The 115343-nt window shown below is 46.3% G+C and carries 100 protein-coding genes and 3 tRNA genes (2 of these 103 running past the window's edge); 46 read left to right on the plus strand and 57 right to left on the minus strand.

Annotated features, from left to right (window positions below):
* The 3 genes from H027_RS0100775 to H027_RS0100785 all read right to left on the minus strand — a co-directional run.
* On the minus strand, window positions 1–767 hold the beginning of the coding sequence (locus tag H027_RS0100775) for a methyl-accepting chemotaxis protein (RefSeq protein ID WP_024870635.1). It extends 865 nt beyond the left edge of the window; only the first 767 of its 1632 coding nucleotides appear in the window; its start codon is at window positions 765–767; its stop codon lies off the left edge, out of view.
* Between the two features lie 213 nt (window positions 768–980).
* A tRNA-Met gene (locus tag H027_RS0100780) sits at window positions 981–1057 on the minus strand.
* A 193-nt stretch (window positions 1058–1250) separates the two neighbouring features.
* Window positions 1251–1327 (minus strand) — tRNA-Met (locus H027_RS0100785).
* Window positions 1328–1536: 209 nt separating this feature from the next.
* Here H027_RS0100785 and H027_RS0100795 point away from each other — a divergent pair.
* Entirely contained in the window at window positions 1537–1938 is a 402-nt protein-coding gene (locus H027_RS0100795; RefSeq protein ID WP_024870636.1) for a DUF2750 domain-containing protein, read from the plus strand.
* Window positions 1939–1994: 56 nt separating this feature from the next.
* Window positions 1995–2495 carry a heme-degrading domain-containing protein gene (locus H027_RS0100800; RefSeq protein WP_024870637.1) on the plus strand — a complete coding sequence of 167 codons (501 nt, stop codon included), beginning with the start codon at window positions 1995–1997 and terminating at the stop codon, window positions 2493–2495.
* 71 nt (window positions 2496–2566) lie between these two features.
* Here H027_RS0100800 and H027_RS0100805 read toward each other — a convergent pair whose 3' ends face one another.
* From H027_RS0100805 to H027_RS0100825, 5 genes are all read right to left on the minus strand, one after another.
* On the minus strand, window positions 2567–4498 hold the full coding sequence (locus H027_RS0100805) for an amylosucrase (RefSeq protein ID WP_024870638.1): 1932 nt from the start codon (window positions 4496–4498) through the stop codon (window positions 2567–2569).
* A gap of 17 nt (window positions 4499–4515) precedes the next feature.
* Window positions 4516–5643, minus strand: coding sequence for an ABC transporter ATP-binding protein (locus tag H027_RS0100810; RefSeq protein ID WP_024870639.1), 1128 nt, complete (start codon window positions 5641–5643; stop codon window positions 4516–4518).
* 46 nt (window positions 5644–5689) lie between these two features.
* Window positions 5690–6589 carry a carbohydrate ABC transporter permease gene (locus tag H027_RS0100815; protein ID WP_024870640.1) on the minus strand — a complete coding sequence of 300 codons (900 nt, stop codon included), beginning with the start codon at window positions 6587–6589 and terminating at the stop codon, window positions 5690–5692.
* Window positions 6590–6591: 2 nt separating this feature from the next.
* A complete protein-coding gene (locus H027_RS0100820) occupies window positions 6592–7710 on the minus strand; it encodes a carbohydrate ABC transporter permease (protein WP_024870641.1) in 1119 nt (372 codons plus the stop codon).
* Window positions 7711–7776: 66 nt separating this feature from the next.
* Window positions 7777–9042 (minus strand): ABC transporter substrate-binding protein, encoded by a 1266-nt coding sequence (locus H027_RS0100825; protein WP_024870642.1) that lies wholly within the window; start codon window positions 9040–9042, stop codon window positions 7777–7779.
* A 477-nt stretch (window positions 9043–9519) separates the two neighbouring features.
* On the opposite strand from H027_RS0100825, the gene H027_RS0100830 reads away from it, so the two are divergent.
* Complete coding sequence (locus H027_RS0100830) at window positions 9520–11148, plus strand: methyl-accepting chemotaxis protein (protein ID WP_024870643.1); 1629 nt, start codon at window positions 9520–9522, stop codon at window positions 11146–11148.
* 84 nt (window positions 11149–11232) lie between these two features.
* On the opposite strand, the gene H027_RS0100835 is transcribed toward H027_RS0100830, so the two are convergent.
* The 3 genes from H027_RS0100835 to H027_RS0100845 are packed head-to-tail and all read right to left on the minus strand — an operon-like array spanning window position 11233 to window position 14051.
* Complete coding sequence (locus H027_RS0100835) at window positions 11233–12009, minus strand: transporter substrate-binding domain-containing protein (protein ID WP_024870644.1); 777 nt, start codon at window positions 12007–12009, stop codon at window positions 11233–11235.
* Window positions 12010–12051: 42 nt separating this feature from the next.
* Complete coding sequence (locus tag H027_RS0100840; RefSeq protein WP_038149119.1) at window positions 12052–12867, minus strand: carbon-nitrogen hydrolase family protein; 816 nt, start codon at window positions 12865–12867, stop codon at window positions 12052–12054.
* 14 nt (window positions 12868–12881) lie between these two features.
* Window positions 12882–14051: a methionine aminotransferase gene (locus H027_RS0100845; RefSeq protein ID WP_024870646.1), complete on the minus strand. Its 1170-nt coding sequence runs from the start codon at window positions 14049–14051 to the stop codon at window positions 12882–12884.
* A 125-nt stretch (window positions 14052–14176) separates the two neighbouring features.
* Here H027_RS0100845 and H027_RS0100850 point away from each other — a divergent pair, with 125 nt between their 5' ends.
* Together H027_RS0100850 and H027_RS0100855 are read left to right on the plus strand one after the other, a co-directional pair.
* Complete coding sequence (locus H027_RS0100850) at window positions 14177–15064, plus strand: LysR substrate-binding domain-containing protein (RefSeq protein ID WP_024870647.1); 888 nt, start codon at window positions 14177–14179, stop codon at window positions 15062–15064.
* Window positions 15065–15462: 398 nt separating this feature from the next.
* Window positions 15463–15768 (plus strand): hypothetical protein, encoded by a 306-nt coding sequence (locus tag H027_RS0100855; RefSeq protein ID WP_024870648.1) that lies wholly within the window; start codon window positions 15463–15465, stop codon window positions 15766–15768.
* 46 nt (window positions 15769–15814) lie between these two features.
* On the opposite strand, the gene H027_RS18205 is transcribed toward H027_RS0100855, so the two are convergent.
* The 15 genes from H027_RS18205 to ctlX all read right to left on the minus strand — a co-directional run bounded on the left by H027_RS18205 (window position 15815) and on the right by ctlX (window position 33944).
* Window positions 15815–18898 (minus strand): PAS domain S-box protein, encoded by a 3084-nt coding sequence (locus H027_RS18205; RefSeq protein ID WP_024870649.1) that lies wholly within the window; start codon window positions 18896–18898, stop codon window positions 15815–15817.
* 185 nt (window positions 18899–19083) lie between these two features.
* Window positions 19084–19959 carry a succinate--CoA ligase subunit alpha gene (gene sucD / locus H027_RS0100865; protein ID WP_024870650.1) on the minus strand — a complete coding sequence of 292 codons (876 nt, stop codon included), beginning with the start codon at window positions 19957–19959 and terminating at the stop codon, window positions 19084–19086.
* The gene (gene sucC / locus H027_RS0100870) at window positions 19956–21125 is read right to left on the minus strand and encodes an ADP-forming succinate--CoA ligase subunit beta (RefSeq protein WP_024870651.1); all 1170 of its coding nucleotides are present in this window, start codon (window positions 21123–21125) and stop codon (window positions 19956–19958) included. Before sucC ends, sucD begins: the two co-directional genes overlap by 4 nt.
* A 5-nt stretch (window positions 21126–21130) precedes the next feature.
* Window positions 21131–22123, minus strand: a complete 993-nt coding sequence (gene astE / locus H027_RS0100875) for a succinylglutamate desuccinylase (RefSeq protein ID WP_024870652.1) — start codon at window positions 22121–22123, stop codon at window positions 21131–21133.
* A 9-nt stretch (window positions 22124–22132) separates the two neighbouring features.
* Window positions 22133–23473, minus strand: coding sequence for an N-succinylarginine dihydrolase (gene astB / locus H027_RS0100880; RefSeq protein ID WP_024870653.1), 1341 nt, complete (start codon window positions 23471–23473; stop codon window positions 22133–22135).
* Window positions 23474–23491: 18 nt separating this feature from the next.
* Window positions 23492–24982 carry a succinylglutamate-semialdehyde dehydrogenase gene (astD, locus tag H027_RS0100885; RefSeq protein WP_024870654.1) on the minus strand — a complete coding sequence of 497 codons (1491 nt, stop codon included), beginning with the start codon at window positions 24980–24982 and terminating at the stop codon, window positions 23492–23494.
* Window positions 24982–26016, minus strand: a complete 1035-nt coding sequence (gene astA / locus H027_RS0100890; RefSeq protein WP_024870655.1) for an arginine N-succinyltransferase — start codon at window positions 26014–26016, stop codon at window positions 24982–24984. The genes astD and astA overlap by 1 nt, the downstream gene beginning before the upstream one ends.
* Window positions 26017–26077: 61 nt before the next feature.
* Window positions 26078–27103 carry an arginine N-succinyltransferase gene (locus H027_RS0100895; protein ID WP_024870656.1) on the minus strand — a complete coding sequence of 342 codons (1026 nt, stop codon included), beginning with the start codon at window positions 27101–27103 and terminating at the stop codon, window positions 26078–26080.
* A gap of 6 nt (window positions 27104–27109) precedes the next feature.
* Window positions 27110–28318 (minus strand): aspartate aminotransferase family protein, encoded by a 1209-nt coding sequence (locus H027_RS0100900; RefSeq protein WP_152536681.1) that lies wholly within the window; start codon window positions 28316–28318, stop codon window positions 27110–27112.
* 110 nt (window positions 28319–28428) lie between these two features.
* Complete coding sequence (locus H027_RS0100905; protein WP_024870658.1) at window positions 28429–29412, minus strand: GlxA family transcriptional regulator; 984 nt, start codon at window positions 29410–29412, stop codon at window positions 28429–28431.
* A 37-nt stretch (window positions 29413–29449) separates the two neighbouring features.
* Entirely contained in the window at window positions 29450–30223 is a 774-nt protein-coding gene (hisP, locus tag H027_RS0100910) for a histidine ABC transporter ATP-binding protein HisP (protein WP_024870659.1), read from the minus strand.
* 17 nt (window positions 30224–30240) lie between these two features.
* On the minus strand, window positions 30241–30957 hold the full coding sequence (locus H027_RS0100915; protein WP_024870660.1) for an ABC transporter permease: 717 nt from the start codon (window positions 30955–30957) through the stop codon (window positions 30241–30243).
* A complete protein-coding gene (locus H027_RS0100920; RefSeq protein ID WP_024870661.1) occupies window positions 30954–31640 on the minus strand; it encodes an ABC transporter permease in 687 nt (228 codons plus the stop codon). Before H027_RS0100920 ends, H027_RS0100915 begins: the two co-directional genes overlap by 4 nt.
* 52 nt (window positions 31641–31692) lie before the next feature.
* Complete coding sequence (locus tag H027_RS0100925; protein WP_024870662.1) at window positions 31693–32472, minus strand: ABC transporter substrate-binding protein; 780 nt, start codon at window positions 32470–32472, stop codon at window positions 31693–31695.
* Between the two features lie 548 nt (window positions 32473–33020).
* Entirely contained in the window at window positions 33021–33944 is a 924-nt protein-coding gene (ctlX, locus tag H027_RS0100930) for a citrulline utilization hydrolase CtlX (RefSeq protein WP_024870663.1), read from the minus strand.
* Window positions 33945–34136: 192 nt separating this feature from the next.
* Between ctlX and H027_RS17335 the strand changes: the two genes are divergently transcribed.
* Both H027_RS17335 and H027_RS0100940 read left to right on the plus strand, forming a co-directional pair.
* Window positions 34137–34601 carry an Lrp/AsnC family transcriptional regulator gene (locus H027_RS17335; RefSeq protein WP_038149122.1) on the plus strand — a complete coding sequence of 155 codons (465 nt, stop codon included), beginning with the start codon at window positions 34137–34139 and terminating at the stop codon, window positions 34599–34601.
* A 99-nt stretch (window positions 34602–34700) separates the two neighbouring features.
* A complete protein-coding gene (locus H027_RS0100940; RefSeq protein ID WP_024870664.1) occupies window positions 34701–37397 on the plus strand; it encodes a putative bifunctional diguanylate cyclase/phosphodiesterase in 2697 nt (898 codons plus the stop codon).
* 295 nt (window positions 37398–37692) lie between these two features.
* On the opposite strand, the gene H027_RS0100950 is transcribed toward H027_RS0100940, so the two are convergent.
* Together H027_RS0100950 and helD are read right to left on the minus strand one after the other, a co-directional pair.
* A complete protein-coding gene (locus tag H027_RS0100950) occupies window positions 37693–38889 on the minus strand; it encodes an MFS transporter (RefSeq protein WP_024870665.1) in 1197 nt (398 codons plus the stop codon).
* A 106-nt stretch (window positions 38890–38995) separates the two neighbouring features.
* Window positions 38996–41056: a DNA helicase IV gene (gene helD, locus H027_RS17340; protein ID WP_024870666.1), complete on the minus strand. Its 2061-nt coding sequence runs from the start codon at window positions 41054–41056 to the stop codon at window positions 38996–38998.
* A 373-nt stretch (window positions 41057–41429) separates the two neighbouring features.
* On the opposite strand from helD, the gene H027_RS0100970 reads away from it, so the two are divergent.
* From H027_RS0100970 to H027_RS0100985, 4 genes are all read left to right on the plus strand, one after another.
* Window positions 41430–42950, plus strand: a complete 1521-nt coding sequence (locus H027_RS0100970; RefSeq protein WP_024870667.1) for an ABC transporter ATP-binding protein — start codon at window positions 41430–41432, stop codon at window positions 42948–42950.
* Window positions 42951–42956: 6 nt separating this feature from the next.
* Entirely contained in the window at window positions 42957–44027 is a 1071-nt protein-coding gene (locus H027_RS0100975; RefSeq protein ID WP_024870668.1) for an ABC transporter permease, read from the plus strand.
* The gene (locus tag H027_RS0100980; RefSeq protein ID WP_024870669.1) at window positions 44020–44946 is read left to right on the plus strand and encodes an ABC transporter permease; all 927 of its coding nucleotides are present in this window, start codon (window positions 44020–44022) and stop codon (window positions 44944–44946) included. The genes H027_RS0100975 and H027_RS0100980 overlap by 8 nt, the downstream gene beginning before the upstream one ends.
* Window positions 44947–45028: 82 nt before the next feature.
* Window positions 45029–46105 carry a BMP family ABC transporter substrate-binding protein gene (locus H027_RS0100985; protein ID WP_024870670.1) on the plus strand — a complete coding sequence of 359 codons (1077 nt, stop codon included), beginning with the start codon at window positions 45029–45031 and terminating at the stop codon, window positions 46103–46105.
* 118 nt (window positions 46106–46223) lie between these two features.
* Here H027_RS0100985 and H027_RS0100990 read toward each other — a convergent pair whose 3' ends face one another.
* From H027_RS0100990 to H027_RS0101015, 6 genes are all read right to left on the minus strand, one after another.
* Window positions 46224–47414, minus strand: a complete 1191-nt coding sequence (locus H027_RS0100990; protein ID WP_024870671.1) for an amino acid aminotransferase — start codon at window positions 47412–47414, stop codon at window positions 46224–46226.
* Between the two features lie 106 nt (window positions 47415–47520).
* Window positions 47521–48435, minus strand: a complete 915-nt coding sequence (locus H027_RS18210; RefSeq protein ID WP_024870672.1) for a hypothetical protein — start codon at window positions 48433–48435, stop codon at window positions 47521–47523.
* 54 nt (window positions 48436–48489) lie between these two features.
* Entirely contained in the window at window positions 48490–52932 is a 4443-nt protein-coding gene (gene mukB, locus H027_RS0101000) for a chromosome partition protein MukB (protein WP_038149125.1), read from the minus strand.
* Entirely contained in the window at window positions 52929–53651 is a 723-nt protein-coding gene (gene mukE, locus H027_RS0101005) for a chromosome partition protein MukE (RefSeq protein WP_024870674.1), read from the minus strand. The genes mukB and mukE overlap by 4 nt, the downstream gene beginning before the upstream one ends.
* A complete protein-coding gene (mukF, locus tag H027_RS0101010) occupies window positions 53632–54969 on the minus strand; it encodes a chromosome partition protein MukF (protein ID WP_024870675.1) in 1338 nt (445 codons plus the stop codon). Before mukF ends, mukE begins: the two co-directional genes overlap by 20 nt.
* Window positions 54970–54984: 15 nt before the next feature.
* Window positions 54985–55752, minus strand: coding sequence for a methyltransferase domain-containing protein (locus tag H027_RS0101015; RefSeq protein WP_024870676.1), 768 nt, complete (start codon window positions 55750–55752; stop codon window positions 54985–54987).
* A 94-nt stretch (window positions 55753–55846) separates the two neighbouring features.
* On the opposite strand from H027_RS0101015, the gene elyC reads away from it, so the two are divergent.
* From elyC to pfkA, 3 genes are all read left to right on the plus strand, one after another.
* A complete protein-coding gene (gene elyC / locus H027_RS17350; RefSeq protein WP_051448940.1) occupies window positions 55847–56602 on the plus strand; it encodes an envelope biogenesis factor ElyC in 756 nt (251 codons plus the stop codon).
* A 188-nt stretch (window positions 56603–56790) separates the two neighbouring features.
* The gene (gene tpiA, locus H027_RS0101025; protein WP_024870677.1) at window positions 56791–57546 is read left to right on the plus strand and encodes a triose-phosphate isomerase; all 756 of its coding nucleotides are present in this window, start codon (window positions 56791–56793) and stop codon (window positions 57544–57546) included.
* 166 nt (window positions 57547–57712) lie between these two features.
* Window positions 57713–58675, plus strand: coding sequence for a 6-phosphofructokinase (pfkA, locus tag H027_RS0101030; RefSeq protein ID WP_024870678.1), 963 nt, complete (start codon window positions 57713–57715; stop codon window positions 58673–58675).
* A 43-nt stretch (window positions 58676–58718) separates the two neighbouring features.
* Here the strand turns inward: pfkA and H027_RS0101035 are convergent, their stop codons facing one another.
* Together H027_RS0101035 and H027_RS0101045 are read right to left on the minus strand one after the other, a co-directional pair.
* Complete coding sequence (locus H027_RS0101035) at window positions 58719–60341, minus strand: DUF2813 domain-containing protein (RefSeq protein ID WP_024870679.1); 1623 nt, start codon at window positions 60339–60341, stop codon at window positions 58719–58721.
* 256 nt (window positions 60342–60597) lie between these two features.
* A complete protein-coding gene (locus H027_RS0101045) occupies window positions 60598–61359 on the minus strand; it encodes a TSUP family transporter (protein WP_024870680.1) in 762 nt (253 codons plus the stop codon).
* Between the two features lie 130 nt (window positions 61360–61489).
* Between H027_RS0101045 and H027_RS18605 the strand changes: the two genes are divergently transcribed.
* From H027_RS18605 to H027_RS0101055, 3 genes are read left to right on the plus strand one after another with little or no spacing between them, the layout of a single operon-like run.
* Complete coding sequence (locus H027_RS18605) at window positions 61490–61741, plus strand: VF530 family protein (protein WP_081741331.1); 252 nt, start codon at window positions 61490–61492, stop codon at window positions 61739–61741.
* 5 nt (window positions 61742–61746) lie between these two features.
* Window positions 61747–62262 carry a YgjP-like metallopeptidase domain-containing protein gene (locus tag H027_RS0101050; protein WP_024870681.1) on the plus strand — a complete coding sequence of 172 codons (516 nt, stop codon included), beginning with the start codon at window positions 61747–61749 and terminating at the stop codon, window positions 62260–62262.
* 53 nt (window positions 62263–62315) lie between these two features.
* Entirely contained in the window at window positions 62316–62669 is a 354-nt protein-coding gene (locus H027_RS0101055; RefSeq protein ID WP_024870682.1) for a DUF2750 domain-containing protein, read from the plus strand.
* Between the two features lie 35 nt (window positions 62670–62704).
* On the opposite strand, the gene H027_RS0101060 is transcribed toward H027_RS0101055, so the two are convergent.
* Complete coding sequence (locus H027_RS0101060; protein WP_038149127.1) at window positions 62705–63601, minus strand: EamA family transporter; 897 nt, start codon at window positions 63599–63601, stop codon at window positions 62705–62707.
* A gap of 147 nt (window positions 63602–63748) precedes the next feature.
* Between H027_RS0101060 and rsxA the strand changes: the two genes are divergently transcribed.
* From rsxA to gloA, 8 genes are read left to right on the plus strand one after another with little or no spacing between them, the layout of a single operon-like run.
* Entirely contained in the window at window positions 63749–64330 is a 582-nt protein-coding gene (gene rsxA, locus H027_RS0101065; RefSeq protein WP_024870684.1) for an electron transport complex subunit RsxA, read from the plus strand.
* A 4-nt stretch (window positions 64331–64334) separates the two neighbouring features.
* A complete protein-coding gene (gene rsxB / locus H027_RS0101070) occupies window positions 64335–64892 on the plus strand; it encodes an electron transport complex subunit RsxB (RefSeq protein ID WP_024870685.1) in 558 nt (185 codons plus the stop codon).
* Window positions 64889–67054, plus strand: a complete 2166-nt coding sequence (gene rsxC / locus H027_RS0101075; RefSeq protein ID WP_024870686.1) for an electron transport complex subunit RsxC — start codon at window positions 64889–64891, stop codon at window positions 67052–67054. Before rsxB ends, rsxC begins: the two co-directional genes overlap by 4 nt.
* 4 nt (window positions 67055–67058) lie before the next feature.
* Window positions 67059–68105: an electron transport complex subunit RsxD gene (gene rsxD / locus H027_RS0101080; protein WP_024870687.1), complete on the plus strand. Its 1047-nt coding sequence runs from the start codon at window positions 67059–67061 to the stop codon at window positions 68103–68105.
* 2 nt (window positions 68106–68107) lie between these two features.
* Window positions 68108–68734 carry an electron transport complex subunit RsxG gene (gene rsxG / locus H027_RS0101085; protein WP_024870688.1) on the plus strand — a complete coding sequence of 209 codons (627 nt, stop codon included), beginning with the start codon at window positions 68108–68110 and terminating at the stop codon, window positions 68732–68734.
* Complete coding sequence (locus H027_RS0101090) at window positions 68734–69477, plus strand: electron transport complex subunit E (RefSeq protein ID WP_024870689.1); 744 nt, start codon at window positions 68734–68736, stop codon at window positions 69475–69477. Before rsxG ends, H027_RS0101090 begins: the two co-directional genes overlap by 1 nt.
* A 7-nt stretch (window positions 69478–69484) precedes the next feature.
* On the plus strand, window positions 69485–70126 hold the full coding sequence (gene nth / locus H027_RS0101095) for an endonuclease III (protein ID WP_024870690.1): 642 nt from the start codon (window positions 69485–69487) through the stop codon (window positions 70124–70126).
* Between the two features lie 2 nt (window positions 70127–70128).
* Entirely contained in the window at window positions 70129–70536 is a 408-nt protein-coding gene (gloA, locus tag H027_RS0101100; protein WP_024870691.1) for a lactoylglutathione lyase, read from the plus strand.
* 34 nt (window positions 70537–70570) lie between these two features.
* Here the strand turns inward: gloA and H027_RS0101105 are convergent, their stop codons facing one another.
* Window positions 70571–71476, minus strand: coding sequence for a flagellar protein MotY (locus tag H027_RS0101105; RefSeq protein WP_024870692.1), 906 nt, complete (start codon window positions 71474–71476; stop codon window positions 70571–70573).
* A 172-nt stretch (window positions 71477–71648) separates the two neighbouring features.
* On the opposite strand from H027_RS0101105, the gene uraA reads away from it, so the two are divergent.
* On the plus strand, window positions 71649–72914 hold the full coding sequence (uraA, locus tag H027_RS0101110; protein WP_024870693.1) for a uracil permease: 1266 nt from the start codon (window positions 71649–71651) through the stop codon (window positions 72912–72914).
* Between the two features lie 34 nt (window positions 72915–72948).
* On the plus strand, window positions 72949–73569 hold the full coding sequence (rnt, locus tag H027_RS0101115; RefSeq protein ID WP_024870694.1) for a ribonuclease T: 621 nt from the start codon (window positions 72949–72951) through the stop codon (window positions 73567–73569).
* A 19-nt stretch (window positions 73570–73588) separates the two neighbouring features.
* Here the strand turns inward: rnt and dusC are convergent, their stop codons facing one another.
* From dusC to gyrA, 4 genes are all read right to left on the minus strand, one after another.
* Window positions 73589–74569, minus strand: coding sequence for a tRNA dihydrouridine(16) synthase DusC (dusC, locus tag H027_RS0101120; protein WP_024870695.1), 981 nt, complete (start codon window positions 74567–74569; stop codon window positions 73589–73591).
* Between the two features lie 57 nt (window positions 74570–74626).
* On the minus strand, window positions 74627–76720 hold the full coding sequence (gene glgX, locus H027_RS0101125; RefSeq protein ID WP_024870696.1) for a glycogen debranching protein GlgX: 2094 nt from the start codon (window positions 76718–76720) through the stop codon (window positions 74627–74629).
* A 108-nt stretch (window positions 76721–76828) separates the two neighbouring features.
* Window positions 76829–77497, minus strand: coding sequence for a lysozyme inhibitor LprI family protein (locus tag H027_RS0101130; protein WP_024870697.1), 669 nt, complete (start codon window positions 77495–77497; stop codon window positions 76829–76831).
* A gap of 22 nt (window positions 77498–77519) precedes the next feature.
* Entirely contained in the window at window positions 77520–80102 is a 2583-nt protein-coding gene (gyrA, locus tag H027_RS0101135; RefSeq protein WP_024870698.1) for a DNA topoisomerase (ATP-hydrolyzing) subunit A, read from the minus strand.
* A gap of 162 nt (window positions 80103–80264) precedes the next feature.
* Here gyrA and ubiG point away from each other — a divergent pair, with 162 nt between their 5' ends.
* From ubiG to secF, 9 genes are all read left to right on the plus strand, one after another.
* Complete coding sequence (gene ubiG, locus H027_RS0101140; RefSeq protein WP_024870699.1) at window positions 80265–80963, plus strand: bifunctional 2-polyprenyl-6-hydroxyphenol methylase/3-demethylubiquinol 3-O-methyltransferase UbiG; 699 nt, start codon at window positions 80265–80267, stop codon at window positions 80961–80963.
* Window positions 80960–81628, plus strand: coding sequence for an HAD-IA family hydrolase (locus tag H027_RS0101145; protein ID WP_024870700.1), 669 nt, complete (start codon window positions 80960–80962; stop codon window positions 81626–81628). Before ubiG ends, H027_RS0101145 begins: the two co-directional genes overlap by 4 nt.
* Before the next feature lie 187 nt (window positions 81629–81815).
* Window positions 81816–84092 carry a class 1a ribonucleoside-diphosphate reductase subunit alpha gene (gene nrdA, locus H027_RS0101150; protein ID WP_024870701.1) on the plus strand — a complete coding sequence of 759 codons (2277 nt, stop codon included), beginning with the start codon at window positions 81816–81818 and terminating at the stop codon, window positions 84090–84092.
* 54 nt (window positions 84093–84146) lie between these two features.
* Window positions 84147–85280: a class Ia ribonucleoside-diphosphate reductase subunit beta gene (nrdB, locus tag H027_RS0101155; protein ID WP_024870702.1), complete on the plus strand. Its 1134-nt coding sequence runs from the start codon at window positions 84147–84149 to the stop codon at window positions 85278–85280.
* 40 nt (window positions 85281–85320) lie between these two features.
* The gene (gene yfaE / locus H027_RS17355; RefSeq protein WP_081741333.1) at window positions 85321–85662 is read left to right on the plus strand and encodes a class I ribonucleotide reductase maintenance protein YfaE; all 342 of its coding nucleotides are present in this window, start codon (window positions 85321–85323) and stop codon (window positions 85660–85662) included.
* Window positions 85663–85700: 38 nt separating this feature from the next.
* Window positions 85701–86351 carry a LysE family translocator gene (locus tag H027_RS0101165; protein WP_024870704.1) on the plus strand — a complete coding sequence of 217 codons (651 nt, stop codon included), beginning with the start codon at window positions 85701–85703 and terminating at the stop codon, window positions 86349–86351.
* A gap of 80 nt (window positions 86352–86431) precedes the next feature.
* On the plus strand, window positions 86432–86833 hold the full coding sequence (locus H027_RS0101170; RefSeq protein ID WP_024870705.1) for a hypothetical protein: 402 nt from the start codon (window positions 86432–86434) through the stop codon (window positions 86831–86833).
* 88 nt (window positions 86834–86921) lie between these two features.
* Window positions 86922–88721, plus strand: coding sequence for a protein translocase subunit SecD (gene secD, locus H027_RS0101175; protein WP_024870706.1), 1800 nt, complete (start codon window positions 86922–86924; stop codon window positions 88719–88721).
* Between the two features lies 1 nt (window position 88722).
* Complete coding sequence (secF, locus tag H027_RS0101180) at window positions 88723–89649, plus strand: protein translocase subunit SecF (protein ID WP_024870707.1); 927 nt, start codon at window positions 88723–88725, stop codon at window positions 89647–89649.
* Window positions 89650–89943: 294 nt separating this feature from the next.
* Here the strand turns inward: secF and H027_RS0101185 are convergent, their stop codons facing one another.
* Entirely contained in the window at window positions 89944–90420 is a 477-nt protein-coding gene (locus H027_RS0101185; protein ID WP_024870708.1) for a hypothetical protein, read from the minus strand.
* Between the two features lie 126 nt (window positions 90421–90546).
* Between H027_RS0101185 and H027_RS0101190 the strand changes: the two genes are divergently transcribed.
* Window positions 90547–90909: a SpoIIAA family protein gene (locus tag H027_RS0101190; protein ID WP_024870709.1), complete on the plus strand. Its 363-nt coding sequence runs from the start codon at window positions 90547–90549 to the stop codon at window positions 90907–90909.
* Between the two features lie 39 nt (window positions 90910–90948).
* On the opposite strand, the gene H027_RS0101195 is transcribed toward H027_RS0101190, so the two are convergent.
* Window positions 90949–91626: a tRNA-uridine aminocarboxypropyltransferase gene (locus H027_RS0101195; RefSeq protein WP_024870710.1), complete on the minus strand. Its 678-nt coding sequence runs from the start codon at window positions 91624–91626 to the stop codon at window positions 90949–90951.
* Between the two features lie 451 nt (window positions 91627–92077).
* On the opposite strand from H027_RS0101195, the gene H027_RS0101200 reads away from it, so the two are divergent.
* Together H027_RS0101200 and fabA are read left to right on the plus strand one after the other, a co-directional pair.
* Window positions 92078–94069 (plus strand): Lon protease family protein, encoded by a 1992-nt coding sequence (locus H027_RS0101200; protein WP_024870711.1) that lies wholly within the window; start codon window positions 92078–92080, stop codon window positions 94067–94069.
* A gap of 57 nt (window positions 94070–94126) precedes the next feature.
* A complete protein-coding gene (fabA, locus tag H027_RS0101205) occupies window positions 94127–94684 on the plus strand; it encodes a 3-hydroxyacyl-[acyl-carrier-protein] dehydratase FabA (protein WP_024870712.1) in 558 nt (185 codons plus the stop codon).
* A gap of 96 nt (window positions 94685–94780) precedes the next feature.
* Here the strand turns inward: fabA and rmf are convergent, their stop codons facing one another.
* The 4 genes from rmf to rlmKL form a co-directional block, all read right to left on the minus strand.
* Entirely contained in the window at window positions 94781–94957 is a 177-nt protein-coding gene (gene rmf / locus H027_RS0101210; RefSeq protein ID WP_024870713.1) for a ribosome modulation factor, read from the minus strand.
* 152 nt (window positions 94958–95109) lie between these two features.
* Window positions 95110–96804, minus strand: a complete 1695-nt coding sequence (locus H027_RS0101215; protein ID WP_024870714.1) for a DUF3466 family protein — start codon at window positions 96802–96804, stop codon at window positions 95110–95112.
* Between the two features lie 6 nt (window positions 96805–96810).
* The gene (gene uup / locus H027_RS0101220; protein ID WP_024870715.1) at window positions 96811–98727 is read right to left on the minus strand and encodes an ATP-binding cassette ATPase Uup; all 1917 of its coding nucleotides are present in this window, start codon (window positions 98725–98727) and stop codon (window positions 96811–96813) included.
* A gap of 3 nt (window positions 98728–98730) precedes the next feature.
* Window positions 98731–100860 carry a bifunctional 23S rRNA (guanine(2069)-N(7))-methyltransferase RlmK/23S rRNA (guanine(2445)-N(2))-methyltransferase RlmL gene (rlmKL, locus tag H027_RS0101225; protein ID WP_024870716.1) on the minus strand — a complete coding sequence of 710 codons (2130 nt, stop codon included), beginning with the start codon at window positions 100858–100860 and terminating at the stop codon, window positions 98731–98733.
* A 189-nt stretch (window positions 100861–101049) separates the two neighbouring features.
* Between rlmKL and H027_RS0101230 the strand changes: the two genes are divergently transcribed.
* Window positions 101050–101126: transfer RNA gene (locus tag H027_RS0101230), tRNA-Met, on the plus strand.
* 393 nt (window positions 101127–101519) lie between these two features.
* Here the strand turns inward: H027_RS0101230 and H027_RS0101240 are convergent.
* A complete protein-coding gene (locus H027_RS0101240; protein WP_024870718.1) occupies window positions 101520–102416 on the minus strand; it encodes a LysR substrate-binding domain-containing protein in 897 nt (298 codons plus the stop codon).
* A 112-nt stretch (window positions 102417–102528) separates the two neighbouring features.
* Between H027_RS0101240 and H027_RS0101245 the strand changes: the two genes are divergently transcribed.
* Complete coding sequence (locus tag H027_RS0101245) at window positions 102529–103710, plus strand: MFS transporter (RefSeq protein ID WP_024870719.1); 1182 nt, start codon at window positions 102529–102531, stop codon at window positions 103708–103710.
* Between the two features lie 117 nt (window positions 103711–103827).
* On the opposite strand, the gene H027_RS0101250 is transcribed toward H027_RS0101245, so the two are convergent.
* Entirely contained in the window at window positions 103828–104289 is a 462-nt protein-coding gene (locus H027_RS0101250; RefSeq protein WP_024870720.1) for a YccF domain-containing protein, read from the minus strand.
* A gap of 123 nt (window positions 104290–104412) precedes the next feature.
* On the opposite strand from H027_RS0101250, the gene H027_RS0101255 reads away from it, so the two are divergent.
* Window positions 104413–105042, plus strand: a complete 630-nt coding sequence (locus H027_RS0101255; protein ID WP_024870721.1) for a YigZ family protein — start codon at window positions 104413–104415, stop codon at window positions 105040–105042.
* Here the strand turns inward: H027_RS0101255 and H027_RS0101260 are convergent.
* Entirely contained in the window at window positions 105039–106244 is a 1206-nt protein-coding gene (locus H027_RS0101260) for a cyclic di-GMP phosphodiesterase (protein WP_081741532.1), read from the minus strand. The genes H027_RS0101255 and H027_RS0101260 overlap by 4 nt on opposite strands.
* 113 nt (window positions 106245–106357) lie before the next feature.
* On the opposite strand from H027_RS0101260, the gene rsuA reads away from it, so the two are divergent.
* A complete protein-coding gene (gene rsuA / locus H027_RS0101265; RefSeq protein ID WP_024870723.1) occupies window positions 106358–107053 on the plus strand; it encodes a 16S rRNA pseudouridine(516) synthase RsuA in 696 nt (231 codons plus the stop codon).
* Between the two features lies 1 nt (window position 107054).
* On the opposite strand, the gene H027_RS0101270 is transcribed toward rsuA, so the two are convergent.
* Both H027_RS0101270 and H027_RS0101275 read right to left on the minus strand, forming a co-directional pair.
* The gene (locus H027_RS0101270) at window positions 107055–107939 is read right to left on the minus strand and encodes a DMT family transporter (protein ID WP_024870724.1); all 885 of its coding nucleotides are present in this window, start codon (window positions 107937–107939) and stop codon (window positions 107055–107057) included.
* Window positions 107940–108005: 66 nt separating this feature from the next.
* Window positions 108006–109145, minus strand: a complete 1140-nt coding sequence (locus tag H027_RS0101275; RefSeq protein ID WP_024870725.1) for a PilT/PilU family type 4a pilus ATPase — start codon at window positions 109143–109145, stop codon at window positions 108006–108008.
* A gap of 196 nt (window positions 109146–109341) precedes the next feature.
* On the opposite strand from H027_RS0101275, the gene H027_RS0101280 reads away from it, so the two are divergent.
* The 3 genes from H027_RS0101280 (at window position 109342) to H027_RS0101290 (ending at window position 111909) form a co-directional block, all read left to right on the plus strand.
* Window positions 109342–110208: a fructosamine kinase family protein gene (locus tag H027_RS0101280; protein ID WP_024870726.1), complete on the plus strand. Its 867-nt coding sequence runs from the start codon at window positions 109342–109344 to the stop codon at window positions 110206–110208.
* A 70-nt stretch (window positions 110209–110278) separates the two neighbouring features.
* A complete protein-coding gene (locus H027_RS0101285) occupies window positions 110279–110488 on the plus strand; it encodes a YaeP family protein (RefSeq protein WP_024870727.1) in 210 nt (69 codons plus the stop codon).
* A gap of 56 nt (window positions 110489–110544) precedes the next feature.
* The gene (locus tag H027_RS0101290; RefSeq protein WP_024870728.1) at window positions 110545–111909 is read left to right on the plus strand and encodes an MATE family efflux transporter; all 1365 of its coding nucleotides are present in this window, start codon (window positions 110545–110547) and stop codon (window positions 111907–111909) included.
* 74 nt (window positions 111910–111983) lie between these two features.
* Here H027_RS0101290 and H027_RS0101295 read toward each other — a convergent pair whose 3' ends face one another.
* The 4 genes from H027_RS0101295 to pepN all read right to left on the minus strand — a co-directional run.
* Window positions 111984–112523: a cell division protein ZapC gene (locus H027_RS0101295; protein WP_024870729.1), complete on the minus strand. Its 540-nt coding sequence runs from the start codon at window positions 112521–112523 to the stop codon at window positions 111984–111986.
* Window positions 112524–112606: 83 nt separating this feature from the next.
* Window positions 112607–113620 carry a quinone-dependent dihydroorotate dehydrogenase gene (gene pyrD / locus H027_RS0101300; RefSeq protein WP_024870730.1) on the minus strand — a complete coding sequence of 338 codons (1014 nt, stop codon included), beginning with the start codon at window positions 113618–113620 and terminating at the stop codon, window positions 112607–112609.
* 126 nt (window positions 113621–113746) lie between these two features.
* Entirely contained in the window at window positions 113747–113977 is a 231-nt protein-coding gene (locus tag H027_RS19340; protein ID WP_024870731.1) for a DUF2835 family protein, read from the minus strand.
* A 33-nt stretch (window positions 113978–114010) separates the two neighbouring features.
* A protein-coding gene (gene pepN, locus H027_RS0101310; RefSeq protein ID WP_420804651.1) for an aminopeptidase N crosses the window boundary here: on the minus strand, window positions 114011–115343 show its 3' portion. The gene runs 1286 nt beyond the window's last position; 1333 of the gene's 2619 nt are visible here — the last part of the coding sequence; its start codon lies beyond the right edge, outside the window; the stop codon is at window positions 114011–114013.

Below are 115343 nucleotides of genomic sequence, written 5' to 3' on the forward strand. Positions count from 1 at the left end.
ATGCTGGCTGATTTGGCTAATGCACCCAGTTCATCTTCTCGATGGTTTACAAAACGCAGCTCAAAACGACCTTGACTTAATTGTGAAATATACGCAATCACTTCACGAATAGGATTTAGAATCCGGCGGTTAATTAACCAGATACTGGCTAATATGACAAATAGGCTGGAAGTAATAATAATCACGACCCCGATGATGATTGCCTTATTTGAATGCTGAAGAATCAATGCTGATTCATTGTCACTTTGCTCATGCAGTTGCTTAGCCAATACAGACATTTTTTCACTGGTAACACGATCAATTCCCTTTACGGCCTTATCACCCATATAAGGATCTGCATTAGCAGCCAGAAATGCATCTCTTCCTTTCCGATAAGAAATGCCTAATCGGGTATGTTCTTCGATCAATTCTTTTATCTGTAGTACCAACACCGTGTTTTGCTGCCGGGTAGCCAGTGACTGTAAATCGGTCAGTATTGTCCTAACTTTCTTTTCTTGTGTCTCAAATTGCTGCCAATATTTATTCAAATTCTCCGGGTTTTTCCCGCGTAACAATACATCCTTCCATTCCTGTACCTGGATTTTGAATTCCAGATTTGCATTATCTACCAATTGAGATTCTTTCAGCGGGCCCGCAAGAAGATCACCATATGACGTTACCGCCTGTGACAAATAGCGAAAACAAAACAAGGCAATAATAATAAGCAGAATCACCGTGCATCCCTGCAGAATCAATAATTGCGCCCGTAACGATTTATTGATCGACATCTTGTAGCTTCCTGTTGTCTTCATTCTTCTGAGTTAATACTAGACCATAATTTTCCTTCTCTTTTTGACTTTTATCTCAATGAAGGTCAGAAAAATTTTGGTTCAAAAGATCAGATGCTCTAAACAAATAATAGAAATAAATGAGAGCAAACGAGAGAAATGAGAATGGATTAAGAAACGAAAAAGGCCACTTCTGAAAGTGGCCTTTAAATTTGGTTGCGGGAGCAGGATTTGAACCTACGACCTTCGGGTTATGAGCCCGACGAGCTACCAAGCTGCTCCATCCCGCGTCAATGAGAATGATAATAGTTGGAAACAAAACAAATTACAAGCTTTTAATTCCGAAAAATGATTAGATGAAAAACAAATCATCTTTAAACGATTAAAATAATAGCGCAATTATCGAACAATATAGCCAGACGCAATACGCGTATGCTGCAAACCGAAAACAAAAAAGCCGCTTTAAAAGCGGCTTTTAAAATTTGGTTGCGGGGGCAGGATTTGAACCTACGACCTTCGGGTTATGAGCCCGACGAGCTACCAAGCTGCTCCACCCCGCGTCAGAGGCCAGAATAGTAATCAGATAGTTATAAACAAGCAAGCCTTATTTATTATTGCCAATCCTGACTGTTTATTTAATAAACACATCTAACCAGGCAAACAGAATGATTCGGTTCTATGCTCTGAATAACGCATTAATTCTGTTTACACAACCGGCAGACCGATGGGATCATCATGCTTTATCTTCATTATTGGATCATGACACGCTATGAGTTACGAACTGACAGACCTGGAACGCAATGCAGCCCTAAAATTGAATGCTGATTATCGTTATGAATACTTCCTCAGCAAAGTCGCACGTAGCGGTGAATTATGGGCCTTGAAGGATGAAAACGGGTTGCTGTTTCTTAACTCAGATAATGATGAAACATGCCTGCCGGTATGGCCTCATCCTGATTATGCAAAACTATGGGCTGTCGATGACCTGAAAAACTATCAACCGCAATCCATCACCCTGAAAATCTGGTTGGAACGCTGGATTGATGGTCTGACACAGGATGGTATTTCCGTCACGGTATTCCCTCTTCAAGGTGAAGAGAATCTGGTGGAAGAACCCGCAGAACTGGCCGAAGCCTTAAATAAAAAACTGGCGCAATACGCACAGGAATAGTTCAAAAAGGAAGCGCATTCTCAGGCTATATATCCATATTATCCGGAGATAATAAAATGAATTTGCTTGAATTAAATGATTCACTGATGGAAATACGTCAGCAGGAAGAATCGCTGCAATGGCCTGTATTTAATGAAGCATTAGCCTGGGAATTGGGTTGTACACTTCAATTGGCCGCCTCACTCAATCAAGCAGCCGTACACATCGAAATTGAAGCTTTTGGTCGGATGTTGTTTGTCTGTGCCATGCCCGGCAGTGCGCCCAGCAATGCTGATTGGGCTCGCCGGAAACGGAATGTCGTTCAATTACTGCAACGCAGTTCATTGGCGATCGGGCTTGGATTGAAACGCGATGACACGGATCTGCAGCGCAAAATGGGGTTGCCTGATCGCGACTATGCTCCTCACGGTGGCAGCTTCCCGTTACGAATTTTAGGTTCGGGTTGTATTGGTACAATCACCGTGTCGGGGATGCCGGAATTTGATGACCACGAACTGATCGTCACTGTGTTACAAGCCTGGCAGGAAAATGGCTGGCAAAAACCCTCTCTTTTATAGCTCCTGACGGGTTAACGCATCAGATAAAAAAAGGCCGCCCGAAGGCGGCCAATGCATTACACAGGGGTAAATTATTTCTGTTTCAGCCAGAGGAACTGGAAAGGTTCCAAGGCGATCACACCGTTTTCTAGCGAAATATCCTGCTGCTGATATTGGTCATAAACATAATGACCAAAACCAGTTTGCTCCAGAATGGCTTGTGATAACGTTTGCTGTTGGGCAGACATATTCATCAGTACCAGCGTCTTATGCCAGTCACGTTCACGCATAAATGAAAAGACATGTGTATTTTCGTTGTGCACCATCTGATAGTTATTTTCGTTGTAAAACTCAGGGATCGTTTTACGCAAAGCGATCATCCGCTGTAATGCACTGAATACCCGATGTTCAATCGTGCCGACTTCGTTACGTTTCGCCGCTTTCTTCCAGTCGATGATCGGACGGTTCAACCAACGGTTATCATCTTGTTTAGTCGGATCTTCCAGGAAGGAATAGTCGTTCGTACAAGCCAGTTCATCACCGTAATACACCAGTGGTATGCCGCCAAAGGACATAATGCCGCTGTGCATCAGCAACGTTTTCCGGATGGCTTGTTCAATCAGTTCCGCATTCCCCTCTTCCAACCCTTTCTCTAACCCCAGTAACGTGGCGGTTGCCCCGGTGATCCGCGCATCCTGTGTTTTCGGGTTATACATGAAGCGTTGGCCTTTGGCGGGGCTGCCCGCAAACTCCCCGACATAATAGGAAATCATGAACTGCTTGTGATCGAACGGGTTATAACCAGCAGCCAGAATGTCCTGATCGGCATAACCTAAGCCAATATCATCGTGGCAACGGATGTAATTGATCCACGTGGTCCCTTTCGGTAAACGCGGGATGTTCTGCAGACCATGCTCCAGAATACGCTTGTTCTGCGTTGCCATCGCATCCCACAAATACACCATGTAGGAGGCGTTATAAGCAATTTCACATTCGTCAACCGTGCCACCCCCGAGGTATTTCACAATCTCAACGGGCTGCACAATCGCTTCTGCTTTGAAGATCGCGCCGGGCGCGGCAATCTTGGTACACGCCTTAAACAGCTGCAACAGGATATGGGCTTCGTCTAAGTTCTGGCTCTGCGTACCCAGCTTTTTCCACATAAATGCCACAGCATCAAGTCGCAGAACGTCCACTCCCTGATTCGCCAGATTGAGCAGGATCTTGATCATCTCAATAAAGACTTTCGGGTTGGTATAGTTCAGATCCCATTGGTAGGTGTTAAAAACCGTAAACACCCATTTGTTGATGGCTGGCAGATAGGTGAAATTCCCCGGTGCATTTTCCGGGAAAATTTCCGGCAGAGTTTGTTCAAACGCATCAGGCATCGTACGGTCATCATACATGTAATACATGTCCTGATATTCTTTCTCACCCTGCAGCGCTTTTTTCGCCCACTCATGCTCATTAGAGGTATGGTTTAAGACCAGATCCAATTCCAGCAGCATATTCTTGGTGCGGAACGTTTGGGCTATCTTGCGGATATCCGCCATCGAACCAAAACGCTTTTCAACCGTACGATAATCACTGACAGCATAACCGCCGTCATTGGCCTCTTGTGGCATCTTCAGCAATGGCATCAGATGCACATAGTTCACGCCTAACTCTTCCAGATAGTCGATCTTCTGCATAAATCCTTTCAGATTTTTGCTGAACCGATCGACATACAACATAGTCGCGACCCAGTTCGGACTCATGATCCAATCTTTGTTTTCTTCACGCTGCCGATCGAGTTCGCGCAATTCAGGATCTCGCGCCAGATACATATCGGCCAGCGCTAACACCAGTTCAGAAAATCGGTTGGAAAAATCAGCCCGCTCGCCATAGAGACGAGCGAACTTGGCATACACTTCATTGAATTGAGCACCGAGACGAACTAAAAATTCGGATAAATTTTTATCACCGTGTTTTTTGCTCAGCAGGCTGACTACGTCGTGCAGTAGCTTGTCTTTATTCACTGACATTAATGACCTCTCTCAAATCAGGCAGCAGATAAAATCTTGGCAACGATCGGTGCTTTCTGTTGCTGTAACAAACTGCTTGCCGTATCCGTATCAAACAGGTGCACATGTTCAAGCTTGAAGCTTGCCTTAATCGTTTTTCCACGTGGAATGAGATGGCTACCATCAGTGACAACTACGACTTGATCTTCGTCCGCATATTGGGTGTATGCGAATGTCGTCCCGCCCAGTGCTTCAACAACATCGACTTTCAATGCAATATTGACATCACCTTCAACATCAATTTCCAGATGTTCAGGACGAATCCCCATCAACAAGACATCACCGACTGTTACGGCGCGATCTAATGTCATGCTGAATTGTTCCCCACCAGCAAGCTCCAGCGTGGCTTTGTTGTTGTCCACCTGCAGCACTTTGGCGTTCAGGAAATTCATGCGCGGAGAGCCGATAAACCCAGCTACAAATTGATTTACAGGGTTATGATAAAGTTCCAACGGAGCGCCGACCTGCTCAACACGACCATCACGTAATACGACGATCTTGTCAGCCATGGTCATGGCTTCTACCTGATCATGTGTCACATAGACCATGGTGTTGCCCAATTGCTCGTGCAGTTTGGAAATCTCCACGCGCATTTGCACACGCAATTCCGCATCCAGATTCGAGAGTGGTTCGTCAAATAAAAACACCTTCGGATTCCGTACTATGGTACGACCAATCGCGACACGCTGACGCTGACCCCCAGACAGTTGTTTTGGCAAGCGATCCAATAAATGTTCTAGCTTCAGAATGCGCGCGGCTTCGCCTACCCGTTGTTCAATTTCGTCTTTAGGACGCTTCGCCAGACGCAATCCGAAACTCATGTTTTCTTTCACTGTCATATGCGGATAAAGCGCATATGACTGAAACACCATGGCAATTCCGCGATCAGACGGAGACACGTCATTCACTGTCAAACCGTCGATAATCACTTCGCCATCAGAGATGGTTTCCAAACCGGCGATCATGCGCAGTAATGTGGATTTACCACATCCAGACGGGCCAACAAAGACCACAAACTCGCCATGTTTTATATCCAGATCCACCCCATGAATGGTTTGAACTGCACCGAAACGCTTAATGACTTTATTCAGTTTTAAATCAGCCATTCTGGTTATCCTTCTTTCAAATCTTCATATCAATGCGAAATGCCAATCAGCCTTTCACGCCGGCACTCGCCATACTTCTGACAAACTTTTTCTGGAACAACAGGAACACGATCAATACAGGGATCGTCACCATGCTGGCGTAAGCCATGATCTCGCCCCATTCGGTCGTAGTACCAAAGAATTGCTGGATACCAGGTTGCAATGGCCGGGCTGATTCGCCTTGAACCACCATGATTGGCCACAGGTATTGGTTCCACATGTTCAGGAATTGCAGGATAGCTACCGTTGCAAACACAGGGCCTGACATCGGCACGATAACCTTCCAATAGATCTGCCAAGGTGTGGCACCATCAATCGCAGCAGCTTCATCGAAGTCTTTCGGAATATCACGAAAGAACTGATAAAACAGGAAGATAGAAAAGGCATTCGCAACCATGGGTAATATTTGAACATGCAAGGTGTTCAGCCATGAACTTTCCAGAATGAGCTGACCATTTTCCCAGCCGATCCAGGGCAGATGCGCCACCAGCATCAGCAAAGGAACGGAGATCGCTTCAAAAGGAATGATCAAGAGCGCAATGATCGCCGCCAGAACGAAATTCTGACCGGTCCAGCGCAAGCGTGACAAAGAAAACGCGGCAAGACTGTTGACCAATAACCCAAGCAATACGGTGGAACCCGTAATGAACATAGAGTTCACGAACATGGTCTTGATCGCGCTTTTTTCAAAGACAGCAATATAGTTATTCAATGAAATATCACCCACCGGCAATAACGCCCGGATTGAGAACAAATCAGTGAATATTTGCTGCTGTGGTTTAAATGACGACATGATCATGAAAACCAGAGGAAACAAGAAAATATAAGCCAGCAATAACAACGCCGCATAAGTCAGCAAACGTTTGTAGATAAAGCGTGGATCAACCATTTGAGATGAGGAAACCATGATTATTTCTCCCGCTTGTCGAAGTAGTATTTCTGACCCAGTGCAATCGCCAGAATGACAAGGAAATACACCACACTGATCGTGGCACCATAGCCAATATCCTGTTCACGGAAGCCTTTGCGAACAGCGTGATACATGACTGTGGAGGTCGAATCAGACGGCCCGCCACCGGTCATGACATCAACTTGGGTAAACAAGCCAAATGCCGCGATGGTAGTAGAGATAATGACGAAGATGGTGGTGTTGCGCAGACCCGGCAGCGTGACATTACGGAATTTCTGCCAGCTATTGGCGCCATCTAATGATGCAGCTTCATATAAATCTTCCGGGATGTTCTGCAAACCAGCCAGAAAAATTAACATCTGATAACCCGCACCCTGCCAAGCAGACATGATCACGATGGCAGGCATCGACCATTTAGGATCACCCAGCCAATTGATCTTACCGATCATGCCAAATGAGATTTTGTTCAGGAATTCATTCACCAGCCCAATGTCTTTGTGGTAAAGAAATGTCCATACGATCGACACCACCACCATCGAGGTGACGACGGGAGCAAAATAGGCGGTTCGGAAAAAGTTCGTTCCTTTCAACCCCATATTGACCAGCAATGCCAGTAACAAAGCCGCACCACATTGCAGTGGAATGACCATGAAGGCGAATTTGATCGTATTGATAAACGACTTAATAAACAGTGGATCTTTTGCCAATATCACGACGCGCGAATCACTAAAAGTAAACGTCGAGAGTTCGTCATATCCTTTATAAGATTCATTCTGACGCAGGACTTTACGCAAGCGTTCGAATTGCGGTTCCCCTTTTGCGTCGAGCAGCACATGATTCTGCTCATCATGTTGTGCATCCTGCTTTAACCAAGTCACGGCAAGCAGACGATCATAATTACGAAATCCAACCCCTTCGGTAGGATTCGGTGATAACAATCGTTGATTGGTGAAAGACAAAATAATTGCCATCACAAATGGAACAAAGATGAAAAGGATCAATCCCAGAAATGCCGGACTGCCCATGAGCCAGCCGTAAAACCGCTGACGCCGCATCAGGCTGTCATTCTTTTTTGTCCGCGCCATTGGCGGTGGTTGAATAAATGCTGAATCGGTCATCATTTACGCCCTATCTGAACATCAGGAAAGGCCCGCGTTGCACGGGCCCGACTACAGACCTATGGATTATTTTTTAAACCCATATCCATTGTTGTCTTGAATGTTGCGGTCGATGGTTTGTACAGCTTTGTCTAAAGAATCCTGTACATCGTTGCCATCAAGAATGTCATTAACAGCTTTAGCAAAACTGCTGGTGATCACAGGATATGCTGGGGTTTCTGGACGCATTTTGGCGAATTTCTTAGAGAAATCGTAGAATATGCGCCATTTTCCGCCAGCCTTATAATTCTCTGTCATGGCAGCCGCCGCGGCAGTATTCGGAATCAGGCTGGTTGCGTTTGACATCGCTGCAATCTCTTCCGGTGTGATCAGGAATGTCAGCCATTTAGCCGCACCTTCCTTGTTAGGACAGGCTTTGCTAATGCCCCAATGCCATGAACCACCACCAATGACTGGGCCATTACCAAAATCAGGCACCGGTAAAATAGCTAAATCATCACCGTAAGCTTTGGTCATATCACCCACCGCCCACGAGCCGTTATAGTGAATAGCAACCTTGCCTTGCAGGAAGCCTTTATCATCCGTCGGTTTACGATCGATATATTTGTTTTTAACCAATGACTGCAGCCAGTTACCAAATGCAACGGCTTTATCGCCATTCAAGACACCTTCTGATTCCAGATAGGTAGAACGGTTGATTTCATCCCCACCAAAGCTTTGCAGGAAAGGACCAAACCCGTAGGAATACCATTCACCACTCCAGCTGGTGTTGATGTCGAATGGATAACGGAATTCACCAGATTTTTTCAGCTTCGCCAGAATTTCGTTGAATTCGTCTTTGGTCCATGGCTTATCGATAGTTGCTTTGCGAATACCATATTTATTGAGGATGCTCTGACGTGTGAACAATGCCAGTGATACGTCAAATTGACCAACAGAGTAAACTTTGCCTTTGTAAGTACCTTTACCTACGCTGTTTAACTGTTCCAGCAATGGCGCAGGGATCAGACCATTTAATTCCACCAGATTTCCAGCCCAGGCAAAATTAGGAACAACTGGTTGGTCCATATCCAGAGCACAAGGCAATTTCCCCGCTAACGCAGCGGCATTGATAGTTTGTGTATAGGCGCCTTCAGGAATCATCTCCATTACGACTTTGTATTCGTTCTGGCTTTTGTTGAAGCGTTCTACTGCAGCTTTAGAAGCGGCGATCTCTTTTTCATTGGTATCATGACGCCAAACTTTGATTTCGGTTGGCGCTGCCATTGCTTGTGCAGAAGCTGCCGCAACCAATGTAGCAAGAACAGCAAAGCTCACAGTTTTCATGTTCATTTGATCATCCTTTGTTAATTTCCGCTTACTAAGCAGTAAAACACTGCGTTTTACAGCTCCAAAAGCCCTCTTTCTTTGTAACAATGTAACAAGGTTTGCTTTCAGAGGCTTGGTATGGCGCTAAATATGGCGCTAAAACGGTTCAGCCGGTGTGATCGATGTTGTAATTTTGTAAAAGCCGCTGCGATGTAACTGTTACATTTTCATTGTGTGATCATCGTCATACATATATTAGACCTAGCTAACTTTTAGTTTTCCCCTTTGCTGATTCGATACAGCATTGAATTTTGCAATTGCAAAATGCACGGACAGAATTGCGTTTTGCAAGATCACGCCTTTCGCCCCCTCTAATAAGAGATATTGGTAACGATTTTTATTTGGCGCAAAAAATGCTGTATGAAAATTGATCTAGATCATTTCCTTGCGGTCGATCTATCTCGTATCTGTCAATTCCTGATATTTACTCTGGAGAACCAAGTGAAAAATAATCAGCCCGTCACCCAAAAAGAAAGAATGTATTCACCCGAGTTGAATCTCATTTCCACTACGGATTTACAAAGCCATATCACCGATGCCAATGCTCATTTTTGTGACATTGCAGGGTTCACACTTGATGAACTGCGTAATAAGCCTCATCACATTGTGCGTCATCCTGATATGCCCCCTCAGGCATTTGCAGATATGTGGCAACATATTAAACAGGGTCGCAGTTGGATGGGTTTGGTTAAGAATCGTTGCAAGAATGGAGATCATTATTGGGTCAATGCATTTGTAACCCCGATACGAAATGCTCAGGGTAAAATCATGGAATATCAATCCGTACGCGTCGCGCCGGGCGATGAAGAAAAGAAACGTGCAGAAAAAATTTATGCTCAGTTAAGAAACAACCAGACCCCGCTCGCATTACGCCTGCCCAAAATTGCCTCGGCAACTTGGCTGCAAGGTATTCTTATTCTGAATACACTGATTTTAAGCTGGACATTGATGTTTGGTTTTAATACCCCTCTTCTGTCACTCGCTGTTTTTATGATTGTCGTCGCGTTATTGATGAACCATAAACAAGCAAAACGATTACAGAAATTAAGTCAAAAAGCACGTCAACGTTTTGATAACCCGTTAATGCAATTAATTTATACCGGAAAAGTCGATGACTTAGCCGCCATTGAGCTGTCGGCATTAATGAGTGAGGCTGAACTGCGAGCTGTTGTAGCCAGAACCGGGGAAACCAGTCATGGCATTCTCAATGCCGTTGGCAATGACGTGAACAATGTCATGTCAATTACTCGTAATCTGGAACAACAACGTGCCGAAACAGACATGGTGGCCACTGCCGTATCAGAAATGAGCAACTCCATCCGCGAAGTCTCTCAAAGTGCGGCAGATACTTCACTCTCGATTGACCAAGCGACACATCTATCCAGCGAAGGAAGAGAAAGCGTCGAAGGCACAATTGGCGCAGTGGTCGGGATGCACAATGAAATTACCCGCTCCCAGGCGGTAATCAAAGCATTGGCAGGCGATTGCCGGGCTATTGAGCATGTTCTGGATGTTATCAATAACATTGCTAATCAAACGAATCTGTTGGCACTGAATGCCGCTATTGAAGCAGCCAGAGCTGGAGAACATGGTCGAGGCTTTGCGGTGGTTGCAGATGAAATTCGTGCATTAGCCATTAAAACGCAGTCATCGACCAGTGAAATTCAAAACATGATCAGTGAATTACAAAGTAGCGCCAGCAAAGCAGAACAGGCCATGGAATCAGGACAAAAACTGTCGGCCACCTGTCAGGATAAAGCACAAAACACAGGGCTGATCCTTGAAAAAATTGATGCCATGTTGCAACAAATAGCCGCTGCAGGCACCCAAATTGCGCAGGCGGTCGGCCAGCAAGCAAACGTGACAGAAGAACTCAGTCATAATGTATTCAACATCAAAACACTGGCTGAAGAATCGACAACCCGCAGCGATAAAACAACGGCTGGTATCAATGCGCTTGCGGAACGATTGCTGACCTTAGATCGGCTAATCACTCAATTTCAACGGAAAGGAACGCAGGATGCGTTTCAAAGCAATGTACTACTTGAACCCGTTATTGAATCTTTGTAAATACAGCGGAGACCCGCTCTCCGTTGGTATGGAAATGATAAGGCGAATCAGATCATGCACCGACCCGATATCGCCTGTTGTTCCTTATTTCACAGAGACATCAAAGCCAGTGAAGTATTTTTTCGCGAGTTTAGTGACAGTACCGTCATCCTGCACTTTCTTAATCGCTTTGTTCAGATCGTTTGTCAGTTTGCTATCGCCTTTCCGTAAACCGAAACCAATACCACTACCTAAGATTTTGCTGTCTTCTACCGGTTTTCCGATGAAGGCAAAACCCTTTCCTTCCGGCTTATCTAAAAAACCTGCCTGACCCGCTGCGGCCATCACCAAAGTGGCATCTAGGCGCCCTGCAGCCAGATCGTTATACACCAGATTCTGATCTTTATATGACGTCACGGTAACGCCTTTAGGCTCCCAATGGGCTTTAGCAAATACCTCCTGAATTGAGCCTTGCAGCACGCCGATATTTTTCCCTTTTAATGATTCGACGGTTGGTTCAAGCCCTTGACCCGGTTTACCCACCAGTTGCGAAGGAATACGGTAAATGGGATTGGTAAAATCAATCGCCTGTTTCCGTTGCTCGGTGATATTCATGGCTGAATTGATCACATCAAACTTCTTGGCCTGTAAACCAGGGATCAGCGTATCGAAAGAACTTTCCACCCACGAACATTTAAAATGACCTACCTTGCAAATCGCCTTTCCTAATTCAATATCGAAACCTTCCAGTTCACCCGATGCATTCTTACTTTCAAATGGCGGATATTCCGCTTCAAGGCCAAAGCGCAGTTCGGTTTGGGCCAGAGCCGCTGCAGATGATAATAAGCCCAGTGACAATACCAGCTTGTTTAACTTTTTCATTTCAAGATCCTTCTCAGGTGATAAACACGAATGTTAACAAGGTTATAAAACACGGTTTTGTAACGACGGTAAATTCTGACGGATGGTATTCATGCGCTGTAGATCCAGATCCGCAATGACAAAACCATTCCCATCGGCCTTTTCAGCCATAACATTGCCCCATGGGTCAATGATCATGCTGTGCCCGAATGTTCGTTTCCCACTGGGATGCATTCCGGTTTGGGCGGCAGCGATGACATAACACTGATTTTCTATTGCCCGGCAACGTAACAATATTTCCCAGTGCGCAGCGCCGGTGGTGTAGGTAAACGCCGCCGGGGCCGTGATCAGATCGCAGTTCGGCGCCAGACGATATAGTTCTGGAAAACGCAGGTCATAACACACAGAAGCCCGGATCTGACCAATGGGTGTCGTAAACGTGGTCACCGTATTGCCCGGCTTTAATGTGTCTGATTCAGCGTAGCTTTCGGTGCTGTCTTTAAACCCAAAAAGGTGGATTTTGTCATAGCGGCCAACGCAGTGGCCTTCATCGTCAAATAACAGATTACTGTTATAAAGATGCAACGGATCTTCACTCTGAATCGGCACAGTACCGCCAGAAATCCAGATCTGATGATGTCTGGCTAGATTCGACAAAAAGCGCTGAATTGGGCCATTTCCTATATCTTCACTAAATGCCAGGCGATCCTGATCTTCTTTGCCCATGAAGTAGAAATATTCGGGCAACAAAACAAACTGTGCCCCTTCTTCTGCTGCAGCGGCAACCAGTTCGGCGGCCAGATCAAGATTATTCTGTACTTGGTCAAGACTGTTCATCTGAATAGCCGCGACTCGAGATGGAGAGAAACTCACAGACATTTCACTCTCCCTTCTCAGCGTGGTTTGACCTGGCACAGTGCTTTTGCACCGGCACAGATAGTGGCGTCATCTTTTGCAAACGACAATCGAATCAGTTTGTTATCTGTGCCATCGGTATAGAAGGCAGAAAGCGGTATCGTTGCCACCCCATAATCGGTGATCAGTCGTTTCACCATGTCACTGTCATTTTCATCGCTAAAATGAGCATAACTGGCCAGCATGAAAAAAGACCCGGCTGACGGCAGTAATCGGAACGGTGCATCTTTTAGATGCTCGATCATCAAATCTCGTTTTTGCTGATAAAACGAAGACAAATGCAGATAAGTTTGTGGGTCTTGCATGTATTCGGCAAAGGCATACTGCATCGGGGTATCTGCCGAAAACATCATAAATTGATGCACTTTTAAAATTTCACGCATCAGCTCTGTCGGTGCTAAACAGTACCCTACTCGCCAGCCGGTCACATGAAACGTTTTTCCGAAGGAAGAGACGATGACACTGCGCGCCGCTAATTCAGTATGGGTTGCCATCCCGTGATGTTTTTGGCCGTCAAAGACAATATGTTCATACACCTCATCAGACAAAATCACGATGTTGGTATTTCTGGTGATTTTTGCCAGTTGCGCCAAATCAGCTGGGTTCAACACCTGCGCACTGGGATTATGTGGGGTATTGATAATGATCATGCGGGTGCGTGAATTCACCGCCGCCAGCACTTCATCCCAGTCAATTGAAAACTCCGGCACCGATAATTTCAACGCAACAGGGATGCCGCCTTGCAGACGAACGATCGGCGCGTAACTGTCAAAAGAAGGTTCAAAATAAATGACTTCATCACCGGGATGAACCAGTGCAGAAATCGCAGAATACAACCCCTCACTGGCACTTGCGGTAATGGCAATTTCACTGTTGATATCATATTTCTGGCCATAAAGTGTGTGTACTTTAGCCGCCAACATCTCTTTGAGCGAGACCAGCCCCGACATTGGTGCATATTGGTTATCTCCCTGCTGCATAGCCTGCGTGACGTGCTGTATCAATTTAGGATCACAGGGAAAATTGGGGGCTCCCTGAGAAAGATTAATAGCCTGATATTGGCTGGATAACTGACCGATAACAGTGAAGATGGTCGTGCCTACATCCGGTAGTTTTGACTGTAGTTGCACTGGGGTTTCGATCGTCATGGTATCTCCGTTTTTTCCCGTATCGACAGAACTCATTGATACTCATTAAACGTTTCTCACCTTGTTGTCACAATCGAATTGTTGTCATAATAGCCATGAGAAAAATGCATGACTCGAAGGTAGCAATGAATAAACGAATTCCCCCCCTGAATGCCCTGCATGCTTTTGTGGTGACCGCCAGACACCTCAATTTAACGCGGGCGGCAGAAGAGTTATTTGTGACGCAAGGTGCGGTCAGTCGCCAGATTGCTACGCTGGAAGATTACTTTGGATTTGCCTTATTTCATCGTCATGCGCGAGGGCTACGGTTAACCCAACAGGGTTTGAACTTATTGCCGGAACTCAAAGGTGCATTTGAGCAGTTATTTAAAGCGACCGATAAGGCCTGTCGTGAAAATAGCGTGATCCGCCTGAAGGCTCCGACGTGTGCACTGCGATGGTTGCTCCCCTGTTTGGTAAAACTGGAACAGGAAAATCCGGAAATGCATGTTTCCCTGACCACCACGACCGATCATGGCATTGATTTCAAAACGGAAAACTACGATGTAGCCATTATCTTTTCAGAAGACACGACTCCATTTCGGCATGCTTATAAGTTGTTTGATGAGGTCATTTCTCCGGTGATGGCACCGCATTTATGCGACAACGTGGCAAATAATTTCAGTATTGAAAATCTGGCCCGGATGACTTTTCTGCACCCGACACATGATCAGCGGGACTGGAAGTTATGGCTCCAAAGTCAATCGATGGATGAACAAATTATGCGACGCAATCAACAGTTCGACACGATGGATTTAGCGATCAGTGCGGCCATTCAGGGGTTTGGGATCGCCATGGCTGATATCAGCCTGGTGGCAGAAGACATAAAAATGCACCGGCTCGTAATGCCATTTCCAGACACAGTGAAAACCGGTGCCGCCTATTATCTGGTACACCGGCCCAAAGCAGATACGGCGTTATTGTCTGAGTTTACCGACTGGTTTAAACCTAAACCTGAGATGCCAATAGATTAACGCGTGATATTGCGTTTCTTAACGCAGCCAATGTCACTTCAAACGGCATATTTTTCATATCAGCGGTATTGATCGCCGCACTTAATATCAGTTCTAACTCAGACTGACTCAGCTCGGCAATTTCCGTTAAAGAAACGGGCAACAGATGACAATCGAATTATCGTCATAAGAGGCATGAGGAAAAATCATTCCTTCACATATTAAGAAGCATTTAATTTGCCACTTTCTGCTATATTTATATAAGGCTATTCAGGCTGTGCCTCTTTTATCACCTCGAAGCAAAAATGAATTCGTCATAGCTCCTGCAGTCTTCTCATCGAATGACATATTTCACTATCTGACTGTGTCAGGCGTAGGCGGCAACGCTGTCAAATGCCGCAATTAGAAGGAGACATTCCATGAAAATGCTACTTACTGTCGAATTCCCTCTTGAACCGTTCAACTCCCTTGTCATCAATGGCAAGATTGGGGCTGTTATAGGCAGTATTCTCGAAACGATTAAACCAGAAATGACATACTTTACGGAGCAAGACGGAAAACGCGGCGCACTCCTCGTGGTCAATGTAAATCAGCCATCCGATGTGCCATTCTATGCAGAGCCCTTCTTTTTGAAGCTCAATGGGGCATGTAAGTTCCGCATCTTGATGAGCCCTGAAGATTTACAAAATGCGGGGCTGGATGCTATCGATAAACAGTGGTCATAAAGGACATTCTATGTTGTGCAACTAAAAAGCCACCTATACGGTGGCTTTAAACAACCTCGGTATAGTAGGTTTTGAACAGACAATACCGATTTTTCCCTGACTGTTTTGCCAGATACATTGCGTGATCAGCCTGACGTAACAGCTGATCAGCATCTATGGCCACCTCTTGTGGATAGAAGGTAATACCTAGACTGGCTGATACTTGTAGTTGTAACTCACCCACCATCACCGGGTGAGCCGCCGCCTGAACCAGGCGTTCTGCACTCGCTAGAGATGACTCTCTATCAACCAAACCATCCAAGACCACCACAAATTCATCGCCACCAATTCTTGCTAGCGTATCTGATTTACGCAGTGTTTGTTGCATCTGTGCGGCTAACGCAATTAATAACTGATCACCGACCTCATGACCATAAGTGTCATTAACCTGCTTGAAACCATCCAGATCGAGATAACACACCGCAATGGATTTTTTGTAACGCGAGGATTGGGCCATTGCCTGCTGCAGACGATCAGACAAAAGCGAACGATTAGGTAACCCTGTCAGTGGGTCGTAATGTGCCATCGTTTCCAACCGATGTTCATGCGCTTTGGCCTCAGAGATATCAGAAAAAAGTACAACATATTGTTGTGTATTACCCTGTTGATCACGAACGGCACTGATGGTTACCATTTCAGGGAAGAGTGCCCCACTTTTCCGGCAGTTCCACATTTCACCTGCCCAGTAACCATTGCGTTTCAACGCCCGCCACATATGAGCGTAAGAGGTTTTAGCATGTTTGGCCGGATTGAACATTTGAGCACTTTTCCCGATCACATCGTCACGGCTATAGCCCGTGATCTCGCTAAACATGCCATTGACATCCAGAATGGTTCCATCCGCCCCAGTTATAAGAATGCCCTCACGTGCATGAGAAAATACGGTTGCAGCCAAACGCTGCGATGCTTCTGCCTTTTTGATACTGGTAATATCGAAAAATGAGACAACATGCAGTTCATGAAACGAACCATTAAGGGGTTCTGCTGCAACTAATACAGTACGTGTTTCACCATCTTTGCATCGAATATTTGCTTCTATCGGTTCAAATGTCTGTTTTTCGCGTTCAGCCTTCGCCATATGAGCCATCCAGTCAGTCATGATCTGCTGCTGATAGGCTGGGTCAGGATAAGCTTTTGGCCACCAGTCAGCTATCGTAGGAATGTCTTGCAACGTATAGCCAAAAGTCCTGACAAAGGCGGGGTTGAGATAAGTAATATTAAAATGTTCATCGTTTAAGGCATAAGGAATCGGTGATGCCTCGATGATTGCCCGGAAACGCGCTTCACTCTCGCGTAATGCGAGCTCTGATTGTTTTCTATCAGTAATATCATGGTGCAAACAGAATAAATAATATTGATCCGCCCATTCAACGCCGCTGATATTGACTTCAACGTCGTAATAGCGGCCATCTTTTCGCCGATGTTGTGTTTCAATCGAGAGATGACCCAACCCAAGGGTATGGGTGATGTCATCAATCTCCTCATGCTTTAACTTGCTATCCCAATCTTTGACATTAAGATGACCCATCTCCTGCTCGGAATATCCTAACATTTGAGCGAAAGCAGGATTCCACTCAGCCAGACTGCCATCCTGACGGAGCACCGCTACCCCTTCCTGAGATTGCTCCAGAAAAATACGCCGCCGTAGCTCTTCCTGTTCTAATGTTCTTTGAATGTTTAATCGTTCAGTCACATCTTGAACAACACCGAAAATGATTTGTTTTTCTTTGTCAAAGTAAGCAATCGAGTGAATATCTCTCAGCTCTCCCGTATCTAACGTCCGTATTCTGAACTCGACGTTATATGGTATATCATCCTCAATCAGTGCTTTCATCGCAGCATCCAGCATAGTGCGATATTCTGACAATGCTGCTTTTTTGATTTCCGTGAATTCGTACTCTTCTTTATGCAAACCATAAATGCTTTTTGCACCGATGGAAGCAATAACCTTTTGTTCTCTCAGGTGAAATTCCCAGTTCCCTGATTTCGACGCCAATTCAGCGCGTGCAAGCCGGGCCTCACTTTGACGTAGTGCCGCCTCTGACCGAAGACGTTGTTTCACTAACAAATTAAAATTATCAGTCAGTTCCCTAATTTCGTTGTCACCCTTTCGCGGCAGAGCATGCATATTTCCTGCAGCATCCTCCGCCATTAGGCGTATGGTATGCGTCACTTTATCCAGCGGGCGCAGTGCATGTTTTACGAGAAACCATACTCCTCCCGATGATAACAAAGTCAGGAACAACGCGATTTCATAGATAACGGTTTCCATATGGCGGATCGGCATAAAGGCTTCTTCTGCCGGCATAACAATCTGCACAACCCAACCTGTCGTTGGAATTGTTTTGCCTTCACTCAAAACCTTAGTGTCATTGGCATTGTTTCCTACCGAAGCATCGTGATTGATAAGCGGACGGAGAATATCTGCAGTTTTACTTGAGAATACAATCAACTGATGGAGTGGATCACTAATGATAATCGTTGCAGCTTTTTCCACGCCACTTCGATCAACTTGACCAAACAGACTTGTCTCCGAAAGAGATGTAAACCCGGCAAGAACACCGACTTGCTGACCAGATGCATTTAATATCGGGGCCGCAATAGCAACAACGGGGTGGTTCGTAAAACTACTCTTCCGGGGTTTGCCAATTACCGTCTTACCGGTCGTCATTGCCTCCTGAAAATATTCGCGCGTATTAAAGTGAGCGCCTTCCCGCCCGATGCCAGAAGGAAATTCGGCAATACCTAAGCCTTCCTTATCAATGGCAACGATCCCATCCTGAAAAAGCGCCTGTAGACCAATTCGCCCTTTAAGAAATTCACGCGTCTGACCAAGGGAACCAACATACTGAGAAACAAGTTTGGCATTTTGATTGAGCAGAGTGATGCGCTGCGCTACTTCGGAGTCAATATCCGCAGCGATATAAGATGCTGCTGAATTTTGCTGTTCAATCAGCAACTCTTTTATGTCTTGTTTAAGCGATTGGGTAATAGCAAATGTCAACGCCCACAGGCTAAATACAAAAATCAGAATGACTATGCTGATGAGACGAACTTTCAAACTTAGAGGGGAACAATTTATTGTTTTCATTATTTCTCAGTGATGCTCATGTCATACATTTCAATATTTACTGAAATGTATTTTTTTAAATTCTATCAATACTATTGACCACCTCGAAGAAAAAAGGAAAATTTCAATGCCATTAATAACTTCATCTGTGATTTCAACTGAAAATTAAGGCCTATTCCTTTTGAAGGTCATGAGGCCTTATTCCATTATTCCCAGCCAGTCACTTCACGTAAACCCGCTGCAATATCAGCCAGTGAACGCACGGTTTTCACACCGGCTTCTTCCAGTGCCGCAAACTTCTCGGCCGCGGTACCTTTACCACCGGCAATGATCGCCCCGGCATGGCCCATGCGTTTTCCCGCTGGCGCAGTCACACCCGCAATATAGGAAACTACCGGTTTGGTGACATTGGCTTTGATAAAGGCCGCCGCCTCTTCTTCCGCCGTGCCGCCAATCTCACCGATCATCACGATCGCTTCGGTCTGCGGGTCATTCTGGAACAGGGTCAGAATGTCGATGAAGTTAGAGCCTGGGATCGGGTCGCCACCAATACCGACACAGGTCGACTGACCAAACCCGGCATCCGTCGTCTGTTTCACCGCTTCATACGTCAGCGTACCGGAACGGGAAACAATGCCCACTTTGCCCGGCAGATGAATGTGCCCCGGCATGATGCCGATCTTGCATTCACCCGGTGTGATGACACCCGGACAGTTTGGGCCGATCATGCGTACACCGGTTTCTTCCAGACGGCATTTCACCTGCAACATATCCAGGGTCGGAATGCCTTCGGTAATGCAGACAATCAGCTGAATGCCCGCATCAATCGCTTCCAGAATGGCATCTTTGCAAAATGGTGCCGGAACGTAGATGACTGACGCGGTAGCACCGGTTGTTTCAACGGCATCACGCACGGTGTTAAATACCGGCAAGCCTAAATGGGTCGAACCGCCTTTACCCGGTGAGACACCACCGACCATCTGGGTACCGTAGGCAATGGCCTGTTCAGAATGGAAGGTACCTTGTGAACCAGTGAAACCCTGGCAAATGACTTTGGTCTCTTTGTTGATCAAAACGCTCATGCCATGGCCTCCGCTGCTTTAACCACCTGCACTGCCGCATCGGTCAGACTGGTGGCGGCAATAATATTCAATCCGCTGTCGGCCAGACGCTGTGAACCCAGCTCGGCATTGTTCCCTTCCAGACGCACCACCACTGGCACTTTCACACCGACTTCTTCAACAGCACCGATGATGCCGTCAGCGATCAGGTCGCAACGCACGATACCACCGAAGATATTGACCAGCACCGCTTTTACTTTGCTGTCAGAGAGGATCAGTTTAAACGCTTCGGTCACGCGCTCTTTGGTCGCACCACCACCGACATCGAGGAAGTTAGCCGGGAAGCCGCCGTGGTGTTTGATGATGTCCATCGTGCCCATCGCAAGCCCAGCACCATTGACCATACAACCGATGCTGCCATCCAGAGCGACGTAGTTCAGATCCCAGTGGGCCGCTTCCACTTCGCGAGGATCGTCCTGGGTTTCGTCGTTCCAGGCTTTCAGTTTCGGCTGACGATACAAGGCATTGCTGTCGATATTGATTTTACCATCAAGGCACAGCAGGTTGCCCTCACCGGTGATCACCAGCGGATTGATTTCCAGCAGCGACAAATCACACTCGGTGAACATCTTGCCTAAGCCTAAGAAGATATTGGTGAACTGTTTCAGTTGGTCGGCATTCAAACCCAGCTTGAAGCCCAGTTCACGCGCCTGATAGGCTTGCGGGCCAGTCAGCGGATCTAACGTCGCTTTGTGGATCAGTTCCGGCGTGTTGTGGGCCACGGTTTCGATGTCCATGCCACCTTCGGTGGAGGCCATGAACACCACGCGGCGGGTACTGCGATCGACCACGGCACCGAGATAAAGTTCTTTGGCGATGTTACCGCAGGCTTCAACCAGAATGGTGTTGACCGGTTGACCATTGGCATCGGTTTGATAAGTGACCAGACGTTTGCCTAACCAGTGTTCGGCAAACGCACGGACGTCCTGCTCAGAGGAAACGACTTTGACCCCACCGGCCTTACCCCGTCCACCGGCATGAACCTGACATTTGGCAACCCATTTTTCACCGCCTAATGTCTTCGTCGCCGCAACGGCTTCATTCGCTGAGGAACAAGGAACACCGGGAGGCACAGGCAGACCGTAGTCAGCAAATAATTGCTTGGCCTGATATTCATGTAAATTCATTATCTTTATCCATAAAGAGAAGCAGTAGGCACTTGAACCAGCATCAGCCCGGCCCGAAGCCCTGGACGCACACTGGCGTTGGGAAATAAAATCCATTCATCTGGCTGTTGTACCTGATAAGAAATCTCACCATCGCGGGCTAGGATATCGCCGGCTGAGAAACGGGTGAAATTTTTAATAGACTCAGGAAAGTTCAAACAAAATTGATCACTGATCTTTTTCAACTCCTGCGTCACGCGGTAGACCTTCATCGGTTCTGCTGCATCAGGCAATAGATTAATCCCCGAGATCAGCGAAAGCAGCCCCTGACTGATCAACGCAAACTGATTCAGATCATTCTGGCCAAATGGTCGCGCCTTACCCAACTCCAGCGTACAACTGTCAGCCTGGCAGTACTGACTGGTAAAATAGGTAAATGTGCCACTCGGCGCCTGATTAATTACCAACGCTTCAATGCCGGCATGATGCAACCAATCCAGCATAGTTCGGCTATAAATTCCCTTGTCTTTATGCGGCAGCAGTCCAAACCGTTGATGATGCGATTCCCGAATGGCGGTATGCAGATCAAAATGCAGACGGTGATCGGTTTTGCTTTGATTAAAAAATTCCGTTACCAACGCTTCAAGTTGTGCGGCTCGTTCCGTTTCCGGACATTTAGGGAAGTGCTCATAATGGCGGCAGAACAACCGGTTCAGGTCAATCTGGTTGTAGCGTTCGCCATTTATCATCGCAGATGGATTACCGAAAATAACCAGCAGGCGCACTTTTAACCGCCGTTTACCATGCAGTAAATCGCTGACCAGTGCCGCCAGCAATTCAATCGGTGCGGTTTCATTACCATGAATACCCGCCGATAGCACGACGCTCTTCCGGTAACCATGCAATGGCTCTAACTGTAAAACACCTTGCGCCAGCCATCGCCAGCGCAGGTTGAAGTTACTTCCGCTATGCTCCTGCGGCACCCGCCCTGAAAGCGTCATTTGCAGAAAATCAAACATGCTGACCTCTTATTGCTGGAACGGATAAATGCTGCCTAAGCCCATGATCCGCGTCAATTCATCTAACGCCTGACGGTTCTCAATCAAGAGTTGCGGGTCAGCGAGATCCGCTTCAGTTAAGCGATCACGGTAATAACGATCCACCCAGTTGTTAAGGGTGACAAATAAGGCATCGTTCATCAGTACTCCCGGTGCAACCGCCTGTAATTCAGCCTCGGTCAACACCACTCGCAAACGCAGGCAGGCAGGACCACCGCCATTGCGCATACTTTCGCGTAAATCGAAAACTTTCACTTCGTTGATCGGGCCACTGTGGCTGACAAGGCCACTCAAATAATCCCAAACCCGTTGACTCTGGCGCGACTCTTCCGGCACCACGATCATCATTTTGCCATCAGGTTTGCTGAGTAACTGGCTGTTAAACAGATATGTGCTTACCGCATCCGCCACAGAAATCTGCGCTGCTGGCACTTCCACTGAAATGAACTCTGCCCCTAACCCTGACATTTTCTGAGCAATTTCATCCAATGCCTGCGCCTGATTCAAAAACGCCTGCTGGTGGTGGAACAGCACATTCCGGTTACTGACTGCAATAACGTCATTATGGAACACACCTTGGTCGATCACGTCCGGATCTTGCTGCACAAAGACCGTTTTGCCCGCATCCAGCCCGTGCAGACGCATTACGGCTTCACTGGCTTCACGAGTCTGTCGTGCCGGAAAGCGTTGTGGTTCAACTTGTCCGCCAAAGGCTTGCTTGCCATACACAAAGACTTCAACGCCAGCGTCCCCATACTCGCCGCATAACCGGTTATGGTTTGCCGCACCTTCGTCGCCCATCAGTGCCTGCTGCGGCAAAGCCGCATGGTGCGCAAAATGGGTACCGTTTCTGAAAATAGAACGTAATGTCGTGCTGGTGGTATCGGCTTCAATAGCGCGATGGAACTTGTTATTCAAGTTGGCGACCGTGAAATGAACCCGTCCATCGGCTGTATCAGCAGAGGGTGATACGGTTGCGGCATTAGCCGTCCACATTGAGGAAGCAGAACTCACCGCAGACAATAACTGAGGGGACCGTTTGGCCACGGCTGCCAGCACTTGTGCATCAGTCCCCGAGAATCCTAATTGTCGTAACACGGGAATATGTGGCCGTTCCTGCGGCGGTAATACCCCTTGTTTAAACCCCATGTCGCTCAGCGTTTTCATTTTCTGCAAACCTTGCTTGGCCGCCAGTTTCGGGTTTGCAGGTGTATTCTTATTACTGGTCGAGGCAACATTACCGAACGATAAACCGGCATAATGATGTGTCAGGCCAACCAGACCATCAAAATTGACTTCATAGGCACTCATATTCAGACTCCGGTTTTATCAGGCAGATTGATTCATATCGGGAAATGACAAACCCGGTGACAGACTGGCTGGTAACGCAATCTGTTCACTTTCCAGCGATGCCATCGGCCACGCGCAGTAATCGGCGGCGTAATAGGCACTTGGGCGATGATTGCCAGAAGCCCCGATCCCACCAAACGGCGCAGCACTAGAGGCGCCGGTTAACTGTTTGTTCCAGTTCACAATGCCAGCCCGAGCTTCAGTCAAGAGACGATCATACTGCTCACGATGCGGTGAAATCAGACCCAGCGCTAAACCAAAACGGGTGTCATTAGCAATCGAAATGGCTTCATCAAAATCACGGTAACGAATCACCGTCAGCAGTGGGCCAAAATATTCCTCATCCGGACGTTGCAACACATTGGTGACATCAATAATGCCCGGCGACAGTAGCGCGCTCTCTTCCACCAGTTGTGTCATTGGCAGCAATACTTCGCCACCTCGATCCTGCAGCATTTGCTGGGCAGTCAATAATTGGTTGGCTGCGGATACAGAAATCACAGAACCCATAAACGGTGCTGGTTCGGCATTCCATAAACCAACACGGATGGCTTTGGTCACGGCCACCAGACGTTGCAGGAAGCGATCCCCTTCCTCACCGGCTTTAACCAGCAGGCGCCGGGCACACGTACAACGTTGTCCAGCCGAAATAAAGGCTGACTGGATGGTGAGATGCACGGCAGCATCTAAATCAGCGATATCATCGACAATCAGGGCATTGTTACCACCCATTTCCAATGCGAGAATTTTCTCCGGCTGACCGGCCAGCAAGCGATGCAAGTGATAACCGGTGTTCGCACTACCGGTGAATAACAAACCATCAATACCGGAGTGGGATGCCAATGCAACGCCGGTTTCCCGTCCACCCTGTATCAGATTGATCACGCCATAAGGCAAGCCTGCCTGCAGCCAGATCTTCATGGTTTCTTCTGCCGTCCACGGTGTTAATTCACTGGGCTTAAACACCACCGTGTTTCCTGCCAATAACGCCGGAACAATATGCCCGTTTGGCAGATGGCCGGGGAAATTATAGGGCCCGAATACCGCCAGCACACCATGCGGGCGATGACGTAACACCGCCTGACCATCGGCCATTGCGGTTGTTTTTTCACCTGTTCGCTCGTGGAATGACTGCACCGAGATCGCCACTTTATTCACCATGGTTTGCACTTCAGTCAGTGCTTCCCAGCGTGGTTTCCCCGTCTCTTTGGCAATCACGGCGGCGAGTTCTGGTTTTTGTGCTTCCAGCAACTGAGCGAAACGCTGTAATAGCGCGATACGGGTATCAAGTGGTGTTCTCGCCCAGGCCGGAAAGGCGTCTCGGGCTGCGGCCACTGCACGATCCACATCGCTGGAATGTGCTTCGTTAGATTCCCATAGCAACTCATTGGTAGCCGGATTGGTTTTGCTGAAACGGGGGCCAATACCGTAATACCATTTACCATTAATTAATAACGCACGGTGTAACATTAGTGCTTCTCCTCAGCAAACAAGGTAACGGCCCAAATGGTGTCGCCTTCGGTAATGCCTAATGCAGCCGCAACGGAGCCCGGCAGACAGATAGCGGTTTCCGTAAAGGCGACTTGCGCCAGTAATGCGCGGTAATCACGGAATTTATCGTTCGCCAATAAATAGGTGGTGTTATTGGTAGGTTTGGCCTGATCGTCAATCATGACCGGCCAGACTCGACTTTGTTTGACGGCTCTCAGATCGGAAACATAGGCTTCCAGTGTGGGGCCCGCATCAAAAATATCGACGTATCCTTCATACTTCATGCCTTCACTTTCCAGAATGGCACGTGCAGGGGCCGTATGCGGATGAACCTGTCCAATGGCAGCCCGGGCCTCCGGTGAGAGAAAATCTACATACAGAGGGTGTTTCGGCATCAGTTCAGCAATAAATGATTTCTGGCCAATACCGGTTAGATAATCGGCCTCTGAAAAATCAATCGAGAAGAAGTGACGACCCAGACTTTCCCAGAATGGCGAACGCCCGGCCTCATCAGAAAAGCCGCGCATTTCGGCGATGATCTTATCGGCAAAACGCTCCTGAAACGCCGCCATAAACAGAAAACGGGCCTTGGACAATAACTGTCCATTTTTGCTATGACGATAATCGGGATCGAGGAATAAGGTACACAATTCACTGTAACCGGTGTGATCATTACTGAGAAACAAGGTTGGCATCTGGGTATAAACATTTAACTCTTTTGAAGCATGCACCAATGTCCCCACCCGGTAGTTGTACCAAGGCTCCGTACGCCCCACCGCGACTTCAATCGCACTGATACCTACCACTTTTTTCTGTTCTGTATCTTCCAGTATAAACAGATAACCTTGCTCAGCCTGGGTCACTTCGTCGCGCCAGGTCTTTAATACACGTTCGATACGCGCAGCTAATCGCTCGTCATTCGATGGTAACGAGGTGACTCCTACCCCAGTTTTAGCTGCTAATGCTGAGATCGCCGCCAGATCTTCCTGTTGAACCGGACGAATGATCATCATAGTGTTAATCCTTTTGCTGTTTGAAATGATAAGAATGAAATAACGGGCATGAGAAGAGCGGCTAATGTTCAGGTAACGGCAACCAGCGAATACGACTGCCCGCGTCCACCTTTAATGCTTCGGCGTGTTCCGGCTTCAGGCAGAAGGATGACGAGTTCATTGCTGGAATGTGGGTTACGATGGCACGAAAACCGATCAACTGATCATTGATAACCAGCCCTAGCTGATCAGTCATTTCCGGCATACCAATCTCCACAGTGGCAACCTTGCTCTGTTGCCAGCTATACAGCGTATTGCGACGCGCCGTGACAATCGGGCCCGCATCAAAAATTTCGACGAAATTGTCGGCCTCGAATCCGTCGCCAGAGAGTATCTCGAACTGCAATTCCGCATCAGGATGAACCAGCCCCATCACGGCTTGTGCTTCTTCATTCAGCAGCGATACATACAGCGGATGATGTGGCATGAGTTCCGCAATAAACGTTTTATTGCGTGTGCCGTTGTAATACTCAACCTGGTTGTAGTCGATCCCGAAAAATTTACGGCCCACATGCTCCCAAAACGGGCTATGCCCCGCTTTATCAGCAATGCCCGGTAATACCGCGAGCAGTGCCTGAGAAAAACGTTCTGGATGTTGTGCGATAAAAAGTAGCCGCCCCAATGACAGTAGTTGTGGCAAATGGGTATTACGCAGTGCCGGTGTGATAAAGAAAGAACAAAGTTGGGAATGATCACTTAATGCATGCGTCAACGTCAGCGCATGCACTCTGTTATGCACTTTTAAGGCACGGGATGAATGTACAATCACGTCATTGCGATAGGCGTAAAAAGGATCAAGATAACCCGCTTGAGCCACGATAGCTGACGTACCCAAGAGTTGCCCGGTAGCCGTCTCTTCCAGCACAAAAAAATAGCTCTCTTCAGCAGGCATCATGACATCCGACTGCAAAGCCGACAGCGATTGTTCTACTTTATCCAGCAGATTTCTCCGGTGTGCTGGCAGGGTGCACACCATCGGGCCACTGGCTTCGGCTAAACGTTCTATCTGAGCTAAATCGGCCATTGCCGCCGGACGCATGATGATCATAACTATCTACCGCTTGATCACACGGACCAGCGCACGGGCAAAACGGGTTAATCCTTCCTGCACATCCGCTTCTGAGATGATGAGCGAAGGTGCAAACCGAATCACATCCGGCCCGGCAATTAGTGCCAGTACGCCTTCTTCCGCCGCTGCATTGGTGATTGCTTTCGCTTGACCGGCATAGGCTGCAGTTAACTGACACCCCAGTAACAAGCCTGCCCCCCGAATATCACTGAATACGTCATATTGCTGATTGATCGCTGTCAGGCCATCAACAAACCATTGGTGACGTTCTTGTACACCGCTTAAAACTTCCGGGGTATTGATGATGGAAAGCACCTTATCGGCAACCGCGGACGCAAGCGGATTGCCACCATACGTTGTGCCGTGGCTACCGACAGATAATGCTTTAGCAAATTTATCGGTTGTCAGAATCGCTCCTATCGGGAAGCCACCACCTAATGCTTTTGCTGTGGATAACACATCCGGCACCACACCATATTGCATGTAGGAATAGAGCGAACCAGTGCGGCCAACGCCGGTTTGCACCTCATCAAAAATCAGCACCGCATTAAATTGGTCACATAAATCGCGCAAACCTTGCAGGAGCTGCGGATCGGCGGGGATCACCCCCCCTTCACCTTGAATCGGTTCAACAATGACGGCGCAGGTTTTGTCGGAAATGATGGCTTTGGCGGCGGCCAGATCGTTATACGCTACGTGATGAATGCCACCCGGTAACGGAGCAAAATCTTTGGAGTATTTAGGTTGCCCACCGGCTGAAACGGTGAACAGCGTACGACCGTGGAACGCATTCTGGAAAGCAACAATTTCATTTTTATCGGCACCAAACGCATCGTGTGCATATTTGCGAGCTAATTTCAGCGCAGCCTCGTTGGCTTCGGCACCGGAATTACAAAAAAAGACTTTATCGGCAAAAGTGGCATCAACCAGTTTTTTTGCTAACGCCAACACGGGTTCGTTGGTGTAACCGTTGCCAATATGCCAAAGTTTATCCGCTTGCTCGATAAGTGCTGCTTTTACGGCAGGATGAGCATGCCCCAATGCATTGACGGCAATACCGCCTGCAAAATCAATGTAGGATTTTCCTGTTTGATCCCACACCATGGAACCTTCACCTTTTACCGGAATAAACGGTGCCGGAGAGAACATAGGAATAATATATTCATCAAAATCGTGACGCGTTATCTGACCCATAGCCATATCTGCCTCGATATTATTTATTTTTGAACTGAAAGAGATATTAAAGTGTTCACGTTGATTATAGTTATAAAAAAACGACGCTCATTTATATTTAAACCACCGACTCAACTCGCCTTTAATTTATTATTACGTTCATCTCTCGGTGTTAGATTAAAAAAAGATTTATAAGCACTCGAAAAATGAGGGCCACTTGAAAAACCACAACTCAACCCTATTTGAATGATCGACTGACTGCTGGTTAATAAAAGTTGTCTGGCTCTTTTTAGCCTCAACTCTAGATAGTATTTAGCCGGCATATTGCCAACATAGCGCTTAAACAAGCGTTCGAGCTGTCTGCGGGATAAATTCACTAATTCTGCGATTTCTTCTGTCGCCAATGGTTCTTCCATATTTTGTTCCATCAGCTCCATGGCCAGCGTCAGCTTCGGCTGTGTTTCCCCACCCAGATTATGCAGGGGAATACGCTGCCGCTCGTCGGGCAAGCGCATACGGTCAATGCATAAATATTCAGCCACCAGAGCGGACACTTCATTATCTTCATATTTTTCAATTAGATAGAGCATAAAGTCCAGATTAATTGCCTTTCCGGCACAGCTCATTCGTTGTTGTGACGTTTCAAAAAGATGAGGTGTTACGTGAAGATCATGGTAAATGTCACTCAACTGGTCCAACGCCTGCCAATGCACTGTCACTGGCTGATCGCGAATTAAACCTGATTCCGCCAGCCAGAATGCCCCCATATCAACACCGATCAACATTAATTCTGGTTGGCACCCTGCGCGCTGCAGAAATCGTTTTATCCGAATATCTATTTTTTTTGTTGGCTGAATTTCACTGATCACCATTAATATATCTAATGATATTGAATCCTCTATTGAATATTCAGCATTAATATTCACTCCATTTTTCAATTCAATTTGTTTGTCATCTCTGTCTGCAACAAAGACGAACTGATATTTATTTTCTCCAATAACTTTATTAGCCTGAATAAATGGCTCCTGAATGGAGCCCAGCGTAAAAAAAGAACATGGAGAAACAATGAACAGTCCAATTTTAACTATTGGCTGCGTTGTTGAATTATTTGACATGGCAATTTAACCGGCAGGTTAATTATGCATATTGATTTTATTTTAATGCACCAGACAAAAATTGTTTAAGCCGTTCGCTTTTAGGATTGCCAAACAATTCATTCGGATGTCCTTCTTCTTCGATCTTTCCCTGATGCAGAAAAATAACATGATTTGACACATTTCTGGCAAACCCCATCTCATGGGTTACCACAATCATCGTTTTCCCTTCTTCTGCCAACTTCTGCATAATTTTTAAAACTTCACCGACTAGTTCCGGATCAAGTGCCGATGTCGGTTCGTCAAAGAGCAATACTTCCGGCTCCATCGCTAATGCACGGGCAATCGACACGCGCTGCTGTTGCCCACCAGACAGATGGGATGGATATTTCTTTCGTGCCAGCTCATCAATACCTACTTTTTCCAGATATTTAATGGCCCGGTCTTGCGCTTCATCCTTGCTAATGCCTAACACCTGAATGGGTGCCGCCATGACGTTTTCCAAAACAGTCATGTGATTCCACAGGTTGAAGTGCTGAAACACCATCGTGAGTTTGGTACGTAGCAGTTGCAATTGTTTGCTATCCACCACCTTTAACTGGCTATCTAAATCACGCACCATGCGGATCTCTTTACCATTAATGTAAATCGAACCCTCACTGGGTTTTTCCAGAAAGTTCATGCAACGCAAAAAGGTACTTTTGCCTGAGCCAGAGGAGCCAATAATACTGATCACATCTCCCGCTTTAGCCTGTAAGGAAACCCCTTTGATAACCAGATGATCGCCATATTGTTTGTGCAGCTCTTTCACCGCCAGTTTACAGTCCTGCATATAAATTCCTTTTCCTGTCAGTGAGATGAAACAGGTTTAAGATGACGTAGCCAGTGTTTTTCAGCACGTTTAAACAGTGCCACCAGCAAAAATGAAATCATGAGATAAATGACCGCCGCGATACCAAACGCATGGAATGATTTATAGGTGGCAGCATTAACGTCCCGAGCGATCTTCAAGACATCAGGCACCGTCGCCGTAAAGGCCAGTGAAGTTGCATGCAGCATCAGGATCACTTCATTGCTGTATGTTGGTAAGGCTCTGCGTAATGCGGAAGGTATAATGATGGAGGTATAAAGTTTCCAGCCGGAAAAACCATACGCTCTGGCAGCTTCCACTTCACCGTAATTCATTGCCCGAATTGCCCCGGCAAAAATCTCTGTGGTATATGCGCAAGTGTTCAGAATTAGCGCCAGAATGGTACAGTTGTAGCCGCTGCGAAAGAACCAGTTCAAAAACTCGGTATTCCTTACGCCTTCCAGCGTGTACACGCCTGAATAAAACACCAATAACTGCACATAAAGCGGTGTGCCACGGAAGATGTATGAATAAACCCAGACCGGCATCCAGAGCCATTTCTTACTGGAAACACGCGCGACCGCCATCGGGATGGAAAGAAAAAAACCAATTGTTACGGAAATAACCAACAACCACAGGGTTACTGCAATACCTGTAAAATGATAGCCATCCGACCAGAGGAAGGCTTTGCCATAACTGTTTAAAATATCAATCATAGTGCCGCCTTTCGATGTCCCACTTCGTAACGACGCTCTAACCATAAGAGCATCAGATTTGAAAGCGTGGTGAAGAACAAATAAACAACCGCAGCCACAATCGTGAATAAAAAGAAGTGATACGTCCCCTTCCCGGCATTTTGAGTGGCCTTCACCACGTCGGCTAACCCAATGATCGAGACCAGGGCCGTTGCTTTCAACGTCACTTGCCAGTTATTAGCTATTCCTGGTAATGCAAAACGCATCATTTGTGGAAATAAAATAATCCGGAATATTTGCCACGGAGAAAAACCATATGCCACGCCAGCTTCTATCTGTCCTTTGGGAACAACCAGAAATGCACCTCTGAATGTTTCGGTGAAATAAGCACCATAGATAAAGCCGATCGTTAAAACCCCTGCAATAAATGGGTCTATATTAATTTGCGACATACCCACATATTCAGTTAGTGAATTTAAAGTAATTTGCAATCCATAGAAAATTAATAACATCAGCACTAAATCAGGGATACCACGAATTAAAGTGGTATATATATCCGTGATAATAGCAATCCATCTGTTACCAAATAATTTTGCACTGGCGCCGATTAAGCCAAGAAGAATGGAAACTATCACTGATAGAAATGCCAACTCAATGGTAATCAGTGCACCTTGTAATATTATGGGGCCATATCCGTACAGCATAATTACTTTCCTGATATGGGCAGGTGACAAAATCACCTACCCTTTTTCATGCTTATTTACCGTAGATATCAAAATCAAAATATTTTTTCGCGATGGTTGCATAAGTACCATCTTTAATCATGGCGGCCAGGGCTTTATTCAATTTCGCTTTTAATGCGCCATCTTCCTTGCGAAGACCAATACCAGCACCCACACCAAAATATTTCACTTCATTAACTTCAGGACCAGCAAACGCAAAACCTTTACCCTGAGGTTGCTTCAGGAAGCCTTCATTGGCAGCCACCGCATCCTGAAATGCAGCATCCAGACGACCATTCACCAAGTCTGCATAAACCAAATCCTGCGTTTGATACGCAACAACATCGACTCCTTTCTGAGCCCATTGCTCTTTTGCGTAAGTTTCGGCGGTGGTTCCCTGGAATACCCCTACACGTTTACCTTTTAATGATGTCAAAGTAGGTTGCAGTGTTGAACCTGAAGCAGCCACTAAACGAGCCGGTGTTCCATACATTTTATCTGTAAAATCAATCTCTTTCTGGCGTTGTTCGGTAATAGACATAGAAGAAAGAATGGCATCAATTTTTTTAGCTTTTAATGAAGGAATTAAGCCATCAAAATCCCCTTCTACCCAGGTACATTTTACCGCGATGCGCTTGCAAAGCTCATTACCCAAATCAATATCGAAGCCCGCCAATTTGCCGTCCGGTGTTTTTACTTCAAATGGCGCATAACCAGGTTCCACACCCAAACGGATATTTTTAAGATCAGTGGCATAAGCAGAAAACGCAGCGGATGCAGCCAAGACACAAGCAAGTTTAAGCACTTTATTCATAATGGTTCGTCTCTATTAGTTGGTGAGATGTTAATACAATTACCGGTCTCATAACTGCACGATGTATGCCAGTTAATTTGTTATAACTTGATATATTTATATTCTGGATATTTACATCAATAATATGCATGACTAATCAAATTGAAGCATTTTATGTAAACATCTATTCAATAAATACCCGCTCTGATTTTTGCTCCCATCCAAACAGAAAAACGCATATCGATTTATTTTGGTGCAAAAACTAACCCTAATAGGGCAAAAACACAAAATGAAGCAATAAAAAGGAAGATTGTGATTCATATACGAACCGAAAATGAATCATTTTGAAACAAATTCGCACCAATTCCACACTCAAAACACATGAGTGATAACAATAAGATTTGCGACATATATTTACAGATATGCCTCAATTTTTTAAAAAACAGCCCTAGAGAATGATTATTTAAAAACAAAATAATATTAATATGAATAATTATTGACTCAATTGATTTATACAATACTGAGCCAATAATATAATTTCATCTGCTATAAGTTAGACATGTTCATATTTATTGGAAATTACGCAGCGGTAGGTGTATTTCGGCGATCATGCAACGTGCACCACCGCCACCCAATATCTCAATAGTATCCAGTTTGGCAATCACCGGCTTTACATGGGTAGTAAGCAGTGTTTGCTGAGATAGACTTAATGCATCCCAGGCTCTTTGTGACATGGCCATTATTGGTTCGCCCGCCTTATTGTGTAACTCAAGCACATTTCCGGCGAAATGAAGGGTTTGATGTAGCGAGATATCTAAAACACTTTTTCCTGTCTGTTTCAGTAATTTCACCAATGCATTCCGTTCATCTTCATCACGAATCGCTTCCAGACACACCACAGCCAGAGTTCGCCCGATACTCATCATCACATTGGTATGATAAATATCCCGTCCTGCCGCATCCTGAGCCGTAAACCAGAATGCCTGATAGTCGAGCAGCCGGGAGAATTCAGCCATGACGGATGTATGACTCCGGGACGAACGACAGACATATGCAATGCGATGTTCGCGATCCAGCACCAGAGACCCGGTTCCCTCTAAAAACTGATTGTTTGATTCAAATGACGAGAGATCAGTGATCTGCTGAATTTCAAATCTCTCTTTCAGTTTCTGCAAAAGAGAGAGATTGCGTTCTAAACGACGATTAACTGCCTCCATAGGATAAAGTACGACGGCACCATCATCATGAAAGCTCACCCAATTATTCGGAAAGATCGAATCAGGGGTATGATATTCAACAGAATCTTGCTCAACGGTTACATCAATACCCGCATCACGAAGTTGTCTGACATAAGCATCGAATTCTTTCACTGCTGCATCGTGTGATGATGCAGAATGTTCTCCCGGTTGTTGAAACGCATTACTTCCTGTCGTTTCCCGATTACATTCAAACCGGCTAGGACGAACTATCAATATATGTTGGGTTGTTTGCATGACTTATGCTCAAATTAACGAAGTGATGCAGACTATTTTGCAGATTTGCCCTTCGTCATTTCGGTTGTATTCAGCAATATGGACATGCAATTTCAGGCAAAACAGCGGCCCCGACAGCCGATTCCGCTGTTTAGAGCAAATAATCTGAACACCGATTACATATCGGCTTGAGCAAGATACAGGTGAACAAACGTGACAACATCTAACTACAAGTTGGATCGCATTGATCAAAAGATCATTGAAATACTAAAACTTGATGGAAGAATCAGTTATCAACGGCTGGCTGAATTGGTTCATCTCACACCCCGGCCATGTCAGGAACGGGTACGCAAACTGGAACGTGTCGGCGTGATCCGAGGTTATACTGCGTTGATCGACGAACCTGCGCCGCCTCAAAATGGCGTAATTCTGCAATTGCAGATCGCTCTGGCCAGTCAAAGTGGCAGAGCAGCGCAAGCAGCATTCGAGGCTGAAGTCAATCAGCGCGCTGACGTCTTGGCCTGTTGGTTAGTGAGTGGCCCGTTTGACTATATGCTGCGGCTGCGTTGCACCGACATGGACGCCTACCGAACCATCAGTAATACATGGTTGAGTAACACCTCTTTCAAGATCGAAAAAATCATTAGCAGCCCGGAAATGCAAACCGTAAAAGAGTAACCAGCCACATTATTAACACGCAAATAACATGTATTGTTAATAATATCCGACCGGGTCTGCCATACTTGCCAGAACACTTACTATAAGGTATCGAGCTGTATGCTAAAGAATCCTCGTAGTCGTTTTATCGTATTGGCTATATTAGGTTATGTGATCCTCTCGCTAGCTTGGATTTTTCTGTCAGACCGCCTGTTATCTCTCTTTGCCAGTAAAGATGCCTTGTTGTGGTTTTCGACATTAAAGGGTGTCTTTTTTGTCATAACATCAGCCACCGTATTTTTCTTTGTCTTACGTGCTGTTCCCCCGGAAGCACCACCGACCCAACAATCGCGTTTTTTCCTGAGTACACTTTTTGACGGTGTAGCTCATGGCAAACAATCGCAACTCCTCATTTATGGATTCACCCTGCTGATTTCATTTCTCATGCTTGGGCTGCGAGCCGATCTGCCAGTGATGGTCGCGGAGCGTCCGATGATGATCTTTTTTATGTTTCCCATCATTCTGAGCGCATTAATAGGCGGTTTGCTACCCGGGCTACTGGCCACCATTCTGCTCGTGGCTGGTGTCGATATGGCGTCTATTCCTCACCTGCATGAGCTGAGTCATGTACCCTATGTCCAACTGCAATGGGCCTTTTTGGCCATCAACGGCATTGCTGTCAGCGTATTGAGTTATTTGCTGCACAGTGCCATCGCCAAACAAATCTCTGATCGTCATTTACTCTCGGCAGTCGTTTCTGGTACTTCCGACGCCATTTTTGTCAAAGATCTCAATAGCCGTTACATTCTGGCCAACACGGCAGCGGCTGAATTTGTAGGCAGAGCACATGATCAGTTAATCGGATTTGACGATTACGCATTATTTTCTGAAGCAACCGCCCAAGAACTCATCGCCAAAGATCAGGCCGTCATTGCCGCCAAGCAAGTGCAGACAAAAATTGAAAATTTGACAACGCAAAATGGTCAAGCATTCACCTTTCTGATTACGAAAGGGCCGGTGTTTGATACAAACGGAAATATCGCTGGGCTGTTTGGTATTGCACGCAACATCACCGAGCAGAAACAGTTAATTCAGCAAATTAAAATCAGCGAAGAACGTTTCCAACTGGTGGTCGAGGCGATTAGCGATGGCTTCTGGGATTGGGACATCTGCGCTGGTACCGTCTATCGTTCCCCACGCTATCTTGAAATGATCGGCTATTCTCCGGATGAAGATACCCATGATTTTGCTTTCTTTGAAAAATTAATCCATCCGGAAGATCGGGCTTATGTTCTGCAAAATATTGAAGACCATAAGCAAGGTAAAATATTGTCGCTAGAATTCAGTTTTCGACTTATTACGCATTCTGGAATGCTGAAATGGGCCCGCATCAGTGGACGAGCTCTTTTACGCGATCCTCAGGGCAATGCATTGCGAATAATAGGCTCGATTGCCGATATCACCGAACATCAAGAACATGAGGCAGAACTGGATCGTGTCGCACATTATGATCCACTCACTGGGTTACCAAACCGTCGACTCCTTTCTGATCGACTCAACCAGGCCATCATCCGCTCCGCAAGGAAAAACTCCTCCTGTGCTGTCTGCTTATTTGATCTGGATGGTTTCAAAAATATTAATGATCGGTTCGGTCATCTGGTGGGCGATCAATTGCTGATTGCTATCACGCAGAATCTGAAAGGTGTCTTGCGTGCTGATGACACACTGGCTCGATTAGGCGGCGATGAGTTTGTCGTCCTGCTCTCCGAAATCACATCAGCAGAAGATTGCACCCTGATCTTGGACCGGATACTAAAGGTTATCAATCAAGAGAGTCAATGTGGTGATTACATGCTGCAGATTTCCGCCAGTATCGGTGTCAGCCTGTATCCAGAAGATAATGTAGATCCCGATACCCTACTTCGTCATGCCGATCAGGCCATGTATCTCGCCAAGGAATCTGGAAAAAACTGCTATCAACTGTTTGATCCGGTAAGGGATCAAAAGGCACAACAGCATCGGAACCTGATGGAGCAATTGCATCATGGTTTACTGCATGGGGAATTTACTCTTTTTTATCAACCCAAGGTTGACCTGACAGATGGCAGAATTATCGGTGCCGAAGCCCTTATCCGCTGGAATCATCCGGAACGCGGGTTGATGTCTCCCGCTGAATTTCTTCCGTTCATCCATGGCAGCGAATTAGAGATTACCTTTGGCGAATGGGTCATTGATCGGGCCCTTGCGCAAACCGCTATGTGGTCAACGCAAGGAATAACCACTCGGGTCAGTGTCAACGTCAGCGCAAATCACTTACTTAAACCCGGTTTTAGTCAGTATCTTCAAACCGCACTCCATAAATACCCCAGCGTATTGCCGGTGAATTTTGAATTGGAAATTCTCGAAAGTGCGGCGATCGCAGATATGGAGCAAGCCATCGCTATTTTGCATGATTGTCGGAAATTAGGTGTGCATTTCTCACTCGACGATTTCGGTACGGGTTATTCCTCTCTGACTTATTTGCGTCGCTTGCCTGTTGATACGTTGAAAATAGATCAAAGTTTTGTGCGCGACATGCTGGAAGATAACGATGACTTAGGCATCGTCGAAGGTGTGATTCAGCTTGCCTCTGTTTTCAACCGACACGTCATAGCAGAAGGAGTGGAAACACTTGAACAGGGTAAAAAACTGGGACAACTGGGCTGTAACCATGTGCAAGGATATGGCATTGCCAAACCCATGCCAGCAGATCTTTTTCCGCAGTGGTGTGCAGAATGGAAAGACAGCAAGCTTTGGCTCGCAACCCAGCCAGATTAAGAGTAGCTGGCAGCAAAAATAAACCCAGCAACATGGCTGGGTTACGGGTGGCAACGAATCAGAAACTGGATACGACTATTGAGGATGTTTTTTCTCTCGTTTAATGGCCTTTTTTTCCTTGTGCGTCATCATCGGTTTTTTCTTCTGTTCTTTATTGCTTTGCCATATTTTCCCCATGATCTTGCTCCTTATGTGTACTGTTCGATCGCAAGTACACTTTCAGTATAGATCGGGTTTTTCACCTTGAAATGAACTCGGCAAGAAAGCGCAACACATCATCCATTTACCCCCAAAATTATTTTTTCATTGAAGGTAATAACGCCGTGATCACCCCCATCAACGGTAACCACCCACAGAGCTGATAAACATATTCAATGCCATACTGATCGGCTAATTTCCCAATTAGGGCAGCCCCAATACCTGCAACTCCAAATGCAAAGCCAAAAAACAGCCCGGATATTGTGCCTACCCGACCTGGAACCAATTCCTGCGCATAGACAAGAATGGCGGAAAATGCGGATGCCAGAATAAAACCGATGATAAACGACAGAACAGATGTCCAAAACAAATCAACATGCGGTAACGTCAATGTAAACGGCGCAACGCCCAAAATAGAGAACCAAATGACACGTTTACGCCCTACTCTGTCACCAATCGGGCCGCCCAATACGGTGCCTGCTGCCACCGCAAATAGAAAAATAAACAAATGATACTGCGCCGTTTGTGCATTCAGCCCAAAGTGATGCATCAAATAAAACGTATAATAGTTCGTCAAACTCGCCAGATATAAATATTTGGACGTAATCAGTAACAATAATATGCCAATCACAACCGCGATCCGGTTACGAGACAGCGTCATGGGTCGTGTCGTCACTGACTGTTTCTGACGACGATGTTGTACGCGATACCAATTTCCCACCCGCCAGAGAACAAACATCGCAAGCAACGCGGCTAATGAAAACCACGCTAAACTGCCTTGCCCGAAAGGGAAAATGATCAGTGCAGCCAGCAATGGCCCTGTCGCGGTGCCGGCATTTCCTCCTACCTGGAAGATTGATTGCGCCAGACCATGCTGCCCCCCCGAAGCCATTCGTGCAACACGCGATGACTCAGGGTGAAAGATAGAAGAACCAAGCCCCACCATCGCCGCCGCGATCAGCAATAACGGATATGTATTCGCGTGGCTCAATAACAGCAAGCCCGTACAGGTTGACCCCATTCCCAGCACCAGTGAATATGGCTTGGGGTGTTTGTCCGTATAAAAACCCACCATTGGCTGCAAAATGGAAGCTGTCAACTGATAGGTCAGTGTTAAAAATCCAATCTGCGTAAAACTCAGCGCATAGTTACCTTTCAGCAGTGGGTAAATGGCAAATATCAGCGATTGGAGCATGTCATTAAGAAAATGCGAAAAACTGATTGCGCCCAGCACCTGAAAGCGCGTGCTATTCGTCTTGATGTCAGAATGCGTAAGGGATTGAGTCTCGTCCATACCATTATCGATACATATGAATAATCGGAGATCCAGTCTAGCGCTAAATAACAACTAAAGCGCATCTTTGTTTGATTGGATCACGATTAGCTTTCATATCAATGTCTTATGAAAGTGGATAATGCTGGCTGATCAATTCATGAATAAAAGGAGAGGCATCATGAGAGTTATATACCAGATAAACCCGATTTTTTGCCCGGGTTAATGCCACATAGAATAACCGTCGTTCTTCCGCATAAGGGTACTTTTCTTGCTCCGGCAGCAAAAGAGCCAAAACCGGATCTGTCTCCTTCTGACTCGGAAATCCATATTTCCCGTTATTCAAACCTAAAACTATGACGTGATCTGCTTCTTTTCCTTTCGAAGCATGTACTGACATAAACTGAATATCCAACTGCGGATATTGCTTTCCGAGCTGAGCAAACGGGATGTTGTCTAACATAAAATTAAACCGGGCGAGCACGGCTACCGTGATCTTTTTATCTGACGGCGCAAGTTCTTGTTGCACAATAGAAGTTAATGCACGTTCGAGACCCTGTTCCGGCTTTGATGAATCAATTAATGAAATAGTCGGAGAGTTAACTGTTGTCACGGAACGAATCTCTTTCGGAATTTGTTCCGGGTTTTGCCGTATAAATGTAGAAGCAACATCACCAATCTGGTTATTAAAACGAAATGTCAGATCCAGCGTTGTCACTGCGGTGGCACCAAATAAAGCACTGAATCGACGGGTAATATTAATATCACTCCCCGTAAATCGATAAATCGACTGCCAGTCATCACCAACCGCGAACAATACCGCATCTTCCTTCTGCGCCAGCAACGCCTTCAACAAACGAGCCCGATCCTGACTGATATCCTGAAACTCATCCACGAGGATATGCCGATAGGGTGACACGAATCGACCAGACTCCACGTACTTGATCGCCTTCCCGATCATATCGGCAAAATCAATTTCATTGCGTGCGCTTAAATATTGCTCATACCGCATCAGAACCGGTGAAAACAGTGATAAGAACACAGAGGAACGGGCAGCCTCTTTCTGTTTTTTCACTCTCGCGGTCAGTTCACTCAATGTTTGCTGCGACTGCTTGAATAACACCAGAAACTCAAGCATCAACGAGGAAAACTCGCTGGTTTGTTTTAATGCACCCTGGCTATCACAAAATCGATAAACCTGTTGTTGATATGATGGTTCGGCCATCAACTGATCAATGGTCTGATTGATAAATTGTGAAAACGCCGCTCTATTTTCGGCAAAGAGCGTGATCTGTGGCCATGCCCCCTCCACGGTACCGATAATTTCCAGTCCAAGAGCATGAAAGGTTTTAATAACCGGCGTATTTTTTAGTTTTAACGGCTGTAAGCATTGATCCTGACGTAGCTGCATTTCCTCAGCCGCTTTTCTCGCAAACGCCAGCATCAGAATGTGCTCGGGTGCGGCCTGTTCAGATGCAATCAGATATCCTGTCCGTCCAATCAGGGTGCTTGTTTTGCCTGTCCCTGCCCCCGCTAAAACCAGATTATGATCTTCCCCGGTAATACACGCCTGACGTTGCGCCAACGTGAGCGGATTCTTTTCAATGCCGTCAAAGAATGACTGATAGCGCAGTAATTCTTGTTTCATAAATTTTGCATTACATCGTGCGACTTTACCTTCGGCTGCAGAAATAAAGTCCGCGAGATATTTCAGCGTTGGCGCATGCGCAGCAGAGGCAAATTGCTCACGTAAATGTTCTGAAGTTCGAGCAAGTAAATCACGGGCTTGCTTTATTATGTTCTGACTCTGGGAATGACGCCTGAACGTTGAGGCATCCAGAAAATGCCGGATCTCCGCTTTGAGCTGCTTCGCTTCCCGATACTCCAATTTTAATTGCTCTTGAATGTAGGTCGTGAATTGCTCAGAGAACGCTGCAAGAAAGCGTCGCAACTGCGATGAACTGAATCCTTTATACAGATATGTTTTCTTGGCTGTCGAAACGAACAAATGCGACCAAAACACGCGATATCTGATCTGTGGAATGGCATGCAGACGACTGAATGGCAGAATAATTTTCTTTTCACCATCAAAAATCTGTAGCCCTTTACGATGCAGACTCAATATCGCGGGCGGATGTCGTAAAAAGAAATTGGTGAACCCGTTGTTTTTGATTTCGTAACTATTCATTTCATTATTCTGTCATTTCATCATTCTTGTGCTGAAGCTGCGTCCAAGATACCACGACAAAACAGCAACAATTTATCGAGTTGGCCTGTAATCTGCTGTCTATTCCGCAGCAAGCGAAAAAATGCCATATTAGGCGTACATAATTTGTACACAGATAGCTGCTTATTCAATTAAAATACCGAAGCGTTGAAATCATGATATGGATCAACGCCAGTGCCAATCTTTGGCACAATATTCCGAGATTCATACCTCTGCATGGTGATTTTTTCGCTGATCAGTGAATTTACATGCAGAAAAAATGGCAAATTGGACAATTTTTTGCTTAACTCGCACATCAAATTTTTACACCCGCAAATGGAGTGTCGTAAAGAGGATGACAACGCATCATTACCAGCTTGAATTGTGGGATATCACGAAGCAATATCCCGGCTGTCTTGCGAATGACAAGATCAATTTGAAGCTCGAACGTGGTGAAATCCATGCACTATTGGGCGAAAATGGTGCAGGAAAGTCAACCTTGGTCAAAATCATTTATGGTTTGGTGACCCCGGACAGTGGCTCTGTCGTTTGGGATGGTTTGGAGTTACAAATTCGTTCTCCTTCTCATGCCCGCGAATTAGGCATCGGTATGGTGTTTCAACATTTTTCATTGTTTGAAACGCTGACCGTCACGGAAAACATTGATTTGTGTCTAACCCCGTCAATGCGGGAACAAATCGGTGATCTAGCAGGACGCATCCGTGAGCTGTCAGGAAATTACGGACTGAATATAGATCCAGATCGATATGTGTTTAGCTTGTCCATGGGCGAACGCCAACGTGTCGAAATTCTTCGGTGTCTGATACAACAAGTAAAACTACTTATTCTGGATGAACCCACTTCTGTGCTTACCCCGCAGGAAGTGGACAGCCTGTTTACGGTTTTACGTCAATTAGCCGCTGATGGCTGTACGATCCTGTTTATCAGTCATAAGTTGAAAGAAGTTACCGCACTTTGCCACAACGCGACCATCCTGCGTGGTGGGCGTGTGACGGGCACCTGTATTCCATCGAACGAAACGCCGGAAAGTATCGCCCGGATGATGGTAGGCGACAGTGCCATTGCTGAAACGTATGAACGCCGTTCCAGCAAAAAAATTAGTCTGGCCGTTAAAGACCTCTCCTATCCGGCACCGAACCCATTTGCCTGTGCTTTAAAGCAGCTCAATTTCTCATTGCGTGGTGGAGAAATCCTGGGCATTGCCGGTGTTGCCGGTAATGGACAAGAAGAGCTGTTAAGCGTGTTAAGTGGTGAATGGTTAAGCCCGCACAGTGATCAGATCATCATGAATGGCAAACCGGTCGGACGCTTAAAAGTTGGTAATCGCCGTCAACTGGGTATGGCTTATGTTCCCGCCGAACGACTGGGACATGGTGCTGCACCCAAGATGAGTTTACGAGAAAACCTGCTGCTGACAAACGCAACTCTAGGGTTAAAACGTTGGGGTTGGGTGAAATGGAATAAGGTATCTGAGCGCACTCGTGATGTGATTGAACAGCATCAAGTGAAATGTCATAACGAACATGCTCCTGCGCAATCGCTTTCTGGTGGTAACTTGCAAAAATTCATTATTGGTCGCGAGTTAGCACTCGAACCGAATGTATTTGTTTGCGCCCATCCGACTTGGGGTGTGGATATTGGTGCAGCCAATGCCATTTACCGTGAACTGATGGAACTTCGTGATCGAGGTGCGGCTATCGTTGTTATCTCTGAAGATCTTGATGAACTGTTTTTAATCAGTGATCGCATTGCAGCCTTATTCGATGGTTATTTGTCTCCTGTTGTACAAACGCAGGAAACAAGCACGAATCAGATCGGTCAGTGGATGGCCGGACAATTTCTGGAGCAGGAATAAACCACTATGTGGCAATTTCAACCTCGTACCTTTATCCCATGGTATCTGCAACTCATTTCACCGCTCATCGCGGTGTTTTTGACCATCTTGCTGGGCATGGGATTATTCAGTTTCCTGGGTAAAGATCCTTTTCATGCTATGCATGTCTTTTTCCTGAGCCCGCTTTCTGATGGCTATAATATGGGCGAACTGCTGGTTAAAACGGCCCCCATGTTGCTTTGTGCTATCGGGCTAGCTTTATGTTATCAAGCGAACCTGTGGAACATCGGAGCAGAAGGACAACTGCTGATTGGTGCTGTCGTTGGCAGTGCTGTCAGCCTGCAATTTAGCGATAGCGCAATCAGTGTCTGGCTGGCTTTGATCTCAGGGATTCTGGCTGGCATGTGCTGGTCTGGTATCGCCATTGCGTTACGCCAATGGTTCAACAGCAACATCATTCTGTCTACGATCATGTTGAACTATATCGCCCTCTACACACTGCAATGGGCCGTTCACGGACCGTTAAAAGATCCTGCCGGAATGGGTTTCCCTGAATCAGCCATGTTCTCCGACAATCAGCTCTTGCCGATCTTGATTGAGAATACGCGAGTACACTTAGGAGTGCTATTTGCGCTGCTGGCCGCAATTTTATGCTGGGTGTTATTACGTTTTACCTGGTTGGGTTTTCAGATCCGGGTCTTGGGTCATGATGAATCCTCTGCGCACTATGCCGGGTTCTCAATCCGCCGCTTGCGTTGGGGCATTATGTTGTTATCGGGTGCCTTGGCTGGATTAGCGGGTGCCTGCGAAGTCTCTGGCCCTATTGGGCAATTAGTCCCATCGGTTTCTCCTGGCTATGGATATGCGGCTATTATTGTTGCGTGGTTAGGTCGTTTACACCCTATCGGGATGTGCATTTCAGGCTTGTTCCTGGGTCTCATCTATATGGGTGGCGACATGGCACAGATAGACCTCGGTGTTCCAACAGCCATTACAGGCTTATTCCAAGGCTCACTGCTATTCCTGTTATTAGCAAGCGATTTCCTGTTGCGATATCGTCTGGTTAAAGTTAAATCAAAGGAAACTCAGCATGGATAATGAATTGCTTCTGCAAATTCTGACCGCAGCAATTAAGACAGGGACACCATTATTGCTGGTCGCATTAGGTGAAATGGTTTGTGAAAAATCAGGTGTTTTAAACCTCGGACAGGAAGGCATGATGCTGATGGGTGCGGTGTGTGGGTTTATCGCTGCCGCAACCTCTGGTTCTCTTATTTTCGGCGTGCTCATGGCCATGCTTGCTGGCATGCTGATGTCTCTCCTCTTTGGCGTGATCAGTATGCACCTGAAAGCGAATCAGGTAGCCACAGGGTTGGCTTTAACGATTTTTGGTACAGGGCTGAGTGCTTTTATTGGTTCAACCTATGTCGGTCAAACCGTGAAAGGTTTTCACGCTATTGTCGTGCCTGTTTTATCCAATATTCCTTTTTTGGGAAGTATACTCTTTAAACACGATCCGCTTATTTACTTGAGTTGGTTGATCACGATTGCCGTGGGCCTGTTTTGCACCAAAACACGCGGTGGATTGATTCTGCGTGCTGTTGGCGAGAACCCATATAATGCCAACGCCATTGGCCTGCCTGTTATGAAGGTGCGCTACATGGCTATCTTATTTGGCGGTGCCATGGCTGGTTTGGCTGGTTCATATATGTCGCTGGCTTACACACCGATGTGGATGGAAAATATGACTGGTGGTCGTGGCTGGATCGCATTGGCGCTGGTGGTTTTTTCTTCATGGAAAACCAAAAACTTAGTGTTGGGTGCTTATCTGTTTGGTATTGCCAGTATCATGCACTTGGTTTTACAAGGTTTAGGGATGAAGATATCCCCTAACCTGCTGGCGATGCTGCCGTATCTGGCTACACTGATTGTCATGATTTTTATTGGCTCGAATCGAATGAAGGAAAAACTTTCGGCACCCATGTCATTGGGTCAGACATTCGATTCCAGAGTTTAATTTTTCATTGATTACTTTTGCTGTGTGATTGATGAGCCGCAAGCTTTGCTTGTGTATCTTAAAAATAATCGGAGAAATACGAATGAAGACAAGGATATTTCGTTTACTTGCTGTTGCAGCGTTAACTGCGGGCTGTTCTCTGGCCGCTGTTGCTGATGAACCAATGAAAGTAGGTTTTGTTTATGTTGGTCCGGTTGGCGATCATGGCTGGAGCTATGAACACGATCGCGCCCGTAAAGAACTGGAAAAAGCATTGCCTGGTCAAGTTAAAACCACTTTCGTAGAGAATGTGTCAGAAGGTGCTGACGCTGAACGCGTGATCACGCAACTGGCAAAAAGTGGTAATAAAATTATTTTCACTACCTCTTTTGGCTTCATGAATCCAACGCTGAAAGTAGCGAAAAAATTCCCTAATGTCGTATTTGAACATGCTACCGGTTACAAACGTACGGCAAACGTAGGCACTTATATTCAACGTGCTTACGAAGGTCGTTATGTTGCTGGTGTTGCTGCTGGTCTGCTGACCAAATCCAATACGATTGGTTACATCGCCTCTTTCCCAATTCCTGAAGTGTACCGTGATATTGATGCTACTTTCTTAGGTGCCAAATCAGTTAATCCAAATGTAAAAATCAAGATTGTTTGGGTGAACTCTTGGTATGACCCAGGTAAAGAAACCGATGCTGCCAACGCCTTAATCGACCAGGGTGTTGATGTTCTGATGCAGCATACTGACAGCCCTGCACCAATGATGGTGGCTGAAAAACGGGGTATCCGTGCTGTAGGTCAGGCTTCTGATGTAGCAAGCTATGGTCCTAAAGCGCATATTTTCTCTATCCAAGACAATTGGGAACCACATTACCTGAAAACTGTGGAAGCAGTTAAAAACGGTACCTGGAAACCTCAGGATTACTGGGGTGGTTTTGCTGATGACGTAGTACGTCTGGCTTCTATTAACGACAACTTGCCAAAAAATGTTAAAGATGCCATTAACACTACTTATACCAAAATCAAAACTGGTGAGTTCAAACCGTTCACTGGTCCAATCAAAGACAATACAGGCAAAGAAGTGGTACCAGCAGGTCACTCTCTGACTGACGCAGAATTAGCCCAAATCAACTGGTTTGTTGAAGGCATTGATTCGAATATCGCTAAATAATTAGCGTGTAATTATCTATTACACCAAGGGAGCTTCGGCTCCCTTTTTTATTTCCGATCGGGCGTAAAAAAGGCCTCTGTTCAGAGGCCTTATTTTTACCTAATTCGCATTAGATAATTTAAATAACAGCAGCAATACCATCGATCAAGGCATCAATGTTGTTTTTAGTCATACCCGCAACACTGATACGACCAGAACCCACGATATAAATCGCAAATTCATTTTTCAGACGGGCAACCTGCTCTTTATTCAGCCCGGAGAACGAAAACATGCCGTTTTGCTGAGTGATAAAACTGAAGTCTTGTTGGATCCCTTTTGCCTTCAATTTTTGCACGAACAATTCCCGCATCTCCCAGATACGGTCGCGCATCATCTTCACTTCCTCAATCCATTCGGCACGCAAGGTTGTATCTTTCAGAACAGTGGCAACAACGGCGGCACCGTGTGATGGAGGATTGGAATAATTCGCCCGAATCGTTGTTTTTACTTGGCTGAATGAACGCAGGGCAACTTCACTGTCAGTAGTCACCACAGTGATAGCACCTACACGCTCATTATATAAACCAAAGTTTTTAGAGAACGAGCTGGCAACCAAAAGTTCTTTATTATATTTAGCGAACGTACGCAGCCCTGCCGCGTCCTCTTCGACGCCACGGCCAAATCCTTGATAAGCAAAATCAAAGAAAGGAAGCAACTGACGGTCGGCACAGAATTTTGCTAATACTTCCCATTGCTCTAATGACGGATCAACGCCGGTCGGGTTATGGCAGCAACCGTGCAACAGCACCACGTCACCAGCCACTGCCGCAGACAGCGATTCCAACATGCCGTTGAAATCCAGAGCTTTACTTTCTGGAGAATAATAACGGTATTCGGCAGTTTCCATACCAGCAACACCGAATACCTGGAAGTGGTTTACCCAGGTTGGATTAGAGATCCAAACCTTTTTAGAAACGCCCTGACGGAAAAGGAATTCAGCGCCAATACGCAATGCACCAGTCCCGCCCGGTGCTTGTGCCGTTTTCGCTCGTTTACTGGTGACGATTTCGTGATCAGCACCGAACAGCAGCGCCTGTACTAACTGACCATATTCCGCATTACCTTCAATGCTCAGATAGTTTTTGGTGGTCTCTGTTTCCAGCAGAATTTTTTCTGCCTTTTTTACACAATTGAGGATGGGTGTGGCGCCAGCTTCATCTTTATAAATGCCGACACCCAGATTGATTTTGTTACTGCGCGGGTCATTACGGAATTCTTCGGTTAAGCCCAGAATAGGGTCTGCCGGAGCCTGAGTCACCTTCTCAAACATGTTTCGTCCTGTTTTGTTTGGCTAGTTGGGGGATAGGCAATCATTCGCCTAGATTTGGGTATGTTATACCACCCGAAAAAGAGAGCGACCACCGCTTATTATCAATCTATGCTACATGAAGCCAGTTTTTTGCATATACCATCACTTGCTGGGGGAGCTTTTGCTGATTTTCAATTAGAAACTGCAAACTGATTTGTTGTTTACGCGACAACACAGCCAGTGGCCATTTCTCTTCTGTCATCAAAGGGTGCCCTAGCAACCGCAAATAATCTGGCCAATTTGCTGGTAAATACAATGACAATGGACGTTGTAACCGCGCTGCAAATTCTGCCGCCTGCAAAATACCATCGGGTGACAAATCACCTAAATGGCTCCATGGCATATCATGCATCAGAGCAAGCATAAATTGTTCTGCCAGATAAGTCGCTTTTATTGGCGCATGAATAAGTAACGAGTTTGGTGGCAAAGAGAGACTGACAAAAGTGTCTCGATTATCAACGGTAATAATGTGGTGCGGTTGACCATCTTTCCACAATATTTTTTTGATATCAGGAATCACACGCTCTGGAATGGCCACCTCTCCCCAGGCTCGTAATAACGCACTGATATCCAGAAGCTCGCCTGAGCGCATAAAGATACTGCACGGTAAATCACTGCGTAGCAGCAGGTAGCTGTCACGCTGCAATTTGATGTCGTGTTCGTGAATTTGTTCTTCCGAAATCACCCGTTCCTGATTTAACAAGCATGACATGATCCGGCTGTTACAATGTTCTGGTAACTGAATATCCAGTTGCTGAAGTATCAATTCAAGTGACGGAAGAGAATGAGCCATAAGTTGCTGACGGAATGTTTGCTCTCCTGTCTTAGTCAGTTGATATACACCCTCTCCCTGAGCCGTCACCCAGCCGTGTTGCAGCCAGATATTTAACTGAATAATAGCCCAACGTCTGCGTACTCTGACTTGCCGCTTAGTCAGCAAACGCTCAACCAGCGCAGCAGATGCAGTGTTGAGATCCGTCATATCTCTTCGCTTCCTGTATCCAAAAGAAAGGCAGCTTATGCTGCCTTTTTTAGATTATGCCGCTTCAGTATTACCACCAAAGCCACGCAGACCGACCACATGAACATGTTCCTGCTTGCCATGCACCTTGCGGATGAGTTTGTAGGTCGTCCCTTTTTCCGGGCTGATGTTTTCCGGTGCAGCGATCAGTAACTGCATATCCTGTCGCTCACACAATTCAAACAGGGTCGCAATTGACTTGGCATCCAAACGGGCTGCTTCATCAAGGAACAGCAAACGACACGGTTCCAGATCACTGCTGCGCAGACGACGGTTTTCATCTTCCCAGCTTTGCAGCACCATCAGCAGAATAGCTTGACCCGTACCGATCGCTTCACCAGTCGATAAAGCACCGCTTTCTGCCCGCAACCAACCATCCACACCACGCAACACCTCAATTTCCAGCTCAAGGTAATTACGATAATCCAGCAAGGCTTCACCTAATACCTGGAAGCTGCGATCACCCTGATCGATGTGAGGATTCAAGCGTTGGAATAGTTTGGCCATGGCCTCAGAGAATGTCAGTTCATTGCTGGCAAACAGATCTTGGTGTTGCTGAGCATGTTCACCCAATGTTTGCAGCAAACGGGCATATGCCTCCCGCACATTAACATTCAGACGCACACCGCGGACCTGACCAAAAGTAATATTCTGCAGGCCCTGATTCATGACGCGAATACGATTCTGTTCACGACGGATGATATTCGTAATTTTTGCCGCCACCTCATGTGATGACAGAGACAGATGCGTTTCACGTTGCTTCAGTTCATCTGCCAGACGAGCCAGTTCAATTTCCATCTCTTCAATCGCATCAATCGGATCATCAGAACGAATGATGTCGTGTCGGATACGATCTTTAAGGTAACGATAAACCTGAATATAGAACTGAACTTTTTGTTCTGTCTGACGATTTCCTTCGGACAAGCGTAAACTGTCGCGTAATGCCTCATCACCCGCTACCGCGAGTCGTAAAGCCCCCAGCGACTTGTCTGACATGGAGCGCAATTCATCCGCATCCAGATATGCCAATTCACGGCGATTCAACTGCTTCTCAACACTGTTCGTCCGAGCCAGGGTTAACACGCGACTCCAACTCTTTTTATGCTCCAGCAACAAATGTCGAGCGGCGCGATATTCTTTATTTTCAGCATTAAAGCGTTGATTTAAGCTATCTATATCACGACGGCAAATCTGGTATTGCGTTTCAGCTTGAGTCCGACGGCTACGGGTTCGCACCAACTGATCTTCCAGATCACGCTTTTTACCTCTCGCCTGATCTTCCATATCTGCGGCAACTTGTAGCCCCATCTGCTGTAATTCTCGCTCAAACTCCTGCAGAGTCTGAGTCTTGGCTTGCAGGCTGGAATGTAATGCCGTTTGTACCTGTATGGCATCCTGATACCGTTGTACGATTTGTTTCAGCTGTTCCGTCAGTTGGCGACGAAGCTGCTCGGCATCCGCCAGTTTTTGCTTTAGTCGTTCACTAATTTCTGATGTCTGATCTAACAAACTTTCTGCATCGTGATAGGCAAAATATGCCCGACGGGCAAACAGTTCATCCAGTGCAAACGCTTGGCGGCGAACATCAGTAAGCTGTTGTTCCGCAACAAAACCTGCTTGCTGTAATTCATCGTATGCCGCCGGATCTTCCCGTAAGGCATCTAACATTGATTCCAGTTGGCGACATGCTTTTTCGTGTTTATCAAGAAATAACTGAGCTTCATGACAGGCTGCAAACTCCGCTTCTGCTTGTGACAAGCGTTCGTTTAATGTCATATCAAACAGCAGGTTGAACTGCGATTGCAGACGCACAACCAGCTGTTGCTGTTGTTGCAATGCCGTCATCCGTTGACGATATTGATGTTCATTTTGCTGCTGTTGTTGCAGATTATTTTCAGCCTGACGGATTTCAGATTGCAGAGCTGTCAGAGCCGCTTCGGGATCATCTTCAAACGCCACATGCAGATGCTCTGTCATGAACTGACTCAAGTGATGATACAACCGGTTCTGCTTCTGCTGTTCAAACGCAGTTTTGGCATATGTCTCAACAATTTCATCACGTTGGGCGGATAACAGTTCGATACGTTGCTCGCGTGCCGCCCGACCAAAAACCGGAATTTCCGGATAACGTGAATAACGCACTTCACGCTGACTAGCACGAACTAAGACTGCCTTATCGAATTCTGTGGCTTCATGCAGATTTTCGTCGAAGGAGTCCGGATTCCCTTGAATCAGATAAATATCATCAGGTAAATCACTCAACGTATTAAGATGCTTGATGGCACCGTCCAGATCCATCACGACAATCGCACTGCGTGCCGGCCCGAACAACGCAGAATAATAAGGGGCATCATCAAGAGAGATATCGTCATAGACATCTGTCAGTAATACGCCGCCTAATTGCTCGCTGATACGAACTAATTGAGGATCTTCATTACCTGCAAACTGCTGCAGATTACGCAGCTGTTTTTCCAGAGCGTCTTTCTGTTGTTGCAGCTGCTGTTTTTCCTGCTCAAGACGTCGCTCTTCCGTCAGTGTTTTTTGCAGCAACTGACTGATAGCCACTGGAGACTCCAATGTCTCGCCTGTCATTTCCTGCAATTTATCGAGTTTTTCGTGTGCAACTAACCATGCAGGCGCTTTCTTACGCAAGGCTTCAATTTGCTGTCGGGTTGCATCCACCTGATGCAACACCCGAATGCGATCTTGCTGATCACGCTCAAGCCGTTGCTGCAGATCATCCTGTTGAACCACCAGCTCTTCCGCTAGCAGATTTAACTGTTCATTATCTGTTAAATCGTACTTATTGCCCTGCTGTTCAAGTTGCCGCAACAGTTGTTCCTGAATGCCAACTAACGCATTTTGTTGCTCTAAATCACGGCGAATATCTTGTAAGGCGCGTTCAACCTGAGCCCGTCGAGCAAGTGCGGCCCGATAATTTCTGGCCTGTTCAATAATCTCTTGAGCCTTTTCCCAGGCTTGTTCCCGAGCAATCGGGCCGGCAATTTGTTGTAAAGCCGCATAGGCTTTTTCATACTGATCGGCAGCCGCTTTAGCCAAACGAAGACGTTGCTGTAACGACAAAACCTGATCTGTCGCTTGTTGTTCCTGCTCACGCAGTGTTTGCTGGAAATTGACGACGTTATCCGGTGTTAAGTCAGGTAACTCGCACAGCTTTTGGGCCTGCTCCAAGGCATTGACCGCTTGTCGGAACTGAATGGCTCGTGTTTGTTGCACATCCAGTGCCTGCTGATAGTCTGCCAACTGGCTTTTCAGGCTGTCAGCCTCTTCTTCACTTTGCGTTTTTCGCAATTCCAGTTCTGACTTTTCTTCTGCCAATTCGGTGGTAATTGCTGATTGCTCTTCCGCTTTTAACGTCAGTTCTTCAACATCTTCACGATACTGGATGATCTTGTTGGTTAAGCCGGTGGCAGCCATCACTTTGGCCAAGTGTTCAGATGCCAGTTCCAGATCTTCGGTAAGATGCTTTTCTCGCGCGGTCATCTGTTCGGCTTCTTCCGCCAGATAAATCGCGCGCTGTTTTTCCTCTTTGATCAGACGTTGCTTATCCTGCAACTGCTTACGACCATGTAAAGCCAGCTCTGACAGACGATTTTTTTCACTCTGATTGCGCACAAAATCAGCGGCAACATAATTTGTAGTTTCGGTGATCAGATGACGAAATAAATCACGCTGTGATTGGGTTTCTTTAATGGCATCTAGCGTCCGGCGATTTTCATGAATAGCCGCTTCCATATCCTGGAAGGCTTTGCGCACCCCGGAGTTCTCAGGCAGTAAATATTCACGTAATGAACGGCTAATCGAAGATGAGATACCGCCATACAATGATGCTTCGATCAGGCGATAGAATCTGGAGCGATCACGTTGATCACGGAGCTTTTTGGCTGTCACTCCGTATTCAAACATGATGTTATGATAATCGGTCACCGAATTGAACTTAACAAATCGAATCGCCCCTAATTCAGCGGCCTGCTTCCGCAATTCATTGAAGGGCCGGACTTTGGCTTTATCATCATCCAGTTTTTCTAGCAGAAACTCCGTTGGCAGCAGATTTTCCGGAACATCCAGCATACAGAAAGGCGTAATATTGACCTTGTTATCACGATTCGCCACCTGCTCAAGATGCACCCCAAACCATAACCGTTGCCCTTTGGAATTGCGGACATCAATCATGGAATAGCAGTGACCACGCTGTAATTTGCCATACAGACCGCGATCACGACTGGCAGATGAACTTCCGGCTTCGGTGGTATTACGGAAATGCAATAATGTCTGATCAGGGATCAGTGCCGTAATCAACGCAGCCATACTGGTTGACTTACCTGCGCCATTACCACCCGATAGTGTCGTCACCATCTGATCCAACTCGAAGGTACGGGCAAAAAAACCGTTCCAGTTAATCATGGTGAAAGAGAGAAATTTACCACGCGTGATCATATATCCAGCCCCAGTTGCTCTTCGTCTTCTTCTGCTTCATCCAGTGAATCCCATACGGTTTCACGGGTTGGTAATTCATCGTCATGCAAAATTGCTTCGCCTTCACGGATCATGCGTAGCTGTACAGCACGAGGATCTTCATCGGTACGCACATCAGCAGCAAAACGAAACACAGCTTCATTGACCCGAAATTTGTCGCCAACGCCCAATGCCGTCACCATGCCCAAACGACGTAAACGACGCATGGATGTGCGAATGCGTTCCTGCAGTTTCTTCTTATCTAAATCCGTACCACCACTACGTTGATTCACCATCCGCAATAACTGACGTTCATCCGATAAAGAAACGATTTCCTCCTGCAGATCCTGCAGGGAAAAAACACCTTCATTTGCCAACCGTTCAGGGCTCAAATAGAGATAACACAAGACTTTACCGACCAGCATATCCAATTCAGACAGAACAGAAGTGCCAATCTCTGAAGTTGACCGTGGGCGCAGATAGAAAAAACCTTCCGGCGCTTTAATGAGTTCAACCTGGTAACGACTATAAAAACTTTCCAGTTCATCATGGTAATCAAGCAGATAGGAGTGACTATCCAGATCATCTGCACTAATGTGTTTACCACTGCGTAATGCTGTATCCAATTTTGGAAACAAAGGGTTAGCAATCGCCTGCGCCAAACGCAAAGCAATAGGAAGTTCAGTATTGATCAATGACATGTGCCTGCACCTTGGCGCCTGAATTGTTAATAGGTTTCCACTTAGGATGACGAACACCACCTAATTCGGCGGCGGAATAACCAAGCCGGATCGCTTGGTCAACCAGCATTCGGGCTACATCGAAATGCTGATATTCAGGATATTGTTGTAAGTAGTCTTTCAATATATCGGCCATATCAAGCGGTTTACCCTGCATATGGAAATCAGATAAATACACACCGATATGCTCAGATAGTTTTTCATCTAGGGCCTGAATCTCCTGGAATTCAAGAACGGTAGGCAATTCACCGGTAATTTCATCATTATGAAGCACCAGTGTTTCATCCCTTAATTCCAGCAAACGACTTTCCTGCGCAACTAGCATCAACCAGTTGTGTTTATCAAAATCACGAATGGATTCTCGCAGACGCTGACTGAAGACGCGGTTTTTATCCATATCAATCGCATTACGGATAAATTTATGTACGTGACGGTCATAGCGGGCCCACAGTTCAATGCATTGCTGCCCCCAACTCAGGATTGCATCAATTCGCGACTGCAAATCAAATGTTAACTGTTCGACCTGCACCGACATGATGGCTTGTGCTCTGGCTGTTTCCTGAATATTCAACAAACCAGACTGCAGTTTATGCCCGGCAGCATCCAACGTATCCTGTAATTCGCGTAACGTTTGCCCGGTTTCCCGCAACAATTTTTCGCAGTTATGAATAGCCTGAGTCCAGTTCTGATTCAAAAGATCAGCAATATCCGCTTTTACCTGATTTTGTTGATCATCCATCGCCCTTTGAGTCAGATCGATGCGACTTAAAATCTCTTCCACAGAATACTTAAGACGAGGATAGACTTCAGTATCCCAGGCTGATTCATCACTGGCCTGTACTGCCGATGCATAGGCCTTTTCCAGTTCCCCAGCGACTTGTTCCAGCAACAGCGAGAGCTTAACGCTGTTCACCTGCTGCTGATCGAGGTAAAACTCAATGATGCCAACTGCCAGTCGGGTAAGACGATAGACACTCTCACCCGCAACCGGATCGGTGTTAAACCGCGACAGCAACCGCTGCCGGACCAATTCATTCACTGCATTATTAGCTCGCACGGTTAATGTTTCGTCCATCAGACCGTACAACTGACTGACATAACCAAATGCATCATGTAACGCCGCTTCACTTAATTCCTGAGTATGTTCATCGCGTGCCATTGAAGATATCGCGATCAAAAACGCCAAGCGTTCATTACCCAGATGAAGTTCTAGCTGTTCCTGTCTTACCCAGCCAACCAATTCAGGCAGGCTGCGCTCAGGCCTAAGTTGTTCGTTCATATCGTCTCTTATTGATCACGGTTTACTGGCCAACAGGTGCATATAACGTCCAAGGTGAACGAAAGGCTCCTGCTGACAATAACGTAATTCCATCTCCAGCAGATCGGAGAATTTTTTATGCTGATCTTCTTTATGCCGCATGTAATCGTGGATCACCCGCACCCCGCTGCGACATAACAATGGCATATTCCACTCCTCCAGCCATTGATACACATCGGCCGGTTTTTGCGGATTTGTCGGCGTCAGCTTTTGCTGACGTTTTTTTACCAGACCAGCCCGGATATAGTCAAAATTCCCAACCACCAAACTTTGAAACAGCAATGCATCCCGGTTATAGAACAATAAAGAAAATAATCCACCGGGTTTCAGGTAGTTCAGTAGCCCCGCCAGCGTTTGCTTGGGATCCGCCAGCCATTCCACTACGGCATGGCACAGAATTAAATCAAAAGTACCCCCTACATGCTCAGGCAAGCTCTGAATGGAACAATGCACTAGCCGAATTCGTTCTGTCAGCCCTTTTTCCTCGATCTGCTCTTTGGCCAGCTCCAGCATATCAGCAGAAAGATCACATAATGTGACATCGTGCCCTAACGCTGCCAGTTTCTGTGCGAAAAATCCAAATCCACCCCCAGCATCCAGAATCCGTAACGGACGATCACCTAGCCGCGTCAGTCCCATTTCCAAGTCACGCCAGACCACCGCAGTTCTTATTTTACCTTTACTCGTGGCATAAATATTTTGGGCAAATTTCTCTGATAACCCATCAAAAGAGTGATCTGACATAGGTGTGTATTCTGCTGCAACCGATAAAAAAGGCCGCTATTCTGTCATAAGCAGTGAAAACGGGGAATTTTGATTATCAATTCGGGATGAAGATATGATTTTTATGCTTAAAAAATGGCTCGGGTTGCTATTGATGCCATTACCATTTTGCTCTTTATTAACCCTCTGCGGACTCATGCTACTTTGGTGCACTAAATGGCAAAAAATGGGCAAGCACCTGATTTCGATAGCCACGGTTTTATTAATTACCTTATCTGTTCGTCCTGTCAGTCAGATACTGATTCGCCCGCTGGAACAGCAATATCCCCCTTTTCCTGAAAATCAACACGTTGATTTCATTATTGTGCTTGGCCACGGACATATTTCTGACCCCAGTATTCCACTCAGCAGCCAACTCACTGAAGCTGCAGCTGCCCGTATAGCAGAGGCATTGCGCATTAAGCGATTGAATCCTCAGGCACATATGATTTTTTCCGGCAGTATTGCTGGCGATCCGGTGTCTGGAGCCGAGATGTATGCCAGAGTAGCCGCCGCCAATGGCGTATCACGGCAGGATATGTCATTGATCGAAAATGCCAGAGATACGGAAGAAGAAATACAACAAGATAGTCAACTGATTGGGACTCATGTCTCTGCATTGGTCACTTCCGCATCACATATGCCAAGAGCCATGCAGTTATTTAAATCATCACACGCCAACATCATTCCGGCCCCGACCCAATATGTCGGTCGTATCGCTCAGGGAAAGATCCCGCTCTATGGATATTTACCCTCAGGGCGTTGTTTGATGTACTCTGAAATGGCGCTGCATGAATGGATTGGAAGGTTGTGGAATTCTGTTCGTAACTGATTTGTTAATTATTTGGCGATTTTTCACTCTATTTCGTTACTTTCAGGTGAAGTTTCTGCTAACGGCAGGTAAGAAGCAAAAAAAATTACGAGCAGTAACAAAATGGCGTCTATTCGTCAGGCGTCACACCTTCTATAATGCGGTACAACTACTTATAAACATCACAAACCATCCTGAGGATACAGCAAATGAGACAACACCTGATCATGGGTAACTGGAAACTGAACGGTACTAAAGCGTCTGTTGAAGCTCTGGTTGAAGGTCTGAAAGCACCAGTAGCTGCAGCTGCAAACGTTGAAGTTGCTGTTTGTGCACCTGTTATTTTCCTGGGTCAAGTTGAGCAACTGACTGCCGGTTCTGCACTCAAATACGGCTCACAAGATGCTGACGTTCACACCTCTGGTGCGTTCACTGGCGAAAATTCACCAGTTATGCTGAAAGAATTTGGCTGTAAATACGCTCTGGTTGGTCACAGCGAACGCCGTACTCTGCATGCAGAAACTGATGCTGTTGTAGCTGCAAAATATGTTGCTATCCAAGCTGCTGATCTGGTTCCTGTTCTGTGCATCGGTGAAACTCTGGAACAGTTTGAAGCAAACCAGACTAACGCGGTTGTTGAAGCTCAGCTGAAAGCCGTTATCGATGTTGCTGGTATCGAATCATTCGCTAAAGCAGTTATCGCATACGAACCAGTATGGGCAATCGGTACTGGTAAAACCGCTACTCCTGAAATTGCTCAGGCAGTTCACGCACACATCCGTGCTTACCTGGCTGGTTTCAATGCTGATGTTGCAGCGAAAGTACAAGTTCTGTACGGCGGTTCAATGAATGCATCTAACGCTGCTGACCTGCTGGCTCAGGCTGACATCGATGGCGGCCTGATCGGTGGTGCATCTCTGAAAGTGGCTGATTTCTCTGCCATCATCGAAGCTGCAGCTAAGTAATAGCTTTATATAAGGCATCCGTTTTTCGGGTGCCTTTTCTGTATTACACAGTCTGGATATAACCAGGGTGAATATCGAGACAGCTGATATAATCATAAAGACAGGCTATGTGTAGTACGCAATTCAAGAATCTGTTTTTTTCGTATTTCATATGTAGAGGCACACTATGATCAAGAAAATTGGTGTTCTGACCAGTGGCGGTGATGCGCCAGGAATGAACGCAGCGATTCGTGCGGTAATTCGTGCGGCACTGGCTAAAGGTATCGAAGTTTACGGTATTCATGACGGTTATCTGGGTCTGCACCGCGACCGCATTGAAAAACTGGATCGCCGTAGCGTTTCTGACATCATCAACCGTGGTGGCACCATGCTGGGTTCAGCTCGTTTCCCTGCATTTAAAGAAGAAAGTGTTCGTCGCGAAGGCATTGCCAATCTGAATAAACATGGCATCGAAGCGCTGGTTGTCATCGGCGGTGACGGTTCTTATATGGGTGCTAAAAAACTGACCGAAATGGGTTACCCATGTATTGGTCTGCCTGGCACTATCGATAATGACATTGCTGGTACAGATTTCACTATCGGTTTTGATACTGCACTGAACGTGGTCATGGAAGCAATCGACCGTCTGCGTGATACCTCTACTTCTCACAAACGTATCTCTGTAGTTGAAGTAATGGGCCGTCACTGTGGCGACTTAGCAATGGCAGCGGCTGTTGCTGGTGGTGCAGAATTCGTTATCGTTCCAGAAAAAGGCTTCAAGAAAGAAGACTTACTGGCTCAGATCGATGAAGGTATCTCAAGCGGTAAACGTCATGCCATTATCACTATCTGTGAGCATGTCACCGACGTTAATGCGCTGGCCAACCTGATTGAACTGCATACTGGCCTCGAAACCCGTGCAACCATCCTGGGCCACATCCAACGTGGTGGTTCACCAACTGCTCGTGACCGTATTCTGGCAAGCCGTATGGGTGCGTATGCGGTTGATTTGCTGATTGAAGGTCAGGGTGGCCGTTGCGTCGGCCTGCAACAAAATCAACTGGTCCATCATGACATTATCGATTGCATCGAAAACATGAAACGACCATTTAACGAAGAGCTATTCAACCTGACCAAAACATTGTTCTAATCAGGTAACCTTCTTCAAAAAGGCCTTCCGTCGGAAGGCTTTTTTATCCCTGTTGTCTCGCCAGCTCCACTACGCGATCAAACATTTTTTTCAACAGCATCGGCACACTGTCTGCACCTCTTTGCATCGCCTCTTCAATCACGGCTAGGGCCATTCCTGGTTTAGAACGACGCGACACGGCACGTTCAATGATCTTGTTTGCAGGCAAATTGTGTTGCTCACGCAGCATTGCTTCTCTGCGATAGACATCGTCAAAGCCATGAACATATAAAAAATGTTCAATATCCCGATTCGGTAACAGGGTCAGACCACCATCATGGCGGTGTTCGTCACTGAGTAATCGTCTGGCGCCTTGGATATAACGCACTCCCGCTTCGTCACCATCTGCCAACATATGCCAATTAATACCCAAATCGTTCGCTAGTTTAATTAACGGGCTATATCCACATTGTGCATACTCGATGATTCGAACACCCTCGCCGGGTAAATGATAACCACATAGTTGCGCCAGTTCTGACAACAACCAAAGTTCTGTTTCCCCTTCAACCAATAACCAGCAACGAGCAAATAACGACATAGGCCGGTTGATTCTCACGTGAAAGGTTATTTTTCGTAAGTCATCGGCTGAAAATCGATTTTCATCCATCAGATAACTGCGGGTAACGCCATTGCATCGAACCAAGCGACGGATTTGCCCTAACGGTAACGTCGCCAGCAAATCACCAGAATTGGTTGTCAGAATTTTTTGCCCCGGTAATTGCTGAATCAGGCCCCAGGCAATCGACATCATGGTCGGGTGTAAACGACTTTCTGGATCTTCCAGAATGTAGATTGGCCGCGATTCATTTTCTAATTCACGACCCGAATGGGCGGATAATAAGGCATGACCGATACGCGATAGCATCTGCTGCATCGTCTCATTGTCCATATTCCGCAATAAATCATGCCAGTCAGTTAAGCCATGCAGCATGCCCGGCTGATTAATAATATCGCGCTGGCTGTGTTTAACTCGGTGCGGCACGTTGATGAAGTAACGATCCAGCAAATATTCAGCAGCCATCACCCCATCGGTAATATGCTGCTGCCTGTCGGGGGTACAGTCTTGCAAAAGGTCGCTTAAATCCTCCATGAAATTATCCGGCTCTACGCTCGAGTCAGCGACATTGCTGATTGAACGCGAATCGCGCAAACGTAAAACCGGATTCATTGAGCTTAACAAGCGGATCAATTCGTTGCAGTTGCTGTCTTGGACCCGATTCCCGCGAGCGTCCTCAAAGAAATGTTCCGTCGTGACGGTACCATCAACATGTAAACAAGCTTTGGCGATGTAATGGATACGATGAAACATATCCAGATGGTGGTGGGTCCAAACAGCAGATAAACGATTTAAACGATGAGAATGTTGGCTGATCCCTGGCCGATGTTCACGAAAAATCAAACAAATCTGAAGCTCTTGATCTTTCTTATCATCACAGTTTATGTGGAAAAAATCATCACTGACAAATTGATAAGGTAATGCATCGTGCCCTAACAGACTCCATAAGGCACGTAACAGACTGCTCTTACCCCAAGCATTTTCACCAATCAACGCGGTCGTCTGGCCTAGTTTGACTGATAACTTTGATATACCGCGGAATCCAGTTATGTCGACTTGTTCCAAAAACATAAGGCAGTACCAGCGTTTATTTTTAATAATAATCAACTGATAGCAAAGCTGCCTTCTGTTCTGCAACAAGAACCTGAATTATCTTTCGCTGACCTTGACTGGCATCATATTCGGTTGATTTTCGGGCGTTAATTCATGCTGCCACAAGCTGAACCACATATGACGTTGGCGGATTTTTTTGCGACGAAATTTCATTAGCACTCTCCTTTGTTATGCCGTAAGAGTGCCTTCGATAAATGACAGAATGATGACTTTTTCAGCTCATATACTGCTGCCAGAGTAATCTGGCTGACATAATCAATGACATGGTCACCAGTAATGGCCGAATGATTTTGCTGCCCTTTTTGATCACCATCCGCGACCCCAACCGTGCACCGACGAATTGCCCGGCCCCCATGACGATCCCGACCTGCCAGAGTATTTTTCCACCCAGCATGAAAAATATTAATGCCGCAATATTAGAAGTAAAGTTGAGCAATTTACTGTATGCCGTGGCTTTTGAAAGGTTAAACCCAGCCATCGCCACGAACGCGATGGCAAAAAACGAGCCTGTACCCGGGCCAAAAAATCCATCGTAAAAACCGATGCCTCCGCCAAATATCAACGAAAAAAGGAAAAAGTTAATTTGTTGCTGTCGGTCTTCATCACCTATCCGGGGTGAAAAGATGAAATACAAGGCAAAACCGATCAACATAAACGGAATTGCCTGCTTTAACACAGAAGGATCAATTTGCTGTACCGCTAATGTGCCGCAGGCACTACCGATGAATGTAAATATGATGCCATTTCTGATCAGCTTCAGATCGATATATCCGTGCCGAAGAAAATAAAAGGATGCAGAAAAACTACCAAAGCTGCTCTGCAATTTATTGGTTGCCAGTGCATAGGCTGGCGGAATGCCCGCGCTCAACAAGGCCGGGACGGTCAGCAACCCGCCACCACCGGCGATAGAATCAATAAACCCGGCCGCAATACCGCAGACAAAAAACAAAATTAGGGTATAAATCTCGAAATCCATGACAATTATGACTGATGAAGAAAACGATCATCATCACATAATTAAATCGCTATTTCTATTCTCACCTATTTGCTATTTTTAGTTTCATCTCCTACCCTGTCGGTTCATTTTACCGATAACTTTTTCTCACATGACCCAATTCCAATCTAAAGATCCGCTGCATGGTATTACGCTTGAACGGATCGTCACTGAGTTGGTGGAACATTATGGCTGGAACGAACTCGGCCAACGAATTGATATCCGCTGCTTCCAGCATGAGCCTAGTATTAAATCGAGCCTAAAGTTTCTACGACGCACACCGTGGGCTAGAACAAAAGTTGAAGCGCTATATGTGATGACGATCAATTCGCCCTGGGTCAAACAATCAACATCTAATGAGTAATCACCATGTCTGATTTGACGTATCTTCATGGTTACCCAGAACATATTCTGCAACAAGTTAAACAACTGATTCAAAAACAGCAATTAAGTGAGTTGATAAGCAAACGCTATCCAGAACAACACTCTGTTCAGAGTGATACGGCTTTATTTGACTATGTAACTGAATTAAAAAATCGTTATATGCGCAATGTGCCTGCGATCAGCAAAGTTCGCTATGACAGCAAATTATCTGTTGTGCATCATGCTTTAGGATTAAATGTTCGCAAGGTGCAATTGCAAGGCAGTAAAGTTAAACGCAAGCATGACATCATCATTGCCAGTGTTTTTAAAGAAGCGCCTGCTGATTTTTTACGAATGATCACCGTACATGAACTGGCGCACCTGAAAGAAACGCAGCATGATAAAGCGTTCTATCAGCTATGTTCGTATATGGAACCGAGGTATCACCAGTTGGAATTCGATTTCCGGCTATTTATGACACACAGAGAATTGATTAAAAAAAGTCAAAATACCGCAGAGTAAATTTTTCGCTAAAATACATTCAATTGTCTATCTACTGAACTTGGAATCTAAATATGACAGATCACATCGAACAGCATATCCCTGAAAAATTTATCACCGAAGTTAAAGACAGCGGCGTGTTGTGGGGCCTGCAGTTTGAAGATGAATGGGTCGTGTGTGACTCGCAGGATGATGACGCAGTGGATGTTATGCCTTTATGGTCTTCTGAACATGCGGCTAAACTTTTGTGCTGCGATGAATGGAAAGAATATGAACCAGCCGCGATCCCACTCGATGAATTTTATGATGAATGGGTGAATGATCTGCACGCCGATGGCGTCTTGATCGGCGTGCAATGGGACGAGACCCTGAGTGGCGCAGAAGTCGATGCAATGGATTTTGCTCGTACGTTATCGCATTTTGAATAAAAGCTAAAAATACGAGGGGCGCGCCCCTCGTATCTTCATACCGTGTCTGAAATCGCGCGGTCCGCAGTAATTGGTGATTTTTCTGGTAACTGGCTGATCACGACACCGATGAATACAACACCGCACGCCAACCCCTGCCAAAAATTCAACCGCTCTCCCAACAACCAAAAAGCCAATAATAATGTAAATACCGGTATGAGGTTGATATATGCCGTTGCCAAAGAAACGGTTACCTGACTGATTGCCCAGTTATACAACCAATAGGCACCAATGGTTACGACCGTTCCTAAATAGAGCAAGCTCCCCCAATGCAGCAAAGAAGCATGCGTTGGTACGGTATGCTGCATCGCCAATGGGCCGAAAAAAAGAACTCCTACCAAAGCCTGGAAAGCAGTCAGTACCACTGAAGAGTAACGCGACGATAACTTCCGAATCGAGACAGAATAAACAGCCCCGCACAGCATGGCCATGAACTCTAAACAGTTACCTAATACCGGATTACTGGCTTGTTCATCATGTTGCCCGGCAAAACTTAATGCCGAACATCCGACAATAGCAACAATAAACCCCATAATTTGCAGTTTGCCAATACGCTCTTTCAACACCAGAAATGCCGTTACAGAGGCAAGCAGAGGTAAGGTTGCCGTGATCACTCCAGCCTGACCGGCTGTTGTATACTGCAATGCTGACGTCTCAAATAAAAAATAGAGACAAGGCTCTGCAATACCCATGATCAATAACCACCGCCAATCGCCTTTCTGATAACGAAATTGCAGTAATTTCTTGCCAAAGAACAGAAAACAAGCGCTGGCAATCAGCATACGGAAGAACACAATTTGCGTGGGATGAAAGAAATCCAACAGATATTTTAATGAGATAAATGCACTGGACCAAAGCAACATGGCACCAGTAAGTGCCAGTATAGGAAACATGCCCAAAATTAACTCCTGAAAACTGAGCAAAAGAGAGCAAAGTCTAGCCGTTCAACGTATTAATATCCAGAAACCCTTCGGTTTAACGGTTGTTTAGCTTCCTGTATATGAAGATAATAGGCGCGCTTATAAGCTGAGGTCAGTATTATGTCGGAATATCTGTTACTACTAGTCAGTACAGTACTGGTAAATAACTTTGTTTTAGTTAAATTTTTAGGGCTTTGTCCATTCATGGGGGTTTCTAAAAAAATTGAACCTGCCGTGGGTATGGGCATTGCTACAGCATTCGTTTTAACATTGACTTCGGCCTTCTGTTATCTTGTCGACCACTACATTCTGACACCGCTGAATGCCAGTTCATTGAGTACACTGGCTTTTATTCTGGTCATCGCAGTCGTAGTACAATTCACTGAAATGGTGATTCAGAAAAGTGCGCCTGAGTTGTACCGTGTTTTAGGTATCTATCTGCCGTTGATCACCACGAATTGCATTGTTTTGGGGCTGGCGTTACTCAATATCAATCTGCAACATAATTTTATGCAAAGTATTGTGTATGGCTTTGGTGGCGGCGTTGGTTTTACGTTGGTGCTCGTGTTATTTGCCAGTCTGCGCGAGCGTATAGCCGCAGGTGATGTTCCAGTACCATTCCAGGGCGTGGCCATTGGCATGATCACGGCCGGTCTCATGTCTCTGGCTTTCCTTGGGTTTACTGGGTTAATCAAGCTCTAATATCATGAACCAACTTTTACTTATTCTTATTATCCTGACCTTACTGGCATTGCTGTTTGGCATATTGCTGGGTTATGCGGCTATCCGTTTTAAAGTCGACTCCGACCCGATCGTCGATAAGTTGGATGCTATCTTACCGCAAACACAATGTGGTCAATGTGGCTACCCCGGCTGCCGTCCCTATGCACAAGCGATAGCCAATGGTGACAGTATCAATAAATGTGTACCAGGTGGTTCACAGACAATTCAGCGAATAGCTGCCATGATGGGTGTAGAACCTCCGTCCGATGATGACGAACTGCAACTGACACCACCTAAACGGGTCGCATTTATTCACGAAAACCTTTGCATTGGCTGTACTAAATGCATTCAGGCTTGCCCTGTCGATGCAATTATCGGGGCGCCTAAGCTCATGCACACAATCCTGCGTAGTGAATGTACGGGCTGTGATTTGTGTGTTGATCCATGTCCGACTAATTGTATTGAAATGATTGAATTACCCGCCACGCCGGATCGTTGGAAGTGGGATGTAGAAACAATTCCAGTGAGAATGGTGCAATGAGTATTGTCGATATCCTAAGTAAAATTCGCAAAGGGAAAATCTGGGATTTTCACGGCGGTCTGCATCCTGATGAGCACAAACGTGAATCGAGTGAAACGCCATTAGTTGATGCAGGCATTCCTCCTTTCATTGTATTACCGATCAAACAACACAGTGGGCGGGTTGGCCGACTTTTGGTCAAGGTCGGTGATCGCGTTCTGACCGGACAACAACTAACCGCCAGTGATCATCCAATGGAAGTACCGGTTCATGCCAGCACTTCTGGTGTTATCACCTCGATTGAACTGCATACCGTTGCACACCCGTCTGGTCTCAGTGAACCTTGTATTCATATTAAACCCGATGGTCTTGATGAATGGCGTGAACGCAAGCCATGGGCTGATTTTCATCAGTATGATGCAGTTGAGCTTTTCGAGCGGATCCGTCAGTCAGGGATTGCCGGATTAGGCGGCGCAGGCTTTCCTACTTATGCAAAATTAAGTGTGGCCCGTGAAAAAGCAGAAATTGTCATTATCAATGGCGCGGAGTGTGAGCCTTATATCACTGCCGATGATCGATTGATGCGTGAACATGCCCGCGAAATTCTGGAAGGCGTTGAGATCATCAAGCATATCCTGCGTCCTAGCATCACGATTATTGCCATTGAAGATAATAAGCCGGAAGCAATTTCCGCCTTTTTAATGAGACCATTACCAAACGATGTCATCGTGCGGGTAATACCGACGAAATACCCATCTGGAAGTGCTCGTCAGCTCATTGAAATTCTGACTGGGAAACAAGTCCCTGCCCGCGGACGTTCGCTGTCGTTGGGTATTGTGATGGTTAATATCGGAACTACTTTTGCCATCCGACAAGCCATCATTGAAGATGAACCGCTCATCCGTCGTGTTGTCACATTAACCGGCTCTCAATTTAAGACACCGGGTAATGCTTGGGTTCGTCTTGGATCTTCGGTTCGCTGGTTACTGGCTCAATTTGCCTTAACACCGGAGCCTCGCCAGCGCGTCATTATGGGGGGCTCGATGATGGGCTTCACGCTGCCGCATGCAGATGTGCCTGTCGTTAAAATAACCAACTGTTTATTAGCTCCCAGTGCCAGCGAATTACCTCCTCGTGATGATGAGATGAACTGCATTCGGTGCGGTAAATGCGCTGAAGTCTGTCCGGTCAAACTATTACCACAGCAACTTTACTGGTATAGCAAAGCGGGTGACCATGAAAATGCCGAAAAATATAATCTGGCGGATTGTATTGAATGCGGAGCATGTGCATGGGTTTGTCCAAGTAATATTCCTTTGGTGCATTATTACCGTCAGGAAAAGGCAGAAATTCAATTAAATCGTGAAGAAGCTGCACAGGCAGAACGCGCGAAACAACGTTTTGAAGCTAAAAAACAGCGGTTAGAAGAAGAACGTCGCGCACGTGAAGCCCATATTCCCGCTCCTGTTGCGACCCGCACTCATAGCGCCAATGAAACTGATCCAGTCGCAGCGGCCATTCTGCGGATTAAAGCACAACAAGATAAAACTGCCTCGCCCGACGTTGATATCCGTGCCGAACGTGCAGCAAGAAAAGCGCAGGCTATTCAACATCAGCTTGAAAAGAACACGGAGCCATCAACCCCGGTCGCTGAATCACAGGTGTCCTCTGAGGAGGATAAGCGCAAGGCCGCCGTGGCCGCCGCATTGGCCAGAGCAAAAGCACGCCGTGCAGAAATTACAGCATCTGGAGATTCTGCATCTGTAATTCCTGAAACAGCTACAGCAGACGATGCGGAATCCCAGAAAAAGGCTGCGATAGCCGCCGCCATCGCCAGAGCAAAAGCGAAGAAAGCACAAGCTGAACAAGCCCCTGTGCAAACGGACGCTGCTGACGCAACACCTGTGCCGGGATCATCAGCAACTGCGGAAGATCCTGATTCCGCTAGAAAAGCCGCCGTAGCCGCTGCGATTGCTCGCGCAAAAGCCAAGAAAGCACAGGCAGAACAAGCCACCGTGCAAACGGATGCTGCTGACGCAACACCTGTGCCGGGATCATCAGCAACTGCGGATGATCCTGATTCCGCCAGAAAAGCTGCCGTGGCCGCTGCGATTGCACGCGCAAAAGCCAAGAAAGCACAGGCAGAAGCTGAAGCCGCCGCCAATAAAAACGAACAGGTATAAATTCATGTCATTTGCTATCGCTATCTCACCACATGGTCACAGCCAGAAAAGCACATCAAGTGTCATGCGATGGACGCTTGTTGCATTAATTCCGGGCATCGTCGCCCAATATTATATTTTTGGCTGGGGAGTTTTATTCCAGTTACTGCTCACTGTTGGCACGGCATTGTTATCTGAAGCCGCCATCTTACGCTTACGCGGTTTTGCCGTGATGCCCTCTCTGCGAGACAGCAGTGCCATTCTTACTGCCGCACTATTGGCTGTAGCAATCCCGCCCTTATTACCTTGGTGGATGCCCGTCGTCGCAACAGCATTTGCCATCATCATTGCTAAACAGCTTTATGGTGGATTAGGACAAAACCCGTTTAATCCAGCCATGGTGGGTTATGTGTTACTGCTGGTTTCATTCCCCGTTCCGATGACAACATGGTTGGCACCACAAACCATTTCTGCACAACATCTTTCTCTGCAAGACACGGCTGCTGTCATTTTCCATGGCACCACGCCTGGGGGACTAAATAGCTATCAATTAAAAACTCTCGTCGATGGTACGACCATGGCGACCCCGTTAGATCATCTGAAAACCGAGTCTAAACGCGGTTATTCCATTGACGTACTGATCAAATCTCCTGATTTTTCGGCGATTAGTCACGATGGCTGGCGTTTAATTAATCTGAGTTTTCTCGCTGGCGGTATCTTACTGTTTATTTTACGTTTGATCCCATGGCAAACCCCTGTTGCGATGCTCGGTACATTAGCGGCAGCCAGCGCCTTAGGGCATTATTTAGCGCCAGCCCAGTTTGCGATGCCAGAAATTGAATTGCTAAGCGGAGCCAGTATGTTGGGCGCCTTTTTTATAGTGACCGATCCCGTCACCAGTAGCACGACCACTTATGGACGCCTAATTTTTGGTGCCTTAGTGGGTTTACTGGTGTTCATTATTCGTCATTTCGGTGGATATCCGGACGGCGTGGCATTTGCGGTATTACTATGCAATATCCTGGTGCCATTAATAGACAAATATAGTCAATCTCGCGTTTACGGACACTAATCATGCTGAAATCGATGCAAAAAAATGGTCTCCGCCTCGGTTTGTTTGCTTTAGCATGTACAGGGCTGATTGTGCTGACTGATTACAACACTCGCGATGTTATTGGGGCGCAACAACAACTGCTGAAAAAATCAACTTTAGTAAAAATGCTGCCTGCTGACAGTTACGACACCACATTAACCAATGAATGTCATATGCTCAGCAGTCCCTATCTGGGGGATACCAAACCTCACCCGATCTATGTTGCACGGCAAAAACAGCAAGTGAGTGGCTATATTATTGAATCTGTTGCACCTGATGGTTATAGCGGTGCGATCCGTTTGCTTACCGGTGTCAGTAAAAGTGGCGAAGTTCAGCATGTTGAAGTCTTGGAACATCATGAAACGCCGGGGTTGGGCGATAAAATTGATCGGAACAAAGGCAACTGGCTCGATAGTTTTACACATCAGTCTTTGCAGTCAGACAATGATTCTCGCTGGGCGGTAAAAAAAGATGGCGGTCAGTTTGACAGTTTCACGGGTGCCACCATTACTCCGCGAGCCATTGTCAAACAACTGAAAAATGTTTTACTGCTGGTTCGACAACATCCAGAATTGATTGAACAGGCGCCAGCCTGTAAGGCGGAATAATGGATCATTCACCGAAAGGGTGCCATGACCTTGCACCTAAAAGTACAACAAGCCAGAACACCTTCTTTTCTATTATAAAAGAAGGTCTCTGGAAGAATAACCCGACTCTGGTTCAGGTGTTAGGCATGTGCCCTACCATGGCTATCACAACCTCCGCGGCTAATGCGCTGGGAATGGGGATTGCCACCATGATCATCATGGCGATGTCCAACTTCTTTATTTCGCTGTTTCGTCGCTGGATACCTACTGAAATTCGGATTCCTGTGTATGTGTTGCTGATTGCGGCACTCGTCACCTGCTTACAGTTGCTGATGAATGCCTATACTTTCGCGCTTTACCAGTCACTGGGTATTTTTATTGCGCTGATTGTGACTAACTGTCTGGTTGTTGGTCGTGCAGAGGCTTTTGCCAATCAGAATCCGCCTCTCTCTTCTGCTTTTGATGGTTTTATGATGGGAATGGGCTTTACCTTATCACTGACTATTTTAGGTTGTATCCGTGAAATCCTCGGTCAAGGGACTCTATTTGCCGGAGCTGATGTATTGTTCGGCCAGTGGGCTGCTGGCCTGAAAATTGATGTTTACCACAGTGATAACACCTTCCTGCTGGCAATTTTGCCACCGGGTGCATTTCTGGTGTTAGGATTTATGATTGCCCTGAAAAACATCATTAACGCCCATTTTGCCCGGAAAAAATCACCAGTTAAAACACAGATTGAACGTGTTCGAGTGACCACTTTCTAAGGGAAATATGAACAAAGACAAACGCCGCCTGATACTGGAACGATTACGCGATGACAATCCGCATCCAACAACTGAGTTGGCATATACCACTCCGTTTGAATTGCTGATCTCTGTCATTCTTTCTGCTCAGGCTACTGATGTCAGCGTTAATAAAGCGACCGCCAAACTCTACCCGGAAGCAAATACCCCCGCAGCCATACTGGCATTGGGTGTCGATGGATTAAAACAGCATATTAAAACCATTGGTCTTTATAACGCCAAGGCCGAAAACATTATCAAAACCTGTGCAATCCTGCTGGACAAACATCAGGGTGAAGTGCCCGAAGATCGTTCCGCACTCGAAGCGTTGCCCGGTGTTGGCCGTAAAACAGCAAATGTCGTGTTGAATACGGCTTTTGGTTGGCCAACCATTGCGGTCGATACGCATATCTTCCGCGTTGCCAACCGCACTGGCTTTGCGCCAGGTAAAGACGTGAATGAAGTTGAAGATAAGCTACTCAAATATGTTCCAGCTGAATTCAAATTAGATGTGCACCATTGGCTCATTTTACACGGACGTTATACCTGCATTGCTCGTAAACCCCGTTGTGGTTCATGCCTGATTGAAGATCTCTGCGAATACAAGCATAAAACTGAACCTGAGGAGTGATCATGCGCATTCTGCACACCATGTTGCGAGTTGGTAATTTGGAACGTTCAATTAAATTTTATACCGAAGTATTGGGTATGAAGTTATTACGCCAAAGTGACAATCCCGAATATAAATATTCATTGGCTTTCGTGGGTTATGGTGAGGAAACCGATGAAGCCGTGATAGAGCTGACCTATAACTGGGGCGTCGATAGTTATGAATTGGGTACCGCTTATGGTCATGTTGCATTAGAAACAGAAGATATCTACGCCACATGTGAGGCCATTCGTGCCATCGGAGCCAAAGTCACTCGGGAGCCCGGCCCAGTTAAAGGCGGAACCACCGTGATTGCTTTTGTTGAAGATCCTGATGGTTATAAAATTGAACTCATCAATAAAAAAGATGCCGGTAAAGGTTTAGGCAACTAGTCGTTTTTGTTTTCTGTTTTAGTTTTAAACGGCCTCATCTCGAGGCCGTTTTTCCAGCATCGGCTAACGTGGGCGGTGTCCAGCGCTGCATAGAAATAACAACACGACGGTTGGTCTCTCTGCCTCGTTCGGTATCATTAGTTGCAACATGTTGTTTTTCACCATGCCCTTCGGTTTTCACTCGTTTCTCATCAACTCCGAGATCTGTGAAAAACTTTTTCACACTTTTTGCTCTTTTATCCGAGAGAAGCTGATTTGGCCACGAAGGGCCCATGCTGTCGGTATAACCATCCACCAGCACTAAATCTAACTGAGGATCGGCTTTCAGATATGCAGCGATCATAGCTAATCGTCGTTGCGAATACGGTGTCAGATCTTCACTGTTTTTTTCATAATTCAAAATGGTGAATGCAATATCATCAAAACTATAAGGTAGTAACCCTTGCATACAACTTAAGAAATTCTGATATGTCGTCCGAAAGCCAACCGATGAAATAGAGACTGTGACGGGCTGATTCTGATGATACCAGTCACGAAATAAAAAAGAGGGGGTGTATCCGCCCTCCAATTCATCCAGCATGGTCCACGCCGCCTGGCCACTCACATAACCATCAAATTGCTTATAAAAACGCACCTTGGAAATGCCACTTTCAGCAATGCCTGGATGCCAGCTGGGCGGCAAAGAACGTACGCTGACCGTTTGAATCCGTGCCTGCGGACGCAACGGTTTCAATTCGAAACCCATATTGACGTTTTTACCCGCATGGCTGACAAACGCGCCTTTTCCCCAGCCAGGAATAACATGCTCCAGACGACACTCGATTGGCGAGTCGCTGACCAGTTTCCAAACAGATTGGTCGAGAGATGCACCATACTCAAGTACGCCAGCCTGACTGACAGGAAGACAGACTATTCCTGCTATTACAATCAAGTGTTTCACTGCATCACCTCCTTCGCCCTATCCCTCTATCGGCAACGCAATCAAGATCTTTAGGACTTATTATCACCCTGGCGATTTATGCTGTTTTTCATAGGAAAAAAAGCCCTGTTTTGCGATAATGCTCCGATTTTTTGGGTTTTATTATTGCTTCATTAAAAGAAAGGAGGCGTCTGTGCGCAGACAGATCATACAGGTTAATGAACGACCACCATTATTGCAGTCCATTCCATTAAGCCTACAACATTTATTTGCCATGTTCGGCGCATCTGTTTTAGTACCGATGCTATTTAAGATCGATCCTGGCACGGTATTGCTGTTCAATGGTATCGGCACCTTAATCTATCTCGTTTTGTGCCAAGGGAAAGTGCCCGCCTATCTGGGCTCCAGTTTTGCATTTCTGTCGCCAGTTTTTGCTGTCATGAGCTCGTTGAATTATAACGCGGCACTGGGTGGATTTATTGCTTCAGGGCTGGTGTTTATTACAGTCGCCTTGATTATTAAAGCCTTTGGTTATCGCTGGATCGATGTTGTTTTCCCTCCGGCAGCGATGGGTGCTATTGTCGCCATCATCGGTCTGGAGCTTGCGCCAGTGGCCGCCAATATGGCCGGGCTGACTGCCGCCAAGTTGGATGTTCCGACCATCACAGTATCTCTGTTCACTTTTGGTGTCGTGGTCTTTGGTTCTGTATTATTCCGTGGCTTTTTAGGTGTCATTCCAATTCTGATTGCTATCATCGCTGGTTATCTGCTGGCGCTGGCATTGGGCATGGTAAAATTTGATGCTGTAGCTACCGCATCCGTATTCTCTGTACCTACGTTCTATAAACCCGTATTGAACTGGGGTGCCGTCATTACCGTGCTGCCCGCTGCTTTTGTCGTGATCGCAGAACATATTGGTCATTTTATTGTGACCGAAAAAATCATCGGCAAAGATCTGAAAAAAGACCCCGGCTTACATCGCTCATTAATGGGTGATGGGGTGTCGACAACTCTTTCCGGCTTCTTTGGTTCAGTTCCAACAACAACTTACGGTGAAAATATTGGCGTTATGGCCATTACCCGTGTATACAGCGTCTGGGTTATTGGCGGAGCGGCGATCATTTCTATCCTGATGGCGTTTATGGGTAAATTCACCGCCATCATTGGTAGTATTCCTGTACCAGTCATGGGTGGTGTTTCTCTGTTGCTGTTTGGTGTTATTGCTGCCTCCGGTATCCGTATGCTGGTAGAATCAAAAGTTGATTACAGTAAACCTAAAAACCTGATCCTGACCTCTATTGTACTGATCGTGGGTTTATCCGGTGCGCATGTCGAAGTGGGTACTGTATCGCTGAAAGGTATGGCGCTCGCAACGTTACTTGCAATTGTCGTCAGTCTGCTGTTTGGGCTATTTGAAAAAATGGGGCTGATAAGCACTCAGGAAATCCTTGAGCCTTAAAAACTAATCATTAATTCTGAGTTGGTATCTGTTTATGTGCTTGAAAGAACGCTTTCGTGGTTATTACCCAGTCGTGATCGATGTTGAAACCGCTGGTTTTAATCCGAAAACGGATGCATTGCTGGAAATGGCAGCATCAACATTAAAAATGGATCCAGATGGTTGGTTATCTATCGACCAAACGATCCACTTCCATGTTGAGCCCTTTGAAGGTGCCAATATTGAAAAGGCGGCGATTGATTTTAATGGCATTGATCCATTTAATCCGTTGCGTGGTGCTGTCAGCGAATATGACGCATTACATGAAACCTTCAAAGTCATTCGCAAAGGCATGAAAGCCGAAGGCTGTAACCGGGCCATTGTGGTTGCACATAATGCCGCGTTTGATCATGGCTTTTTAATGGCTGCATCAGAGCGAGTATCGTTGAAACGCAACCCATTTCATCCGTTCGCCACGTTTGATACCGCGACATTGGCGGGTCTTGCTTTAGGTCAGACGGTGCTAGCTAAGGCTTGTCAATCTGCCGCAATCCCGTTTGATAATAGCGAAGCTCACTCTGCATTGTATGATACCGAGCGTACTGCAGAACTGTTTTGTTATATTGTTAATAAGTGGAAGTCGTTGGGTGGTTGGCCACTAACAGACTCAGAATAATATGATTCGAAGCGGGCACTTAAGCCCGCTTTGTTTTATGTGCTACGTGGAGATGTGTCAGGAATGTAGGCGTATCATGCACGGTTCTGATCGACATAAACAAATCCGCCGCTTCGGAATACTGCTGTTTAAGAAACACCAGCCACTGTTTCAAGCGACTGGGTAAATAGTCAGCGCGAGGTTGTTGCAAGGCCGTTTCTGCATACTGCAGTAACAAGGTCATCACCTCGTGCCATGGCATGACCGGCATCTGTCTGGCGATCACCGCCCCCAGATTCGGAAGCTGTAACGCCCCTCGCCCCACCATCAGATCCTTGCATCCTGTGATTTCCCGACAACGGATCGCATCTTCTGCACTCCAAATTTCACCATTCGCAATAAGAGGAATATGAATTTTCGGTCTAACAATATTGATCCATTCCCATTTGATCGCTTCCGCCTTATAACCATCTTCTTTGGTTCTGGCATGTATTGCTAATTCGTTGGCACCACTTTGTAATACTGCGTCGATAATCTCATGGCACTCTTCGGGTGAACTCCACCCTAGGCGCACTTTTGCCGATAATAATTGGTCTTCTGGTAATGCCGCTCGCACTGTTTTTAAGATCTGATAAATAGTCTCCGGTTCTTTTAATAAGGCAGCCCCGCCACAAGACTGATTAACCCGACGGGCAGGACAACCAAAATTGATATCAATACCTGGAGAGCCCATTTCCGTTGCCAGCATTGCATTTTCAGCCAGCCATTGTGGATGTTGCCCTAAGAGTTGCACACGAACCGGTGTACCGCTGCTAGTTTTCCCCCCTTGCAACAATTCAGGACAGAGACGCAACAAGGTTTTCTTGGTCAGTAGCTGATCGACAACGCGCACAAACTCTGTCACGCAGAGGTCATAGTGATTAACAGCGGTGAGAATTTCACGGAGTAAAGGGTCTAACACCCCTTCCATGGGAGCAAGAATAATTCGACCGGTAGCAGGCGGAACAGATGATAATGACATGGCACGACCTATAAATTTCAGGCCGTCATTCTACCCATCTCACTTCGTTTCGCCAATTCAATCCGGGTCATGACGTATGCCGGCAAAATCCCCGCAGACAAACAGACACACAGACCGTGACTGCGTCACATATTGTTGGCAATCAACAGCCGGTAACAACTCACCAAAATCCACAATATCATGCGGCGATGTTTGGGCCGTATCCAGAATACGGTGCCAGCACCCTTCAATATTGTGCGGCGGATACGGCAGCTCAAACGTCAACGGTTCCCAATAGGTATTAAAAATAATATAGATCGCGATGTTAACTTCGAGTGGTATCGCCGAAAAGGCCAGTGCATGAGAATGCGGATTCCAGTCTGGTTCGTAGGGTTTCAGGCCATGCCAGCGGATCTCGGAACGCCGTAGCATATCCGCCAGCGAAAACATGCCGCCATTATCTTTTTCCCGGTTAAAAATATAGCGCCGGTATTTCAGCAACTGCTGCATATAACGGTGCATATCATGATTTTGTTTGGTGGTCGTCCAGTTCATCCAGGTGATATCATTATCCTGACCATAGGCATTGTTGTTTCCGCGCTGGGTTCGCAACAATTCATCGCCCATAGAAAGCATGGGAGTTCCGATAGATAACAGATTACAAGTCAGGAAGTTCTTGGCCTGACGTATTCGTAATGCGTTGATCACCGGATCATCCGTTTCACCTTCTACACCATGATTCCAACTGTGGTTGTCGTTTGAACCATCCCGGTTATCTTCCCCATTTGCTTCATTATGTTTCTGGTTATATGACACCAGATCCCAAAGTGTGAAGCCGTCATGACAGGTGACAAAATTAATGCTTTTCTCCGGATCGGCATAATGATAGTTATAAATATTCGGGCTACCGATAAAACGGTCGGCAAAGAGATTGATGGTTCCCGGATCGCCTTTAATAAAACGACGGATATCATCACGAAATTGCCCGTTCCATTCTCTCCAACGCGATCCAGCCAGCGATCCAACCTGATAAAGCCCCCCTGCATCCCAGGCTTCGGCAATCATTTTACAATTAGCCAGTACCGGATCAGTATCAATCGCCAGTAGCGTTGGCGGATTGACCAGAGGGTTGCCTTCTTCATCGCGAGACAGAATAGACGCGAGATCAAAACGGAAACCGTCGACATGCATGACATCCCGCCAATAATGCAGACTATCGACGATCATGCGCCGGGTCACTGGATGTGATCCATTTACCGTATTGCCACATCCCGAATAATTCAGGTTGTGATGCGTCCGGGGATCCAAAATATAGTAGGCTTCGTGGTCAAATCCCCGCCAGCTAAAGGTAGGTCCGTCGCCATCACCTTCTGAAGTATGGTTATAAACCACATCAAGAATGACCTCGATCCCTTCTCTGTGTAAGGCTTTAACCATATCCCGGAATTCACGTATCGCACCAGTTCTGCTCTGATCACTGGCATATTGCCGATGCAGCGCAAAAAACGACATTGGTGAATAGCCCCAGTAGTTGCTATTACCTGGCGCACACTCCTGTAGATCAAACTGAAACACAGGTAACAATTCGATCGTCGTGATCCCTAATGCTTTAAGGTATGGGATCTTATCGAGCAAGCCCGTGTAGGTACCGCGGAGTTCCGCACTCAGGCCCGCAGAGGGGTGTTTGGTAAAACCACCGACGTGCAACTCATAAATCACTGAACGGGATAGCGGATGATTAGGCGGTTGATCATTTTCCCAATCGTAATGACGGGTATCTACCACCACACTTTTGGCGCAACAATGCAGATTTGAACCTTTTCGGGACGCGGCAAAACGACGGTAATTGGAGGGGAAATCAATCAGTAAACCATATGGATCGATCAGTACCTTCTGGGGATCAAAACGAGTGCCCTCATAAGGTCGCCATGGTCCATTTACTCTGAAGCCATATAATTGACCATCCCCAATACCATCGATCCAGATATGCCAATAATACGCGGTGCGATTGACTTTAGGATTGAGCTGAATGACCATCGGCTCGACATCATCAGCCGATGAAAACAGCAAGAGTTCGACTGAACAGGCCAGACGAGCCCATAACGCGAAATTGACACCACTGCCTTCGATGGTTGCGCCAAGCTGTCGACAATGCCCATTGTTGATCTGCATACACATGCCTCGCATTTTTGTTGAATACTCATCACCAATGCTTGACTAAGTGTAGTCATAAAAAAGGACAGCTTAAAGCTGTCCTCTGATATGTCACCGGCCCAAGAACTAATTAGCCAGTTGCTGACAATCCAGTTTGGCGTCATCCCAGTATAGGGTCGCGATATGTTTACCTTCTACAACCGTCAGATTGTGAGAGTTATATTTCACACCACGGCTTAACGGCCCCATAAACGCATCCCGGTATTGACCATTGTATTTAACAATCACCGCCGGTAATGTGGTGGCATAGAACGTCAGCCAGGCATCGCGTTTATCTGCCCCACACTGATAATGAATCGGCCCTTCTTTAGGCACCAACTCAAACTGAGCCTGTAACTCGGATAGCCGTTCCATGTATGAAAGCTCAAGACACATTTTCAGGTCTTTATTTTTCATACAGTTATCATGTCTATCCAACCAGGCTTGCTGACCTTTCTGCAAGTCATACTGTGGATAATCTGCCTGCTTAGCTGGCAAATCTTTCATCAGCTGGCGGATTTCACCATCCAACTTGGTCAGGATTGGCCGTTCACAGAAGGCATCCAAGAGAGGATCTTTTACTTCGTTGCAATTCGGCTTTTTCTTAAATGTCTGCTCCGTAATTGCATATTTCGCCATCATCTCCGGCGTAACCGCAGAGGGTTTCGCCGGGATAGCGGAATCAGTTGCAGCCATAGCGACAGTTTGAATTCCACTAAACAGTGTCACTGCTAACCAGAATTTCCATGCGTTCATGAACTACATCCTCTCCCTGAACTTATTCAGTTGGCGACACATCAGACAAATCGACATCACCGTCAGACTCATCGCCTTCCGGTTCAGCCACACGTTCTAAACTGACCAGTTTTTCGTCATCACCAGTACGGATCAAACGAACACCAGCAGTATTACGACCGATTAAGCCAACTTCTGCCACGCGGGTACGAACCAGTGTGCCGGCATTGGTGATCAGCATGATTTCATCGGATTCATCAACCTGAATAGCACCAACCACTTTGCCATTACGTTCGGTGACCTGAATCGAAATCACACCCAGTGTTGCACGGCTCTTCACAGGATATTCATCCAATGCGGTACGTTTGCCGTAACCATTTTCTGTTGCCGTCAAAATCGCGCCACCATTTTGCGGAACGATCAGTGATACCACTTTATCGGTCTCACCCAGTTTCATGCCTCGAACCCCTGTTGCGGTTCGACCCATCGCACGAACATCATCCTCATTGAAACGGACCACTTTACCTGCATCAGAGAACAGCATGATTTCATTATTACCATCGGTAATGGCAACACCAATCAGTGCATCCCCTTCATTCAGGTTAATCGCCCGGATCCCGGATGACAGTGGGCGAGAATAAGCAGACAACTCGGTTTTCTTCACGGTACCGTCTGCGGTAGCAAAGAAGACATATTTGTCATCATCGTAAGATTTAACCGGCAATATCGCAGTGATACGCTCGTTTTCATCCAACGGCAGCAGGTTGATGATCGGGCGACCTCGGGCCGTACGGCTAGCTTCCGGTAACTGATACACTTTCAGCCAGTAAACTTTACCCAAGGTGGAGAAGCAGAGGATCGTATCGTGCGTATTGGCAACCAGCAATTGCTCAACGAAATCTTCATCTTTTACTTTCGCCGCCGCTTTACCGCGACCACCACGTCGTTGCGCTTCATAATCCGACAATGGTTGATATTTCACATAGCCTTCGTGAGACAGCGTGACAACCACATCTTCTGGTGTGATCAAATCTTCCATATTGATTTCGACGCTAGCAGCCTGAATTTCAGTCCGACGCGCATCACCAAATTGAGACTTCACATATTCCAGCTCTTCGCGGATCACTTCCATCAAACGCTCAGTGCTTGCCAGAATGTACAGTAATTCGGCAATTTCATTCAGCAGTTCACGGTATTCTTCCAGAATTTTCTCATGTTCCAGACCCGTCAGTTTATGCAGACGCAGATCCAGAATGGCCTGAGCCTGTTGTTCAGTCAGGAAGTAGTGTCCGTCACGGATACCAAATTCAGGTTCCAGCCATTCAGGACGCGCCGCATCGTCACCGGCACGTTCCAGCATTTCTGCTACTGCGCCCAACGCCCAACCGCGAGAGACTAACCCCTGTTTCGCATCAGCAGGGCTTGCTGAGTTTTTGATCAGCTCAATGACCGGATCAATATTGGCCAGCGCAATCGCCAGACCTTCCAGAATATGCGCCCGATCACGCGCTTTACGCAGTTCAAATACGGTACGACGCGTCACCACTTCACGGCGATGGTCGATGAACGCTTCCAGCATCTCTTTCAGTGTCAACGTTTTCGGCTGGCCGTTCACCAGCGCCACCATGTTGATACCGAACACATTCTGCATTTGCGTGTGGGTATAGAGATTGTTCAGAATGACCTCTGAGACTTCACCACGACGCAATTCAATCACAACACGCATACCGTCTTTATCAGACTCATCTCGCAGTGCTGTGATCCCTTCAATTTTCTTGTCTTTGACCAGCTCGGCAATTTTTTCGACCAGACGAGCTTTGTTGACCGTGTAAGGCAACTCGGTAACGATGATCGATTCTTTACCGTTTTTCTCGTCAGTCTCAATCTCTGTACGTGCACGCACATAGATCTTACCGCGACCGGTACGATAGGCATCAATGATACCGGAGCGACCGTTGATGATACCGCCAGTCGGGAAATCTGGCCCCGGAATCAGCGGTAACAGCTCATCGACCGTCAGCGATGGGTTTTCCATCAACGCTAAACAGCCGTCAACAACCTCGGTCAGATTATGTGGAGGAATATTAGTCGCCATACCTACCGCGATACCTGAAGAGCCATTGATCAGCAGGTTAGGGACTTTTGTTGGCAATACCGCAGGGATCTGTTCAGTGCCGTCATAGTTAGGCACCCAATCCACGGTTTCTTTTTCCAGATCCGCCAACAGTTCGTGTGAAATCCGGTCCATACGAATTTCGGTATAACGCATGGCCGCTGCCGAGTCACCATCGACAGAACCGAAGTTCCCCTGACCATCGACCAGTGTATAACGCATGGAAAAATCCTGCGCCATACGAACAATCGTGTCATAAACCGCCGAGTCACCATGCGGATGATATTTACCGATAACGTCACCGACGACACGGGCTGATTTCTTATAAGGTTTATTCCAATCGTTACTCAGCTCATGCATTGCGAACAAGACACGACGGTGAACAGGTTTTAACCCGTCACGCACATCGGGCAATGCACGCCCCACGATAACACTCATCGCGTAATCGAGATAAGAGTTACGCAACTCGTCTTCGATATTTATCGGGATGATCTCTTTGGCCAGATCGCTCATATAATTATGTATTCCTACTTCAAGCTACTTGAAAGCAATGGTCGCGAATTCTATCACAAATGATGGATTTCCCCAATCGCGAACAGATCACCTGTTTTAAGCTAACTCCTTGGATATAATGCGCGGATTCCAACAGCAAACTGTCATGAAGGGCAGCTCACGATGAACGTTGATACACAGGAAATTGCCAAATTTGAAGCTATCGCCAGTAACTGGTGGGATCCGCATGGTGAATTCAAGCCCTTACATCTGATGAATCCGCTGCGTTTACAGTGGATTGCCGATCATTGTGACGGTCTGTTTGGCAAACAAATTCTAGATGTAGGCTGTGGTGGCGGCATTCTGAGTGAGAGCATGGCAAAACAAGGCGCCCACGTTCTTGGCGTGGATATGGGAAATGAACCCTTGCAGGTAGCGCGTTTACACGCGTTAGAACAGGGTGTGAAAATCGACTATCAGCGCATTACCATTGAAGAATTAGCCGAACAACGCCCCGCCTCGTTTGATGTGGTGACCTGTATGGAGATGCTGGAGCATGTGCCTGACCCGGCATCTATCGTACGTGCCTGCGCCAAATTAGCCAAACCGGGTGGAAAATTATTTTTTTCCACGATCAATCGCACCAGACAGTCATGGTTGTTGATGATTCTGGCGGCCGAGCAAATCCTGAAAATCGTTCCGAAGGGAACGCATGATCATAAAAAATTTATTCGTCCGGCAGAATTGATCCGTTGCTGTGACAGCGCTAACCTCTTCACCCGAAAGGTCGCGGGGGTTCGCTATAATCCACTGACCGAGCATTTTAAGTTATCGGGTGACGTTTCCGTGAATTATCAGATTTTCTGTGAAAAACCATTATGATGTGTTCCCGTTTCTCTGCTGTGTTGTTTGATCTGGATGGTACGCTGCTGGATACTGCGCCGGATCTCGGTGCAGCCGCCAATCATGTTCTGACGCAGATTGGCAAAGCGCCTCTGTCGGATCAGGTTATCCGACAAACCGCATCCGATGGCGCTTTAGCATTAATTAAAGCCGGACTTTCTGAAGCAGAGCAGACTGAGCATGACCTGACGGTTTTGCGACAGCAGTTATTAGATCATTACGCCCAACATTTATATGTGGGAACACGCCCTTATGACGGCATGGTCGAACTGATTGGCTGGTTGAATACCCGCGCGATTCCATGGGGGGTGGTTACAAATAAACCGGCCTTTCTGACAGAACCATTGCTGGCTCAGGTCATTGAATTGCCACAATGTGCTGTTACAGTCAGTGCCGATACTCTCCCGGTGCGTAAACCAAATCCGGAACCATTATGGTATGCCTGTCATCAGATTGGTGTATCATCGGCCAATTGCCTGTATGTGGGCGATCATATTCGCGACATTGAAGCTGGCCGAAATGCCGGAATGACGACTGCAGTTGCTAGCTGGGGTTATCTCGCGCAAGACGAAAATGTATCTTGTTGGAATGCCGATATTGTATTAGCAGACCCACATCATCTGCTGGCCTGGCTGGCAAGCTAACCTGCTATTTTTCATCTGATAAGCAGCGTTGAACCGCGCTGTTTATTTTGTAACGTCCTGTGATTTACTGCTAATTTTTTCATCAACCAGTTTTTGTCAAGCTATCACTTTCATTCTTTATGTTGTATTTTATATACATCATAGACACTACATATTGTGTTTTTCATAAACAACTACGGGAGTCACCATGACAGCTAGCCTGATGGTCACGAAACGGGATAATCATACCGAAGCACTGGATCTGGATAAAATTCACCGCGTTGTCACTTGGGCCGCAGAAGGTCTACAAGACGTGTCGGTTTCACAAGTTGAACTGAGCGCGCACATCCAATTCTACGACGGTATTCGCACGTCTGATATCCATGAAACGTTGATTAAATCAGCGGCGGATCTGATTTCCGAGCAGGCTCCCGACTATCAGTACCTGGCTGCACGCCTCGCGATGTTCCATCTGCGTAAAAAAGCCTATGGTGGTTTTACTCCTCCGTCACTGTTTGACCAAGTTAAAACACAGGTGGAAGCTGGTCGTTACGACCAGCAGTTACTGACCGATTACAGCCAAGAAGAGTTCGATCTGCTGGATAGCTATCTGGTGCACGATCGCGACATGCATTTTGCTTACGCCGCAGTTAAACAACTGGAAGGTAAATACCTGCTGCAAAACCGTGTGACCGGCGAAATCTACGAAAGCCCGCAGTTCCTGTATATGCTGGTGGCGGCATGTCTGTTTGCTAAGTACCCAAGAACTACGCGTCTGGATTACATCAAACGTTTTTACGACGCGGTTTCTACCTTCAAAATTTCGCTGCCGACACCAATTATGTCAGGCGTGCGTACCCCTACCCGTCAATTCAGCTCTTGTGTGTTGATTGAATGTGGCGATAGCTTAGATTCCATTAATGCAACTGCCTCTTCTATCGTGCGTTATGTTTCTCAGCGTGCTGGTATTGGTATCAACGCCGGCCGCATTCGTGCGCTGGGGAGTGAAATTCGTGGTGGTGAAGCGTTCCACACCGGTTGTATTCCATTCTATAAATACTTCCAGACTGCAGTGAAATGTTGCTCTCAGGGCGGCGTGCGTGGTGGTGCAGCCACTGTGTTCTACCCACTGTGGCATCTGGAAGTCGAATCACTGCTGGTATTGAAAAATAACCGTGGTGTGGAAGAAAACCGCGTTCGTCACATGGACTACGGTGTGCAGATCAACCGTCTGATGTATCAGCGTCTGATCCAAGGCGGTAACATCACGCTGTTCTCGCCATCCGATGCACCAGGTTTATACGATGCTTTCTTTGCGGATCAGACTGAATTTGAACGTCTGTATCTGCAATATGAACAAGACCCAGCGATCCGTAAACGTCAGATCAAAGCTGTTGAACTGTTTTCATTGCTGATGCAGGAACGTGCCGGTACAGGTCGTATCTACATTCAAAACGTCGATCATTGCAACACACACAGTCCGTTTGACCCAGCGGTTGCGCCGATCCGCCAAAGCAATTTGTGTTTGGAAATCGCGCTGCCAACTAAAGCACTGGATCATTATCTGGATGAAAAAGGCGAAATCGCCTTGTGTACGCTGTCAGCATTTAACTTAGGTGCTATCGAATCACTGGATGAATTGGAACCACTGGCTGAACTGGCAGTGCGTGCACTAGACGCGTTGCTGGATTATCAGGATTACCCAATTCCAGCAGCTAATAATGGTGCAATGTGGCGTCGTCCGTTAGGTATCGGTGTTATCAACTACGCCTACTATCTGGCGAAAAACGGTGTGCGTTACTCCGATGGTTCAGCGCTGGGTCTGACGCATCGTACTTTCGAAGCAATCCAATATTACCTGCTGAAAGCCTCGGTAAAACTGGCCAAAGAATCTGGCGCTTGCCCGCGTTTCAATGAAACCATGTATGCACAGGGTATTCTGCCGATCGATACTTACAAACGAGATCTGGATGACCTGTGCCAAGAGCCATTACATCTGGATTGGGAAACACTGCGCAGCGAAATCAAACAGCACGGTCTGCGTAACTCCACACTGACAGCACTGATGCCATCTGAAACCTCAAGCCAGATCGCTAATGCCACCAACGGCATTGAACCGCCACGTGGCTTGATCAGCGTGAAAGCATCAAAAGACGGCATTTTGCGTCAGGTTGTGCCTGATTACACGGAACTGAAAGATAACTACGAGTTATTGTGGAACCAACCAAACAATGATGGCTACTTGCAATTAGTCGGTGTCATGCAAAAATTCGTCGATCAGGCGATTTCTGCCAACACCAGCTATGACCCAAGCCGGTTTGATGGCCATAAAGTGCCGATGAAGCAATTGCTGAAAGATTTGTTAACTGCCTACAAATATGGTCTGAAAACACTGTATTACCATAACACACGAGACGGTGCTGACGATGCGCAGTTACAAGCTGCGCAAGCTGACGATTGTGCCGGCGGGGCATGTAAGATTTAAGCATATATGGCCTCTCACTGAGAGGCCTTAATACTTATAAGCAGGAATAGAATAATGGCGTACAGCACTTTCTCAAAACAACCGAACGATGCCCGCAAAGAGCCGATGTTTTTTGGCCAGACCGTTAACGTGGCACGTTATGACCAACAAAAATACGAAGTTTTCGAGCGCCTGATCGAAAAACAACTCTCATTTTTCTGGCGCCCGGAAGAAGTAGATGTTTCGCAAGATCGCATCGACTATCAGGCACTGCCACCGCATGAGCAGCATATTTTTATTTCCAACCTGAAATATCAGACTCTGCTGGATTCTATTCAGGGTCGTAGCCCCAATGTGGCATTGTTACCATTAGTTTCCCTGCCAGAGCTGGAAACCTGGATCGAAACATGGGCATTTTCTGAAACCATTCATTCTCGTTCCTACACCCACATCATCCGTAATATCGTGAATGATCCGGCAGTAGTTTTCGATGATATCGTGGTCAACGAACAAATCATCAAACGTGCGGAAGATATCGCCGGTTATTACGATGAACTGATTGAGCTGACTCAATACTGGCAGCTGCTGGGTGAAGGCACGCATCTGGTCAATGGCAAAACCGTGGTGGTTTCACGCCGCGAGCTGAAAAAGAAACTGTATCTGTGTCTGATGAGCGTAAATGCGCTGGAAGCGATCCGTTTCTATGTCAGTTTTGCTTGTTCTTTTGCCTTTGCCGAGCGTGAGCTTATGGAAGGTAATGCCAAGATCATCAAAATGATAGCCCGCGATGAAGCACTGCATTTAACCGGTACACAGCACATGCTGAACATTCTGCGTGAAGGCAGTGATGATCCGGAAATGGCTGAAATTGCCCGTGAATTGCACCACGAGTGTTTTGAATTATTCAAAACAGCAGCGGAACAAGAAAAAGAGTGGGCAGCGTATCTGTTTAAAGATGGCTCTATGCTCGGTTTGAACAAAGATATTCTGTGCCAGTACGTCGAGTTTATTACTAACGTGCGGATGCAAGCGGTTGGTTTGCCGTTGGCCTTTGATGCTGATCGTCAGAATCCACTGCCGTGGATCAACACTTGGCTGAATTCTGATAACGTGCAAGTTGCACCGCAGGAAGTCGAAATCAGCTCTTATCTGGTAGGTCAGATCGATGCTGAAGTAAACCCGGATGATCTTGGTGATTTCCTGCTGTAATCTTGCGTGAATATCACGCGATAGGAAAAAATCTGACACAATGAAACGGGAAAGTGTCGCACGGGGCAAAGTGACCATAATAACCCCGCATACCACGTTTAAGCTTTCCAGCGGCGAAAGTCTGCTGGATGGCTTGTTACGTACCGGCCATCAAATCGAGTATCAATGCCGTAATGGTTATTGTGGTGCTTGCCGCTGTAAGCTGGTGTCTGGAGAAGTGAGTTATCCTACCCTGCCACTGGCTTTTATTCCTGCCGGAGAGGTACTTACATGTTGTGCTAAACCAGAATCAACGCTAGTGCTTGATCTGCCCGCCGCGGAAAACGCGACAACCGCGAAGACGAATGAAATAAAGAAAGAACAGATCCCGCATACTGTTTGATGTTAGCCTAAGCATCTCTGTCATACGGGAGCACTGATATGTTTGGAATTCACGATCTCACGCTATTCATCATCTCTGGTTTTTTACTCAACGTAATGCCTGGCCCAGACTCATTGTTGATCATGTCCAAAAGTGCCTCCCACGGATGGCGCGCAGGTAGTATCGCCTCATTAGGGATTGGCTCTGGTGTGTTCGTGCATGTATTGGCCGCAGCCTTAGGTTTATCTGCAATCTTGGCCAGCTCCTCCACGGCTTTTACCGTTGTAAAATATATCGGTGCCGCCTACCTTGCTTATATCGGCGTTGTAGCCTTGCTTCAGAAATCAAAAACTAACTCAGCTGCAGCATCACAAGAAAAATCATTACTCACGGCCCCTCTTTCCATGCGGGCAGTGTATTGGCAAGGTTTTTTAAGCAATGCGTTAAATCCTAAAGTAGCCCTGTTTTTCCTGGCTTTTGTTCCGCAATTTATCAATCACGATGCCTCCAGCAAAGCGTTGGCATTCATCATTCTTGGTCTGATTTTTAATTTTAACAGTATGTTGTGGTGTCATTTTCTGGCCGTTTCTACCTCTTTGGCCAGTAAACGCCTCAAAGTCAGTCACACCGTTAGTTTTTGGCTGAATAAGATGATTGGCACACTGTTTATTGCGCTCGGCATGAAATTAGCCTTAGCAGCAAAAAACTAGCCTAACGAATATGAGCTTATTTTTGCTATCATTTCTGTGATAGCTTGAAAGTAGTTAACGGGGTTTAGTTGCGGTATTTCATGGATAAATTCAAGTGGTTCGTCATCGCGTTCGTCCTCGGACTGACGCTGTGCACCCATGCGTTTTATCCGGCAAAAATCGACTTGTCGTCATCCGTATCGCCAATCACCCCCCAGCAACAACTGGCTGATAATCTCGGCACATTTAAATTTATTACCAGTAATCAGCAATTACGGTTACGCCTGAGTTCTGTCATCAATGATGATGACGAATCAAAACCGGTACTGTTTGATTTAGTTAAAACCTGGGGCGGCGATGTCATCGCACTGCTGCTGGCCGGGTTAATTCTACTCATCACCCCGCTATTACAAAAATACAATGCCAGTGCGCTAGCCTGTTTTCCGGCTGCTTACTGGAACCTTAAAAATCTCCAGTTCCGCTTTTCTCATTCCAGAAACTAATTTTTTCACTGTACGTCTATAAACGCTCTGTGCCTGATTTCACGTCGGCGTAGCGATTATTTCATCTCAAAATATGAATCAGACTATGATGAAAAAAAATGAAAGTCTCATCAAAAACCGGATGAGCAAATGGCAATATGCCCTTTTAGCGTTGATATTTATCACTTTTAGCTTTTATTCACTGCCCACCTTCTTTGGCGAACGACCAGCCTTGGGCCTGCATTACGAACAGGCATGGGCTGGCAACGATAAAAATATTCTGCAGGAAAATCAGATCTCACCGGAAACGGTGATTCAATCGGCAGATAAAACATTACTGGTTTTTTCGTCACAAGCCGATCAGCAACGAGCCAAACAACTACTAGAACTGAATGGTTATGATAGTAGTCAACTCACTCTCGAATTTTTCTCTGACTCACCGGGTTGGATGCAATCGCTGGGTGCCGCGCCGATCCGGTTAGGACTCGATCTCCGCGGTGGTTCTCAGCTGTTAATGGCAGTGGATACCGACTTTATCGTTAAAAATCACACGCGTAATCTTGCCGATACACTACGCACTGAGTTTAAAAAAGAGAACTTACGCGGCACAACAATCACCGCCAATATCGATGAAGTGCAGATCACGTTACCAACCACACAGGAAATCAGCCCTTGGCTTAAGATTATCCGTCAGGAAACCACAGGCCAGACTAACCCTTGGATTTCACAACGCGAAGATAACCGAATAACGCTGCGGTTGAGCGAAACGGAGCGCAATACTCTGATCAACAATGGCGTGACGCAGAATCTGTCGATCCTGAAAAAGCGCATCCATGAACTTGGGATCGTCGAAGCTTCCGTGCAGCGCCAAGGGCAAAATGGTATCCGGATCGAACTGCCGGGTGTTCACAATCCGAAACAAGCCAAAGATGTGATTGGTGCCACCGCATCATTAGCTTTTTATCAGGTGAGTCATACAGGAAGTTACCAGCTACAGGATAAATCGGCTCGTAACATCAACATGATGCGTGAACCGGTGTTGAGTGGTGAACATATTGTCGATGCGCGCGCCAGTGCCGATGAAATGGGCCGTCCACAAGTGAGCATTGTGCTGGATAAAACCGGTGGCGATAAAATGAATTGGTTCAGCAGAAATAATGTCGGTCAGGCTATGTCGACGGTGTTTACTGAATATAAAAATGCGCCTGATGGTTCATTAAAGGCCAACAGTCAGGTGATTAATGTTGCCACCATTCAAACTACATTGGGTAACCAATTCCGTATTACCGGGCTTGATAGTCTGAGCGAAGCACAGGAGCTGTCGATGTTGTTGCGAGCCGGTGCATTGACTGCGCCACTCAAGATACTCGAAGAACGCTCGATTGGCCCGACGTTAGGTATGGAAAATATTAAAGCCGGATTCAGTGCCTTAGCCTTCGGTATGGTCGGCATGATGCTGTTTATGCTGGTGTGGTATCGCCGCTTTGGCTGGGTCGCCATCGTCGCGCTGATCACGAACTTACTGATGCAAGTTGGCTTGTTAGCCCTCTTACCCGGAGCAGTATTAACGCTGCCCGGCATTGCGGGGTTAGTGCTTACGGTGGGGATGGCCGTTGACACGAATGTGCTGATTTTTGAGCGGATTAAAGATCGTCTGCGCGAAGGTGGCAGTCTGGCGAATGCCATCGATTTTGGTTATCGCTCGGCATTTGTCACCATTTTTGACGCCAATATTACCACGCTGATCAGCGCCATTGTGCTCTACAGCATTGGTTCAGGTCCTCTGCAAGGCTTTGCTATTACGCTGATCCTAGGTCTTATTTCCAGCATGATCACCGGTGTCTGGGGCACCAGAGCGATTATCAATCCTATCTGGGGAAGAAGCTCCCTGAAACTGCTGCGGGTATAACATGATGAATCTATTTCGTACTTTAACGCTAACCCATTACCGTTATGCCGGGCTGATGCTCTCTGTCATTCTAACCCTGCTTTCCGTCATTATTCTTTCTATCTACGAGCTCCACCTTGGTCTTGATTTTACCGGTGGTGTATTGCTGGAACTTAAAATTCAGACCTTAAAAAGTGCCACCGAGCTAAATACCATTCTTAATTCATCATTAGCGAATTTTGTGCAGTTGCAATACAACGGCATTCCTGGTGAGTGGCTGGTGAAATTACCGCCGCAGGAAAATGGCTTTGTTGCCACTGAATTGGTGAAGCAAATCAGTGCTGATTTAAATCTGCCGGTTGAATTAAGTAAAACGACCATTGTCGGGCCTCAGGTCGGCGCTGATCTCTTTGAGCAAGGGTTATTAGCGCTCTTAGCGGCTTCAGTCGCGATCTCGGTTTATCTGGCATTCCGGTTTGAATGGCGACAAGCGATTGGGGTATTACTGTCTGTTTTACATGATGCGGTAATTGCTTTGGGTTTGCTGGCATGGATGCAAATCGAGTTTGATCTGAATGTCATCGCTGGTCTGATGGCCGTCATCGGTTATTCGCTCAATGACAGTATCGTGATCTCAGATCGATTACGCGACTTACTGCGCAGCCCTACGGCGACAGACATTTATCAATGTTCAAACAAGGCAATCAAGGCCACCTTCAGCCGAACTTTGATCACCTCAGGAACCACCTTATTTACCGTCAGTGCATTACTGTTATTTGGTGGCGAAGCGCTGTTTTCTTTTTCTTTTACACTGTTTATCGGGGTATTAGTGGGTACCGTCTCATCGATTACCATCGCATCAACGGTGCAGGAATTGTTGGGGTTAAGCGCCGAAGCATACCAAAAGAAAGAAGTGATTAACGATGACGGAATAACGGAATCACTCTGATTTTGAATCACCATCAGGGTTTATTACTTAATAGACCCTGATGTTTTTCAGCAATAACAGTGCTTAAACGATCTTTTTCTGCCACCAGCTAAAGATAAAAACAACAACCCAGCCAGCAATTTACAACGCTGATTAATTGATAGCGCGTGCAGTGTTAAATTTACTAATGAAATTAACGTCTCCGCATTACCATCAAATGAATGAGCTGCGCTCTAATTCAAAACACATTGAAATGTAACGAATATCTACACAGAACTAGAAACCGCCGCTTCTAGCTCTGTGTAACCCCACGGTTCAATCGTTCTTTACCACCGACAATGACGGTCTTTTTTTGACCGGAGGTTCGACAGAATCGATTGGTTCCTCTTCCCTTACGAAGTAGTGAAACGGTTGCGTATCGACGAGTTCCTTGCCATTCAGGCCATTCAAACTGATCAATTGATCCGTACTGAAGGAAATCTGTGTCACCACATTCTGAATCCTGCATTCAAAACTGATGACGTTCTCGTTATGAATGAAATATTTCATCGCCATCGGCGTCAGCGACAGCGTCACAAACCATAGACTGTCTTCTTTATGTACATGCGGCACTAGTGGTGCCGGGATCCATGGGCTCAGTTTGAATTCACCCTGCTCATCAATACATGATGCCAAAACCACAGCATGAATACTCTTTACCTCATCATTCTGACACATGTCTTCATAGACAATATCGAATACTGCAGAATTGATTTTTGCACATCGCTGAATTTGGTGCTCAATACTAGTCATGATGTCCTCTAATGATGGCTTAATGAATCGACTATCAATTTAAAAATGTAACATTGCCGGTTTCATCCATGAATTCTCTCGGAGTGATTATACTTTCTAGTAGATATGGCCTTGTCGGAGTTTTCCATGATCGAACTTTTACCCAACCTTCCTGACAATATTGTCGGATTCTCTGCTTCAGGGAAAGTCACCGCCGATGATTATGAAACCGTGATTATCCCCGCAATTGAAGCATCCTTCAGCAAATATCAACAAATCCGGGTGATATATCAGCTTGGCTCTGCGTTCACCGGTTTTTCCGCAGGCGCCATGTGGGATGACATGAAAGTAGGATTGTCCCATTTTAAGCAATGGGAAAAAGTAGCGCTCGTGACGGATCATGAATGGATTGCCGGAACCACCCAATTCTTTGGCTTGATTATGCCCTGTCCGGTTCAGGTATTTGCAGAAAAAGAATTGGATCAGGCTCTCCAATGGATCACGAGCTGATGTATTCGTCATCCCGATACAGAACGAGATGACACATGATTATTCTTTTTTATGTCGGGATTTAAGCATCAGATAACGTTCCCGAAATACAGAAAACCAGTCTTGCAGTACAGTTGCAGCAGCAAGATCTCCCTGCTGCTGCAACAGGCAAGCCGCGACTTCTGCAGTGCATAAATGGTTATCATGCGCGGCCACCCGGAGTCGATAAGCCGATAATGTATCCGGCTGAACAGAAATAACCGGAAATCCATCCAGATACGGACTTTTACGAAACATTTTCCGTGCTTCGCTCCAGGTACCATCCAGCAATATATAAAGTGGTCGTTTCGATAAACTGTTTGCCGATATCAGAACCTGCCGCGCCTCATCTTCTCTGACATAACTCTCGGGAAATACAACGACCGGTGAATACAACGGATTACGTAACAACGCCAAAAAATCCGAATCAGGATTAGTGCGAGACCACATAAATGCCGATGTATTTTCAGGAAATACATCGGCGATCAACCGGCCGGTGTTGGATGGTTTCATCGGCTCCGTGTCATACATCAGCAGACAAAAATCAGCCGCAGGTATGGCCGTGGGTTTCAGTGCACAAGCGCAATGAATTTCGGCCAAACCACAGCCTTCACAGCGAATAATGGAACCACCTCTTGCCTGAAACGGGCGGGTAGCGACCGCAATGCGTTGCCGTCTGAGTCGTTGAAATGCATTCATGTCGTAAAACCGAGAAAAATAAAAGGGGTAACCTTTCGGTTACCCCCAAAAACGAGGCACTGACAATATCAGCAAAAAGAAAGCCCTTTCAACTGGTTTTAGTGGGGGTGAATCACCGACAACCACCTGGGGGCAACAACACACAACAACAAAGGAAACACGAAGACAGAGCAGATGCTGAGTCAATATGAGTATATTTGATCCGGATAGAACAAATGTCCAGCAGTTTTTGTAATTTTTTTACGAACAAAAATAATTTTTTGGTTAAATAACCAACTTGATTACCGCGTTTTTTGCTTCAGATCATTTTATGACAGTGATTTATATCGTTTTAATTTCATTTATGTAAGCAAATTACAAAACAACCAATTACAAGTTGAACAGAAGAGATGGGTTTGTTGGCGGGGTTAGGTATAATTACTAATGTCTATTACAAAGGAATTAAATCTAAGTGACAGAACTAGCTGCTGAAGCCCTTCTTCCCGACTTTTCAGATTTGTCGTGTGAAAAACTATCCGCTGTTCAACCAATTAGTTTTGCAGAGACGCAGGAACGCGCCGCTTCGGCCATTTTACGTCTCAATACGGCCAGTCAAAGTTGTCCTGCCTTGTTGTTAAGCGGTTATCCCGGCGTTAACTACGAACAGGTCATTATGGATCTGATTGATGACTGCCCTAGCCCGTATAATCGAAGTTTTGACCTTTGTTATACCGAAAACCTGAAAAACCCGTTTCGGCCGATCTGGTTAAAACTGAAAGCAGGTTCAGGGCTGGAATTCTGTGAATTATTGGACGATTTGTTCAAATTGCTCCGTCTACGTCTCGACGCAGAAGCACTGGTAAACAAGATCCTGCGAAAACAAGACAATGACGAGAAAATAGCAGAATATCTCACCGAACTCTCTGCCCACGTCGCTCAAGATGGTGTCTTTACGCATCCCATCTTAATGAATCTGATGATTCATCAGCTACAACAGCAACCGCCGGTTATCTATGCCCGTGATTTAACCTGGCGCTCTTTATTTGGCGCCATCAATTACGTCACAGAACAAGGTTCCGTATACAGTAACCATCATCTGTTGGAACCTGGACTGTTGCGCGAAGCCAATGGCGGTTATCTGATCATTCCGGTCGACGAATTACTCATGAAACCGCAGCTCTGGTTCAAGCTGCATAATGCCTTGACGACCGGATATCTGGATTGGTCATCCCCCGAAGATACGCCGCCACAAACACCTTTCTTCCAGCCGGAAGTGACGCCGCTGGATATCAAATTAATTCTGGTGGGTGATCGGGTTTCTATTGCAGAATTTAACCTGCTGGATAATGAATTTTCTGAAAAAACCTTTTTACGTACTGATTTGGTTACTGAATTTCCTTATGAAGATGATACAAAGGATCTGTTCATCGGTTTACTCAGTCATATTCGTCATCATTGGAATTTACTGGATTTTGACACTTCAGCGATTAAAGAATTGATGCGGTTCTCATGCCGTCTGTGTGAACATCAACGGATATTGTCGCTGGCAGAAAACCAACTGGTCGCACTGATGCAATTGGCAAATAGCATTGCGACAGAGCAAGGCGCGGAATTGGTTGCCGTGCAGCATATTAAAGCCGCTTTGGCAGAACAGGAATATCGACTCAACTACATCGTTGAACAATCTGACCAAGGCATTGTAGACGAGCAAATCCTGCTGCAAACAGAAGGCGAAGTTGTTGGTCAAATCAACGGGCTCTCGGTTATTCAGATCATGGGGCACCCTTACGACTTTGGTGAACCCGTCCGCTTAACGGCAACGGTACATATGGGCGATGGTGATGTCTCCGATATTGAGCGTAAAGCAGAATTAGCCGGGCATATTCATGCCAAAGCCATGATGATTATTCACGGCTATCTTTCCACACTGTTCGGTGCAGAGAACCCCTCACCGCTTTCCGCCAATCTGGTGTTTGAGCAATCCTATAGCGAAATAGATGGGGATAGTGCCGCATTGACCGGTTTGTGTGCCCTGCTTTCTGCACTGGCTCAACAACCCATCTTCCAACATCTGGCCGTTACCGGCGCCGTGGATCAGTTTGGGAATGTTCAGCCGGTTGGCGGTCTTAACGAAAAAATCGAAGGGTTCTTCCGTGTCTGTTCCATTCAAGGTTTAAATGGTAAGCAAGGCGTTGTTATTCCTGATACCAATCGCCTGCAATTAATCTTGTCTGATGAGGTCATTGATGCGGTCAAAAATGGACAATTCCATATTTACCCGGTCAGCCATGTAGAAGAAGCCGTTGAATTACTAATGGGCTGCCCTGCGGGCTCAATTGATGATGAACAGACACTTTTTGGCCGGATCCGGCAACGATTAGACGATCTGAATGGCTCAGGTCGCAGAAATGGGCTATTCAGCACACTTTTCCGTAGATTACATTCACTGGTTGGACTTGCTTAGTCATCATATGTTGGGTAGATTCTCCAGTTCAAAATTGACTATAAGGATTTGATAAGCGTGTCAGTAGATATGACTAATACAGCAAACGTATCCCTGTGCGATCAGGGCCGTAACAGTTTCACCAAAGAAGACCTGCTGGCGTGTAGCCGTGGTGAGTTATTCGGTGAAGGTAATAGCCAGTTGCCAGCACCGAATATGCTGATGATGGATCGCATTGTAAAAATTACTGACACCGACGGTGCGTTTGAAAAAGGCGAAATCGTTGCTGAGCTGGATATCACACCAGACTTATGGTTCTTTGACTGCCACTTCCCTGGCGACCCTGTCATGCCAGGCTGTTTGGGTCTGGATGCGATGTGGCAATTGGTTGGTTTCTTCCTCGGCTGGAAAGGCGGCCCGGGTAAAGGTCGTGCATTAGGTGTCGGTGAAGTGAAATTCACAGGGCAGATCCTGCCAGGCGCGAAAAAAGTAACCTATAAAATTCAGATGAAACGCGTCATCATGCGTAAACTGATCATGGGTATTGCTGACGGCGTAGTGGAAGTGGATGGTCGTCCAATTTATTCTGCGACTGATCTGAAAGTAGGTTTGTTTAAAGATACTTCTTCGTTCTAATATTCAGTTCGTTCTAATATTCAGTTCGTTCTGATTTTCAGCTACCGCTGAAAGTAAAAAGGCTCACATAGTGAGCCTTTTTACATGAATTTGTGATTAATTAACCATATATCCCTGAGCGCGTTCATCTACCGCGTCTCGCCAGCCACCCAGCCAATAGCCTCTTGCATCTATACATTGATAAGGACAGAGCTCTTTAGAACGCCCAGCTAATCCAGCCTGGTACCCTTTAGTACGCGCTCTTTCTAAACGATCTCTTTTCTGTCTCTTCATACTGATTAATCCTCTTTTCCACAATGAAAAAAGACGACAGATTTGTATTTCTGTCGTCTTAAGTGATATCGGATTAACGCATGGAGATCAATAGAGGATCGCTAGTTTTTTGTGCTGAAACCCAATTTAATCATCTCATCATGACAATCTGATTAAGATTTCTTTACAAAACGGCGGTATTGTCCTACCACTGCCGCACCTGCCATCATCAGCAGACCCCAGATACCAAAACTACCACCACCACTGCTGGCACCGTAGTCAAAAACAGGTAATTGGTTAGTGACAACATAAGACGATGGAACATCACCGCTGCTGAAAGCGTAATTTTTACTCAATTTAACCACCACATTGGTGCCGTTTGTTAAATTTGACCAATCACTATAATTGTCAAACCGGCGAGCAGAAGCCAAGATCGTACCATCATCTAAAATGTCGTTGGCATACTCAATGTAATAGTATTTGCCATTCTGAACACAAGTTTTGGCACTGGCGCTATTCAGACCACAAATCAAATCATTGATGGCATAACGATTGCCTGAAGTAATGTTATACAGGAAGGCCTCTTGCAAACGCGGCACAGAACCATAAACCGGCTGTGTTGTTTCACTGCGTTCATCAGTCCAACCCACCACCTGATCATTATTGTTCAGTGCAGCAGCTTCAGAATCTACCCCATCGGTTGAAACAGGAATGCTTGTGGAGGTAATGGCACCACTCGCATACTTGGCGATGAACATTTGAGTTGGGTAATTACGGCTCACTAATTTGCGATAAACCCGGTTGCCCACAATATAGCCGTTGGTATTGATATCTACCGCCCAGCTGTGGTCAATTGGATTATCTTTATCGTTTGTACCAGGATTATCACCAGAGTTGCTAAAAATAAGGCTTGTTGCCGGTGTGGCAGAAAGCGAACCGGTTCCCAAATTCCAGAAGGTAGCCAGATTCTTCGGTTTAGCACTGTAGCCTTCTGTGGCTGAGTACCCGACCGCAACATATTGGCCATTGACATCAGCCACCTTCATTGCACTGGCAGTGTATGGATAAGAAGTGGAATAAGAGGTGTTATACGATGCAGCAAGCTGGGTTGATGTTACAACGCCAGAAGAGTTCAATAACCAGAAACCGGCTTGCGTCTCATAGCCAGGGCAATACGCTGAGTTCGATGATAGTGACGAGTTGCTGTAACAGTAACTGAACGCACTGTCCTTTTTCGCACCCGCTGTTCCCAGAACCAAGTAGTTAGACCCTACAGGGGTAATATCATAGGCAGAAGCGAAGGCATAATCGGTACCGGAGGTAACATCTACGGATGACCCAGACAGCGTGGCAACCGCCTTTCTCTGATGGCTGGTCAGACTGACATAACCGACAGACTGTGTCGCAGTACTATCCCGACTGTAGCGCGTAACCACACCGACAGATTCAGCATTGGTATCCGTTGTCACTGAACCTGATGCCACACCACTGGCTGTAATGCTATAGGTTTGATCGGCATTATTGCTTAAATCAGCAAACCACTGTGTTGCCGTATTAGTTTTATTTAAATAGGCATCACAAGTTGCACTGGATAATAAATTAGTACATCCATTTTCATAGTTATAGCGATGAGCCAGATCCATTCCAGTCGGGGCCATGTGGAAATAAGAGTACCAGTTACTGGTTACTGCGATCGTGGCGACGTTATTGCCATCACCTGAGATACTCAATGCCCACGGACCAAAATTGGCATTTCCCCGGTTGGCGGCGGTGGCAACTTCAGTAATTGAATAAAACGGAGCTTGATCAGCCAGAGCCGCACCAGCCAGCAGCAAAGGTAGCATTGCTGCAATTCGGGTCATTTTCATTAGCTATTATTCCTCGTTCTTCATCGCTTCCAGCTCTTCCCAACGGGCAAAAGCGTGTTCCAAATTTAATTCAGCTTGTTGCAGTGCATCTAATGTTGCCTTGGTACTCTCAACTGGCAAACTGAAAAAGTCAGGTTGATTGATCTTCGCTTGAATTGAATCTATTTCAGCCTCTAATTGTTCCAGTCTGGCAGGTAATCCGTCCAGCTCTAACTGCAATTTATACGAAAGTTTACGACTTTTTTTATTTGCCGTCTGAATATCTTCTTTCACCACTGCCGGCGAATTTTTTACTGAAGACATACTGGCCGACAGTTGAATTTGCTGTTGTTGTCGTTGGAACATTAAATCGGCGTAACCGCCTACATAAGGGGTGATTTTCCCGTCCCCTTCAAACAACCAGCTATGAGTAACGGTGTTATCGATAAACCGACGATCATGACTGACTAATAACAGTGTGCCCTGATAATCAGCCAGAAGTTCTTCCAGGAGTTCCAGTGTTTCGATATCAAGATCGTTGGTGGGTTCGTCGAGAATCAGCAGATTGCACGGTTTCAGGAATAATTTTGCCAGCAACAAGCGATTCTTCTCACCACCGGACAGCGCCTTCACCGGCGTCATGGCCCGTTTCGGTTCAAACAGAAAATCTTGCAGATACCCCAGCACATGACGACGGCGCCCCGCGAAATCAATCTCCTGACGGCCATCCGCCACGTTATCGATAACAGTTTTTTCCGGATCAAGCTGCTGACGATACTGATCAAAATAAGCCACTTCCAGTTTAGTGCCACAATGCAGGTGGCCACTATCAGGTTGCAAGTCGCCTAACAACAGCTTGATCAGTGTAGTTTTGCCACACCCATTCGGGCCGATCAGCGCGATCTTATCGCCGCGCATCACGCGGAAGTCAAAATTACGGATCAAGGGCTTGTTATCAATACTGTAATTGACACCTTCGCCTTCAAAAATGATCTTGCCGGAACGGACAGCTTCGTCCAGCTGAATTTTGGAGGTCCCTACTTTGTCCCGCCGCTCGCCACGCTCCATGCGTAACGCTTTCAATGCACGAACACGCCCTTCATTACGGGTACGGCGCGCTTTAATGCCTTGACGGATCCAGACCTCTTCCTGCGCGAGCTTTTTGTCAAATTCAGCGTTCTTCAACGCTTCAACCCGCAACCACTCCTCTTTTCCTTCCAGATAAGCATCATAGTTGCCGGGCCAGGAGGTCAGAATACCGCGATCCAGATCGATGATGCGGGTTGCCATGCGTTGAATAAATTCACGGTCATGACTGATAAATACGATCGCGCCGCGGAACTGACGGAGAAAATCTTCCAGCCATGCAATAGATTCGATATCGAGGTGGTTCGTCGGTTCGTCGAGTAACAACAAGTCCGGATCATTGACCAGCGCTCGCGCCAACGCCACTTTACGTAACCAGCCGCCGGAGAGATTTGAAAGCGCGGTATCTGGCGACAAAGAGAGCATACTCAGGATCTGGTTAATTTTGGTCTCATATTGCCAGCCCTGTTGCAGATCGAGCTGTTCCTGTAATTCGCTCATCCGACGCATAATTTTATCGTCGTGCGATTCTGCCAGTAACGCAGACTGGTGATGGTAATCGGAAAGCAATTTACCCAACGACGCCACTCCATCAGCTACATAATCAAAGACAGTGGCTGATTCAGTTTGTGGTGGATCCTGCTCCAGCCTTGCTATTTTCAAATCTTGCAGATGGGTGACAGAACCATCATCTAACTGAATTTCTTTATTAATCACCTTCATCAGCGTGGATTTGCCCGCCCCATTGCGGCCGACGAGACAGAGGCGCTCGCCTTCTTCGATATGCAAATCAACGTGATCTAACAAAGGGGCAGCACTGTATGACAGATAGCCCTGTTGAATAGAAAAAATAGCCATTTCTTATGCTTGCCCGTGGTCAGTGGTTGCGTGACGGATCAGCCAGCAGTTGTGGATCTGCGGGTTACGTGCAAAATCTTTCGGTAAGGTTTTGGCACTGATATTTTCTGCCGCCAACCCGATAGCTTCCAACCCGGCAAAATCCATCTTGAAATGCCGCTTGTTATTCGAGAATACGATAAGCCCGCCTGGATTCAGGATGTTTTTCAGCATCGTCATCACATCGATATGATCCCGTTGGACATCAAAGGTATCGTCCATTCGCTTGGAATTGGAGAAGGTCGGCGGATCGATAAAGATCAGATCGAAGGTCTGTTCACAATGACGTAACCAATCCAGACAATCGGCCTGTTCAAACTTATGTTGCCAGCCAGTCAGACCATTGTGACGCATGTTGTCACGCGCCCAGTTGAGATAGGTGCGGGACATGTCCACGGTGGTAGTCGTGCGCGCACCACCGAGCCCGGCGTGAACAGATGCGGTGCCAGTATAGGAGAACAGATTCAGGAAATCTTTGCCTTTCGCCAGTTGTCCCAGCATACGGCGGGTATAACGGTGATCGAGGAACAAGCCGGTATCGAGATAATCGCGCAGGTTGACCAGAAACTTCGCGTTGTACTCTTTCACTTCGAGTAACTGCCCTTCGGCGTTCAGTTTCTGATATTGCGATTCGCCTTTCTGACGTTCACGTACTTTCAGGATCACGTTCTTACCCGGCACACCGGTGACTTCAATCGTCGCCTGCATCAGATCCAGTAGACGTTGACGTGCTACATGCTCCGGAATGGTTTTCGGCGGTGCGTATTCCTGAATGACCAGATACTCACCATAACGATCGATAGCAACATTATAGTCTGGCAAATCGGCATCATACAGACGGTAGGCGTCGATGCCTTCTTGTTTGGCCCATTTATCTAACGCTTTGATATTTTTCTTCAGTCGATTGGCAAAATCTTCCGCCACCATTTTCTGGGAAGCAACGGAGTTTTCGGCAATCTGGTAGTTACGGAGCTGACATTCCAGCGCACCGTTGAACAGACGGTATTGTTTTTCTGCACGCAGACGCAGACAACTTAGCAGTTCAGGCGATGCAGACAGGATCGTGACTTTCCAACCCTGAAATTGGGTACGCAGGGCATTGCCGAGGCTTTGATAAAGTTTCAGCAGTTCCGGGAATTCGCCCAGACGTTCGCCGTATGGCGGGTTGCTGATCAGGAAGCCTTTGCTGCCCGGCCATGGATTATTCAGTTTCATTACATCCGCCTGTTCAAAGCGGATCAGATCACCGACCCCCGCCCGATTGGCGTTCGTTTTGGCGCGTTGCAGTACACGATTATCCAGATCAAAACCAACAAAACGATCCGGCTGTTGCAGCGCTTCTTTATGCCCGCGTTTGGCACGTACCGAGGCTTCGGCAAACAGCGGTTGCCAGACTTCCGGCTGATGTTGCAACCAGTGTTCAAACCCAAAACGACGACGCAACAATCCTGGAGCCATATCGCAAGCCTGCATGGCCGCTTCGATCAGTAAGGTACCGGAGCCACACATCGGATCTAATAGCGGTTCATTTTGCCAGCCACTCCGGGCCAGCACGGCGGCCGCCAGATTTTCTTTTAATGGCGCTTCACCGGTTTCATCACGATAGCCGCGCTGATGCAGTGCCGGGCCGGATAAATCGAGCGAGACGCTGACGGTTTCTTTCTTCCAGTGCACCAGCACGCGGGCATCAGGAATTTTTTTATCGACCGAAGGACGAACACCCCCGCGTTTCATAAAACGATCGACGATCGCATCTTTTACTTTCAATGCGCCGTACTGGGTATTATTGATGGCTTTGGATGTGCCGGAAAAATCAACCGCAAAGGATTGATCCACCGAGAAATGCGTTTCCCACGGCACATTGAAACAACCAAGGTAGAGATCTAAATCGGTATCGGCCCGAAAGGACGTTAAAGACAGTGCGATACGGGAAGCATAACGACTCCACAAACATGCCCGGTATGCCACCTCCAGCTCACCACTAAACGCGACACCGGCAACGGTTTCTTTTACGTCAGATGCGCCCAGTTGGGATAGTTCAGCAGCCAGTATAGATTCTAACCCTTTCGGGCATGTTGCAAAAAAGTCAGCCATTCGTCTCTAATTCATTGGAACAAATAAACGCGCATTATAGCTGTGAATTGCTAAAACAGATATGAATTGCAAACAAGTTACTGTTTGCTGGAATTTAGAACGAATTGCTAACTTATTGAGCACTTGATAAATAATCGGGAAATAACGCTTGCCATCCGTGACGGGGATCACTACTATGCGCCCCATTGACGCGGGATGGAGCAGCTTGGTAGCTCGTCGGGCTCATAACCCGAAGGTCGTAGGTTCAAATCCTGCTCCCGCAACCAAATTTAAAGGCCACCTAAACAGGTGGCCTTTTTTATTTCCCTCAACGCGCCCTTTAGGGCAACGACATTCCCGGATCGAACCCCTATTTCACATTGTGATCAAGCTGTTCTCCATGCCATAGGCAACGTAAGTGAACACACCAAAGTAGTCATTATGGATATGGCTGTTCAGGATATTGCAATAAACATGGACTTCATTCAGTGTGCCGGAGACTTTTTTGACCAGACAGTATGATTCGGCGTCGTGAAATTCCAGATAACCAATTTTACTTTGTTGTGGTTGTAAAGTTCGTTTTGAATCGATGTCAACGGCACACTGATCTTCTGTTGTGTCACTCCTTTCTCTGCTTCTGAATAGACTCAGCCTCCGGATGGAGGCTTTTTTATGCATATCTACAACGAGGTTAAAGTCAGTTTCTCTTTGAGAAAATCAAGCCAGACGCGCAATCGAGGGTTTCTCTGTGCATCACTGTAAAACACGGCATTGATCGGGCGGCACGCGCCACTGTTCAATTCTGTCAGCAATTCCTGCAATTGACCTGACTGCCGATCTGGCCCAGTCATAAAATCGGAAAGACAAGTAATTCCCTCCCCGGCCAGAGCCAGTTGTCGCAGCGTTTCACCACTACTCGCTTTTAACATCGGTTTGATCTGTAACCAATCACCCTGTTCGTGGTGCAAAGGCCATAAATTCAAATTTTCCGCGCCCGAAAAACCCAGCAAACAGTGCTGAGATAATGCGTCGATAGAATTCGGAAGGCCTTTCCGATTCACATAGTCTGGAGATGCCAGAATGCGTAAGCGAGAACAACCTAACGGTAGCGCACGTAATCCCGAATCAGTCAGTTCACCAATGCGGATAGCAACATCAACCCGTCGTTCCAACAGATTAATAAACCCGTCTGAGCTCTCCAACTGCAGTTCAATTAAAGGATAACGCTGCCGAAACTCACCAATTAACGGCACCAATTGATGCAAAATAAATGGCGAAGCTGCATCAATGCGTAATATCCCTTCAGGTGTTGCTTTGCGGGACAACAATGCAGCTTCTGCATGTGCCATTCTCGCTAAAATCGCAGCCGCCTCTTCATAAAACCACTGACCTTCTTCCGTCAATGTAAATCGCCGGGTAGTTCGGTTTAACAACGTGGTCGCCAGTTTTGCTTCCAGCTTTTTTAACCCGCGACTGACTATCGCATTATCAATACCGAGATTATCAGCCGCCTGCCGAAAACTACCGGCATCGACAATAGCCACAAATAAAGCCAGCTCTTCAGAATTCGCGCTCATTATTGACACCATGACAATTATTTTATGATTTTATAGTCATTTTTATCATCAAAGTGCAAGCACATACTGTTATCCATCGCCGAAATATGGCATTCATGATGAGGAGAACATTATGCCACTTGCACTATTTGCACTGACGATCAGTGCATTCGCTATCGGTGCGACTGAATTCGTGATCGTCGGCTTAATACCGGTCATCGCGCAACAATTGCACATCACCTTACCCTCGGCAGGTTTGCTAGTGAGTTTATATGCAACCGGAGTGGCGATCGGTGCACCAGTGCTCACAGCTTTAACTGGCAAAATACCCCGGAAATGGTTGTTTTGCGGTCTGATGACGCTTTTCATCATCGGTAATTTATTGGCATGGCAGGCCACCAGTTACAACACTCTAGTCATTGCCCGTATTTTAACCGGCTTAGCCCATGGCGTTTTCTTTTCCATTGGTTCAACAATTGCGACCAGTCTGGTACCTAAAGAAAAAGCCGCGAGCGCCATTGCCCTCATGTTCAGCGGGTTAACGGTCGCGTTAGTCACTGGTGTTCCACTCGGCACATGGATTGGACAAACCTTTGGCTGGCAAGAAACTTTTCTGGCTATGTCATTACTGGGTGTCATTGCCTTAGTGAGCAGTTTGCTGTTGATACCAACGCAGATCCATCACACAGCACCCGCGTCTTTTCATCAACAACTGGCCGTCTTAACTCACCCTCGTCTGTTATTAGTCTATGCTAAAACAGCATTAGGTTATGGCGGCACATTTACAGCCTTTACTTTCCTCGCTCCGATCCTGCAAAAGATCAGCGGTTTCTCAGCCGGAAGTGTCAGCCTGATATTGCTGATTTACGGTGTATCTGTCGCGGTGGGTAATATCTGGGGAGGAAAGCTTGCAGACCAGAAAGGCGTTCTACCAGCCTTAAAGATCCTCTTTGCTGGGTTAGCGATCGTGTTGTTCAGTCTGACATTTACTGCGGGAAATCAAATCACCGCCTTACTAACTGTGCTGATCTGGGGGGCATTTTCCTTTGGCAATGTTCCAGGATTGCAGGTTCTAGTGGTTAAGCAGGCCCAGCGGTTTACCCCAAAAGCCGTTGATGTTGCATCAGGCTTAAACATTGCCGCCTTTAATGTTGGGATTGCATTGGGCTCGATTGTCGGTGGCACAGTAGTCCGTCACTTAGCTCTCATCGATACTGCTTGGGTCGGTTGCCTCATTGTATTAACCGCACTGGTGCTCACTTTTATCAGTGAATATCTGGAACGGCGCGATAAAACTCAATATGTACAATCGTAACGAACGTCTTGCCAACCCCGCTTTTGCTCCTGAGAGGGATTAAATCCGCCAAGACTTTCCCCCATCAGAAGGCAGGAACTTTTATGCATCGTTCCTGCCTGTTTCATATTCTCAGATTTAACGGCGGGAACGACGACGCTGGAGTTCTTCCGCCGCATTTTGCCCCCGAACCGTTTCGGCCAATTCCGTAGGCACAATGGTCATTCCGATTGGAGCTAAGGCTATACCCGCTAATTTCAGATGCTGAATTGCAAATGGAATACCGATGATCGTGACAAAACAGGCAACCGCCGAACAAAGATGCCCTATCGCCAACCAGATCCCGGCAAACAGAAACCAGATTATATTGCCGATCAAACCAAATGCCCCCGTACCAATATCTTCTTGTAAGTAAAGATCTTTACGGCTCACCGCTTCTTTTCCAAATGGAAAAAACGAAAACTGACCTATGACAAAACAGGCTTTTGCCCAAGGGATGCCAACAACCGTTACCAATGCCAGTAAACCCGCCAGCCACCAGCCGATGCCCATCAGAACACCACCAAAAACAAACCAGATAAGATTTCCAATCAGACGCATGGTTTTCTCCTCATTGAACTGGACACCGCCACCAATTCGCTTGGTGCTACACGCAATCTAAGACACAGTCTACGCGTCTATTCTGTGGCATAATAACGAGATCAAACAGCGATTTTTTCCCTCATGACGACCTCATATCATATTCCTGCCACAGAAAATCAGTTCGAATTTGAAATCAAACGCAGTCAGTTTATCTGTTACGCCAACCATGCCAGTGATCGGGACACGGCAGAACACTTTATTCGCACCATCCGCGCCCAACACCCACAGGCGCGTCATGTGTGCTGGGCTTATATTGCCGGAGCGCCTGATTCTACCATCATGTCAATGAGCGATGACGGCGAACCCAGTGGCACCGCAGGCCGCCCCATGCTCAAAATATTGCAGCATAGTGGTCTGGGTGAAATTGTGGTGGCCGTAGTCCGATATTATGGCGGGATTAAACTCGGAACGGGGGGTTTACAACGTGCCTATTCAGACGCCGTTACTGGTGCGTTGGAAAACCTATCCCTTAAATTGAAAATTCATCGGGTCAAAGTAGAGCTACGCTATGATTACGCTCAGGAATCCGCCGTACGATATGTGTTAGGTCGTTACGATATAGAAGAGCAACAACCGCATTTTGATACGCAGATCTTAATGACATTACAACTTGCCACCGCACAATGGGATGCGTTTAAAACAGAACTGACAAATTACAGTGCAGGAGCAGTAAAAATTAATTTGATCACTGCCCCATCAATTGCGAATTAGAAAAACTTACTGATATCAATCCCGAACTCTTTCGGATCAACCGCACATTCGATCTCTTCTGTAGGAGAACGAGCCAGATCGATCATCTTAACATCCAGATAATGTTTTCCGACCGTGCTATAGATGATCTTAACGACGGGTTGTAACGGCGCGCTGTCGTTACGTTCAATCACAATCGCTAATTTACCACTCTTGAGTTTCACCAGCGTACCCGTTGGGTGAATCCCCATGCATTTAATAAATTTGCTCACTAGCAATTCATCAAACTGAGTGCCGGAACCCTGCAGCAAAATACGGAACGCTTGTGTAGCCTGCATACCCTTTTTATAACAACGGTCGGCAGTCAGTGCATCATAGACATCGACAATGGTGCTCATGCGAGAGACAAGGCACAATTCCAACCCCTGTAGCCCACGCGGATACCCCAACCCATCCAGACGTTCATGATGATTAGCCAGCACAGTCCGCATCGTCTTGGTGATCCCTTCTGCCTTGTCCAGGATCTGGATGCCATATTCGACATGCGTTTTCATGATATCGAATTCTTCTGGTGTCAATCGTCCCGGTTTGTGCAACACCTCATCGGGAATCATGACCTTGCCGGTATCATGCAGAAGCCCGCCCACCAGCAGTTCTTTAATCATTTGGCGAGATAACTTCAGATAGCGTCCAAAATTGGCCAGTAACATACCCACATTCAGTGAGTGTTCCATCAAATAGGTATCTTTATCACGGATGCGGGACAGATAAATCATGGCATCCGGATTAGTGAAAATAGAATCCACCAACTCATCCGCCATCTCTTCCAATGGGGCGATATCAACCACTTCACCCTTTTTCAATGAAGCCAATAATTTGGTTTGCAGCGTTTTCGCTTCAGCATACAACTTCTGAGTTTGTTTACGTGCTTCCGCTTTTTCAAACGATGACATGATCTCCTGAGACTGCGGCGAAGGCGCTAGATTTGACTCCGGGTTCTCAAGTATCTCTTCCTGTTGATGTTTGCTGCGGGTGAGATCAATTTTGACTTCCAGCACGCCCATTGAACGCAAAGAACGGCACGTTGTAGCACTGGAAACCAACCCTGGTTTAAACTCAATATCACCGGTTTGTCTAGTGACAGAGACAACGAACATCCCCAGTTTGATGTCTTGAATGGAGATATTTTTAAATTTTGCAGTCGATAATTGAGATGTCGACATTGATAACCCTGTCAGCACGAACATATAACTTCAGCACATTAAAATACCCTTCGCACTACAAAAGCAATACACTACACAATAATTAACTGAACGTTTCACAAATTTGGCAAATAATGCGCTTAGACAAACATCTTCATCAATGTATTGGAATTTCTCGCTCTCAGGCCTCGCAACTCATCCGGGCAGGCCGAATTACCATTAACGGAGTGGTTATCAAGAGTGGTGCACAGCATGTATCTGAATTGGATCACATCTTATTAGATGGCGACCCGTTTGATGCGCCAGGAGAGAAACACCATTACTTTATGCTGTATAAGCCACAAGGCTATGTTTGTACCAATGAAGATGCCCATCATCCCAGCATTACCAAGTTATTCGACCTGCCTCATGCGAACAAATTACATAGCGCAGGCCGTCTTGATGTTGATACGACCGGATTAGTCTTAGTCACCAACGATGGTCAATGGTCACATCGCGTCACGGCACCGCGTAAACAATGTGATAAAACCTATCGTGTCTGGCTGGCCGAACCTATCTCTCCAGACACTGAAGAGCACTTTGCTAAGGGGATTTTGCTAAAAAGTGAGTCTCAACCAACTCGTCCGGCTCAATTGGAAATCATTACAGCCACAGAGGCGTTGCTGACCATTCATGAAGGCAAATATCATCAGGTAAAACGCATGTTTGCTGCCGTCGGCAATCACGTGACGCAATTACACCGAGAACGGATTGGCAGCTTAATATTGGATCCCACCCTCACGGAAGGCCAATATCGAGAATTAACACCCGATGAGATCCAACTCTTTTAGTTTAGCGGGCCAGCACCAGCGCCGTTCCACAAACGACTAATATCGCCCCGACCCAAGAACCCGTACTGGGCCTGTGTCGGGTGAAAAACCAAAGCAGTGGCAAGAGCATGACGGGTGATGTCGATGACATGATGGCAACCAGCGTCACATTGCCATGTTTTAATGCAAAAAGGAAAATGGTCATGCCCAATGCCATGGCCAGAAAACCATTCAATGCAATAATGCCCAAAACCCGCATATTCATCGGCGATACCGCTTTACTGAAAGGAAAGCGGGCAAATCTTAATCCCACATGTGCAGACAGTGCGACCACCATTCGGACACACGAAGCCGCAATAGGATCAGCTCCCTCCATCATCACGGGTTTCGCAATGATCGTACCTAATGACTGACACAATGCGGCAATCAGTCCTAGACCCAGACTCAACCACAATGCCCCATGGGTATATTCCAGTTTTTGGGGTTTAGAACCACTGAATGCGACAGCAACCAATACCCCGGAAAAAACAAAAGCAGCCCCCGCCCAACCTTGCAACGAAAGTCGTTCATGGAATAACCAGATACCAAATATTGCAGAAAATGCTGCATGAGTGGCGAAAAGCAAACCGGCTCGACGCGGCCCGATCCGATTCATACACGCATAGAGACAGGTATCGCCAATAAAAATGCCGATCAGACCCGAGCTTGCCATCATGCCCATTTGTGTCAGTGATAGCGAATGAAAACCGCCGCTTACAAGGCTCATCACGCCCAACATCACACTCACACATGCCATACGCCATCGGCTAAATGCAAACGTTCCAAGATGACGAGCCGGTATGACCGATAACAAACTGGCACTCGCCCACAAGAATGCAGACACCAATGCCAGCCATTCCAACGACATAACAACCTCTATAAAATACAGCAGACCGGCAAAAGCCGGTCTGAAAGCAAAACAATGCGCAGAAAATCAGAAAAAATCAGGTTCATCGCGTTTGACGGGATCCAACTCCCAATTCAACGCTTCACCTTTAACTTCCAGAGCGCCTTTTTCATCGTGTAACTTGATCTTCAGTTTCAGGTTGTTAACCGAATCGGCATTACGCAGCGCCTCTTCCTCATTAATGACACCTTCGCAATAAAGCTCAAACAAACACTGGTCAAAGGTTTTCATCCCCAGATTGGTCGATTTCTCCATGATTTCTTTGATATTGGCGAAATCCCCCCGGCGGATCATATCCTGAATGGTTACCGTGCCCAGCATGATTTCTACGGCCGCTCGCCGTTTACCATCGATAGTTTTTACCAAGCGCTGAGAAACAAAAGCCTTCAGATTGTTACCCAAATCGTTCATCAACTGAGGGCGACGCTCTTCTGGAAAAAAGTTAATAATACGGTCTAACGCCTGGTTGGCATTGTTTGCATGCAATGTCGAGATCGCCAAGTGCCCGGTTTCCGCAAAAGCCAGCGCATGTTCCATGGTTTCCCTATCACGAATTTCCCCAATCAAAATAACATCCGGTGCCTGACGCAGTGTATTTTTCAAGGCTGCATGGAAACTGCGGGTATCCACCCCCACTTCACGCTGATTAATGATGCTCTTTTTATGCGGGTGAACATACTCAATGGGGTCTTCAATGGTGATAATATGTCCACTGGTATTTTTATTTCGGTGATCAATCAGCGCTGCCAGTGATGTCGATTTCCCTGAACCGGTTGCGCCCACAAATAAGACCAACCCGCGCTTTTCCATAATGACATCCAGCAACACTGGCGGAAGTTTTAACTCCTCAAATGTTGGAATATCTAATTTGATGTTACGGGCGACGATCGCAATTTCGTTACGCTGGCGGAAAATATTGATACGGAAACGACCTACTTTGGGCAGAGATAATGCCAGATTCATTTCGAGTTCTTTCTCAAAAATGGCTTGTTGTTCTGCATCCATAATATCGTCGGCAATAGCAGCAACCTCACCCGGTTTCATTGGCAATTCTTGAATGGGTGTCAGCACACCATTAAATTTAATACTGGGTACCGCACCTGTTGAAAGATATAAGTCCGAACCATTCTCAAAGGCCAGCTTAATCAACATATCCAGAAATTCCATCGATTCAGGAACAGCCATATAACATCTCCATATCAAGCTATATCTTCTATTCTGGTTTATTTTGCTGGTTTATTTAAGTCATCCGCCAGAAATATATAGATAAATTTGTAAAGGGCGCATCTGTGACCAAAGAGACACTCGTAAATGAATAACCTGCTCTATACTTTGGGTAGCAAAACTGGATCTGGAGGTTGATATGTGGCAATCCATTACAATGCAAATCTCCGAATGTATGGACGCTCCATTTACTATCGAAAAACGGCAGTTATTGCTACATACTCAGGATTCTAATTACTATCGGATCACCGACCTGAAACAAGCGATCTCCTTCATCGTTCGGGTCACACCCAAATCTATGGCCACAAAATTTGACATCGTGACCCGGAATTTGGCATTGATGTCAGATTGGTTGCTTTCACCACCCATCATTCTTTATGGTTCAACAGCAGATCAGTGCTTTTCCGTCTTTAAGCCGTTTGACGTTGACGAATGTTTACCCTTACCCAATGAGTGGTACGAATTAGGTAAACAATTTGCCCGAATGCATCAAAATTGCCAGCAGGGTATGTATGGCTGGGAAGAAGACACCTTCATATTTCAACAGATCCAGCCTAATCGCTGGCAAAAAAACTGGGCCTCTTTTTTCTCTGAACAACGGATCGGTTGGCAATTACAACTACATCAGGAAAAGGGAAAAAACCTCATTAATATTTCTGATCTCACCAGTGTCATCCATCGCCTGTTACATCACCACCACCCAGAACCATGCCTGTTGCATGGTCAGTTAGTGCCGGAAAATATTCTGGTTACCAGTACCGGTTTATTTTTGCCAGACAATGCCTGTTATTGTGGTGACCGCGAGGTAGATCTGGCTTGGCTGATGACATTTAGCACCGGCTATGACGATTTTTTACGCGGATATACCGAAATATGGCCATTACCTCCAGACTATGAAATCCGACAGCAAATATATGCACTCTATCCGTTATTAGTGCAGTTACATTATTCACCGGCACTTGAAGCGAGGGTTCACAACCATATTGCGCTAATTTTAGCCATCTGATAGCGATAAACTGGCGAGTTTGTCGACTTATGGCTATAGTGTCGCGATTTCAACTGACAGGTATTTACCGATGAAACACCTCGCCTACTGCGAAAAAATCAGGGAGGTTTACAGTCAAATCGGGAGTGGTGATCAAGGCTATATGCCTAAAGCAATCAGTGTCGTACTGAAAACGCTTGATGACATCGCTCAAAATCCAGATTTGCCTGAAGACGTCCGCAATAAAGCTGCATTTGCCGCAGCAAATCTACTCATCAGTGATTACTCTGAAGACGCCTGAATATCAGGCGTTTTTATTCTCCATTACACCCAATTACTCCAATGAAAGGTCATGTCGTGATTCATTACCAGTTGGAAATCCGCCGTCTTGTCCGGTTGGCCTTCCCTATTCTTCTTGCGCAAATCGCCCAAACCGCCATGACACTGGTCGACACGATTATGGCTGGTCGATATAGCGCCATTGACTTAGCGGCCATTTCTGTCGCCAGTAGTTTCTGGTTGCCCATCGTCTTGACCAGCCAAGGCATCATCATGGCGTTAACCCCGATTGTTGCTCAACTCAATGGGGCACAAAGAAAGGCGGAAATCCCCAATGCTGTCGTTCAGGGTTTATGGTTAACCGGGTTCGTGTTAATTCCCGCCGCATTGCTTCTTTATTACAGCCCGTTATTGCTTCATTGGATGGATGTATCCAGCGTGATGGCTGATAAAACAACACGCTATTTACACGCCATGCTACTTGGGCTACCGGCCTATTTGTATTATCAGGTATTACGTAATTATGCCGAAGGGCTATCACATACCATTCCCGGTATGTGCATCGGATTTGCAGGTCTCCTACTCAACATTCCATTAAATTATCTCTTTATTTACGGAAAATTGGGCTTCCCTGAATTAGGCGGTGTAGGTTGCGGTTTTGCATCTGCCGGTGCCATGTGGTTTATGGCGATTGCGATGACAGTTTATGTTTTGAAATCAGCCCAATACCAAGAATGCCGATTATTCCAACATATGATTAATGTGCAATGGACGAGCATTATCAGGATATTTAAATTGGGCGCTCCCATCGCCTTGGCGCTATTTTGTGAGGTAACCCTTTTTACTGTAGTAGCCTTATTACTGGCACCACTAGGGCCGGAAATTGTCGCCAGTCATCAGGTCGCGCTCAATTATTCTTCACTGATTTTTATGCTTCCGCTTTCACTGGGATATGCTGTTACTATTCGCGTTGGCCACACCATGGGAGAACAGCAGCCACAGCAAGCTAAAGTAGCTGTATTCAGTGGGCTCATTGTTGGCCTGTGCATCACCACACTGACAGCGTCAGCAACCATCCTGTTGCGACAATGGATTGCAACCCAATATACCGATGACCCATCCGTCATTGCATTAGCAGCTCATCTCATTATTTTTGCCGCTGTCTATCAATTTTCTGACACCGTACAAGCTATCTCATCGGGCGCATTGCGTGGTTTTAAAGATACCCGGATCATTTTCATGATCACCTTACTGGCATATTGGATGATTGGCGTACCAACAGGTATTGTGCTTGGCCTTACCGACTGGTTAGTTCCGCGAATGGGGCCTCAGGGGTTTTGGATCGGTATTATTTTGGGGCTTACAACCGCTGCAACGTTATTAGCCATACGTTTAAGAAAGACCTTACAAAAAACGCTCAGGCCGCTTGCACTTTCACAATAACGCCAAAAACAACGAAACCGGTTATTCACGTGAATACCGGTTTCTTTCTTTAGCGATCCAGCAAGGATCTATCATTAAGCCATTTTAGACAGATATTTAACTGCCGCCTGATATGGCAACAATTTATTATTCATCATTTTGCAGACAGCAGACTGTTTCAATACTTTTTCAGTATCTAATTGAATTGATTGACCAATAACAATACACAAGGATGCTTTGTCGCCTGGAGATATCACCATGACATCGCCATAGGTATGCTCAGTGACAACAGAGAACACTTCACCCAACGCCGGTTCATCAGACAACATATCAACATCCTGATAATACCAACTTTGACTGACCAACGGTTTAGTGTATTTAACCGCAGCAACCGCATTTAAAACAATCTGGACCCGTTCAGGATCCGTAAATGGAAACTCCCCGAGGCATTCCAAAAAATGAAAATAGAGAGAAGAGTCATCTAATGAAAATGATTCAGTAAAAGCACTCTTAAGTAGCAATTGTTTTGCAGGGATTGCCACTGTGAACTGCATATCATCAGTTAAATCGAGTAAAAGAGTTTGGCGCTGCTCATCAAATATCCAGCGCCAACTCTCATCAGGAACCAATATCATCCGTTTGCTCTCTATCCCATTTTTTTCCTTTATAAAACAAACTGGAATATTTTTCAAACAGACAATGAAAATTTATGCAAATATCAGATGTTATTTACAATGTTTTTTACCAAATCAGGTCCGTGATAAATAAATCCGGAATAAATTTGGACTAATTGGGCACCTGCTTGCATTTTTTCTCTGGCCGCCATTGCAGAGTCAATGCCACCCACACCGATAATCGGAATTTGCCCTTTCAAATATTCATGCAGTGAACGGATAATTTCCGTGCTCTTATTTTGCAAAGGACGACCACTTAAACCGCCTGTTTCTGCCGCATGAGGCATATCGTGGATCAATGTACGATCCAGTGTCGTATTGGTCGCAATCACACCATCGATCTCATACCGCAATAATGATTCTGCAACTTGTTTTAATTCCTCCGACGAGAGGTCTGGGGCAATTTTGACTGCCAGCGGTACATATTTATTATGTTTTTCCGCCAGTTCTTTTTGGCGCTCTTTCAACGCCTTTAATAAATCATCTAATGCTTCACCATACTGCAACTGGCGTAAATTAGGGGTATTAGGTGATGAAATATTTACCGCAATATAACCTGCATAGGCATAGACTTTATCCATACAGATCAAATAATCATCTTTCCCATTTTCTATGGGCGTATCTTTATTTTTACCAATATTAATGCCAAGAATACCTTTATAGTGGCTCTTTTTGACATTTTCGATCAGATTATCAACGCCTTTATTATTAAAACCCATCCGATTAATAATACCTTGCGCAGGAATGACGCGAAAAATACGCGGCTTATCATTTCCCGGCTGTGGACGCGGTGTGACAGTGCCGACTTCGATGAAACCAAATCCCATTGCACCGAATGCGTCGATAGCATCGCCATCTTTATCTAACCCAGCCGCCAACCCAACAGGGTTATCAAACTTAAGCCCCATCACTTCAACAGGGCGTGACGGTAATTTATTCCGGAAAAACAATTCAAAGGGCGTTCCGCCCATCCATGCTAATTGATGGATACTTAATTCATGAGCAACTTCCGGATCAAGTTTGAATAAAAAATGGCGAGCTAACGGGTAATAAAACATCAAAATCCTCTCTCGAATGCGATGGCATCTCAGGCATTTATTCCTTTCCGTGCCATTTTATCCCGAAAAGCAGCCAGATGCATCTTTAGACATTTTGTATGAAAATTGTTAAACAAATGAGGATGATTAACTTATCTGTTCTATTACAGAAATTCGATTGTCTGTATCGATCACCATTCGGAAACGTCCTTTTATTCCAATTTTCGAAATAAATGGCCGTAAATGGTAAAAAGGGAACTGCAGTCGAGCCCCCTGTTCTGAAACGACAGAAATAGCTTCCAAGGTTCCCTGATAGAACTTCAAAACATCATCCGAAGAGATATCAATACGGAATGTATAAATCATAAAAACATTCATTATCAGGCGTGATATACACGCCCGATAATAAGTTTACTCCGCTAATGCCCGGGAAACTTTTTCAAACAAATCACGTGATAAATCAGGTTGTCCCGCCAATTTTTGCAGCTCTTGTTTCATGAGTCCCTGACGGACTGTGTCAAAACGCTTAAATTGCAACAGTGGCGTAATCAGGCGAGACGCAACCTGAGGATTACTCTTGTTCAATTGCGCCAGAATTTCACCCAGGAAAACATAACCTGAACCATCAATAGCATGAAAACGATATGAATTTGCCGCACTGAATGTACCAATCAGTGCACGCAATCGATTGGGGTTTTGCATACTAAAAGATGGATGTGTCAGTAGTGATTTAACCGTACTCAAACAATTAGCCGATGGTGATGTTGCCTGCAAACGGAACCAATTATCCATAACTAAGCCATCTGTTTTCCATTTTGCTTCAAATGCCAGCATCATTTCTGCAAAGATGGATAACTCGCCCTGCTTGGCCGCCTGCATAGCAGCTAACACATCTGTCATGTTATCAGCAGACTGATAATGGGAAAGAATAATATGCTGATCACGCTCATTGCCATGAATGGCCAGATACATCAAACAAACTGAAACAAGATCTCGTTTGGCAATATCGCTCTGGATTAATTGATACGCCCCCGTTTTATTCGACTGATAGGACTCCATAAACAGCTCATGTAATTGCGTCGCGATTGCGTTTTCAATGAAGCACTTAACTGCATGTATCGCATCTATATCGATATCATCAAACAGCTCGGCCATACTGCTTTCGGAAGGAATGCGGAATATTTCAGCGACTAATGATTTATCTAATGTCTGATCTCGTAAAAGCTCTGCAAACACAGAAAATAAACTTGGTGGCAGTATTAATTCTTTATTTTGCTGGAATCGTTCTACATTCAGGCGAATATATTTATTCAACAACGTTTGTGCGGCATCCCACCGGATAAACGCACTCTTTGAGTGTTGAATTAATAGGAATAAATCTTGATCCTCATATGTAAACTCCAAACGAACAGGTGCCGAAAAATCCTGTAACAACGCTACAACCGGTTTGTCAGCCACATCCGAAAACACAAACACTTGCTGCTCTTGGGTGACATTTAACACTTGGTCATATTGTTCGCCGAGATATTCGCCATATTTATTATACAAAGCAACACTTAAGGGAATATGCAATGCCTGCTTATCTGCTTGGCCTTTCGTTGGGGGGGTATGCTGCTTAACAGTTAACTTATATTGTTGATTAACGGCATCAAATTCGTCTGTGATGTTTAAAACCGGGGTTCCCGATTGTGAATACCAGCGCCGGAACAGAGTGAGATCAATGCCGGATGCATCCTGCATAGCC

Origin of the sequence: Tolumonas lignilytica (assembly GCF_000527035.1) — a bacterium.
Taxonomy (GTDB): domain Bacteria; phylum Pseudomonadota; class Gammaproteobacteria; order Enterobacterales; family Aeromonadaceae; genus Tolumonas; species Tolumonas lignilytica.

Bases quoted from the DNA above. Each gene is read 5' to 3' on its own strand.
- H027_RS0101285 (WP_024870727.1), top strand. From the start codon at position 110,279: ATGAAACACCTCGCCTACTGCGAAAAAATCAGGGAGGTTTACAGTCAA.
- H027_RS0100800 (WP_024870637.1), top strand. From the start codon at position 1,995: ATGAATTTGCTTGAATTAAATGATTCACTGATGGAAATACGTCAGCAG.
- H027_RS0101215 (WP_024870714.1), bottom strand. From the start codon at position 96,804: ATGAAAATGACCCGAATTGCAGCAATGCTACCTTTGCTGCTGGCTGGT.
- rsuA (WP_024870723.1), top strand. From the start codon at position 106,358: ATGCGCTTAGACAAACATCTTCATCAATGTATTGGAATTTCTCGCTCT.
- H027_RS0101185 (WP_024870708.1), bottom strand. From the start codon at position 90,420: ATGACTAGTATTGAGCACCAAATTCAGCGATGTGCAAAAATCAATTCT.
- pfkA (WP_024870678.1), top strand. From the start codon at position 57,713: ATGATCAAGAAAATTGGTGTTCTGACCAGTGGCGGTGATGCGCCAGGA.
- H027_RS0101145 (WP_024870700.1), top strand. From the start codon at position 80,960: ATGATGTGTTCCCGTTTCTCTGCTGTGTTGTTTGATCTGGATGGTACG.
- H027_RS19340 (WP_024870731.1), bottom strand. From the start codon at position 113,977: ATGAATGTTTTTATGATTTATACATTCCGTATTGATATCTCTTCGGAT.
- H027_RS0101060 (WP_038149127.1), bottom strand. From the start codon at position 63,601: ATGTTTCCTATACTGGCACTTACTGGTGCCATGTTGCTTTGGTCCAGT.
- H027_RS0101055 (WP_024870682.1), top strand. From the start codon at position 62,316: ATGACAGATCACATCGAACAGCATATCCCTGAAAAATTTATCACCGAA.
- H027_RS0100850 (WP_024870647.1), top strand. From the start codon at position 14,177: ATGAATAAACGAATTCCCCCCCTGAATGCCCTGCATGCTTTTGTGGTG.
- rlmKL (WP_024870716.1), bottom strand. From the start codon at position 100,860: ATGGCTGACTTTTTTGCAACATGCCCGAAAGGGTTAGAATCTATACTG.
- H027_RS0100980 (WP_024870669.1), top strand. From the start codon at position 44,020: ATGGATAATGAATTGCTTCTGCAAATTCTGACCGCAGCAATTAAGACA.
- secD (WP_024870706.1), top strand. From the start codon at position 86,922: ATGAAAAAAAATGAAAGTCTCATCAAAAACCGGATGAGCAAATGGCAA.
- H027_RS0101250 (WP_024870720.1), bottom strand. From the start codon at position 104,289: ATGCGTCTGATTGGAAATCTTATCTGGTTTGTTTTTGGTGGTGTTCTG.
- H027_RS0101280 (WP_024870726.1), top strand. From the start codon at position 109,342: ATGTGGCAATCCATTACAATGCAAATCTCCGAATGTATGGACGCTCCA.
- astD (WP_024870654.1), bottom strand. From the start codon at position 24,982: ATGTTACACCGTGCGTTATTAATTAATGGTAAATGGTATTACGGTATT.
- H027_RS0101190 (WP_024870709.1), top strand. From the start codon at position 90,547: ATGATCGAACTTTTACCCAACCTTCCTGACAATATTGTCGGATTCTCT.
- dusC (WP_024870695.1), bottom strand. From the start codon at position 74,569: ATGTCATTATCATCTGTTCCGCCTGCTACCGGTCGAATTATTCTTGCT.
- hisP (WP_024870659.1), bottom strand. From the start codon at position 30,223: ATGCAGGACTGTAAACTGGCGGTGAAAGAGCTGCACAAACAATATGGC.
- H027_RS0101035 (WP_024870679.1), bottom strand. From the start codon at position 60,341: ATGTTTTTGGAACAAGTCGACATAACTGGATTCCGCGGTATATCAAAG.
- mukF (WP_024870675.1), bottom strand. From the start codon at position 54,969: ATGAACGAACAACTTAGGCCTGAGCGCAGCCTGCCTGAATTGGTTGGC.
- nrdA (WP_024870701.1), top strand. From the start codon at position 81,816: ATGACAGCTAGCCTGATGGTCACGAAACGGGATAATCATACCGAAGCA.
- elyC (WP_051448940.1), top strand. From the start codon at position 55,847: ATGATTTTTATGCTTAAAAAATGGCTCGGGTTGCTATTGATGCCATTA.
- H027_RS0100840 (WP_038149119.1), bottom strand. From the start codon at position 12,867: ATGTCTGTGAGTTTCTCTCCATCTCGAGTCGCGGCTATTCAGATGAAC.
- H027_RS0100990 (WP_024870671.1), bottom strand. From the start codon at position 47,414: ATGTTTGAGAAGGTGACTCAGGCTCCGGCAGACCCTATTCTGGGCTTA.
- mukB (WP_038149125.1), bottom strand. From the start codon at position 52,932: ATGATCACGCGTGGTAAATTTCTCTCTTTCACCATGATTAACTGGAAC.
- H027_RS0100985 (WP_024870670.1), top strand. From the start codon at position 45,029: ATGAAGACAAGGATATTTCGTTTACTTGCTGTTGCAGCGTTAACTGCG.
- H027_RS0101015 (WP_024870676.1), bottom strand. From the start codon at position 55,752: ATGTCAGATCACTCTTTTGATGGGTTATCAGAGAAATTTGCCCAAAAT.
- nth (WP_024870690.1), top strand. From the start codon at position 69,485: ATGAACAAAGACAAACGCCGCCTGATACTGGAACGATTACGCGATGAC.
- gloA (WP_024870691.1), top strand. From the start codon at position 70,129: ATGCGCATTCTGCACACCATGTTGCGAGTTGGTAATTTGGAACGTTCA.
- tpiA (WP_024870677.1), top strand. From the start codon at position 56,791: ATGAGACAACACCTGATCATGGGTAACTGGAAACTGAACGGTACTAAA.
- H027_RS0101275 (WP_024870725.1), bottom strand. From the start codon at position 109,145: ATGGAATTTCTGGATATGTTGATTAAGCTGGCCTTTGAGAATGGTTCG.
- H027_RS18210 (WP_024870672.1), bottom strand. From the start codon at position 48,435: ATGACGGATCTCAACACTGCATCTGCTGCGCTGGTTGAGCGTTTGCTG.
- nrdB (WP_024870702.1), top strand. From the start codon at position 84,147: ATGGCGTACAGCACTTTCTCAAAACAACCGAACGATGCCCGCAAAGAG.
- ctlX (WP_024870663.1), bottom strand. From the start codon at position 33,944: ATGCAAACAACCCAACATATATTGATAGTTCGTCCTAGCCGGTTTGAA.
- H027_RS0100820 (WP_024870641.1), bottom strand. From the start codon at position 7,710: ATGACCGATTCAGCATTTATTCAACCACCGCCAATGGCGCGGACAAAA.
- H027_RS0101090 (WP_024870689.1), top strand. From the start codon at position 68,734: ATGGATCATTCACCGAAAGGGTGCCATGACCTTGCACCTAAAAGTACA.
- astB (WP_024870653.1), bottom strand. From the start codon at position 23,473: ATGAGTGCCTATGAAGTCAATTTTGATGGTCTGGTTGGCCTGACACAT.
- rsxG (WP_024870688.1), top strand. From the start codon at position 68,108: ATGCTGAAATCGATGCAAAAAAATGGTCTCCGCCTCGGTTTGTTTGCT.
- H027_RS0100845 (WP_024870646.1), bottom strand. From the start codon at position 14,051: ATGACGATCGAAACCCCAGTGCAACTACAGTCAAAACTACCGGATGTA.
- helD (WP_024870666.1), bottom strand. From the start codon at position 41,056: ATGAATAGTTACGAAATCAAAAACAACGGGTTCACCAATTTCTTTTTA.
- H027_RS18605 (WP_081741331.1), top strand. From the start codon at position 61,490: ATGACCCAATTCCAATCTAAAGATCCGCTGCATGGTATTACGCTTGAA.
- rnt (WP_024870694.1), top strand. From the start codon at position 72,949: ATGTGCTTGAAAGAACGCTTTCGTGGTTATTACCCAGTCGTGATCGAT.
- H027_RS0100895 (WP_024870656.1), bottom strand. From the start codon at position 27,103: ATGATCATCATGCGTCCGGCGGCAATGGCCGATTTAGCTCAGATAGAA.
- gyrA (WP_024870698.1), bottom strand. From the start codon at position 80,102: ATGAGCGATCTGGCCAAAGAGATCATCCCGATAAATATCGAAGACGAG.
- rsxD (WP_024870687.1), top strand. From the start codon at position 67,059: ATGTCATTTGCTATCGCTATCTCACCACATGGTCACAGCCAGAAAAGC.
- H027_RS0100855 (WP_024870648.1), top strand. From the start codon at position 15,463: ATGAAAATGCTACTTACTGTCGAATTCCCTCTTGAACCGTTCAACTCC.
- H027_RS0100905 (WP_024870658.1), bottom strand. From the start codon at position 29,412: ATGTCAAATAATTCAACAACGCAGCCAATAGTTAAAATTGGACTGTTC.
- H027_RS0100970 (WP_024870667.1), top strand. From the start codon at position 41,430: ATGACAACGCATCATTACCAGCTTGAATTGTGGGATATCACGAAGCAA.
- astE (WP_024870652.1), bottom strand. From the start codon at position 22,123: ATGTTTGATTTTCTGCAAATGACGCTTTCAGGGCGGGTGCCGCAGGAG.
- rsxB (WP_024870685.1), top strand. From the start codon at position 64,335: ATGAACCAACTTTTACTTATTCTTATTATCCTGACCTTACTGGCATTG.
- ubiG (WP_024870699.1), top strand. From the start codon at position 80,265: ATGAACGTTGATACACAGGAAATTGCCAAATTTGAAGCTATCGCCAGT.
- H027_RS0101130 (WP_024870697.1), bottom strand. From the start codon at position 77,497: ATGAACGCATGGAAATTCTGGTTAGCAGTGACACTGTTTAGTGGAATT.
- H027_RS0101240 (WP_024870718.1), bottom strand. From the start codon at position 102,416: ATGAGCGCGAATTCTGAAGAGCTGGCTTTATTTGTGGCTATTGTCGAT.
- H027_RS0100805 (WP_024870638.1), bottom strand. From the start codon at position 4,498: ATGTCAGTGAATAAAGACAAGCTACTGCACGACGTAGTCAGCCTGCTG.
- H027_RS18205 (WP_024870649.1), bottom strand. From the start codon at position 18,898: ATGAAAACAATAAATTGTTCCCCTCTAAGTTTGAAAGTTCGTCTCATC.
- pyrD (WP_024870730.1), bottom strand. From the start codon at position 113,620: ATGTTTTATTACCCGTTAGCTCGCCATTTTTTATTCAAACTTGATCCG.
- H027_RS0101050 (WP_024870681.1), top strand. From the start codon at position 61,747: ATGTCTGATTTGACGTATCTTCATGGTTACCCAGAACATATTCTGCAA.
- H027_RS0100815 (WP_024870640.1), bottom strand. From the start codon at position 6,589: ATGGTTTCCTCATCTCAAATGGTTGATCCACGCTTTATCTACAAACGT.
- astA (WP_024870655.1), bottom strand. From the start codon at position 26,016: ATGATGATCATTCGTCCGGTTCAACAGGAAGATCTGGCGGCGATCTCA.
- secF (WP_024870707.1), top strand. From the start codon at position 88,723: ATGATGAATCTATTTCGTACTTTAACGCTAACCCATTACCGTTATGCC.
- sucD (WP_024870650.1), bottom strand. From the start codon at position 19,959: ATGAGCGTTTTGATCAACAAAGAGACCAAAGTCATTTGCCAGGGTTTC.
- H027_RS0100920 (WP_024870661.1), bottom strand. From the start codon at position 31,640: ATGCTGTACGGATATGGCCCCATAATATTACAAGGTGCACTGATTACC.
- H027_RS0100940 (WP_024870664.1), top strand. From the start codon at position 34,701: ATGCTAAAGAATCCTCGTAGTCGTTTTATCGTATTGGCTATATTAGGT.
- sucC (WP_024870651.1), bottom strand. From the start codon at position 21,125: ATGAATTTACATGAATATCAGGCCAAGCAATTATTTGCTGACTACGGT.
- H027_RS0100810 (WP_024870639.1), bottom strand. From the start codon at position 5,643: ATGGCTGATTTAAAACTGAATAAAGTCATTAAGCGTTTCGGTGCAGTT.
- mukE (WP_024870674.1), bottom strand. From the start codon at position 53,651: ATGTCATTGATCAATACTGAACTTCCTATTGCTTTGCGTTTGGCGCAG.
- H027_RS0100915 (WP_024870660.1), bottom strand. From the start codon at position 30,957: ATGATTGATATTTTAAACAGTTATGGCAAAGCCTTCCTCTGGTCGGAT.
- H027_RS0101195 (WP_024870710.1), bottom strand. From the start codon at position 91,626: ATGAATGCATTTCAACGACTCAGACGGCAACGCATTGCGGTCGCTACC.
- yfaE (WP_081741333.1), top strand. From the start codon at position 85,321: ATGAAACGGGAAAGTGTCGCACGGGGCAAAGTGACCATAATAACCCCG.
- rsxC (WP_024870686.1), top strand. From the start codon at position 64,889: ATGAGTATTGTCGATATCCTAAGTAAAATTCGCAAAGGGAAAATCTGG.
- H027_RS0100825 (WP_024870642.1), bottom strand. From the start codon at position 9,042: ATGAACATGAAAACTGTGAGCTTTGCTGTTCTTGCTACATTGGTTGCG.
- rmf (WP_024870713.1), bottom strand. From the start codon at position 94,957: ATGAAGAGACAGAAAAGAGATCGTTTAGAAAGAGCGCGTACTAAAGGG.
- H027_RS0100975 (WP_024870668.1), top strand. From the start codon at position 42,957: ATGTGGCAATTTCAACCTCGTACCTTTATCCCATGGTATCTGCAACTC.
- H027_RS0101255 (WP_024870721.1), top strand. From the start codon at position 104,413: ATGACGACCTCATATCATATTCCTGCCACAGAAAATCAGTTCGAATTT.
- H027_RS0100900 (WP_152536681.1), bottom strand. From the start codon at position 28,318: ATGGGTCAGATAACGCGTCACGATTTTGATGAATATATTATTCCTATG.
- H027_RS0100950 (WP_024870665.1), bottom strand. From the start codon at position 38,889: ATGGACGAGACTCAATCCCTTACGCATTCTGACATCAAGACGAATAGC.
- H027_RS0101170 (WP_024870705.1), top strand. From the start codon at position 86,432: ATGGATAAATTCAAGTGGTTCGTCATCGCGTTCGTCCTCGGACTGACG.
- H027_RS0101165 (WP_024870704.1), top strand. From the start codon at position 85,701: ATGTTTGGAATTCACGATCTCACGCTATTCATCATCTCTGGTTTTTTA.
- H027_RS0100835 (WP_024870644.1), bottom strand. From the start codon at position 12,009: ATGAAAAAGTTAAACAAGCTGGTATTGTCACTGGGCTTATTATCATCT.
- H027_RS0101260 (WP_081741532.1), bottom strand. From the start codon at position 106,244: ATGTCGACATCTCAATTATCGACTGCAAAATTTAAAAATATCTCCATT.
- rsxA (WP_024870684.1), top strand. From the start codon at position 63,749: ATGTCGGAATATCTGTTACTACTAGTCAGTACAGTACTGGTAAATAAC.
- H027_RS0101270 (WP_024870724.1), bottom strand. From the start codon at position 107,939: ATGTCGTTGGAATGGCTGGCATTGGTGTCTGCATTCTTGTGGGCGAGT.
- H027_RS0101045 (WP_024870680.1), bottom strand. From the start codon at position 61,359: ATGGATTTCGAGATTTATACCCTAATTTTGTTTTTTGTCTGCGGTATT.
- H027_RS0100925 (WP_024870662.1), bottom strand. From the start codon at position 32,472: ATGAATAAAGTGCTTAAACTTGCTTGTGTCTTGGCTGCATCCGCTGCG.
- H027_RS0101245 (WP_024870719.1), top strand. From the start codon at position 102,529: ATGCCACTTGCACTATTTGCACTGACGATCAGTGCATTCGCTATCGGT.
- uup (WP_024870715.1), bottom strand. From the start codon at position 98,727: ATGGCTATTTTTTCTATTCAACAGGGCTATCTGTCATACAGTGCTGCC.
- H027_RS0100795 (WP_024870636.1), top strand. From the start codon at position 1,537: ATGAGTTACGAACTGACAGACCTGGAACGCAATGCAGCCCTAAAATTG.
- H027_RS0101295 (WP_024870729.1), bottom strand. From the start codon at position 112,523: ATGATATTGGTTCCTGATGAGAGTTGGCGCTGGATATTTGATGAGCAG.
- glgX (WP_024870696.1), bottom strand. From the start codon at position 76,720: ATGCAGATCAACAATGGGCATTGTCGACAGCTTGGCGCAACCATCGAA.